This window comes from Mesorhizobium sp. L2C066B000 (assembly GCF_000502335.1).
Taxonomy (GTDB): Bacteria; Pseudomonadota; Alphaproteobacteria; order Rhizobiales; family Rhizobiaceae; genus Mesorhizobium.
The window spans coordinates 168,046-279,697 of record NZ_AYWZ01000003.1 but is presented as its reverse complement, the minus strand read 5'-3'; the positions used below and the strand labels follow the sequence as shown (position 1 = coordinate 279,697).

The following is a 111,652-nucleotide window of genomic DNA, read 5'->3' as shown; positions in this document are numbered from 1 at the left end:
CGCGATCTTCATCGTCGTCGAATTCGTCGCGGTTCTGCGGGGCATTCTGGATCGGCATCTGCGCCTGTGCGGCGGCAATGATGCGGTTGTAGTGCTCGGCGTGCTGGAGGTAATTCTCCGCCATAACCCGGTCGCCGGAGCTTTGCGCGTCACGGGCCAGAGTGGCGTATTTTTCGGCGATCTGCTGAGCCGATCCACGGATTTTCACGTCCGGGCCGTTGCTCTCGTAGTTGCGCGTCAGGGGATTTGGGCCCTTGCGGTTGTTGTTATTGTTATTGTTGTTGCCACCGCCGCCGCCATTGTTGTTGCGACCGCGCATGCGCCTGTTCTGCTGTTGTGGCCTCATAAGACTCTCTTCATTTTGAAATTTTCGAAAAACGTTTCGCGAACGGAGGCGCTCATGCAGCCAGCCGTTTCGTTTCTTCACCGGCGTTCGCCCGCATCAATTGCGTTGGCGCCACGTGTCATCCTGTTCCGGTTACATCACTTGCCGGACGATTCCCGCACGAAGCTTGGGCGTCGTTTGCGCAAGAAGGCAGCTATTTCCAAGGAAAACCGAATCGCTAAGAGCACTGCCTGCTTCGTCTCATCCGGTTAGGGCGGACCCTAGCCGCATTCCCCGGCATTGCCAAGCGCTTTTTTGCACTGCGTCAAGGCTTTCCCTGTTCAAACATAAGAACCCTGTCGTTTCCGCCAAGATCGACAAATGCCCCGGCCAGCCTGTAGCCGGCTGCCGCGAATATGTCTTTGACCTCATTGCGCTGCGTGTGGCCGATCTCGACCGCTATCTTGCCTTCTGCTTCCAGAAACTTTGCCGCCTCGGCGGCGATGATCCTGTAGGGGCCAAGACCGTCCACACCGCCATCAAGGGCTCTGTGCGGATCGAAATCGCGGACCTCGTCCTGCAGATTTCCAATGTCTCTAGACGATATATAGGGAGGGTTTGCGGCAATTACATGGTATCGGCCCGAAACTTTTTCGAACCAGTCAGACTGCAGCCCCACGAACCGGCCGGCGAGTCCGAGTTGCTCGGCATTGCGTATCGCGGTTGCCAGCGCGTCTTGTGAAATATCGACCCCGGTGGCGGTCGCGGCCGGAACCGCGCTGAGCAGCGCCAGCGCAATCGCGCCGGTACCGGTGCCGAGATCGAGGATACGGCATTCCCCCAGCCTTTCGGCCGTCGCGCCGGCAAAAGGCAGGATCGCCTCGACCAGCGTTTCGGTGTCCGGCCGCGGCTCCAGCGTTTCCGGCGACAGCGACAGCCGCAGGCCGTAAAACTCGCGAAACCCGAGGATGCGGTGAACCGGTTCGCCGGCCATGCGGCGCTGCAGAGCAGCGCCGATTGCGGCAACCGCACCCGCATCGACCGTCCGTTGCGGGTCGGCGATCGCCTGCGTACGGTCCGTGCGGGAAAAATGCTCGACGATAAGCCTGGCATCCAGCGCCGGGTCGGAAAGGCCGGCCGCGGCAAGCCGCTCCCGCGCCACCCGCAACAACGGCCCGAGCGCGCCGGGCAACATGTCAGCCATCGAGGCCAATATCGGCGAGCAGCTTCGACTGATGGTCGGCGATCAGCGCATTGATGACCTCATCGAGCTCGCCCATCATCACCCGGTCGAGCTTGTAGAGCGTCAGGTTGATACGATGGTCGGTAAGGCGGCCCTGCGGGAAGTTGTAGGTGCGGATGCGCTCCGAACGGTCGCCCGAACCAACCTGCGATTTGCGTGACTCCGAGCGCTCCTCGTCCGCCTTGCTGCGCTCGAGGTCGTAAAGCCGCGCACGCAGAATCTGCATGGCTTTCGCCCGGTTCTGATGCTGCGACTTCTCCGCCTGCACCACCATGATGCCGGTCGGCAAATGGGTGATGCGCACCGCAGAATCGGTGGTGTTGACGTGCTGGCCGCCCGAACCCGAGGCGCGCATCGTGTCGATACGGATGTCTTCGGCGCGAATGTCGATGTCGACCTCTTCGGCCTCCGGCAGTACGGCAACCGTCGCCGCCGAAGTGTGGATGCGCCCGCTGGCCTCGGTCGCCGGCACGCGCTGCACGCGGTGCACGCCGGATTCAAATTTCAGATGGGCAAAGACTCCCCTACCGGAAATGGTGGCGATGATTTCCTTGAAGCCGCCGGCATCGCCGTCGCTGGCCGACACCGTCTCGAAGCGCCAGCCGCGTTCGGCGGCATAGCGCTCATACATGCGAAAAAGGTCGCCGGCAAACAATGCCGCCTCGTCGCCGCCGGTGCCGGCGCGGATTTCAAGGATGGCGTTCTTGTCGTCGGCCGCATCCTTGGGCAACAGCAGGATCTGGATGTCCTTCTGCAGCTCTTCGATACGCGCTTCGACGCCGGGCAGATCTGCCTCCGCCAGGGCCCGCATCTCGGCATCGGTGCCCTTGTCGGCAAGCATCGCCTCGAGGTCGGCTTGCTCGCGCTCGACTGAGCGCAGTTCCCTGACCTTGGCCACCATGTCCTGCAGCTCGGCATATTCCGAGGCCATCTTCACATAGGCATCGGCCGCCGGGCCGGCCGACATCTGCGCTTCGAGCATCTCGAAACGCTTGACGACCTGATCCATACGCTCGCGGGGAAGATTGACCATGGCTAATGCTATAGCGGGATGGAGCGGTCGTCGGCGAAGGCCTGCAGCAGCGCCCGCATCGGCAGCCCTTGAGCTGGCGCCATCAGATTGTCGGCAAAGAAAGCCTCCAATTCCTCCAGTGGCAGTTCGGTCAACATCGCCTTGACCGGGCCGATCGAGGCTGGAGACATCGAGATCGAGCGGTAGCCAAGGCCGATCAGCGCCATGGCGGAAATGGGTTTTCCGGCAAGCTCGCCGCACAGAGTCACCGGCGTGTGGTTGCGAACCCCGGCGTCGGCGATCTGCTTCAGAACCCGCAGGAACGGCGTCGAAAGCGTGTCGAAGCGGTCGGAGAGCTGCGTGTTCCCCCGATCGACCGCCATGACGAACTGGAACAGGTCGTTGGAGCCGACCGAGACGAAATCGACCGCCTTCATCAACTCGTCGAGCTGGAACAGCAGCGACGGCACTTCCAGCATGGCGCCCACCTTGAGGCTGGTCGGCAGATGGTGGGCAAAGCGGGAGAGATGCCGCACTTCGCGGTCGATGATCTCGCGCGCCTGGGCGATTTCGCCGAGTTCGGTAACCATCGGCAGCATCAGCTTCAGTTCGCGCCCGCCGCAGGCCTTCAGCAGAGCGCGGATCTGGGTCCTGAGCAGACCCGGCCGGTCGAGCGTCAGCCGGATCGCGCGCCAGCCGAGCGCAGGGTTTTCTTCCTGGATGGCGCCCTTGAAGTAGGGCAGCACCTTGTCGCCGCCGATGTCGATGGTGCGGAAGGTGACCGGCTTGCCGCGCGCCGCGTCCAGCACGTCGCGGTAGAGCCGCTCCTGCGCCTCGGCACGCGGGAAGGTCGAGGCGACCATGAACTGCAATTCGGTGCGGAACAGGCCGATGCCGGCCGCACCCGCCTCGGCCAGCTGCGGCAGGTCGACGGCCAGGCCCGCATTCATCAGCAGGTCGACCTGGACGCCGTCCTTGGTCACCGACGGCTTCTTGCGCAGTTCCCGGTAGACTTCCTGCCGGCGCGCCCGGAAGCGCACTTTTTCGGCATAGGCGGCTTCGAGGTCCGGCTGCGGCCGCAGATGGATGGTGCCTTCCTCGCCGTCGACGATGATGGCATCGCCGTTTTCCGCCATGGAAACGGCGCCCTTCATCTGGCCGGCGACCGGAATGCCCATGGCGCGCGCGACGATGACGACATGGCTGGTGGCAGCGCCGTCTTCCAACACCACGCCGCGCAGCTTGTCCCTGGGATAATCAAGCAGTTCGGCCGCGCCCATCGAGCGCGCGACCAGGATGGCATCCTTCGGCAGTGACGCCGCTACGTCGTCAGGCCCGCGCCCCATCAGCTGGCGCAGCAGCCGGTTGGCGAGATCGTCGAAGTCGCTCATCCTCTCGCGCAAATAAGGATCGGTCATGTGCAGCATGCGGGCGCGCATGTCGCTTTGGACCTTTTCCACCGCCGCTTCCGCTGTCAGGCCGTTGCGGATCGCCTCTTCCAGCCGACGCACCCAGCCGCGGTCGTTGGCAAACATGCGATACGCTTCGAGCACCTCGCGATGTTCGCCCTCGAAGGCGACATCGCGCCGCTCCAGCATGTCGTCGATGGAAAGCCTGAGCGAACCGAGCGACGTCTCCAGCCGGCGCACCTCTTCCTCACTGTCCTCGTTGAACAGATTGGTGACGACGATGCGTGGCTCATGCAGCACGACATGGCCGAGGCCGACGCCCTCGTTGAAGGACAGGCCGGTAAAGCTGACGGGACGGCGCAGGTCGAGTTCGAGGCCGGGCCGGGTCAGGCGCGCGAGATCCCCGGTGGCGATCATCTCGGCGATCACCATGGCGGTCGTTTCCAACGCCTCGACCTCGTCGTCGCGGTAGTGGCGCATGGTCTTGTTCTGCACCACCAGCACGCCCAGCGTGCGCCCTGCCCTGAGTACGGGCACGCCGAGGAAGGAATTGTAGATCTCTTCGCCCGTCTCCGGCAGGTAGGCGAAGGCCGGATGTTCCTGCGCATTGGAGAGGTTGAGCGGCCGCGCGCTCGCAGCAATGGTGCCGACGAGGCCCTGCCCCAGCCGCAGTTGCGCCAAATGGACGGCGTTCGGGTTCAGACCTTCGGTGGCATAGAGTTCGAGCACCGAATCGGCGCGCAGCACATAGAGCGAGCAGACCTCGGCGACCATGTTGGAGGCGATGTCGCGCACGATCCGGTCGAGCCGCTCCTGCGGCTCCAGCGGCTCCTGCATGAGCTCGCGGAGCCGTTTCAGCAGAACGCGCGGGCCACTGGCCGTATCACGCATCGCGGCTTCTTCTCCAATGGGCATTTTGCCCGCCGCAGTTTCCACTGCGACCGGCGCACACGCAACAACTCAAATCGCTCTCGCTACTGCTTATCCAGACCGTACACGGAATGCAAAGTACGAACCGCGAGTTCCGTGTAGGGACCGTCGATCAGTATCGAAATCTTGATCTCGGAGGTGGTGATGGCGCGGATGTTGATCGCCTTGTCGGCCAGCGCCTTGAAAGCGGTGGCGGCCACACCGGCATGGCTGCGCATGCCGATGCCGATGACCGAAACCTTCGACATGCCGGCTTCCGACTGCACCACGTCATAGCCGATCGAAGCCTTCAGACGCTCCAGCACGGCCAACGCCTTGTCCACGTCGCCGGACGGCACGGTGAAGGTCATGTCGGTGAACTTGCCGTCCTCTGAGATGTTCTGGACGATCATGTCGACATTGATGTTGGCCTCGGCCAGCGGGCCGAAAATGCCGGCGGCAACGCCCGGGCGGTCGCCGACGCGACGCAGAGAAATCTGCGCTTCGTCCTTGGCGTAGGCAATTCCGGTGACGACCTGCTGTTCCACGATCTCTTCCTCGTCGCAAATGAGCGTTCCCGGAGGATTGAGCAAATCCCCCATTCCGGGCGCATCGGGGTCGTCGAAGGACGACCGCACGAACGTACGCACCCTGTGCACCATGGCAAGCTCGACCGAGCGCACCTGCAAGACCTTGGCGCCGAGCGACGCCATTTCGAGCATTTCCTCGAACGAAATCTTGTTGAGCCGCCGCGCCTTCGGCTCGATGCGCGGATCGGTGGTGTAGACGCCGTCGACATCGGTGTAGATGTCGCAACGGTCGGCCTTGACCGCCGCGGCAATGGCCACCGCGCTTGTGTCGGAGCCGCCGCGGCCGAGCGTGGCGATGCGGTTGTCCGGGCCGATGCCCTGGAAGCCGGCGACGACAGCCACCTGGCCCTCGCCGAAGCGCTTGATCAGGAACGCGCCGTCAATGTCGAGGATGCGCGCCGCGCCATGCGCGTTGTCGGTCTTGATCGGGATCTGCCAGCCCTGCCAGGAGCGGGCATGGACGCCCATATTCTGCAGTGTGATCGCCAGCAGGCCGGCAGTCACCTGCTCGCCCGAGGCGACCACGGCGTCATACTCGCGCGCGTCGTGCATGGGCGAGGCTTCGCGCGTCCAGCCAACCAGTTCGTTGGTCTTGCCCGCCATCGCCGAAACCACGACAGCGACCTCATGGCCGGCATCGACCTCGCGTTTGACGTGACGCGCCACATTGCGGATGCGGGCGATGTCGGCGACGGAGGTTCCGCCGAATTTCATCACGATGCGCGCCATGGAAGCGAAATGCCTTTGACTGAAGCCGGCCCAGGACCGAAAGGGGAAGTAAGCGCTCGACAGAAGCCGGCCGCTGAATGCGCGCCTCCTTAGCCAAATGATCACGGTTTCGCAAGGCTGGCGGCGGATGCCGGCTTCAGGATCGCGGCATATTGCGTTCGGCCCCGCCGCCGCTTACCAAATGCTGCCCGCGGGAAACTCCTTTTGGTCCGGCATATCGAATGATTGTTCGCCTTCGACGCGCCATGCGGTGGCAATCGCTGCCGCTGTTCATCGGCTTCGCCGTGCTGGCGTTGATCGTCGGCACACGCGCCGTGCTGGTCGAGACCCAGAGAGCCAATCGTGAGGCCGCGCGCGAGGCGGTCGAGTATCAGGAATTGCTTTCCGGTTTGCTTGCGATGGCTCAGGAGGCCGAGACCAGCCAGCGCGGCTATCTCCTGACCGGCGAGAAATCCTACCTCCAGCCTTATCGGCAGGCGGTCGACGCCATTCCGGGCCAGCTTGCCCGCATCGACGGCATGACCGCGCCGGACGACGAACTCGTGCAGCAGATCAACCACGTCAAGGACGCGCTTTCACAAAACCAGGCCGAATTGGCTGAGACGATTGCACTCTACGATCGCGGCGATGCGGCAAAAGCTCTGGAACTGGTCCGCAGCGGCCAGGGCAAGGCCGCCATGGACCAGATCCGGGCCAGCATGGACACGATCCGGCGCATTGGCGGCGCAGCCATCGCCGCGCGCGACGCTCATACCGACCGGGTCGAAAACTGGCTGCGAATCGGCTCGATAGCGGCGCTGCTGGCGATCTTCCTGCTTGGCGCCTACACGGTTCGCCTTTCGCGCCGCCGGTTCCGCGCAGTGGCGATCGCCCAGGAAGAGCTGATGCGCAAGAACATCGAGCTCGGCAACGAAATCCAGACGCGTGAAAAGGCCGAATCGCAGATCCGCCAGATGCAGAAGATGGAGGCTGTGGGCCAGCTGACCGGCGGTATCGCCCACGATTTCAACAACATGCTGGCGGTGATCATCAGCGCCATGAACCTCGCCCAGCGCAAGCTGACGCGGGGCGAGCACGACATCATGAAATTCATCGAAGCGGCGACCGATGCGGCGACCCGGGCCGCAAACTTGACGTCACGGCTGCTTGCCTTCTCGCGCCAGCAGCCGCTCGCGCCTCAGGTTGTAGACGCCAATCGTCTGGTCGCCGGCATGTCGGACCTGCTTCGGCGGGCGCTCGGCGAAACCATCCGCATCGAAACCGTGCTGGCTGGCGGCCTGTGGAAGACCCATGCCGATCCGAGCCAGCTCGAAAATGCCATTCTCAATCTGGCGGTCAATGCGCGCGACGCCATGGGCGAGGACGGCAAGATGACCATCGAGACCGCCAACAGCCACCTCGACGAGAGCTACGCCGCCACCCATGCCGAGGTCAAAGACGGCCAGTATGTGATGATCGCGGTCAGCGACACCGGCGCCGGCATGCCGGCGGACGTCATGGAGCGGGCTTTCGAGCCATTTTTCACCACCAAGCCAGTCGACAAGGGCACCGGCCTCGGGCTGAGCCAAGTGTTCGGCTTCGTCAAACAGTCCGGCGGACACGTCAAGATCTACTCGGAACCCGGCCAAGGCACCACGATCAGGATCTACCTGCCGCGCTTCTTCGGCCCGGAAGAGGCCGCCATATCTTCGGAAGGAGCCGGAAATCCTGCCGTGCCGGTCACCGAAACCATCCTTGTCGTGGAGGACGATCCACGCGTGCGGGCTTCCACCACCGATGCCATGCGCGAACTCGGCTACACCGTCATTCATGCCGCAAGCGGCCAGGAAGCGCTGGAAAAGCTGGGCGACAACCCTGGTGTGGCGCTCATGTTCACCGATATCGTCATGCCGGTGATGAATGGCCGCAAGCTCGCCGAGGAGGCGCTGGCGCGCATGCCGAAGCTGAAGGTGATCTTCACCACCGGCTTCACCAGGAACGCCGTCGTCCACAATGGCGTGCTCGACCATGACGTGCATTTCCTGGCCAAGCCCTTCACCATCGAGCAGCTGGCGGCGAAATTGCGCGACGTGCTGGACGCAAAATGACCGAGGCCCTGGAAATCGTCACCTTTCGCCTCAAGCCTGGAGCGGAAGCGGGCTTTGCCGCCGCCAACAACCTGGTCGCCGACTGGCTGGCGCGGCAACCTGGTTTCGTAAACCGCTGCCTGGCGCGGCGGGACGATGGCGGATGGGTCGATGTGGTGCGCTGGCGAAGTCGCGAGCAGGCTCTCGCCGCCGCCGGCCGCATCATCGCCGAGATCGGCGATTGCGAAGCGATGCGGGCCATCAATCCCGCAAGTGTTGCGATGGAACATGCGGCGATTGTGATCTCGAGGCCATAGGTCGACTAGCCAGCAGTCGCAAAAACCGGCCTTGACTTTCTTGCCCCGGCACCCGACTTCCTAGCGTCCGAGGAGACCCGCCCCATGCCAGAGGCCCGACGATCGACAATCGATGCCGGAGAAGTGGAACGCTTTTCCGCGCTTGCCGCCGAATGGTGGAACCCGAACGGCAAATTCCGTCCGCTGCACAAATTCAACCCGGTCCGGCTTGCCTATATCCGGGACCAGGTGGCGGCGCGCTTTGGCCGCGATCCGCGGGCGGCGCGGCCGTTCGAAGGCCTGCGTTTCCTCGATATCGGCTGCGGTGGTGGATTGTTGTGCGAGCCGATGGCAAGGCTTGGCGCCGAAGTGGTCGGCGCCGACGCCTCGGCAACCAACATCGAGGTGGCGAAGCTGCACGCGGCCGAAGGCGGCGTGACGGTGGATTATCGCGCTACGACCGCTGAGGATTTGGCCGATTCCGGCGAGAAATTCGACGTCGTCCTCAACATGGAAGTCGTCGAGCATGTTGCCGATGTCGACCTGTTCATCGGCAAGTGCGGCGAGATGGTCAAGCCCGGCGGCATCATGTTCGTGGCCACGATCAACCGCACGCTGAAGGCACTGGGCCTGGCCATAATCGGCGCCGAATATGTGCTGCGCTGGCTGCCGCGCGGCACCCACCAGTTCGGCAAGCTGGTGCGGCCCGAAGAGCTTGAAAAGGCGCTCGGCAGCGCCGCCATGACCATCATCGACCGTACCGGCGTGACCTACAATCCTCTCGCCGACCGCTGGGCACGCTCCAAGGACATGGACGTCAACTATATGGTGCTGGCGGAAAAACGATCGGTCTGAACGAAAGGGGGCGGCCGTGGACACTATGAGGGCCCGAGAGCTGGCGCTCGATCTTCCCGAAACGGTCGAGCAATCGCATTTCGGCAAGGCTGACTTCCGCGTCCGCAACCGTATCTTCGTCTCGCTGCCCGAAGCCGACCGTGCTGTCGTCAAGCTCGACCGGGACCAGCAAGAGATGATGGCCGCGGCTGAGCCATCGGTTTTCAGGCCCGTGACAGGCGGCTGGGGCCAAAAGGGATGGACGTCGATCATGCTCGAAGCCTGCGACGAACAGACATTCCGCAGCGCCGTTCGGACGGCCTGGCGAAACGTCGCCCCGCCGGCGCTACGGAAGCGCCTCGACGCGAGCCAAATTTAAGCTTGAGCAGTTCGAGCAAAGTGTGAAGCGGTTTTCCCGGGAAAAGCGCATAGCGCTTTGCCTAGGGAATTGCGTAAACCAAAGACCCTATGCCTTCTGGCTCTGCGCCTTGGTGGTGATGATCACGCCGATGGTGATGATCACCGCGCCGGCCCAGGTCAGCAACTGGTAGTGCTCGCCGAGGAAGATGGTTCCGGCAAACAGGCCGACGGCCGCCGCCACATAGCCGATCTGGCTGAGATAGACCGGACCGCCCACGGCCTGCAGCCGGAAGAAGAAGGCAAACATCGCCGAGGCCGAAGCGACTTGCGCCACGACAACCAGCGGCACGGCCCTGAGCGGGGCGAAGGCACTGAGGCCGAACAGCGTGAGAATGCCGATCAGCAGCAGCGTCGCCGAGGCCAGGTGGCTGCCGACGGCCAGTTCGATCGGACCGGTGCCTTCGGGCCAGTCGACGGTGCGATAGATATTGCCGGCGGCAAGGCTGACCGGGATCAAAAGTCCGGCCAGCACCCAGTAGACATCGGCCGGCTGGCCGGCCTCGCCGCGCGTCACCGCCACCATGACGGCGCCGATGAAGCCGACGGCGATACCGATACTGCCGAGCGTATTTGGCCGTCGAACGCCGAGCAGGATCGAAAACACCAGTGTGATGACCGGCGACAGCGTGAACATGATGCCGGTATAGCCGGCGCCGAGATGCGGGATAGCCGAAAACATCAGCAGATTGGGCACGGCGTAGGACACGGCGGCGGTGATGAAGAAATAGCGCAGTCTGTGCGAGGTGAGCCGCATGCGCTCGCCGTTCGCGAGCAACGCGCACAGCAGCACGCCCCCGGCGCCGAACGAGATGACGAAGGCCCAGACCATGGCCGGAACGCCGACAGCCGTCGCCAGCTTGCCGAACGGCAGGGTCAGGCCGAGCAGGCCGCCGGTGACGACCAGCAGGCCAAGCGCCGATTCCCAGAGAAATTTCATCGGATGGTCCCGTCACTCACTTGCGGCACTGGGTCGAAACTGTATCTTTAGGTAGCATACCACAAAGATTCTTAACGTCAAGATACTTAGCGGTGAGACAGATGGATCGCGCGGCAAAGGCGGTGGAGCAATGGAAGCGGGAACGGCCGGACCTGGAGGTGTCGCCAATGCTGGTGCTTGGGCGGCTGAACGAAGCCTCGTCGCTAATCGCCCGCGAGCGCCTCGCCCCGCTGTTTGCCCGTTTCGGACTGCAGGCCGGCGAATTCGATGTGCTGGCGACGCTGCGCCGCTCCGGCCAGCCCTACGCGCTGACACCGACCGCTCTATACGAGGCGACGATGGTGACCTCCGGCGCCATGACCAACCGGCTCGACCGGCTTGAGAAGGCCGGACTGATCCTGCGCGGCCCGCACCCCAACGACCGGCGTGGCATTGTCGTGCAACTGACCGAAAAAGGTCTGGCCTTGATCGACGAAGCCCTGACCGCCCACGTCGCCAACGAGCATGAAATCCTCGCCGGGCTCACCGGCACGGAGCGGGGGGCACTGGCTCAGTTGCTTGGCAAATTGATCGATAGCGCCAGCTGATCGCTCAATTGCGCTCCTCGGGAAAACTCGGGATCGGCATGAAATCGATGCCATCCTCGGCCAAGCTCTTGGCTTCGTCCAACGTCGCCTCGCCATAGATGCCGCGCGCATCGCTCTCGCCGAAATGGATCTTGCGCGCTTCTTCGGCAAACTTGTCGCCGACATAGTCGGCATTCTCGCGCACCTTCTCGGCCATCGCCTTCAGTTGCGCCAAAGCCTGCTTCTGGGTTTCGCCCATGGCCAGCGCAATTGTTTCCTGCTTCCGCGCGGTGGAGACGGCTGGCGCCATCAGCGCCTTTTGCACCTTGTGCGAGCCGCAGCTCGGGCAATCGACGAAGCCGCGCTTCTTCTGCGTGTCGAAATCGTCATTGCTGCGAAACCAGCCCTCGAATTCGTGCTCGTGCTCGCAGATCAGGGCAAAGCGGATCACGAAGCCGCGCCCCTGAGCCGCGGCGCTTCCACTGCGCCGGCATTGACGGCAAAATCACGCGCGTTCTTGAGATTGGGGATTTTCTTACGCGCGGCCGACGACTGCGCCGTGTCGATCTCGGCGATGATCACCTCCGGATCGTCATGGTCGGCCTCGGCGAGAATTCGACCCCATGGGTCGACGATCAGCGAATGGCCATAGGTTTCGCGGCCATCCTCATGCAGGCCACCTTGTGCTGCAGCAACCACATAGGCGCCGTTCTCGATGGCACGGGCTCGCAGCAGCACATGCCAGTGCGCCTCGCCGGTCTGGCGGGTGAAGGCGGCAGGCACCGACAAGAGGTCGGCGCCGGCCATCGCCTCGGCGCGGAACAGCTGTGGAAAGCGTAGATCGTAGCAGACGGCAAAGCCGAGCCTAGCGCCGTCGATCTCGGTGACGACGGCCTCGGTGCCCGGCTCATAGGCGGCGGATTCGCGCCAGCTCTCGCCATTGTCGAGGTCGACATCGAACATGTGGATCTTGTCGTAGGTGGCAAGGGTGGCGCCGTCCGGCCCAAACAGCAGCGCCCGGTTGGCGAGCTTGCCGTCGGTGCGCAGGATGGCGGTCGAGCCGATGTGCAGGAAGACGCCGAGTTCGCTGGCGAGCTTGCGCGCGGCCGCCACGACGATGTCCTTGTCTTCCAAGGTGAAGGAAGCAGCCCTGGCTTCCTTGTCGCGGATCAGCGCACCGGTCATTTCCGGGGTCTGGATGTAGGTTGCACCGAGGCCTGCCGCTTCGCGCACCAGCCGTTCGAGATCGACCGCGTTGCGCTCGGGGCTCTCGCCCGAACGCATCTGGATCGCCGCCGCCTTGAAAATACCCATCGTCACGTCCTCTTTGAGCAATTCCAGGAAAAGTGTGTAACGGTTTTCCGTCCGGAATTGCATAAAAACAAAGACATAGAGCGGCCCTACGAACCGCTCTTTGTCGTCGAGCCGTTGGCAAGCAGCCTGTCCAGCTGCCCCCGTGCCTCCAACTCGTGGAGGTCGTCGGAGCCGCCGACATGCGTGTCGCCGATGAAAATCTGCGGAAAGGTCGAGCGGCCATGCGCCCGCGAAATCATTTCCTGGCGCAATTCCGGCGAAAACGAAGCGTCATGCTCGGTGTAGGCGACGCCCTTGCGGTCGAGCAACCGCTTGGCCGCTGCGCAATAGCCGCACATCATACGGGTGTAAATCGTCACATCGAGCATCGGTCCGTGCCTTTCTTTGCCCTTATATAGTCGCGGACTCGTCGGCCCGAAAGTCCCCCGGCAGGACACGCGCAAAGGTCAGCACATCGACCGCTCCGGCGCCGCCCTTCTTCAGCGCCTTGGCGACCGAGCGCACGGTAGCGCCGGTGGTGTAGACATCGTCGACCAGAAGCACGCGGCGCCCAGTGATCTCGATTTCGGCTTCCGCAGGCACACGGAAGGCGGCGCGGACATTGGCCTCGCGCTCCTGCCGCTCCAGCCCGACCTGCTGGCGCGTGAGCTTGACGCGCCGGACCGCCGAGGGCGAGAAAGGCAGCCCGCTAAGCTGCGCAACCGCCCTTGCCAACTCCGCCGACTGGTTGAACTGCCGGCGAAAGAAGCGCCGCCAGTGCAGCGGCACCGGTACGACGACATCGGCGTCTGCAATTAGCTCGGCGCCGGCGCGCAGCATCCAGCGCGCCATCCATGGCGCCAGATCGGTGCGGTCCTGGTATTTCAGCCCTTGCACCATCTGGCGGGCGACACCGGAATAGGCCACGGCCGCCCGCGCCCGCTCGAACGGCGGCGGATCGGCGATCGCCTCGGCCGACAGGAACCCCTCGCCCATATCGTGGGTGAATGGCGTGCCCATGACCGCGCACCATGGCCGCTCCAGCAGCCTCAGCTTCGGCCAGCAGGCGCCGCACAAAACGCCGGGTTGCGAGACGTGCCTGCGACAGCCGGCACAGACCGGCGGGAACAGCATCCGCGCCGGCCAGTCCAACATGGCCAGTTTCAACATGGTTTGAGCGAGGCTCTTGATCTCCATCACCGGATCGGCCACGTGGTTTTGTCGTCCGCGCCAGGATATCACTAGACGGACAAACAGGATGTCTACCGTTGCAGCCGATCATCGATACTGAACTTTGGCTGGTGCGCAAGCGCAGGGCCCTAGCCCACCCCGTAGCCGGCGCGGATTTTCTGATGCGGCGGGCGGCGGAAGACCTTGCCGACCGGCTTGGCGCGGTCGAGCGGAAATTCGGCAAGGCCGCGGTGCTGTTTTGCCAGACGCCGGACGCAACGGACGTGGTCGCTGCAAGCGGCAAGGCAGCGGAGATCGTGCGCGTCGAGGCAGATCCAGCGTTTCTGGACGGCCGGCCAGGGCTGGTAGCACCGCTGGAGACAGTGCCGTTCCAGCCGGAAAGCCTCGACCTCGTCGTTTCGCTCCTGTCGCTCCAGGCGATGAACGACATTCCCGGCATGCTGGTGCAGATCCGCCGCGCGCTCAGGCCCGACGGGCTTTTTCTCGGCGCCTTTGCCGGCGCCGGCACGCTTTCCGAATTGCGCGAAAGCCTGCTCGCCGCCGAGACCNAGACCGAGCTCTATGGCGGCGCCAGCCCGCGCGTCATCCCCTTCACGGATGTTCGCGATGCCGGCGCATTGCTGCAGCGCGCCGGACTGGCGCTGCCGGTGGCCGACGTCGAAACTGTGACGGCGCGCTACGATACTCTTTTCGACCTCACGGCCGATCTCAGGGCGATGGGCGAAACCAGCGCGCTGACCGATCGCAGCCGGCGACCGGGAGCGCGAAAGCTTTTTACCCGTGCCGCCGAACTCTATGCCGAACGCTTTTCGGACGCTGATGGCCGCATCAGGGCAAGCTTTTCCATCGTCTGGATGTCGGGCTGGGCGCCCGATGCATCGCAGCAAAAGCCCTTGAAACCGGGCTCGGCGAAGGTCTCGCTGAAGACAATACTGGAAGATCCCGGCGGGCGGTGACGACGCTCCGGATCAGTGCTCGGCGAAGGCATTGGCAAGCTTGCTGTTGGTATCACTGAACAAAAACTGGATCGCGGTGGTGACCTTGCCGATGCCGCCGACGATGGCAAGCGACAGCACGGCGACGATCAGGCCATATTCAACGGCCGTGGCGCCTGTTTCGTCTTGCAAAAATCGGCGCAGCAATGGCTTCATGATCGTCGATCCCTCTCATCCCCGACCATATCGCCGACCTGTTAAGAAAGGTTAACGGCACAAGCTTAACAGGCTGTGAAATGGGCCTGCGTTGAGGAAGTTCTCAAGCTGGTGTCGACCTTGTTGGTCAGCAGTCGCCGCTGCGTTGGCCGTCGGCGCGGATGATGCAGACTGAGCTCGGTGAGGGCTGCAGCACGCTTCTGCGCAGCGTATAGGTGGCCCGCGAGCCGATCGAACCCGTGCTCATCGGGTCGAGACCGCCTGCAAGAGCATCGCGGCTGGATGATCGCGTCTGGTTGTCCAGCACGGGGACCGCAATCAGCGCCAGCGCCACTGCGGCCGAGCCGAACAACAGCGTGACGCGCAATATGCCGACGCCGGCGGCGCGAAAGCTGCGATCCGGCCGGATCGAGTCCCATTCCCTGTCGAGGCTCATGCAATCGCTCCCCGCGAACCCGCTTTGCCGCAATTTTTCACGACGAGATAAATCTTCCATTAACGCTGGCTAGATCAGACCGCGAAATGGCTTTGTATCACAACAGGTCGATGAGGAACTGGATCAGCGGCGCGTCGGCCGGCGGCATGGGATAGTCGCGCATCTGTTTTGGCCGCACCCATTTCAACGCCTGCCCTTCCCTGGGCTGCGCGATGCCGCGAAAGCGGCGGCAGACGAAGAGCGGCATCAGGAGATGGAAATCATCATAGGAATGGCTGGCGAAGGTGAGCGGCGCCAGGCAGGGGATGTCGGTCTCGATTCCGATCTCTTCTTGCAGTTCGCGGATCAGGCATTGTTCCGGCGTCTCGCCTGGCTCTACCTTACCGCCGGGAAATTCCCACAGGCCGGCAAGCTGTTTGCCCTCGGGTCGCTGCGCCAGAAGCACCCGCCCATCGGTATCGACCAGCGCGCACGCGGCGACCAGCAGCAGGCGTTTGCCGGTGATCTCGCTCATGCGCCCGGCGGCCGGCGATAGTGGTAGCGATAGACTTCGTCGAAGCCCAGCGAGCGATAGAGCGCCAGCGCCGGCGCATTGCCGGCCTCGACCTGCAGCCAGGCTTCGCGAGCGCCACGCAGCCTCGCCCACTTCAGCGCCGACAGGATCAGGTTGCGGCCATGGCCCTGATTGCGCGCCGACTTGGCGGTGGCGATCTCGAACAGACCGGCAAGATCGCCGTCATGGACGCAGATCAGCACCGCCAGAGGGTCGGCCCCTTCCTCCAGCGCAAACAGCCCGACTTCGGGTTGGATAGCGCCGATGATTTCCGAAAGACCGGGCCGCAGCGATGCATCCGAGCCGCTGACCTTGAGCGACGCGCCGAGAAAGCGGCTGATATCCTTCAGCGGAATCTGGTCCATGGCCGGCGCCAGTTGCGCGTCCGCCAGCGGCAGCCGCATCACCAGGGATTCGTCGAATGTGCTCCAGCCCTCATTGTCGAGATGCTTGGCCAGGTCCGGCCCCGACAGCGGCGAGATGCGGAAGGTCAGCGGCCTGCCATAGGCGTCGAAGCGCCGGCTGGCGCGGCCGATGCGCTCGGCAATGTGCTGGGTGTCGCCGGGATCGAGCGGGTTGACCGAGTTCAGCCGCTTGGCCGGATGGCCGGCTGTCAGCCGCACCACCCAGGTGCCGTCATAATGCACGGCCGCCGCCGGCCAGGCGCGAAACCCCGCAGCCTCGTAGCGGCGCACGATGGCGAGCATGCTTGCCGGATGCCTGGAAGCCAACTCCATCAGCTCCGGTAATCGCCATTGATGGCGACATATTCCTTGGTGAGGTCGCAGGTCCACACCGTCGCCTTGCCGCGGCCGATACCGATATCGGCGCGGATGCGAATGTCGTCGCGCTTCATATAGGCCGAGGTCGCTTCCTCGGAGTAGCCCGGGTCGCGTTCGCCCTCATGCGCCAGACGGTTGTCGCCGAACCAGATCGACAGCCGGTCGCGATCGGCCGGCTCGCCGGCCTTGCCGACGGCCATGACGACGCGGCCCCAATTGGCGTCCTCGCCGGCAACCGCCGTCTTGACCAGCGGCGAATTGGCGATGGACAGCGCGATGCGCTTGGCCGAGCGCGCCGATTTGGCGCCGGTAACGGTGACTTCGACCTGCTTGCGGGCGCCCTCGCCGTCGCGCACCACTTGCAGCGCCAGCGATTTGAGCACCTTGCCCAGCGCCCGGCGGAACGCGCCGAGACGCGCATCCTTGGGATCGCTGATGGCGGGCGCGCCGCGCTTGGCAGCGGCTCCGGTGGCGAACAACAGCAGCGTGTCGCTGGTCGAGGTGTCGCTGTCGACGGTGACGGCGTTGAAGGTCTTGGCCGTGCCGCGCGACAACAAGTCCTGCAGCACGGGGGCGGCAATCGGCGCATCGGTGGCGATGAAGGACAGCATAGTCGCCATATCGGGCGCGATCATGCCGGCGCCCTTGGAGATGCCATTGATGATGACGTCGGTGTCGCCGAGCTTGACCGTCGCTGTCGCCACTTTCGGATAGGTGTCGGTGGTCATGATGGCCTTTGCCGCCTCGGTCCACAGATCCGGCTTGCCGTCCTTGACCAGTCCGGCCAGCAAATGGCTGAATTTGGTGGTGTCGAGCGGCTCGCCGATTACCCCGGTAGAAGCGAGGAACACTTCGCCTGGCGTGCAGCCTGCGGCCTTGGCCGCGGCCTCGCCGGTCAGTTGGGTGGAGGCGCGGCCCTTCTTGCCGGTGAAGGCGTTGGCGTTGCCGGAATTGACCACAAGCACCCGCGCCTTGCCGGCGCCAAGGTTCTCGCGGCAGAAGTCGACCGGCGCCGAGGGGCATTTCGACTTCGTGAACACGCCGGCAACCGCTGTGCCGGCATCGAAGACCATGGCCAAGAGGTCGGTACGGTTCTTGTACTTGATCCCGGCCTCTGCGGTGGCGATGCGCACGCCCTCAATGGCAGGCATTTTGGGATATTTCTTCGGCGCGAGCGGCGAAATCGTTGCGTACATTGGGGACCTCGGGCGACGGAAAAACGCTGGGCGAAGGCCGGTTTGCCCGATAGCACGGCCCGGCGCAAGGGCGTTTTCTTGGCCGCCGCTGTGGGCAAGCCACCAGGGATTAAGCTTGCATTTCAAATCCGTTGGCGTCACCGGGGCCTCTGGCGTTATGATATCGGCCATGGGCAGGCTGGTGATCTTGGCGGTGGCGTTTATGGGGCTTTTGCTCCTGAGCGCCGATGCGCAGCCGGAACGGCGCGTGGCGCTGGTCATCGGCAATGGCACCTATGCCGAAGCCGGCACGCTCACCAATCCGGTCAACGATGCCCTCGATATTGCCGGCAAGCTGCGCTCGATCGGCTTCGACGTCATCGAGGGCAACGATCTCGGCAAGCGCGAACTCGAGCGCAAGATCGGCGAATTTTCCGATGCGCTCGAAGGTGCGGGCGTCGGGCTTTTCTATTACGCCGGCCACGGCCTGCAGGTGGAAGGGCGCAACTACATCGTGCCGGTCGACGCCCAGCTCGACATGCCGGTCAAGCTGCAGCTCGAAGCCGTGCCGATCGACGAAGTCCTCGACATCATGGAGCAGCAGACCAAGGTCAGCCTGGTCTTTCTCGATGCCTGCCGCAACAATCCCTTTGCCCGCAGCCTGAGCCGCACCGCCACCACGCGCTCGGCAACGGCGCTTGCCGGTCTGGCGCAGTTCGATTCGACGCGCGGCTCCTTCATCGCCTTCTCGACGGCGCCAGGCGCTGTCGCCATGGACGGCACCGGACGCAATTCGCCGTTCGCCGCCGCCCTGCTGCGGCACATGGCCGAGCCCGGCCAGAGCATCAACGACATGATGATCGCGGTGCGCCGCGACGTGGTCTCCGAAACCCGCGAGGGACAGCGCCCATGGGAACAGGGTTCGCTGCTCGAACGGTTTGAGTTTGTGCCCGGCGGCGAAACGGTTGCACAGCCGAAGCCCGCCGTCCCCCCGGCGCCCGAAACAAAGGTTGCGGCACTCGAACGGTCTGTAGGCGACGACAAGACCGCAATCGAGAAATTCCTGCGTGACGACTATCTTGCGCCCGATGCCGCGGCGATCGGCGAGACCGTCAAGCGGCTCTATGCGCCTTCCGCCACCATCTTCGGCACGCGCTATGACAGCGACGCCGTCGTCAAGCTCAAGACGGGCTGGTTCGCGCAATTTGCATCCTGGTCGTTCAGTCTCGAGCCCGGCAGCCTCGAGGTGACGCCGCAGGGCGAGAACCGCGCCGAAGCCGTGTTCGCGATGAGCTACGACTATGTGTCGAAAGACAAATCGGCGGCGCGCATGACCGGCAAGGCACGCGTCACGCTTGGGCTGGTGAAGAGCGACGGCCAGTGGCGGATCGCCTCGGAAACCTCGCAAGCGATGAACTGAAAATCCCCGCGAAGGGCGAATGTGAGACCTGCTTCTACAAGCGCTGGAAACGGGCCGTTTCGTTTGCCTGCCAGCTCACCTATATTGCCGGCGAGATTGTTGGCGAGGACAGACATGGGCGAGGATCCGGCGCGCAGATCGATCGGGGCGCGGCGCAACCCAGACAGCGCCGAGGCCATTCTCGAGGCCGCGGAGGCGGTGCTGGTCGAGGCCGGCTATGCCGGCTTCTCCATAGAGGCGGTGGCGCGGCGGGCGCGCGCCGGCAAACCCACGATCTATCGCTGGTGGCCGAGCAAGGCGGCCCTGCTGCTGGAGGTCTACAAGCGGCAAAAGCGTGTCGACGTCCCCGATACCGGCAGTCTCGAAGACGACCTCGTCGGTTTCCTGAGGAACCTCTTCGCGCATTGGCGCGACACATCCTCGGGCAGCGTATTCCGCTCGCTGATCGCCGAGGCCCAGTCGGACGAAGCGGCGGCCGCGGCCCTGACTGGCTATGCCGATGGGCGCGTGTCCCACACCGCTCGGATCATCGAGCGCGCCAAGGCGCGCGGCGAGGTTGCGGCCGATATCGACGCAGCGCTGGTCGCCGACCTCATCGCTTCCTATGCCTGGAAACACCTTTTGACCAACCGGCTGGACGAAGATGAGGCGACAATCCGTGCCACTGTCCGCTATGTGATGGCAGGCATCTCCCGCAATTGAAAAGGGCGCCGAACGGCGCCCTTTTGCATGTTTTTCGGTGCCGGCCTTACTTGCCGGCTTCCATCGTGTCGACGGCCTTCTTCAGATTGGCGTCGGGGATTTCAACCTTTGCGGCGCCGCGCAGCTGCTTGACCAGTGCGAAATACTTGTCGCGGATCACCGCCTGCTTGGCCTGGTCCTTGACGTCGTCGAAGGCCGGCGGCTGTTTGGTGCGCTTGTCCTCGAGCTTGATGACATGCCAGCCGAATTGCGTTTGCACCGGCTCCTTGGTGTATTTGCCGATTTCGAGCGCAACTGCCGCCTTGTCGAATTCCGGCACCATCTGCCCCGGGCCGAACCAGCCGAGATCGCCGCCATTGGTCTTGCCCGAGGGATCGCTGGTATGCTCGTTGGCGAGCTTCTGGAAGTCGGCACCGCCATCGAGCTGCTTGATGATCGCCTCGGCCTCTTCCTTCGTCTTCACGAGGATGTGACGGGCATGAATCTCATTGACCGGCGGCGTGCTGGCGATTTCTTGGTCGTAGCGGGCGCGCACCTCGGCATCGGTAACCTTGTCGACGACGCCCTTCTCGACCATCTCGCCATGCAGCGCGCGCTGCTGCAGGAACGCCATGCGGCGCTGGAATTCGGGATCCTTGTCGAGCCCGGTAGCGACCGCCTGGGCGGCCATGACGCGGATTTCGATGGCCGCCGAAAGGGCGGCGGCGCGGCGCTGCTCGGGTGGCAACTGCGAGAACTGCTGCGACAGCTCGCCCTCGGCAAGCCCAAGGTCCGCCTCGGTCAGCTTCTGGCCATTGACGGTAGCGATAACGGCGTTCGGATCGACGGGGGCTGCCGCCGGCGCTGCTGCGGCAGCGGCCGGGGCGGGAGCGGCTTCCTGGGCCATCAGCGGAGACAGCGACAGGGCCGACAGGCCGAAAGCCAAGCCAAGGCTGGCGAGCGACGCACGGCGAAACAGTAAGGACATCAAGATTAACTCCAAGGGGGGATTGGTAGGGCTTGCAGATCAGCCGGATTGTGGCGGAATTTGGCGCTGCCCATAGGGCTAACGCGGCGTTGACATCAGTTGAGCCCCCTCTTATCTGTCCAACGACTTTGCGTCCAGAACCGTTTTCCGGGCGCTTTTTGTGTTTGTCCGCGTTTCACGCGGAATTGATGGGGCCGGCCGGCGCTCATCTCAAAATTGAGAATTCTATCGAAAGGACCATCGGATGGTCAGTCTCGGCGGTCTCGCCCGTAAGGTTTTCGGTTCCTCCAACGATCGTCGCGTAAAATCGACCCGGCCGCGTGTCGAGGCGATCAACGCCATGGAAAACGAGATGCGGGCGCTGTCCGACGCCGAGCTTCAGGCCCGCACGGAAAAATTCCGCCAGGATATCGCCAACGGCGCCACGCTCGATGACCTGCTGGTGCCGGCCTTCGCCACCGTCCGCGAGGCATCCCGCCGCGTGCTCGGCATGCGCCCGTTCGACGTGCAGCTGATCGGCGGCATGGTGCTGCACAATGGCGGCATCGCCGAAATGCGTACCGGCGAGGGCAAGACCCTGGTCGCCACCCTGCCCGTTTATCTCAACGCGCTTGCCGGCAAGGGCGTCCATGTCGTCACCGTCAACGACTACCTTGCCACCCGCGACTCCGAATGGATGGGCCGCGTCTACAAATTCCTCGGCCTCTCGGTCGGCGTCATCGTCCATGGCCTGTCCGACGAGGAACGCCGCGTCGCCTACGCGTCCGATGTTACCTATGCCACCAACAACGAGCTCGGCTTCGACTATCTGCGCGACAACATGAAGTATGAGCGCGCGCAGATGGTGCAGCGCGGCCACAATTACGCGATCGTCGACGAAGTCGATTCCATCCTGGTCGACGAGGCGCGCACGCCGCTGATCATTTCCGGTCCGCTCGAGGACCGTTCGGAAATGTACAACACCATCGACGCCTTCATGCTGCAGCTCGGCCCGGCCGACTACGAGATCGACGAGAAGCAGAAGACCTCGATCTTCACCGAGGAAGGCACCGAGAAGCTGGAAAACCTGCTGCGCGCGGCCGGCCTGCTCAAGGGCGAGTCGCTCTATGACGTCGAGAACGTCGCCATCGTCCACCACGTCAACAACGCGCTGAAGGCGCACCGGCTGTTCCAGAAGGACAAGGACTACATCGTCCGCAACGACGAGATCGTCATCATCGACGAATTCACCGGCCGCATGATGCCGGGGCGCCGCTATTCGGAAGGCCTGCACCAGGCGCTCGAAGCCAAGGAGCATGTGGCGATCCAGCCGGAAAACCAGACGCTGGCATCCGTCACCTTCCAGAACTATTTCCGCCTCTACAAGAAGCTGTCCGGCATGACCGGCACGGCGCTGACCGAGGCCGAGGAGTTCGGCAACATTTACGGCCTCGAAGTCACCGAGATCCCGACCAATCTGCCGGTCATCCGCAAGGACGAGGACGACGAGGTCTACCGGACGGTCGAGGAGAAGTACAAGGCGATCGTCAAGGAGATCAAGGAAGCGCGCGCCAAGGGCCAGCCGACGCTGGTCGGCACCACCTCGATCGAAAAATCCGAGCAGCTGGCCGAGCGCCTGCGCAAGGAAGGGTTCAAGGATTTCGAGGTGCTGAACGCCCGCCATCACGAGCGCGAAGCGGCCATCGTCGCCCAGGCCGGCAAGCCCGGCGCCATCACCATCGCCACCAACATGGCGGGACGCGGCACCGACATCAAGCTCGGCGGCAACGCCGAGATGCGCATCGAGGACGAACTGGGCGACATGCCTGCTGGTCCCGAGCGCGAGGCGCGCGAAAAGGAAATCATTGCCGATGTCGAGCGCCTGAAGGAAAAGGCGCTAGCCGCCGGCGGCCTCTACGTGCTCGCCACCGAGCGCCATGAATCGCGCCGCATCGACAACCAGCTCCGCGGCCGCTCCGGCCGCCAGGGCGACCCCGGCCGTTCGAAATTCTTCCTGTCGCTGCAGGACGATCTGATGCGCATCTTCGGCTCCGAGCGCATGGACGGCATGCTGCAGAAGCTTGGCCTCAAGGAAGACGAGGCCATCATCCATCCGTGGATCAACAAGGCGCTGGAAAAGGCGCAGAAGAAGGTCGAAGCGCGCAACTTCGATATCCGCAAGAACCTGTTGAAATACGACGACGTCTCGAACGACCAGCGCAAGGTGGTGTTCGAGCAGCGCATCGAATTGATGGACGGCGAAGGACTGTCCGAGACGATCGCCGAGATGCGCGAAGGCGTCATCGAGGAGATCGTCACCAAGAACATCCCCGAAAACGCCTATGCCGAGCAGTGGAACGTCGCCGGCCTCAAGGCCGAGGTCGCCGAATTCCTCAATCTCGACCTGCCGGTCGAGGACTGGGTCAAGGAAGAAGGCATCGCCGAGGACGACATCCGCGAGCGCCTGACCAAGGCCGCCGACGCCGCCGCCAAGGAGCGCGCCGAGCGCTTCGGCCCCGACGTGATGAGCTATGTCGAACGCTCGGTGGTGCTGCAGACGCTCGATCATCTGTGGCGCGAGCACATCGTCAACCTCGACCATCTGCGTTCGGTCGTCGGCTTCCGCGGCTACGCCCAGCGCGATCCGCTGCAGGAATACAAGAGCGAGGCGTTCGAGCTGTTCCAGGCGCTGCTCGGCAATCTGCGCCAGGCCGTCACCGCGCAATTGATGCGGGTCGAACTGGTCCGCCAGGCCGCCGAAGCACCGCCGCCCGAAGCGCCTGAAATGTTCGGCAGCCACATTGACGGCACCACGGGCGAGGACGATTTCGAGGGCGGCGAGACCGCACTTCTGGTCCGCCAGGAGAGCAACGCCATCGTCGCTCCCGAAGACCGCGATCCGAACAACCAGGCGACCTGGGGCAAGATCGGCCGCAACGAAGCCTGCCCCTGCGGCTCCGGCAAGAAATACAAGCACTGCCACGGCGCGTTTGCCTGATCATTCGTTAGGTCGGCGGGACAGCGCCCCCCTCTGTCCTGCCGGCTTTCGTCGCTCGGAAAGCCAAGCAGTTGGCTTTCCGTCCGCTAACGCGGACCACGCCTCAACCCCCTCAAGGGGGGAGATCAGCAGCTTCGGCGCCGTGTCTTCTTTCAATTTCGACAATTGGCGAAAGCCGCAATGACAGCCAATCTCCCCCCTTGAGGGGGAGATGTCCGGCAGGACAGAGGGGGGCGCGAAGGATCGCCGACCTTCGCGTTCGTCAAACCTCACAACAACCCTGAATCCCTTGCCGCCGCCGTCGCTTCGCCGCGCGAGACCGCGTCCAGCTTGCCCAGCACCGCCGAGACATGGTGATCGACCGTCTTTGGCGAAATCGTCAATTGCTCGGCGATCCGCTTGTTGGAGAGACCACGTTCGATCAGCTGCAGCACCTGCATCTGGCGCAAGGTGAGGCCGGCGAGGTTGGCGCGCGTCGAGCGGCGCGGGCCGCGGGCGATGCCGCCAACGCCGTTCCTGCGCATGATATCGCGCAGGCGCTGGGCCGCCGGCCTTGCCCCCAGGCCGTCGAAAATATCCAATGCCAGACGCTGCCCCTCGTCATCGCCGAGGATGAGCGCCAGTCCGCGCTCGTATGGCGCATTCAATTCGGACCAGAGTGCCGAAGCCGAACGCCAGTCGCCGGTCAGGAGCAGCCGGTATGGTGTCGCCATCTCGGCGGTGTCGCCGGCCGGCATATCGGGAGAGAGCAATGTTCGCCACAGAGCCAGCTCACCGACATGGGCACGCGAGCGCACCGGCGTTTCGGCGCGGGTGATCAGCGCCAGCGCCTCTTGCCTGTCGGCCAGGCCCAGCCATGCCTGCTCCGCCATCAGCGCCGCGTAAGAGCTCAGCATCTGCAGGTCGCCGCCGCTTCCGACCAGACGCGCCATTTCGGCGAACAGCGGCTCGGCCGAGGGATCGCCGCGCCTCAGGCGCAGTTTCGCCAGTGCCAGCAGCGCCGGAAACCGGCCCACGGTGGTTGTCCGCTCATTGTCGATGACATCGCTTGCCGTCGCGGCGGCCTCATCCCATTGGCCCTGACGCAGTTGCACATCGGCCAGCATGCCCCTGAGATAGTCGCGCCAGGTGCCGAGGTCGTTCTCGGTGCAATAGTGGATGCCGCTCTCGAGCACCGGACGTGCCGCGTCGTAGCTCATCTGGGTGATCTCGAAACAGGCGCGGTTGGTGAAGGCGCGCGCGGCATGTTCCTGGAAATTGCCTTGGAGCGCAATTTCAAGGCTTTCGTCGAGGCGCAGGCGTCCGGCATCCGGATTGAGCCACTGCTCGACGCAGCCGACATTGTTGAGGGCATGCGACGCGATGTCGGGACGGTTCATGCGCGCAGCCAGCGCGGCTGCCTTCTCGCCATAGAACAGCGTGTCTTCCACCCTCTCCGAAAGCATCGCCAGATGCGAAAGGTTCGAATAGGCCATGGCGAGTTCGGGACCGGCGGGAGCCGCTTCCAGCATAGCCACAGCCTCGGCGCCGAAGGCGGCCGCCGCCTCGCGGTCATCGCCCATTTCGCTCAGCCGGGAGAGCCATCTCAGGCTGTCGCCTTCCTTCAACCTGTTGCCGTCGGCCTGATGCAACCGGCGCGCCTCTGCCTGCGACGCGAGAGCCTCGGCGATCTTGCCAATGAGATGGCATTCGAAGGCATGTCTTTCGTAGAGTTCCGAACGTTCCGTGGCCGGCAGGCTGTCGGCCTGCTGCAAGGCGATCTCGTAATAGCCGGCGGCATCGCGATGGGCGCCGACGCGCGACGCCTCGCGCGCGGCGATCGGCGCAAGTTCGCGCACCGCCGCCAGATTGTGCGCCTCGACCGCATGATGCACCAGGCGGCCTGTTGAGACGTCGCCATTTTCGAGCAGCGCAGCCAAAGCGCGCTGGTTGAATTGCCGCCTGTGCGACGTCGTCAGCATCATTTCGATGGCGCGCCGCGCGATGTCGTGGCGGAAGGCATAGCCGTCGCCCAGATCGTCGAGCAGGCCGTTGGCGACACACTCGGCCAACTGGCCGGCGCTGGCGACGCCGCACAGGCCATGCAGGGCCCAGGCGTCGGCGCGGCGCGGAAACACCGACACCGCGTCGAGCATTGCCCGGGCGCCAACCGACAGCCGTTCAGCCCTTGCCAGCACCGCGTCGCGCACGCTTGCCGGCAGTGCCATTTCGTTTTCGGCCGACAGCAATTCGGTGACGAAGAAGGCATTGCCTGCGGTCGCCCGGTAGATGGCGTCGCCATCGCGTCCGGCCGCATCGGCGAGCGACAGCACGGCCGCCTCGCTAAGCAGCGGCACGTCGATACGCGCCACGCTGCCGGCTGGGATTTCGCCAAGGGCGCGGCGCACCCGCATCTGTCCTTCGCTGCGGTCGGTGCGCGCCGTGAGCAACAGCAGGATATGGGTGTTGGCGATACGCCGGCCGAGGAAGCGCACGAAATCGAGCGTCGCATCGTCGGCCCAGTGCAAATCTTCGATGATCAGCAGGCTCGGCCCCTTGGCCGCGAAGGCGTCGAGCGCATCGGAAAACAGCGGCAGTCTCTGCCCATGCCGGGCATCGATTGCGCGCGGCAGCGCCCATTGCGCCTCACGGGCCAGATCGTAGAGCGGCCCCAGCGGATCTGGGATCGACAGATCCTCGCAAGCGCTGCGCAACATTGCCGCGCTTTGCCCGACACGGGCCGCGAATGCCTCGACAAGCGCCGTCTTGCCGGCGCCGGCCTCCCCGGCCAGCACGGCGACGCGGCCATGGCCGCCTATTGCATCGCCAAGCAGTGTCTCCAGCTGCTGCAGCTGCGTCTGCCGTTCCAGAAGCATCATTGTCATCGTCTCACAGGATCGGAGTTTTCCCACCATGGCGGGCCGCTCACGATTAGCCCGTGAAGAAAGCGCCGCAATGTGACTTTGCACACATTGCCGTGCCTCTTTCCACAAAGAACGACGCCAATACAGGGAATCGTCCCGTCCAATATGGGGAATCGTTCCGATGCGCGGGCCGGGCCGGCGTGGTCAACGTCCAGCAGCGCTCCGATCGAGCGTGAACCAATGGAAAAGGAAGTCTTCCATGCCTCGGTATCTGATTGAACGCACATTTCCGGACGGCCTCAACATTCCGATGACCGACATCGGCGCCAGCGCGGTCGGCGGCGTCGTCATGCGCAATGCCGAAAAGGGCGTCACCTGGATCCAGTCCTTCGTCACGCCCGACAAGAAGCACAGCTTCTGCATCTACGACGCGCCGACGCCCGAAGCTATCCGCAGCACCGCTCAGAAAAACTCGCTGCCGGTCGACAAGATCACGGAGGTGCGGGTTCTTGACCCTTACTTTTACCTCTGATCCTGCGTTCGGTCGCCACGATGATGAGCATCAAACTGTCCTTCGTGGCCATGGCGAACTGCCTGATGGCCTGCCGCTCGGTGGAATCGGGCCTGTCCTGGGAAAGACCGGCCGGCCAACCTCCGTGCTCGGCCGTCTATGGCGGTTCGCGTCGAAGCTGCCTGCGTATCTGTCTGAAAGGCGGCGCTTGCCCCCGGAAGGCGGCTATCTGAGGCGCGACATCGGGCTATCGGAGCGGGACGTCCCGCAGGAATATTGGCAATATTACTTTTGGGATCGTTGATTTTGCACGGTTTTTAATGGCTGCGGCCAAAGCCCGGCAACGGAAGCCGCATCGCATGAACCGGGACGGACAAACCAAATCCTAAACCAACGCCGCAGGCGTTTCGGCATCGGCCGCCGCCGCCTCGAGCGTCAACAAACGGACGGAAGACCATGACCAAAATGCTTTGGACGACACGCTTCGCGGCTTTCGCCGCCATCTCGATCGCGGCGGGTGCGGCCGCCCAGGCACACGACGCCAACCCGTTGGCCGAAAAGGTGCGCGCAGCCAACAGCCGCTTCGAAAATGTGGCAGCCGCCACCGCCGAAGGCTATGCCCCCATCCCTTGCGCCAGCGGCATCACCGGCGGCGCCATGGGCATCCACTATGTCAACGGCGCCTATCTCAAGGACGATGCCGTCGATGTCGCCAAGCCCGAAGCGGTGATGTACGAGCCGACGGCCGACGGCAGCCTGAAGCTGATAGCGGTCGAATACATCACCTCGAAGGGCCCGGCCTCGCTCGAAGGCCAGCTGTTCAACTTCAACAGCGCCCCCAATCGCTACGGCCTCGGCCCGTTCTACGAACTGCACGTCTGGGCATGGAAACAGAACCCGACGGGCGCCTTCGCCGACATGAACCCGAACGTGTCGTGCGACGCCATGAAGGGGATGTAACGCTCCGACACCTCCGGCACCGGACACACCCGGTGCCTGGCCATCCCCCTTGGCGGGGGAGGGGCGAGCGAAACGCCGACCGGCTCCCCAGTCTTCCCCGGCGTTCGCTCGCCTTTTATTATGCCCCGGCATACGATGACGCACCTTGCACACGCGGCCGTCCTTGGCCCCTCGGCGCACCCGCACCTGCCCACCCTTTCTTAAGGTGTTTCGGATACATCGAAAGCTTGAAAAGAGGCGGAAAACGGAGAGACATCGGGGTGCGGTTTTCCGCGGCGACGACGGCCGGGCGGTTCTTGCCGCAGCGCTTGGCGCTGCGCATGGGGCCGCTGCTTGGCCGGATCGATGCGGTGCTGTTCACCGCCGACGAGCGCGGCGAAGCCGGGCGCATGTCGCTGATCGCCTTTGCCATCCGCATCGTCAGCGCCGTCATCGCCTTCATCAGCCAAGTGCTGATGGCGCGCTGGATGGGCTCGTTCGAATACGGAATCTTCGTCCTCGTCTGGGTGACGATGGTCATCGTCGGCAACCTCGCCTGCCTCGGCTTCCACACTTCGGTGATCCGCTTCATCCCCGAATACCGCGAACGCAACATGCTCGCCGAACTGCGCGGCATCGTGGTCGCCAGCCGCCTGTTCGTGCTGATTGCCTCGACCGCGATCGCCGGGCTTGGCGCACTGGGCGTCTGGCTGTGCGCGAACTGGATCGAGAGCTACTATGTAATGCCCTTCATCCTCGGCCTGTTCTGCCTGCCGATGATCGCCATGGGCGATCTGCTGCAAGGCCAGTCACGCGCCAATTCCTGGGCGTTGTTTGCGTTGTCGCCGACCTATCTGGTGCGGCCGGTGCTGATCCTGGCGCTGATGGCGCTGATGCTGGCAATGGGCTATGCGCCCGACGCCAGGACAGCGATCTTCGCCTCGATCGCCGCCACCTACGCCACCACGCTCGGCCAGCTCATCGGCGTGACCACGCGCATGGGCAGGAATATCCCGTCCGGGCCGATGAAGGTGCATTTCGCCGAGTGGTTCATCGTCTCGCTGCCGATCTTCCTGGTCGAAAGCTTCTTCTTCCTGCTCACCAACGCCGACGTGCTGATGGTCGGCGCCTATCTCCAGCCCAATGACGTCGCCGTCTATTTCGCCACCGTCAAGACGCTGGCGCTGGTGCATTTCGTCTATTTCTCCGTCAAGGCCGGCGTTGCCCAGCGTTATGCGCAGTTCACCCATGGCGAACCGGAAAAGCTCGCCGCCTTCGCCCGCGAGACCGTGTCGTGGACGTTCTGGCCGTCGCTGTTGATGGCGCTGCTGGTGCTGGCGCTCGGCGAACCGATGCTGGTTCTGTTCGGCCCGGAATTCACCGCCGGCTATCCGCTGTTGTTCCTGCTGGTGTTCGGCGTCGTGGCGCGCGCCGCCGTCGGCCCGTGCGAAAGCCTTCTGACGATGAGCGGCAACCAGAACATCTGCGCCGCCGTCTATGCCATGACGCTGGCCTTCAACATCGGTCTCAACGTGGTGCTGATCCCGTTCTTCGGCCTGTGGGGGGCGGCGATCGCCACCAGCCTCGCCATGGTCTTCGAGGCCAGCGCCCTGTCCTTCACCGTCTGGCGCAAGCTCGGCATCGTCATGCTGATCTTCGTGCCCGCCGCCAAGGGAGATGCCTGATGGCCGCCATCCCGCTGATCGAGGAAACCAGCGGCGGTCCGGCCGGCGCCATGGTGTCCGGCCTTGCCGGCCTGGCGCGCGACGCCGATCCGGCGCATCTCGAGATCCTCGCCAGCAACCGGCCGCTGCGCAAGCTGGCGATCTATCCGGCTTCGGCCGGCTTCGAGCTGGTCGAGGAACTCGACTTTCTGTGCACCCGCACGATCGAGCCCAACGTCTTCTTCAACCCGCGCTTTCTTGCGCCGGCCATGCCCCGGCTGGAAGATCGCGAGGTCAAGCTGGCGGTGATCCGCGACGGCGACGAATACCGCAACCGGCTGCGCCTGCTGGTGCCGTTCTCGGTCGAAAGGCCGGCCGTGCCGCTCGGCGTTCCGGTGATGCGCACCTGGTCGAGCCCGTTCGGCCCGATCGGCACACCGCTGGTCGACCACGACGACCCGATCGGCGTCGTCGAGGATTTCTTCGGCATGCTGTCGCGGCCGCATCTCAAGCTGCCGAAGGTCTTCGTGCTGCCCGACATGCGCCTCGACGGCCCATTGGCCAGCGTGCTGGCCACCGTTGCCGAGACGCGCGGCCTGACGATGGTCACCACCGGCAAGGCGGACCGGCCGGTGCTCGAAAGTACGCTCGACGGCGAGGCGTATCTGAAGGCATCGCTGCGCGCGCACCACTACCGCGAATTCCGCCGCCTAAAGCGGCGCCTGGGGGATCTCGGCAGGCTGGAACATGTCGTGGCGCGGGGACCGGACGAAATCCGCCACGCCATCGAAAGTTTTTTGACGCTGGAAGCCGCCGGCTGGAAGGGCCGCGAGCGCACCGCCATGGCCATCGACCGCTACCGCGCCGCCTTTGCCCGCGAAGCCGTGCACCGGCTGGCCGAGCACGACATGTGCCGCATCCATTCGCTGACGCTGGACGGCCGCACGATCGCCTGCCTGGTCGTCTTCGTCGAGGCCGGCGTCGCCTACACCTGGAAGACCGCCTATGACGAGACGCTGGCGACCTATTCGCCGGGCACGCTGTTGATGATCAAGGTGACCAGGCAGCATCTCGACGACCCCAACATTATGATGACCGATTCCTGCGCCGTGCCCGACCATCCGGTGATGAGCCGGCTGTGGAGCGAGCGCAAGCCGATGGGCTCGCTGGTGATCGGGCTGACTCCGGATGCCGACCGCCTCGCCCGCCAGGCAGCCTCGCAGTTGCATCTCTACCGCGAGACCCGCAACATGGCCCGCCTGCTGCGCAACCGCGTGAAGAGTTTGCTGGGACGGCGATAGCCACTGGATCAACGGCAAGACACCAGCTATGGGTCGGCGCGGCAATTTCGGCCGGCCTTCACGACAAGCCATCCTGATGATCAGAACCTTTTTGCGTCACGCCGGTCCCCGTGCGGCCTTTTCGCTGCTTGCACTGCTGCCTGTCCGCGCCTGGGCCGATAGCTGTCCCGAGGATTGCAGCGAGCCCGCGCCGTCCATCAACATCTACAGCCACACCGCCGCCGGCCATCTCAGCCCGGCCACGCTGGGTGCACTGCCGCGCGTCTATGTGCCGAACCGCTCGTCCAACAGCGTCACGGTGATCGACACCATGACGCTCAAGGAAGTCGACAGGTTCCCGGTCGGCAGCAAACCGCAGCACGTCGTGCCGTCCTGGGACCTGAAGACGCTCTGGGTCGCCAACAATGGCACCGGCAAGAACGGCAGCCTGACGCCGATCGACCCGATGACCGGCAAGCCCGGCCCGCAGATCGCCGTGGACGATCCCTACAACTTGTATTTCATGCCGGGCGCGGCCATCGTCGTCGACGAAGCCCTGGAGCGGCTCGATTTCCGCGATCCCCACACCATGGCGCTGAGGTCGAGCCTGCCGACGCCCACTTGCCCCGGCATCAACCACGCCGAATTCTCGGCCGACGGGGCCTACGCGATCTTCACCTGCGAATACGACAAGGGCGGATTGGCCAAGATCGACCTGAAGAACCAGAAGGTGCTTAGCCATCTCGACCTCTCGAAAATGGGCATGCCGCAGGACATCCGCCTCTCGCCGGACGGCAAGGTTTTTTACGTCGCCGACATGATGAATGACGGCGTCTTCCTCGTCGATGGCGACAGTTTCAAGGAGATCGGCTTCATCCCGACCGGCATCGGCGCCCATGGCTTCGTCGTCAGCCGCGACGGCAAGCGGCTCTATGTCTCGAACCGGGGCTCGCACAAGATGGAGCAGGGTCAGGCAAAGGGACCGGGCAGCGTGACGGTGATCGACTTCGCTACCCGCGCGGTCGTCACGCAATGGCCGATCCCCGGCGGCGGCAGCCCCGACATGGGCAACGTCAGCGCCGACGGCAAACAACTATGGCTGTCCGGCCGCTTCGACAGTGCCGCCTACATGATCGACACGACATCGGGCGCGGTGACCAAGTTTCGGGTTGGCTCAGAGCCGCACGGCCTGACGGTGTGGCCGCAGCCGGGGCGGTATTCGCAAGGGCATACGGGGAATATGCGCTAAGTCCGTGTTCGAGGCGCGGCTCGAACGCAAAAGGTCGCAAGGGCAACCGCCCATCGGCCGGGACCCGCAACGAGCAGGGGCTTTCCTTGGAAACCGCGAAGCTGTAGCTCCACACACTGGTTTCGGATACTGCCAGAAGATGAACCTTCGCCGCATCGTCCTCATCGTCGCGCTTCTCAATCTTGCCTATTTCGGGATCGAGTTCGCTGTGGCGCTCGCCATTGGATCAGTGTCCCTGTTCGCCGACAGCATCGACTTTCTTGAAGATGCTTCCGTGAACCTCCTTATCCTGCTCGCACTTGGCTGGTCTGTGCGCTCCCGTGCGCGGGTGGGGATGGCATTGGCGCTCATCCTTCTCATGCCGGGTCTGGCAACGCTCTGGACGGCTTGGGAGAAGTTCAACGTGCCGGTGCCGCCGCAGCCCATCGCCTTGACCTTGGCGGGACTTGGTGCCCTCGCCGTCAACCTGTCCTGTGCCTACATGCTGGCCGCGCACCGGCATCGTGGCGGCAGCCTCACAAAGGCGGCCTTCCTGTCGGCCCGCAACGACGCCTTGGCCAACATCGCCATTATTGCCGCAGGGTTGGTGACGGCCTTGCTCTGGCATTCCGCGTGGCCCGATTTGGCGGTGGGATTGGGGATCGCGGTCATGAACGCCGACGCGGCCCGCGAAGTGTGGGAAGCTGCCCGTGAAGAACACCGTGCGGCGGCCTGAGAGCACGTAGAGCGGGGCTACCGGCCGCCGCTGATTGGCGCTATCGCTGTCATCCTCAGCAGCCGCGGTTGGCTCTGTGTTCGAGGCACTGTTCGAACCCGGAGGGTTCGCAAGGGCGACCGCCCGTCGGCCGGTCAGGCCGCCCCATCGGAGCCCATGAGCGAAGCGAACTGGCGTGAGATCAAAAATGGTGCCCCTAGCCGGAATCGAACCAGCACTCCTTGCGGAACTCGATTTTGAGTCGAGCGCGTCTACCAATTCCGCCATAGGGGCTCAGGCCAGGAGGCCTGGATGGGCGCGGACTATACGGTCGGAGGCCTGTTCGTCAACTGGCCAAATGCGCCGCCGTGCCCTGCTTGCGGCAAAAGCCCGCCTTTCTGTTTCATGACGCTCCTGCCATTGTGCGGCGCGGAAAATCTTTCTAGACAGACGCGCATCAAAGCGCGTTGCGTCTGGGCAACCTGCATCCAGGAGAGCCGATGCTTCGCGGACTTTACGACTGGACCTTGTCGCTGGCGGCCCGCAAATCCGCCGAATGGTGGCTGGCCTTCATCGCCTTCGTCGAAAGCTCGGTGTTTTTCATACCTGCCGACGTCTTGTACCTGCCCATGGCGTTGGCGCGGCCCGAACGCGCCTATCGCTATGCGCTGACCGCCACTGTCGCGTCGGTGCTGGGCGGCATTGCCGGCTGGCTGATCGGTTACTATGCCTACGACACGATAGCACGGCCGATGCTGGAGCACTTTGGCGGCCTTGACGCGTTCGAGAGGTGGCAGTCGGCCGGCACCGGGCTGATGCTGGTGCTGCTTGTCACATCGGGTGCCGCCCACTTGCCGCCGATCAAGGTGGTCACCATTCTGGCAGGCGCCCTCCACGTCAATCTTTTCGTCTTCATCGTCTCCGCCATCCTGGCGCGTGGCGCCCGTTTCCTGCTTCTGGCCTGGCTGCTGCGCCGCTATGGCGAAGAGATCAAGGAATTCATCGAGAAGCGTTTGGGATTGATCGTCGGCGCCGGCGCCGCCGCCCTGATTTTGCTCTATATCCTCGTCAAATACGCCTTCTGACCGCCCAAGGCGGGCGGTGGGTCAGGACTATGCCGGCGGACGGCGAATTCAACGGACGAAACATGACAGCCACGATGACAGCCGATACCGGACGCCAGCGCACGCGCACCGCTTTGTTTCTCGCCGTCGCCATGGCCGCCACGGTCGGCTCCGCGCTCGCCTTCCAGCACATAGGCGGCTACATCCCCTGCCATCTCTGCCTGGAGCAGCGCACGCCCTATTATATCGGCGCCCCGCTGATGCTGCTGGCGGTGATCGCCTCGATGTTCAGCGCACCCGCATGGCTGACGCGCGGCCTGCTTGCCGTCGGCGGCCTGCTGATGCTCTACGGGCTCTATCTCGGCGTCTATCATTCGGGCGTCGAATGGGCCTGGTGGCAGGGCCCGGCCGATTGCACGGCCGGCGCCGGCCCGGTCGACACCGGCGGCAAGGGCGTGCTCGACGCGCTCGACAAATTCGTGCCGCCATCGTGCGACAAGGCAGCCCTTCGTATCCTCGGCCTGTCGCTGGCCGGGTGGAACGCCATAGCCAGCTTCATCCTCGCCGCCATCGCCTTCCGCGGCGCGCTGGCGCGCGACTAATCAAGTGCGAGGTCGCGCCATGCGGCCAGTCTCTAAATGTTGGCACCGCCCCTCATTGCCCTGCCGGGCATTTCTCCCCGTGTAGTGACGGGGAGAAAGACGCAGTCATCAATGGTTTCGCCAATCCCGAACGCTGAAAGAAGGGCGCCAGATTTGCAGCCAATTCCCTTCTCCCCGTCACAATACGGGGAGAAGGTGGCGCAGCCGGATGAGGGGCAGCACCTGACATCGGCGATTGCCCTGGCAAGGCCGATCGGGCCAATCCCTACGGCTCCAACTCCACATCCCAGTAGAGATAATCCATCCAGCTTTCATGCAGATGGTTGGGCGGGAACAGCCGGCCATTGTTGTGCAGGTCGTGCACGGTCGGCTGGTAGGGCTTCTGCAGCGGCCACATCTTGGCGTGCGCCGGCATCATGCCACCCTTCCTCAGATTGCAGGGTGAACAGGCGGCCACGACATTCTCCCACGTCGTCGCCCCGCCGCGATGGCGCGGGATGACGTGGTCGAAGGTCAGATCCTCGGGCGTGCCGCAATACTGGCACTGGAAGCGGTCGCGCAGGAACACGTTGAAGCGGGTGAATGCCGGGTGCCTCGACGGCTTCACATAGGCCTTCAGGCTGACGACGCTGGGCAGCTTCATCGAAAAGGTCGGCGAAGACACCGCATGCTCGTATTCGGCGACGATGTTGACCCGGTCGAGGAACACCGCCTTGATGGCGTCCTGCCAGGACCAGAGCGACAAGGGGTAATAGCTGAGCGGACGGTAATCCGCATTCAGCACCAGCGCAGGAAGCCCATCCGGAGATACGGCAACCGTCACTTGTTGACCTCCTCGTTCTAGAACCGATCGGCGCGGATACTGTAAGCCCGACATGACAGGGATGTGAAGCGGATTGTCATCAGCCAAAAGCGGCAAAAATGCAGGATTTTCATGCTTTTTTACGGTTTCAGGCCGGAGGTGCTGCGTCCCGGCCCCTGGTTTCGCGATAATAGGACCAGAAAAGCCGCGATGCGACACCTCGCCACGGGCTCCATGATTCGGCCAGGGCGATCAGCGTTTTCTCCGGCGGACGCGGCTCGATGCCGAGCGCGTGGCCAACCGCGCTCTGCAGCGCGACGTCGCGCGCGGGGAAAATATCGGGGTGGCCGGCGGCAAACAGGAGATAGACTTCCGCCGTCCACGGGCCGATGCCCGGCACCGCGATCATAGCCGCGATCGCCTCTTCGGCGTCGAGCGAACAGAGGTGATGCAGGTCGAGCCCCTCAACCACGGCCTGCGCAACCGCGATCAGACCGCGCTGCTTCGGCCGCGACAGCCCAGCCTCACGAAACATGTCCTCGCCGGCGGCAAGGATCGCCTGCGGCGTTAGCGGATCGACCAGTTTCACCAGCCGGCCGAAAATGGCATCGGCGCTCGCACGGGATACTTGTTGCGAAACGATAATGGAGGCCAGGCTTCGAAAGCCGGGCTCCGACAGCCGCAGCGGCACCTCGCCGGCCATGCCGCGCACCTTTTCCAGGCGCGGATCGATTGCGCAAAGCGCATCCAGCCCGCGCGCAATATCGTCCAGTGTCGCGATGCGTTGCATGTTTTCTTGTTCCTGAACCGACCTCACGGTAGCAATTGGCAAAACCGCTGCACAACCCGATTGCCGCTTGTGAGATGACGCTCCTGACATTCCGCTTCGCGCCGAGCCCGAATGGCGAACTGCATCTCGGCCATGCCTATTCGGCACTGCTCAACCAGCAACTGGCGCGTGCGGCCGGCGGCCGCCTGCTGCTGCGCATCGAGGACATCGACACGATCCGCTGCACGCCTGAATTCGAGGCTGGCATCTTTCGCGACCTCGAATGGTTAGGTCTCGAATGGGAACAGCCGGTGCGGCGCCAGGCCGAGCATTTCTCCGACTATCAGGCCGTGCTCGACCGGCTGGTCCGCGAAGACCTCGTCTACCCTGCCTTTATGAGCCGTGGCGAGATCAGGGCCTTCATCGCCGACAGTGAAAAACGCGGCCGCGACTGGCCGCGCGACCCGGACGGCGTGCCGCTTTATCCCGGCGCCGACAAGGCGCTGCCGATCAGCGAACGCAACCGCCGCATCGCCGAAAATGCGCCCTTCGCCTGGCGCCTCGACGTTAAGGCGGCGCTGGCGCGCGTCGGCACGGATTTGTCCTGGCGCGAATTCACCAACGAGACGCTTTCGGCGACGCAGCGCGTCGAGGCGCGTCCGCAGGACTGGGGCGACGTCATTCTGGCGCGCCGCGACATACCGACCAGCTATCACCTGGCCGTCGTCGTCGACGACGCCCTGCAAGGTGTGAGCCATGTCGTGCGTGGCCGCGACCTCTATTCCGCGACCGGCATCCAGCGCCTGCTGCAGGAATTGCTCGGCCTCGGCCAGCCGCAGTATTTCCACCACCGTCTCATACTCGGACCGGATGGGCGCAAACTGTCGAAGAGTTTTGCTGATACCGGCCTTGCCGCGCTGAGGCAGGCAGGCATGTCGCCGGACGATGTCAGGCGGCTGGTCGGGCTATGACTAAAGCCGGGCCAGCCCCGCCTTGAGCAGCGCCAACGCGCCGATAAACGCGAAGGCGCCGCCCAGTCCCCAGGCAACCGCGAGCTTCAGATCTCTCAGGACGATGCCATGTTCGTTCGCGGCCATGACCGCGGCGAAAAAGCCGAGCGTGAACAGCAGCGTGTTGCCGGTCGACCCAAAACCGTCCTCCTGCATGATGGCGTCGAGCGCTGAGCCGAAGAAGAAGCCGAACACGGCCACACTGGCCACCGTCATCAACAGCCAGCTTGTATCGAGATGCAACAGCATGCGCGCTCCCTGTCGAAGCCGAAACGCCATGTCGCCGGATCGATCGACAGAAGTCGATTGCCCTGACGCCGCCCTTTGAATTCGGCCACCTCCTACATCAGGATGAGCTTATGTACCAATTGTTTCACTTTGCTTGCCGGATTGAACCGCATTAGAGCAATTGCCGTATTTGTCTCTTCACCGAATCGGACCTCTCCACCGGAAACGGCTTCCCCGAAATGCACAGTCTCAAGCGGTTCATCCCCGCCTCGTTTGTCGTCCTGTGGGCGACAGGTTTCATAGGCGCGCGCTACGCCATGCCCTGGGCGGAGCCCTTCACCTTTCTGGCCGCCCGCTTTGTCATCGCCGCCTTGCTGCTCGCCGGCCTGATGCTCGTGCTTGGCTCGAAGCGAGCCACAAGGGTAGAAGCGCTTCACGCCACGGTCTCTGGCATCCTCATGCATGGCATCTATCTCGGCGCGGTGTTCTGGGCGATCCACAGGGGCATGCCCGCCGGGCTTTCGGCGCTGATCGTCGGCCTGCAACCGCTGATCACGGCCGTGCTTGCCGGCCGGTTCCTCGGCGAGGCCATCCTGCCGCGCCACTGGGCCGGCCTTGCCGTCGGCCTTGTGGGGGTGATCATCGTGCTGTGGCCGAAGCTCGGCGCTCTCGGCGGCGGCGTTACGCCCGAAACCCTGTCGGCGTCGCTGGTCTCGGTGCTGGGCATGAGCGCCGGGACCATCTGGCAGAAGCGCTATGCCTCGGGTGGCGACCTGGTGGCGGCGACGATGTGGCAATATATCGGCGGCGGCTCGCTGATGATCCTGGCTTCGCTGGCCCTTGAGACCCACACGGTGATCATCAACGGCGAACTGATCTTCGCCATGGCCTGGCTGGTCCTGGTGCTGTCGATCGGCGCCATCTTCTTGCTGATGGTGATGATCCGCGACGGCGAGATGTCGAAGGTCGCGTCGCTGTTCTACCTGGTGCCGGTCGTCACCGCTGTCATCGCCTGGGCGCTGTTCGGCGAACGGCTCAGCCTCGTGCAGATCGTCGGCATGGCAATCGCGACGCTCGGCGTCGGGCTGGCCACGGCTCGGCCAGCCAAAACCTAGCTGCCGACACGTGCGCGCGCTTCGAGAAAGCGGCTGATCGCGGCGTTGAGTTCGCCGCCGAGGATGAAGATTGCCGACAGCATATAGAGGAAAACCACGGCGATCATGATCGAGGCAAGCCCCGCATAGGTCGTCACATAGGACGAGAAGTGATCGAGATAGGTCGCGAACATGGTCGAGCCGACAAGCCACGCAGCCAGAGTGAAGATGATGCCAGGCACCAGCGAGACAAAGCGGCGCTTGCCCGCCGGCAGCCAGTAGTGGACGGCAAACAAGCCACCAATGATGACGGTTGAGGCGATGACGTAGCGCCACAGCGTGATCGTGCCCGTATAGGGTTTGATCCACTCGAAATGAGCTTCCGCCAGCCGCGCCAGCAAAGGCGCAAAGACCAGGAGCACGCTGATCGCCAGGAAACCGGCCGTCGCGATCAGCACGAAGAAAATGCTCTGCACCCGGCGGTAGATGATGCCGCGCGTTTCGGCGACGCGGTAGGCGCGGTTGAGCGAGGTGCGCAGCGCCTCGATGCCGTTGGAGGCGAAATAGGCCGCCAGAAGCACGCCGTAGGTCAAAAGATCGGTGCGCCGCACGGTCAGCACGTTGAGCACCTCGCGCGCGATAGGCTTGGCGATCTGTTCGGGCCAGGTGTCGAAGACCAGGTGCACGGCAGTATCGGCGAACGCCTGCGCACCGAGGAAGCTCGCCAGCGTGGTGGCGAAGATCAGGAACGGGAACAGCGCCATGAGCGAAGTGATCGCCAGATGGCTGGCCATGGCCCAGCCGTCATCGGTGTTGAAATGGCCAAGCGCGTCATAGAGCACGCGGCGCAGCACGACGATATTCCGCATCAAGAGCCGCGTTCCCTTCGATTGTCTCGACGCCGCGAATATGGGAAGGGATTGTGGCAAATGGCAACCCTTGCTCAAACCACGATGCCGCCTGCCAAAGAGTTGCGCACCATCATCGTCACCGGCGCCTCGTCCGGGATAGGCGCCCACTGCGCCCGTGCGCTGAAGGCGGATGGCTGGCGCGTGTTTGCAACGGCGCGCAAGCCGGATGACATAGCCGCACTTGAAGCCGACGGCATCGAGGCCTTTTATCTCGACTACCGTGAGCCGGATTCCATCGCAGCACTTGCGGCATCGGTGCTGGAGCGGACAGGCGGACGCCTCGACGCCCTGTTCAACAACGGCGCCCATGCACAGCCCGGCGCCGTGGAAGACCTGCCGGTTGCGGCATTGCGCGAGCAGTTCGAGGCCAATTTCTTCGGCTGGCACGACCTCACCCGACGCATCGTACCGGTAATGCGTCGCCAGGGACATGGCCGCCTCGTTCATTGTTCCTCGATCCTTGGGCTAGCGCCGGTGCCTTTTCGCGGCGCCTACTCAGCCTCCAAGCACGCGCTCGAAGGCCTGATGCTGTGCATGCAGCAGGAACTCAGGGGCAGCGGCATCCATGTCTCGCTGATCGAACCGGGGCCGGTGACCTCGAAAATCGCCAGCAACGGGCTGTTCTGGTTCCTGAAAAACATCGACCACGAGAATTCCGTCCACCACGTCGCCTATGCCGCGCAGCTGGCGCGGCTTCGGGCCGGCGGCAGCTCATCACGGCTGAAAAAGGGGCCGGAGGTGGTCTATGCGGCCTTGCGCCATGCACTTCTGTCGCGGCGCCCGCGCCCGCACTATGTGGTAACAGTGCCGGCCAGGATTGGCGTGATGCTCAAGCGCATCCTGCCGGCATCGATGCTCTACCGCGTTCTGGCCGGACGCGCCTGATCGCAACAGAACTGGGAACAGATCATGGCAACCGTCATCAAAGTCCTCCTCGTCCTCATCATGGTCGCCGTGGTGATCGTGCTTGTCCGCGGCCTCATCAACATGATGCGCGGCGGCTCCGGTGTGAGCTCGAACAAGCTGATGCAGGCACGCGTGCTGCTGCAGGCGCTGGCGTTGGCACTGATCCTGCTGGTGGTGTATTTCACCCGCAAGTGACGGCCGTTCGGGAGGCGACGTGGTCAAGCTCAACAAGATCTACACCCGCACCGGCGATGACGGCACCACTGGCCTCGGCACCGGTGAACGCAGGCTGAAATCCGACCTGCGCGTCGATGCCTACGGCACCGTCGATGAAGCCAATGCCTGCATCGGTATCGCCCGCCTGCACACAGCGGCAAGTTATCCCGCCATCGACGCCATGCTGTCCCGCATCCAGAACGATTTGTTCGACCTCGGCGCCGATCTCGCCGTGCCCGACGACGGCAAGCCGCTGGGCTACGAGCCGCTGCGCATCATCGCCTCGCAGACCGACCGCGTCGAAAAGGATATCGACCTTCTCAACAAGGATCTGCAGCCGCTCAAATCCTTCGTGCTCAATGGCGGCACGCCGGCGGCGGCAGCACTTCATCTTGCCCGCACCGTGGCGCGACGGGCCGAGCGGATCATGGTGGCGCTGGCGCAGGACCCGGCCGAACATGTCAATCGCGAGGGGCTGAAATACATAAACCGCGTCTCGGACTTTCTGTTCGTCGCCGCTCGTGCGGTCAATGACAACGGAAATGCCGACGTGTTATGGGTGCCCGGCAAGAACCGCTGAATTTTCGAAGGCGGGAAAGGGCTTGGGGCATGTTCATCCCGCTTTACGACTCCAACAGGTTGCGCCACATCCGGCTGCAATATGTGACGATCGGCCTGATCGCGGTCAACGCGCTTGTGTTTCTCATCACCACGATCGGCGGCGAAAATTTCAACAACGCAGCCGTGCTCGGCTTCGGCTTCATTCCTTCGGTTGTCCACGACACGGCAGAACTCTCGCCCCAATTCGTCGTCATTCCCGAGAGCCTGAGTTACCTTACCTATGCCTTCCTGCATGCCGATATCTTTCATCTCGGCGGCAACATGCTGTTCCTGTGGGTGTTCGGCGATAATGTCGAGGACGCACTCGGCCACATCCGCTACCTCATCTTCTACCTGCTTTGCGCCATCGCCGGCGCCTTCTTCCAGGGGCTCGTCGCCTGGAGTTCGGAGGTTCCGCTGATCGGTGCCTCCGGCGCCATTGCCGGCGTCGTCGCCGCCTATCTGGTCCTCTACCCCCGGGTGAAAGTGTGGGTGCTGGTCTTTGCCCGGATTCCGCTGCGTATCCCGGCCTTCATCCCGCTGATCCTGTGGATCGGCTTCCAGGTGGTGATGTTTGCCGCCGGCGGCGAAAACCAGATATCCTGGGCCTGCCATATTGGCGGCATCATTGCCGGTGGCGTGCTGGTGCTCATTATGCGCAGCCGCGGCGTGCCGCTGCTCGCCGGTGGCGACGGCGAGCCGCAACCCGCCGATCAGCCAGCCGCTTCTACTGGGCCGGCGCCAGCCGGTCCCGCTCCCGTGCAACCTGAGACGCGTTGGGGCCGGGGTGGCGCTTCCGGTCACAAGTGAACCGATTTGGGTGGTTTGGCCGCTGCCGTGGCATATTGACGTGTTGCGTCGCCACAACTACGGAGAGCGCCACCGCTAGGCGGCAGAAGACCAGAATTCGTCCGGCCAGGATTCCGTTTGGCCGGAATTCAGTCAGGAATGTCGGCTTTCGACAACTCTGCGGAGGCGCACGCTGCTATAGCGCGCCCGGATATCTCAGGAGAGGTGACAGACAATGAAGATCCTTGTGCCCGTGAAGCGGGTTGTGGATGCGAACGTCAAGGTTCGCGTCAAGGCCGATGGTTCGGCGGTGGAACTCGCCAACGTCAAGATGGCGATGAACCCGTTCGACGAGATCGCGGTGGAAGAGGCGCTCCGGCTGAAGGAAGCCGGCAAGGCCGAAGAGATCATCGTCGTTTCGGTCGGCCCGCAGCAGGCGCAGGAAACGCTCCGCACCGCGCTCGCCATGGGCGCCGACCGCGCCATCCTGGTCAAGACCGACGAGCAGACCGAGCCGCTCGGCGTCGCCAAGGTGCTGAAGGGCGTCGTTGACGCCGAACAGCCCGGTCTCGTGATCCTCGGCAAGCAGGCGATCGATGATGACTCGAACCAGACCGGCCAGATGCTGGCCGCCCTGCTCGGCTGGGCACAGGGCACTTTCGCCTCCAAGGTCGTGATCGACGGCGACAAGGCCAAGGTGACGCGCGAAGTCGACGGCGGCCTGCAGACGGTGGAACTGAAGATGCCGGCGATCATCACCGCCGATCTTCGCCTCAACCAGCCGCGCTATGCCTCGCTGCCCAACATCATGAAGGCCAAGAAGAAGCCGCTCGACGAAAAGAGCCCGGCCGATTACGGCGCCGACGTCAAGCCGCGCCTGAAGGTGCTCAAGACCGAGGAGCCCAGCGGCCGCAAGGCGGGCGTGAAGGTCAACAGTGTCGCCGAACTGGTCGACAAGCTCAAGAACGAAGCCGGCGTGCTCTGAGACTGGAAGGAACAGATAAAATGACCATTCTCCTCATCGCAGAACACGACAACGCCAGCCTTTCCGACCAGACCGCGAAGGCGCTCTCGGCGGCGCTGCAGATCGGTTCGGACGTGCATGTGCTGGTCGCCGGCAAAGGCGCCAAGGGCGCGGCCGACGCCGCTGCCAAGCTCGAGGGCGTGAGCAAGGTGCTGCTGGCCGAGGCCGACGAACTGGCCGAGCGCCTCGCCGAACCGCTCGCCGCACTCGTTGTCTCGCTGGCCGGCGCCTACGACACCATAATCGCGCCGGCGACCTCGTCGGGCAAGAATGTCGCGCCGCGCGTGGCGGCCCTGCTCGATGTCGCGCAAGTCTCCGAGATCATCGAAGTGGTTTCACCAGACACGTTCAAACGGCCGATCTATGCCGGCAACGCCATCCAGACGGTGCAGTCGAGCGACGCCAAGAAGGTCATCACTGTGCGCACCGCCTCCTTCCAGGCTGCCCCGGAGGGCGGCTCGGCAGCTGTCGAGACGGTCAAGGCCGCGGCCAATCCCGGCCTCTCCACTTTCGTCGAGAACAAACTCTCGGAAACCGACCGTCCGGAGCTGACCTCGGCCAAGATCATCATTTCGGGCGGCCGCGCGCTCGGTTCCTCGGAAAAGTTCCAGGAAGTCATCCTGCCGGTCGCCGACAAGCTCGGTGCAGCCGTCGGCGCCTCGCGCGCTGCCGTCGACGCCGGCTACGCCCCGAACGACTGGCAGGTCGGCCAGACGGGCAAGGTCGTGGCGCCTGACCTCTATATTGCCGTCGGCATTTCCGGCGCCATCCAGCACCTTGCCGGCATGAAGGATTCGAAGGTCATCGTCGCCATCAACAAGGACGAAGAGGCGCCGATCTTCCAGGTTGCCGATTACGGCCTGGTCGGCGACCTGTTCGTCATCCTGCCGGAACTGCAAAAGGCGCTTTGACGCTTTCTGCCAAAGCGTATTAAATTGTGAAAGGGTGGGGTAGACGAAGCTGCCCCACCCTTTTAGTTTGCACTGCACAAAAAGCAGGCCGCAAAGGCCTTTTCGACGGGATCGCTGCAAATGGCCAAGATCGAGACGATCGGCATCATCGGCGCCGGCCAGATGGGCGGCGGCATCGCGCATGTATCAGCACTTTCGGGTTTCAAGGTGCTGATCTACGACGTCTCGCCCGACCGTATCGAGAAGGGCATTGCCACGGTCAGCGGCAACATGGCCCGCCAGGTCGGCTCCGGCAAGCTTGAGGAAAAGCTGCGTAACGAAGCGATGGCGCGCATTTCCGCAGCCCCCACCATGGCTGATCTCGCCGGTGCCGATCTGGTTATCGAGGCGGCGACCGAGGACGAGACGGTCAAGCGCAAGATTTACGCGCAGCTCTGTCCCCAGCTCAACCCGGAAGCCATTCTGGCGACCAACACCTCGTCAATTTCGATCACCCGGCTTGCCGCGCAGACCGACCGTCCTGAGCGTTTCATCGGCATACATTTCATGAACCCCGTGCCGCTGATGAAGCTGGTCGAACTGGTGCGCGGCATCGCTACCGAGGATCAGACCTTCGAGGCGGCCAAGGCCTATGTGAAACAGCTCGACAAGACCATCACCGTCTCTGAAGATTTTCCGGCCTTCATCGTCAACCGCATTCTGTTGCCGATGATCAACGAGGCGATCTACACGCTCTATGAGGGGGTCGGCTCGGTCGATGCCATCGACACCGCCATGCGGCTCGGCGCCAACCATCCGATGGGACCGCTGCAGCTCGCCGATTTCATCGGCCTCGACACCTGCCTGTCGATTATGCAGGTGCTGCATGACGGCCTGTCGGATTCGAAATATCGCCCCTGCCCGCTGCTGGTGAAATATGTCGAGGCCGGCTGGCTCGGCCGCAAGACCGGGCGCGGCTTCTACGACTATCGCGGCGAGCATCCGGTTCCGACGCGCTAACCACCAGAACGAAAGTTCCGTGCTCCCTCAGGACGCCGCTGCAAGCGGCGGCTCTGCTTGGCCTCTTGACCCGGTATCGTCAGGCGCCACGGAAACACAGCCGCGGCCGGCGGCCTTGGCCGCATAGCAGGCAGCATCGGCCCGGGCGATGATCTCGTCGACTTCACCGCTGTTGCTGTGGATTGGCGCCAGCCCGATGCTGGCATCGATCGCATGCGGCCGGCCGTCCCAGCTGAACTGCAGGCCGCGGATGGCGTCGATGACAGAGCGTGCGGCAATCCTGGCGCCGGCGCTCGGCCCGGCTTTCAGGATGACCGCGAATTCGTCGCCGCCGAGGCGGGCCACGATATCCTCCGGCCCAAGCGCACCGCGAATGGCCTCGGCAACCCGCTTCAGCAAGGCGTCGCCGGCGGCGTGCCCGCCAGTGTCGTTGACCAGCTTGAAATGGTCCAGATCGATGAACATGAAATGATGTTCGCCCGCCGACCTGGCTGTGCCGGCCTTGCGGCTCCGGTCGACCAGTTCCTCCATGGTGCGGATAAAGCTCGAACGGTTGGCAAGGCCGGTCAGCGCATCATGCGCGGCGGCATAGGCGAGCTGGCGCTGCAAGGCGCGCGCATCGGTGAAGTCCTGGAAGACGATGACAAGACCGCAGAACTCCTGGCGGTCGTTCATGATCGGCGACACCACCTGGCGGATGCTGCAGCGTGTGTCGTCGCGACGGATGAGGACGGCGCGACTGTTCTGGTCGGCAGGGCTGGCGCTGCCGAGCGCCGGCCGCGTCATGCCGATCCTTTGCCCGGTTTCTTCGTCCACCGCCCAGTAGACATGGCCAAGCGTCTTGCCGAGCGCCTCCGCGCCAACAACGCCGGTGAGCTTTTCGGCGACCGGGTTCATGAAGGTGATGCGGTTGGCGGCATCGGTGCAGATGACGGCGTCGCCGATCGACTGCAGCGTCACCCTCAGCCGCTCCTTCTCGTCGGCCAGCATTGCCGCCGATACGATGAGGCTTTCCTCGGTTTGCTTGCGCTGGGTGATATCGGTCAGGCTGCCGATGGCCCTGACCAGCCGTCCGTCCTTGTCGCGTTCGAGCGTCTTGCCGCGGTCGAGGATCCAGACCCAGTGGCCATCCTTGTGGCGCATCCGGAACTCGGCTTCGAAGAACGGTGTCCTGCCCTCCAGATGGGCACGATCGGCTTCGGCGACGTTTTCGCGATCGTCGGGGTGGATCATCGCCAGCCAGCGGTCGGGGTCGCCGTCCAGTTCGCCATCGGCATAGCCCAGCATCTTCACCCAGGTGGCGGAGTAGGTGGTGCCGCCCTTCCGCATATCAAGATCCCAGACGCCTTGTCCGGCGCTGGCCAGGGCAAAATTCCAGCGCGTTTCGGCTTCGGCTATGCGCGCCTCGGATTGCTTGCGCGCATCGATATCCTCGATCTGGGAGACCAGGTAGAGCGGGCTCCCGCTCTTCTCGTCGCGAATGACGGAACCGGCAAGATGGGCCCATACCGGCGTGCCGTCCTTCCTGAGGTAGCGCTTTTCGAAGTGGAAGGCGTTGACGGTGCCCGCCCGCATGCCGTCCATCGTCTCACGGCCGATCTGCACATCGTCGGGATGGGTGATCTGAAAGAAGGTCAGCGCCTCGATCTCCTGCTTGCTGTAGCCGAGCATGGCGGCGAAGGCCGGGTTGGTTTCGTGGATGCGGCCGTCGAGGCCGACAATGGCGATGCCGATCGCCGAATCCTCCATGGCGCGGCGGAAACGCTGCTCGCTTTCGGCGATCTGCCGGCGATCGTCCAGTATCCGGTAAATGAACAGGGCGGCGAGAATCAGCGCCACGGCGGCGACCGGCACCGATATCTGCAGGCATAGCTTCAGCACTTCGGCGCTGACATCGAGCCGCGACAGCAGGAGCGCGACCACGGCAGCGCAAAGCCCTCCGGCCGCAAGCACCAAAGCCACGTGACTGTCAGCCCGCAGGCTTTTTCGCTCTCGCCGCATCACTGTGCATGCCACCCCATGCGCAACACATTTCTGCAAAAAACACTGGATGATCGATTTTAAGGAAAGGTTGCGCCGGAGCCACCGGCAACACGGTGAACCCGCAAACAATTGCCGGCATGATTAAGGATCGGTGATTATTGGGCGATCTTGAAAGGCCCGGTCACCAGCGCACGAAGAACCGTCCCCCGAGCGCGCCCAGACCGGCGAGGACGGCGATGGCGAGCGTGTACCAGGTGGCGACGAAAAGCGGCGAATCGTCGAAGCAGTGCGCGGCGTAGAAGGTCGCCGCCAGGCCGCCGGCGAGCAGTCCCGCGACCGCCCCGGCCAACACCGGCCGCGTCGGCGCGCCATAGCGCAGCATCCACAGGAAGACGGCAAGCGGGCCGATGCCGATCAGCGGGATGAAGCCCATGCAGATCATCATGTTGGAGCCGACCATGNAGGAAGACGGCAAGCGGGCCGATGCCGATCAGCGGGATGAAGCCCATGCAGATCATCATGTTGGAGCCGACCATGCGCGTGCTCCACATCGGCTCCGGCACCATGAACAGTTCGAGAGCCACCGCCACGGCCACCAGCAGCGGCGCCGCCAGCATCCAGGCCGCGGCTCTTGCCGTCGAAGCGCCCGGCGTCGACAACGCCCGGACCAGGCCAAAGGCGGTGACGACGAGCACGATGGTGAACACGAACTTCGCCAGGAACCGCATCGTGTGCATGGCGGTCATGATGTCGGGACGCGGGCCGATGGTGAGAAAGAAGACCAGAGCCGCGATCACCGCCGCGGCTGCCGCCGCCATCAACCAGGCCGAGCGCAGCGGAATCGCCTTGCTGCTTGTGTCGGCGTCGAGTGCCTTGATGAGATCCTCCGTCCTCATGTCACTGCCGCCCGAAGCGCCCCTGCCCAAATCGCTTGGCGATCGCGGCAAGCCCGCGATGCAGCGACACCCGCACCGCCGTCTCGCTGACGCCGAGCCTGGCCGCCGTCTCGCCGATGGAGCGGCCGTCGACCGAGATCGAAGAAACGACGGAACGCTGCGCAGCCGGCAGTCCGTCCAGCGCCCGGTTGATGTCGCGTTCGCTGACGGTCTCGGTTTCCGGCTCGGCAAAGGTCTCGGCGATCTCGTCGATCTCGATTTCGATGCGCCGTCCGCGCCGCCGGAAAGCATCGATCAGCTTGAAGCGGGCTATCGCATAGATCCATGGCAACACCGGCGCGTCCTGGCGCCAGGTATGCCGTTTCACATGAATGGCCAGCAAGGTTTCCTGCACGACATCCTCGGGATCGACCCCGCCCTGTACGATCTTGCGCCTCGCAAAGCCGCGAACCAGCGCGGCGATCCGGTGCAAAAAGTCGGCGTAGGCCCTTTCATCTCCCGCGATCGCGGCCCGCATCAGCCGGGAAAGCTCGGCCTCATCCTTGCCGCTCACAAGAGTTCACTCCCCGATCTTCGCGCCTCGGCACCGATTTGTTACGTGTCCGGCGAAATGATGTCCAAGCCAAAGTGCCGCAAAATCACGAAAGTTTGCGGGAGCGGCGACCGATTGAAGCAGCCGAGCAATGTTGACTACTGCTGTCAGGTATCGATAGGTGCAGCCTGCGAAACCAGAACCACCGAGATTGAGGATGACGCCATGAGATACACGCTCTCCACCCTAGCGGGGGCCACAGCGCTGGCCGTGAGCATGATCGCCGGGCCGGCGATGGCCGCGGATGCCGGCATCATCGTCTACAACGCCCAGCATGAGAGCCTGGCCAAGGAATGGGTCGAAGGTTTCACCAAGGAAACCGGCATCAAGGTCACGCTGCGCAATGGCGGCGACAGCGATTTCTCCAACCAGATCGTCGCCGAGGGCGCTTCTTCGCCGGCCGACGTGTTCCTGACCGAAAACTCGCCGGCGATGACCCTGGTCGAAGCGGCGGGCCTTTTCGCGCCGGTCGACGCCGACACGCTGGCGCAAGTCCCGGCCGAATTCCAGCCGAGCAGCGGCAGATGGGTGGGTGTCGCGGCGCGCAGCACCGTCTTTGCCTACAACAAAACCAAGCTCACGGCCGAAAAGCTGCCCAAATCGATGCTCGATCTCGCCGATCCGAGCTGGAAAGGCCGCTGGGCAGCCTCGCCTTCCGGCGCCGATTTTCAGGCCATCGTCAGCGCGTTGCTTGAGCTCAAGGGCGAAGCCGCAACCGCCGACTGGCTGAAGGCCATGAAGGAGAATTTCACCGCCTACAAGGGCAACGGCACGGTGATGAAGGCGGTCAATGCCGGCGAGATCGAAGGCGGAATCATCTACCACTATTACTATTTCGGCGATCAGGCAAAGACCGGCGAAAACAGCAAGAACGTCGAACTGCATTATTTCAAGAACCAGGATCCCGGCGCTTTCGTCTCGATCTCCGGCGGCGGCGTGCTCGCCTCGAGCAAACACCCGAAGGAAGCCCAGGCGTTCCTCAAATGGGTGACCGGGAAAGGCGGCCAGGACGTGCTGAAGACCGGCACGTCCTTCGAATACGCTATCGGCAAGGACGCGCAGTCCAATCCCAGGCTGGTGCCGCTGGCCGACCTGCAGGCGCCGAAGGTCGATCCGGCGACACTGAACTCCAAAAAGGTGACGGACCTGATGACGGCAGCCGGCTTGCTTTAGGCTGGGTTCGTCCTAAAAGGGCAACGATTGCGCTCCTGCCGGACTTTCCGCAGGAGCGCTCTGTTTTCGAGATGGCATTGTCCATGACAACACATTGCGTTTCCGGCCGCGCCTGCGGCGCCCCCGCCCCGGCAGCAGTGGCGCGGTCGAGCTGATGCAAACTGCGGTCGATCTCGCACGTTCAGGCCAGACAGTCGGGCGGTCCCGCCGGAAGCCCATGTCCTGGATCGCGCTTGCCGCCATAATTGTCTCGCTGCTGTCGCTGCTGCCGCTGGCGTTCATCATCTGGATCGGTGTGCAGATCGGCTGGGACACTGCTTCGGCCCTGGTCTTCCGGCCGCGCGTCGGCGAACTTCTGGTCAACACCGTGCTTCTGGTGGCGCTCACCGTGCCGATCGCCACCGTGCTGTCGGTGACGCTGGCATGGCTGACCGAGCGCAGCGACCTGCCCGGCGCCGGCCTGTGGGCTTGGCTGTCGGTGGCGCCGCTCGCCATCCCCGCCTTCGTGCATTCCTACGCCTGGATCACCATGGTGCCGACCTTGCACGGCCTGTGGGCCGGCGTGCTGGTCTCGGTTCTCGCCTATTTCCCGTTCCTCTATCTGCCGCTGGCGGCGGCTCTGCGCCGGCTCGATCCTGCTTTGGAGGACGCAGCCGCAGCACTCGGCCTTGGACCATGGCGGGTGTTTTGGCGTGTCGTGCTGCCGCAGCTGAGACTGGCCATTTGCGGCGGCGCGCTGCTGGTCGGCCTGCATCTGCTGGCCGAATACGGCCTCTACGTCTTCATCCGCTTCGACACTTTCACCACGGCGATCGTCGACCAGTTCCAGTCGACCTTCAACGGTCCCGCCGCCAACATGCTGGCCGGCGTCCTGGTGACTTGCTGCTTCGTGCTGCTCGCGCTGGAGGTGCTGGTGCGCGGCGAGGAACGCTATGCCCGCGTAGGCTCGGGTGCCGCGCGCCGCCAGCAGCGCACCAGGCTCGGTCGCGCCACCCTGCCCTGCCTGGCTCTGCCTGCCATCGCCACGCTTCTCGCCATCGGCGTGCCCTTCGTCACCATCGGCCGCTGGCTGGTCGCCGGCGGCGCCGATGTCTGGCGTTTGGACGAGATCGGCCTGGCGCTTGGCCAGACGCTGTTCCTGGCGCTGGCCGGCGCCTTGCTTGCGACCATCGCCGCCATGCCGATGGCCTGGATCTCGATCCGCGCGCCGGGACCGCTGCAGCGGCTGCTCGAAGGCTGCAACTACATTGTCGGTTCGCTGCCTGGCGTGGTCATCGCGCTGGCCTTGGTCACCATTACCGTGCGCATCGCCATGCCGCTCTACCAGACGCTGTTCACAATCCTGGTCGCCTATGCCCTGATGTTCCTGCCGCGCGCCTTGATCAGCCTCAGAGCCTCGATCGCACAGGCGCCGGTCGAGCTCGAACGCGCCGCCGCCAGCCTTGGCCGGCCGCCGCTGAAGGCGCTTTGGTCGACAACGATTCGCCTGTCGGCGCCGGGGGCTGCGGCCGGCATGGCGCTGGTCGCGCTCGGCATCATGAACGAGCTGACCGCCACCCAGATGCTGGCGCCCAACGGCACGCGCACGCTGGCCATGGCGTTCTGGTCCTATAGCGGCGAGATCGACTATGCCTCCGCCGCCCCTTACGCCTTCATCATGGTGGCGATGTCGCTGCCGCTGACCTGGCTGCTCTATGTCCAGTCGAAACGGATGGCCGGGCGATGAGCTTTCTCGAAATCAATGGCCTCACCAAGCACTACGGCCCGGTCGCAGCCCTTGCCGGCATCGAGCTCAGCGCCGCAAGCGGCAGTCGCACCGCGATCGTCGGCCCGTCCGGCTGCGGCAAGACGACGTTGCTGCGGCTGATCGCCGGCTTCGAGGCGCCCGACCAGGGCCGCGTCGTGCTCGACGGCGAGGTGCTGGCCAATGGCGGCCATGCGGTGCCGGCGCACCGCCGCGGCATTGGCCTGGTGGCGCAGGACGGCGCCCTGTTCCCGCATCTCAGCATCGGCGACAATATCGGCTTTGGCATGGCCCGCGGCGAGGACCAGCGCGCCGAGCGCATCGCCGAGCTCGCCTATACCGTCGGGCTCGACAAGGCGATCCTCAAGCGCCGCCCGCACCAGCTCTCCGGCGGCCAGCAGCAGCGTGTGGCGCTGGCCCGCGCCATGGCGATGAAGCCCAGGCTGATGCTTCTCGACGAACCGTTCTCGGCGCTCGACACCGGTCTGCGCGCCTCGATGCGCAAGGCGGTCGCCGAACTACTCGAAGCCGCCGGCATCACCACCATCCTGGTCACCCACGACCAGGCCGAGGCGCTGTCCTTCGCCAGCCAGGTGGCGGTCATGCGCGACGGAAAGTTCTCTCAGATCGGCACACCGCGAGAACTCTATCTGCAGCCGAAAGACCGCATGGTTGCCGAGTTTCTTGGCGACGCCATCATCTTGCCGGCAAAGATTTCAGGCGGCTTCGCCACCTCCTCGCTTGGTCGCATAGCCGTCGACTCGAAGGAGCGGCGCGACATCGCCCGCATCATGCTGCGACCGGAGCAGGTGCAGGTAAAGCGCACGTCGCGCGAAGGCATGTCGGGTCCTGCGGGCACGATATTCGCCGAGGTGACGGACTCGGAATTCGCAGGCTCGATGTGCACCATTGCCGTGCGGCTGTTGAACAACCCCGATCCGCCGGACGCCGCGGCAATAGGCAGCACGCCGCTGATCCTGCGCAAACCGGGTATCGACGCGCCTTCCGTCGGCGAGATCGTGCGCCTGACCGTCTCCGGCAAGGCGCATGTCTTCGCCTGAACTGCCGATGCGTCGGATTGGCGCGAGCGGCTGCGTCAATCGACTCGTTTCCCAGCATTGTCGAACCAATGCAGCTTCTCGGCCCTGGCCACGACGCGCAGTTGATCGCCGGGTTTGGCCGTGGCGCGGCCGGCCACACGCACGACGATGCGGTTGCCGCCGGCGGCACAGTGAAGAAAGCTTTCGGCTCCCACAGGTTCGACCGCCTCGACCGCCGCAGGCAGAATAAGCGCGCCGGATGATGCCTCGGCACTGAAGGTGACGTCGGCATCCTCAGGGCGGAAGCCAAGCGTGGCGGCGTTCGTGGGCGCAAAGTCAATCGTCTTGCCATCAATCAGCGCTGGACCAGCCGATGCTTGCAAAAGAGGCAAAAGGTTCATCGGCGGCGCGCCGATGAAGGAGGCGACGAAGGTCGAGGCCGGCTTCTCGTAAATGTCAAGCGGCGCGCCCGTCTGCTCGACCAATCCGCCATTCATGACGACGAGAATATCGGCCAGCGTCATCGCCTCAAGCTGATCGTGGGTGACGTAGACCGAGGTGACACCGAGCGAGCGCTGCAAATTCTTGATTTCAACCCGCATCTGGCCGCGCAGTTTGGCGTCGAGGTTGGAAAGCGGTTCGTCGAACAGGAAGACTTTTGGATTGCGCACGATTGCGCGACCCATGGCCACGCGCTGGCGCTGGCCGCCGGAAAGCTCGCGCGGGCGCCGGTCGAGCAGCGCCGTGAGCTCCAGCACCTTGGCGGTCGAGCGAACCCTGCTGTCGATCTCGTCCTTGGGAGTACCCCGGTTGCGCAACCCGTAGGCCATGTTGTCGTAGACCTTCATATGTGGATAGAGCGCATAGTTCTGGAACACCATGGCGATGTCGCGCTCGGTCGGACCGATCGTGTTGACGATCTTGCCGTCGATGGCGACGGTGCCGGAAGAAATGGTCTCAAGCCCGGCGATCATCCGCAGCAGCGTGGACTTGCCGCAGCCGGACGGCCCAACCAGCACGCAAAGCTCCTTGTCGGGAATGGCGATGGAGACACCCCTCACCGCCTCGACGCCGCTGGGATAGACCTTCTTCACATCCTTCAGATCGACGGTCGCCATCGGCTTCTCACTTTTCGGAATCGACAAGTCCGCGCACGAACCAGCGTTGCATCAGCACCACGATCAGGATCGGCGGCAGTATGGCCAGCATCGCGGTGACCATGACCAGATGCCATTGGGTATCGGCATCGGCGAAGGAAACCATCTTTCTAAGTGCGATGACGATGGTGTTCATGTCGTTGCTGTTGGTGACGAGCAGCGGCCACAGGTACTGCGTCCAGCCATAGATGAAGAGGATGACGAACAGTGCTGCGATGTTGGTGCGCGACAGCGGCAGCAGGATGTCGAAAAAGAAGCGCCATGGTCCGGCGCCGTCGACACGCGCCGCTTCCACCAACTCACCTGGGATGGTCATAAAGAACTGGCGAAACAGAAGCGTGGCGGTGGCCGAGGCGATCAGCGGAATGATCAGGCCGGCATAGGTGTCGATCATGCCGAGATCGACCATCACCTTGTAGGTCGGCAGGATGCGCACCTCGACGGGAAGCATCAGTGTGATGAAGATCAGCCAGAAGAAGACCATCCGAAGCGGAAAACGGAAGAACACGATCGCATAGGCCGAAAGGATCGAGATGAAAATCTTCCCCACCGCGATGCCGAGCGCCATGATCGTGGTGTTGAGCAGCAATCGGCCGACACTGACGCCGCCGATGCGGCCGACACCGCCGAACAGCGCCTCGCTGTAATTGTTCCAGACCTGGTCGCCGGGCAAAAGAGGCAATGGCGGCTTGAGGATGGTCTGCAGCGTCTGCGTGGAGGCAACGAAGGTGTAGTAGATCGGGAAAGCGACGATCAGGATGCCCAGGATGAGCACGGCGTGGGCGATGAGGGCGCGAAGCGGGGACTGACCAATCATCGCTCGCGCTCAACCGTAGTGGACTTTGCGTTCCACATAGCGGAACTGGATGGCCGTGAGTGAGATGACGATGACCATCAGGATGACCGACTGCGCGGCCGAATCGCCGAGGATCAAATTGACGAAACCGTCATTGTAGACCTTGTAGACCAGCGTCTCGGTGGCCTTGCCTGGCCCGCCGCCGGTGACGGCATGAACGATACCGAAAGTGTCGAACAGCGCATAGACAGTGTTGACGACCAGCAGGAAGAAGGTCGTCGGTGCGAGCAGCGGGAAGACGATGGTCCAGAAGCGCTTCGTCTCCCCGGCGCCGTCCATGGCCGCCGCCTCTATCAACGTCTTCGGCACCGCCTGCAGCCCGGCGACGAAGAACAGGAAATTGTAGCTGATCTGCTTCCAGGCAGCCGCAGATACCAGCAGGATCATGGCTTGGTTTCCGTTAAGCAAGGGATCCCAGGCGATGCCGAGACCTCTCAAGGCGTAGGCCAGCGAACCGATCGAGGGGTTGAACAGAAACAGCCACAACATGCCGGCAATCGCCGGCGCCACCGCATACGGCCAGATCAGCAGCGTGCGATAAAGGCCTCTGCCGCGCACCACCTTCTCGGCCATGACGGCAAGCAACAGGGCCACACCCATGGCGACGATCGCGGTCGCCAGAGAGAACACCAGCGTGACTTTGATCGAGTTGAGGTAGGCCGGGTCGGCCAGCACCTTGCGAAAGTTGGCGAGCCCGACGAACTTGCTCTTCAGCCCGAACGGGTCTTCCCTAAGCATCGACTGGTAGAGCGCCTGCCCGGTCGGCCAGTAGAAAAAGATCAGCGTAATGGCGAGTTGCGGCGCCACCAGCAGGTAAGGCAGGGTCTTGTTGGGGAAGACGACGCGTGGAGACAGGGTGATTCCCTCGCTATTCAGGAAATCGTCCACGCGGGTCCGCGTGGACGAGGTTCAACTGACAAATCGCTTCAGTTTCCGATCGCTTCCTGAATCGCCTTGTTGCCGCGTGCGACCGCGTTGTCGAGCGCCTGCTGCGCAGTCTGCTGGCCGGCCAGCATCTTCTCGAACTCCTCATTCTCGATGTCGCGCACCTGCGGCAGGTTGACGAGGCGCACGCCCTTCGAGTTCTCGGTCGGCGCCTTGCCCAGCATCTGCAGGATCGGCGTCTCACGGCCCGGGTTCTTGTCATAGAAGCCGGACTTCTTGGTCGCCTCATAGGCAGCGAGCGTCACCGGCAGATAACCCGACTTCTGATGCAGATACTCCTGCACTTCGGTCTTGGACAGGTGGGAGAAGAACGCCGCGACGCCCTTGTATTCCTCGTCCGATTTGTTGCCGAACACCCACAGGCTGGCGCCGCCCGGCGTGGTGTTCTGGGGCGCGCCCTTGGCGTCACTATCATAGGGAAGCTGGCCGATGCCGTAGTTCATGCCCGACTTGACGATGTCACCGAGACCCCCCGACGATTCGGTGAAGATGCCGCATTCTCCGGCAAGAAAGATCTGCTTGGCTTCGGATGTACGGCCGCCATATTTGAAGGTGCCGTCCTTGGCCAGGTCGGCGAGCGCCTGGAAATGATTGACGAAGATCGGCGCATTGATCTTGAGCTCGACGTCGGTTCCGGCAAGTCCGTTCTGGTTGGTGCCATAGGAAACGTCATTCCAGGCAGCGAAGGCCTCAAGGTGGATCCAGGTCAACCAGGTCGAGGTATAGCCGCAGGAAGCGGCGCCGCTCGCCTTGATCTTCTTGGCGGCTTCCCACACCTCGTTCCAGGTCTTTGGCGGATTGTTCACATCAAGCCCGGCCTTCTGGAAGATATCCTTGTTGTAGTAGAGGATGGGCGACGAGGAATTATAGGGGAAGGACAGCATGGTCCCGTCCGGCTTCGAATAGTAGCCGACGATGCCGGGCAAATACTGGCTCTTGTCGAAGGTCACGCCGGCGCTGGTCAGCACATCGGCCACCGGCTTGATCGCACCTTCGGCGGCCATCATGACGCCGGTACCCACGTCGAACACCTGGATGATGTCGGGCGCTTGCCCCGCACGAAAGGCAGCGATGCCGGCATTCAGCGTTTCGGGATAGGTGCCCTTGAAAACAGGGAGAATTTCATAGTCGCTCTGGCTGGCATTGAAATCCTTGGCGATCTTGTCGACCACCTCGGCATTGGCGCCGGTCATTGCATGCCACCAACTGATCTGGGTGGCGGTGAAGGCGGAGGTGGTGGAAAGCAGGGTCAAGGTGGCGGCAACACCGGCCGCAAAGCCGAACAACTTCATGTTTCATCTCCCGTTTGTCATTGGCGAAAGGGGCGCTCCCGCGAACGCAATATGTGTCGCTGATGACAATCGGACAACGGATTTGTTGCTGTTTCGTGAATTTCATACCCGGCTAACTTCGCGCCCCCTCGCCTTGCAACGAGGACAGAGAGAAATGCCAAGCCGGCTCAGCGATAGAATGGGGCATGGTGGGCCTGCAAGGATCGCCGACCGCCCAGCGATGCGTGAAGGGCCCGCGTGACAGCGCCACGCACCTGCACCGTGCGGCCGCCAAACCGGCGCTCGGCCAGATCGAGATCGGCCGAGCGGCATCGCGCCAGGCGCTGCTGTAACCGTGCGTCTGGAATGAGAACAGGATCGCCGCAACGTACAACCCGAAAAACCCGCTGTAGTTGTAGTTCGCATAACCGATTCTTCGTCAAGCGTGGCATACTAATCAAGTGGACGGCTTGATTGCTGTGGGAGAGCAGGTGGGGCGAGATGCTGACGGTCTATAATTGTATCGTGCATGAGCACGATCTGAGACTGGTCGCACTGGCAGCGCTCATTTGCGGTATTTCTTCCTTCTCGGCGGTCAACCTGCTTCGCCATGTCGACCGCTCGAGCGAGCGCAACCGCTATACCTGGCTGATGATAGCAGCCACTTCCACCGGCTTCGGTATCTGGGCGACGCATTTCATCGCAATGCTTGCCTTTTCTCCCGGAATCCCCAACGCCTACAATACGGAAATGTCGGCGCTTTCGCTCGCCGGTTCCGTCGCCCTGACCGCTGCGGGCATGTGGATCGCCACCTTGCGCCGGGGCATCGACTACCCTCTGGTCGGCGGCGCGGTCCTCGGCGCTGGTATCGCCGCCATGCACTATATCGGCATGGCCGCCTTCGAGGTCGAAGGGCGCATCGTCTGGAACCCGCTGCTGGTCGGCGTCTCGGTGCTGACAGGCGTCACCCTCGCCGCGCTGGCGCTGCTGGTCGTGTTGCGACGGCCGTCCATGCAGGCCACAATCGCCGCCGCCATCCTGTTGACGCTGGCGATCTGCAGCCTGCACTTCATCGCCATGGGCGCGGTGTCGATCTTCCCGGACTCCTCCATCGAGATATCGCAGTTCACGGTCGAACCGGTGTCGCAGGCCTTCGCCGCCGCTGCAGTCAGCATGGCTATCCTGGTGCTTTCAGCCGCAGCATTGTGGATCGACCTTCGCTTCCGGCGTCACAAGCTCGAGGCCGAGCGCATGCACGGCCTCGCCAACGCCGCCGTCGAGGGGCTGATCGTCTGCGACGGCGCCCGCATCGTCAGCGCCAATGACAGCATCGCGGCACTCACCGGCATTGCGCCGGAAGTGCTGAACGCGATGCTGCTTGGCGACCTCTTCGGCGAACGCACCGCGGCCGGCATGTCCGACTGCAGCGGACAGGCACAGGAAGCCGAACTCAGAGCCCATGACGGCGCCACCATCCCCGTCGAACTTATCGCCAGAAGCATCGACTATTGCGGCAAGCGGCACAGCGTGGTCGCCGTGCGCGACATCCGCGAACGCAGGAAGGCCGAGCAGGAGATCCTGCGCCTCGCCCATTTCGACCCGCTGACCGGGCTCCCCAACCGCCGCAGTTTCTCCGGCCGGCTCGAGGCCGAAATTGCCGCAATGGACCGCGGCGGCAAGGGTGGGCATCTTGCGCTGCTGCTGCTAGACCTCGACCGCTTCAAGGAAGTGAACGACCTGTTCGGGCACGGCGCCGGCGATGCCATGTTGCAGAAGGTGGCGCTATGCGCCTCCGCCGTGCTCCGCCACGGACAGATGCTGGCGCGTCTCGGCGGCGACGAGTTCGCCATCATCGCTCCGAACCTTCCCGATCCGCAGGCGGCCGGCCGCATCGCCGAGGCGGTGCTGGCGGCCATGCGCGAGGAAAACCGGCTGTCGGTCGGTGGCGGGCTGGTGTCGGCCAGCATCGGCATTGCACTTTATCCGCTCGACGCCGATGAGCCGACACTCCTGGTCAGCCACGCCGACACCGCGCTCTACCGCGCCAAGGCCGAGGGCAAGGACACCTACCGTTACTTCGAGGCCTCGATGGGCGCCGAGGCGCGAGACCGGCGCGTGATGGAGCACGAACTGCGCCAGGCCATGGCGCGCGATGAGTTTCGCCTCGTCTACCAGCCACAAAAGGAGATCAGCAGCGGGCGGATGGTCGGGTTCGAAGCGCTGATCCGCTGGCGCCATCCGCAGCGCGGCGACGTGTCGCCGGCGACCTTCATCCCGGTGGCCGAAGACAGCGGCGTCATCATCCAGATCGGCGAATGGGTGCTGGCGACGGCCTGCGCCGAGGCTGCGCGCTGGAAGAACCCTCTCACCGTCGCGGTCAATGTCTCGGCGGTGCAGCTCCACAATCCGAATTTCAGCCGCAAGGTGCATGAAGTCCTGCTCGGCTCCGGCCTGACGCCCGGCAGGCTCGAACTCGAGATCACCGAAACGGCGCTGGTCAAGGACATGCCGCGCGCGCTGGCGACCTTGCGCCAGGTGAAGGCGCTTGGCGTGCGTGTGGCGATGGACGATTTCGGCACCGGCTACTCCTCGCTGTCCAATCTCCGCGCCTTCCCATTCGACAAGATCAAGATCGACGGCTCATTCATCAAATCAGTCGACAGCAACGGCCAGGTGGCAGCCATCGTGCGCGCCGTTCTGGGGCTTGGCCGCGGTCTCGGCCTGCCGGTTCTGGCCGAGGGCGTCGAGACGCTGGGCGAGCTGAAATTCCTCGACGCCGAGGCCTGCGAGATCGGCCAGGGCTACTATCTAGGCCGGCCGAGCCCGATCGAGGCGTTCAGCGAACTGACCGGCGTCGCGGCGCCGGCGGCACAAGACGACGCCAGCGTCAAACAATGCGGCGGCAGCATCTTGATGCTGCCGCCGGCGGCGGCCCTGCGCTCATCCTAAGGGGCGAGTGCGGCCTCGACCAGGCGCTTGGCATCCGGTCCCGACCATTCGGCCGGTCCGTTCATATGCGCGACCAGGCAGCCTTCGCCATCGATCAGCATGGTGACGGGGAGGCCTAGCGCCAAGCCGCGCGTCTTGACGTCGTTGAACAGCGCCAGCGTCGAATCGCGGTAGTAGCCGAGCGACCCGATGCCGATATCGGCGAGGAACTTCTTGGGCTTCACATCGTCGCCGGCATCGACATTGACCGCGACCACTTCGAAGGCATCGCTGCCCTTTTCCTTCTGCAAGGCGTCGAGCGCCGGCATTTCCGCACGGCAGGGCGCGCACCATGTCGCCCACAGATTGAGCAGCACCGTTTTGCCGGCATGATCGGCGATGGTCATCGGCTTGCCGTCTGGCCCGTTGAAGGCCAAGCTTTTCAGCGATTGCGGCGGATCGGCGGGCAGGAGTGCCGCAACCTGGCCCGTGGCCGCCGCGGCAATTTTCTTGGCGCGGTCGCTCTTGGCGTCGCAGGCGACATCGTCCTTGCTGTTGCCCGCGCCGGCCGCAGGTGCGCTGCCGGTGGCTGCGTTGTTGCCAGACCCGCTCTCGCTGACATATACCGCGACCGCGCCGGCCAGCACGCCCGCCAGCAAAGCGGCGAGGATCAGGCGCGGGGCCGGGAAGTATCTTTTACCGTCTGCCATTTTCTAAGACTGCTCCGGAACACGGGTTATAGCCATGAGCGACAAGAAGGCCAGCAACCAGATGTGGGGCGGACGTTTTGCCTCGGGTCCGGCCGCGATCATGGAAGCGATCAACGCGTCGATTTCGTTCGACCGCAAACTCTATGCCCAAGACATAAGAGGTTCGGTCGCCCACAGCGAGATGTTGGCTGAAACGGGCATTATTTCGGCGGCCGATCAAGAAAAAATCGCTCACGGGCTGAACACGATCCTGAAAGAGATCGAGGCCGGCACGTTCGAGTTCTCGACCCGGCTGGAAGACATTCACATGAACATCGAGGCCCGCCTTGCCGATCTGATCGGCCCGGCCGCCGGCCGCCTGCACACGGCGCGGTCACGCAACGACCAGGTGGCGGTGGATCTCCGGCTCTGGGTCAAGGACGAGTGCTTTCGCGTCGCCGAGGCGCTGAAGGGGCTGATCTCAGCCTTGCTCGACCGCGCCGAGGAGCATGCGGCGACCGTGATGCCCGGCTTCACCCACATGCAGGCGGCGCAGCCGGTGACCTTCGGCCACCATTGCATGGCCTATGTCGAGATGTTTTCGCGCGACCTGTCGCGCGTCCGCGACGCCATCGAGCGGATGGATGAAAGCCCGCTCGGCGCGGCAGCGCTTGCCGGCACCAGTTTTCCGATCGATCGCCACAAGACCGCCAAGGCGCTCGGCTTCCGCGAGCCGATGCGCAATTCGTTGGACAGCGTCTCCGACCGCGATTTCGCGCTGGAGTTTTTGAGCCTGGTGGCGATCTCCGCCACGCATCTGTCGCGGCTCGCCGAAGAAATCATCATCTGGTCGACGCCGCAATTCGGCTTTGTCAGACTGTCGGACAGTTTCTCCACCGGCTCCTCGATCATGCCGCAGAAGAAGAACCCGGACGCCGCCGAACTGGTGCGCGGCAAGACCGGCCGCGTCACCGGCCATCTCGTCGGGCTGCTGACGGTGATGAAGGGCATGCCGCTGACCTATGGCAAGGACATGCAGGAAGACAAGGAATCGGTCTTCGACGCCGCCGAGACGCTCGATCTGATGCTGGCGGCGATGACCGGCATGGTGTGCGACATGACGGTCAATGCCGCCGCCATGAAGAAGGCCGCCAGCTCGGGCCACGCGACCGCGACCGACCTCGCCGACTGGCTGGTGCGAACGCTGGGCCTGCCCTTCCGTGAGGCACACCATGTCACCGGCCGCGCGGTGGCGTTGGCCGAAGAGAAGAAGGTGAGCCTTGAAAAGCTGTCGCTGGAGGATCTGCAGTCGATCAACCCCGGCATCACGGCAGACATCTTCTCGGTTCTGGCGGTGCAGAATTCGGTGAAGAGCCGCACCAGTTTCGGCGGCACGGCGCCGTCGGAGGTCAGGAAGCAGATCCGCAGCTGGAAAAAGCGCATCGCCAAGGCATGATGCCGGGGTGCAATGCGCCTAAAACTCGGTTAAAAGCGCAGCACATAAAGTTTCGGACGGATGGATCGATGACCGCAAGCAGGATTTTGGTGACGCTGACGCTGCTGACGGCGATGGCTGCCGTGACCGCTTGCGGCCGTAAGGCTGGTCTCGACACGCCCTATGAAGCGGCCGTCCAGGCCCGTAAGGACGCCGAGCGCGCCAAACAGCCGGTGCCGCCGGAGCCGGAAAAACCGGTCGTGGACAAGAAATTCATCCTCGACCCGCTGATCTAGGGCCGATGAGACCGGCTTGGTGTTTCTGACCAGGTCTCGTGCTAATCAGGTCTCGTGCTCCAACTTCCGGAAACACTCTCGTGAACCATTTCGATTACCGCGACGGCGTGCTCCATGCCGAGGACGTGGCGATACCAGACATCGCCGCAAGCGTCGGCACGCCGTTCTATTGTTATTCGACGGCAACCTTGACGAGGCACTACCGGGTGTTCGCCGGGGCCTTTGCCGGGCTCGACACGCTGGTCTGTTACGCCTTGAAGGCGAATTCCAACCAGGCGGTGCTGCGAACGCTGGCAAAGCTCGGCGCCGGCGCCGACACCGTCTCGGAAGGCGAAATGCGCCGCGCGCTCGCCGCCGGCATCCCGGCCAGCAAGATCGTATTCTCGGGCGTCGGCAAGACCGCGCGCGAGATGGATTTTGCGCTCGAGGCCGGCATTCTCTGCTTCAATGTCGAATCCGAGCCGGAGCTGGAGTTGCTGTCGGCCCGCGCCACCGCGCTCGGCAAGGTGGCGCCGGTCTCGCTGCGCATCAACCCGGATGTCGACGCCAGGACGCACAGGAAGATCTCCACCGGAAAGGCCGAGAACAAGTTCGGCATTCCATGGCAAAGGGCGCGCCAGGTCTATGCCCGCGCGGCCGGTTTGCCGGGCACCAAGCCCATCGGCATCGATACCCATATCGGCAGCCAGATCACCGAGTTGCAGCCCTTTGACGATGCTTTCGCGCTTCTGGCGGAACTGGTCGGCGCGCTGCGCGCCGATGGCCACGCCGTCGAGCATGTCGATCTCGGCGGCGGCCTCGGCATCCCCTACCGCACCGACAACAGCCCGCCGCCTTTGCCCGATGCCTATGCCGAGATCGTCAGGAAGCATCTGACAAAGCTTGGAGTGAAGGTGATGTTCGAGCCGGGCCGGCTGATCGTCGGCAATGCCGGCATCATGGTCTCGGAAGTGATCTTCGTGAAGGAAGGCGACGCCAAGAACTTCCTCGTCGTCGACGCCGCCATGAACGATCTGATCCGGCCGACGCTCTACGATGCCTTCCACGACATCAAGCCGGTGGTGCAGCCGCCGGCCGACACGCCGCGCATGGCGGTCGACGTCGTCGGCCCGGTCTGCGAGACCGGCGACTATCTCGGCCTCGACCGTGACCTGCCCCGGCTCAAGTCTGGCGACCTCATTGCCGTCACCACCGCCGGCGCCTATGGCGCGGTGCAATCCGGCACCTACAACACCCGCCTACTTGTGCCTGAGGTTCTGGTCGACGGCGACCGTTTCCATGTCGTACGCCGGCGCCAGACCTATGACGAGCTTATCGGCCTGGATTCGGTGCCCGACTGGCTGAAATAGAAGCCGCAGCGCCGGCTGCGCTACAGCCGGTTTTGGATGAGCATCCTTGTGTCGGCGATCCTGTCCTCGTCGCGGCGGTAGAACGTCCATTGCTTGATGCGCTTGGGCCGCAGCAGGCCCGCCTGGGTAAGCACGCGCATATGTTCGGAGAGCGTCGCCTNCCTTGTGTCGGCGATCCTGTCCTCGTCGCGGCGGTAGAACGTCCATTGCTTGATGCGCTTGGGCCGCAGCAGGCCGGCCTGGGTAAGCACGCGCATATGTTCGGAGAGCGTCGCCTGCGTAATGCCGAGCTTCTCCGCGATCAGCAGCGCGCAAACGCCGTCCTCGACCAGATCGCCGTCTGCCTGGGCCGGGAAATGCGCCTGCGGATCCTTCAGCCAGTCGAGGATCTGCAGCCTGCGTTCATTGGCGATCGCCTTGAAGACATCAACCTCTTGCATTTAGCCATTTTGCCAAGTTACTAATTGCTGTCAATCCCAAGGAGATGGTCATGACGAACGGCAACACCGTCACGCGCGAACGCATTGCCGCGATGGAACCGCGCATCCGCCGCTATATCAGGCACACGCCGGTGCTGCGCGTCGACATGGCCGATTTCGACCGGCCGCCGCTGGCGGTCGACCTCAAGCTCGAATGCCTGCAGCATTCCGGTTCGTTCAAAGCGCGCGGCGCCTTCACCAATCTGCTCGAACGGCCGGTGCCTGCGGCCGGCGTGGTTGCGGCTTCGGGCGGCAATCATGGCGCCGCGGTCGCCTATGCCGCCATGCGGCTTGGCCACAAGGCGACGATCTTCGTTCCCGAAGTCAGCCCACCGGCCAAGCTGCAGCGCATCCGCGGCTACGGCGCCGAACTGATGGTCGGCGGCGCCCGCTATGCCGAGGCGCTGGCCGCCAGCGAGGCTTTTGCCGAAAAGACCGGCGCGCTGCAGATCCATGCCTTCAACCAGGAGGAAACATTGGTCGGCCAGGGCACGCTCGGCCTCGAAATCGAAACCGATCTGCCAGACATCGACACGCTGCTGGTCGCTGTCGGCGGCGGCGGCCTGATCGGCGGCATCGCCGCCTGGTTTGCCGGCCGCATCAGGATCATCGCCATCGAGCCCGAAGGCGCGCCGACGCTGCATCACGCCTTCGAAGCCGGCCACCCCGTCGATGCGCCGGCCGAAGGCGTCGCCGCCGATTCGCTGGCGCCCAAACGCGTCGGCGAGATGATGTTCCCGATCGCCGAGGCCTTCGTCGAACGCTCCATCCTAGTCACCGACGACGCCATCATCGCCGCGCAAAAGGCGCTGTGGGAGCGGGTGCGGATCATCGCCGAGCCGGGCGGCGCAGCGGCCTTCGCAGCGCTGCTGTCCGGCCGCTACACGCCGGCGCCGGGCGAGCGGATCGCCGTCCTTGTCTGCGGCTCGAATACCGATCCGGCGAAATTCTAAACCTTGCTTCGACTGAAGTGGGACGCAAACCCGTCAAAGCTTTTCAAGTTTTCCGGAACCGCCTCGCCTTTGCCGTGTTTGCTGGTAAACTTCTGCTTGTTGAGTCCGGGCTATCCCGCCCGGGCAGGAAGGGCCGATGACGGAACGCCCCATTTCCAGTGGCGATCGCAGCCTGGCCGGGCGGCTTGCCCTGAGCCGGCTGGCGACACGGATCTCGATGACGGTCGAGCGCGGCTGGCCGCTGCTTCTGCCGCTGCTCATCGTCGCCAGCCTGTTTCTCAGCCTCTCCTGGCTCGGCCTTTTCCCCCGGCTGCCTGACATTGCGCGCATTATCATGGTCACGGCGTTCGGTATTTCCACGCTGGCGGCGCTCTATCCGCTGCGTTTCTTCAAGCTTCCATCCGCCGCTGAAATCGACCGCCGTATCGAGGCCGCCAACCAGTTGCAGCACAGCCCGGTGCTGGTGCAGACCGACCGTCCCAGCGGCAAGGAAAGCATCTTTTCCCAGGCGTTGTGGCGCGAACACCAAAAGCGCATGGCCGACAAGCTCGGCAGCCTTGGCGCCGACCTGCCGCGTACGCGCGTGCCGGAGCGCGATCCGTGGGCATTGCGTGCCGTGGCGGCGCTGCTGTTGGTCACCGCTTTTGCCTTCTCCTTCGGACCGTCCGGCGGCAGGCTGTCCGATGGTTTCAGTGCCCATGCGGCGCGCGACATCGTACCGCCGCGCATCGATGCCTGGGTGACCCCGCCGGCCTATACCGGCAAGCCGCCCATCTTCTTGACCGCGCCAGTCATCGATGGCAACGCCAAGCAGGCGGTTGCCACCTTCACCGTGCCGCAAGGCAGCGACGTCTCGCTGCGCGTGACCGGCGGCTCCGGCGAGGAAACGCTAAGCTTTGCCGACAAGGGCGGCAATGCTCGCGCCATCGACCCGTCGGGACCACAGGTGGCGGCCGTCAAGGCAGCGGCGGTCAACCCCGCGACCCCCAAGCTGCGCCAGTTCACCGGCAAGCTGACCGCCGACGGCACGCTGACGCTGAAGTCGGGCGAAGCCGATCTCGGTCGCTGGGCCTTCGCGGTGATCCCCGACAAGCCGCCGACGATCCGCTTCGTCGGCGAGCCCAAGCGCGCCGTCAACGGCGCCTTCGAGCTCAACTACCAGATCGACGACGACTATGGCGCGGCCACCGCCAAGGCGGTTTTCGCGCTGGCCGATCCGGCGGCGCCCGATGCGCATCCGCTCTACGGTCCGCCTGACCTGCCGCTGGCGCTGCCGCGCCGCGGCGGCAAGGCGAACGCCGCCAAGACCACTAAGGACCTCACCGAGCATGTCTGGGCCGGCGCCAGCATCAAGCTGTCGCTTGTGGCCACCGACGATGCCGGACACACCGCGACCAGCGAAACCAAGACTATTGTGATGCCGGAGCGGCCCTTCGCCAACCCGCTGGCGCGGGCGGTGGTCGAGCAGCGCCGCCTGCTGGCGCTCGACGCCAATGCCAAGCCGCGCGTGCTCGACCTGATGGACGCCATCACGCTGCGGCCCGAGGACACGTTCGACAACATGTCGCATTACCTCGCCATCATGAGCGCCCGCAGCCGGCTGAAGATGTCGGACAGCGACGATCAGTTGCGCAACGAGGTTGCCTATCTCTGGGAAATCGCGCTCGGCATCGAGGAAGGCAATCTCTCGTCCGCCGAAAAGCGGCTCCGCCAGGCCCAGCAGGCGCTGCAGGACGCCATCAAGCGCGGCGCCAGCGACGAAGAGATCGAAAAGGCGATGAAGGAACTGCGCGAGGCGATGAACGAATTCCTGCAGGAATTCGCCGAGCGCGCCAAGCAGAACCCGAACGCGCCGCAGATGCAGCAGAATGGTCGCGAGCTGCGTCAGAGTGATATCGACCGCATGATGGACCAGATCGAGAACCTGGCGAAGTCGGGCGACCGCGACAAGGCGCAGGAGCTGCTGTCGCAGCTGGAAAACATGATGAACAACCTGCAGGCCGGCCGTCAGCAGCAGGGCGGCGAGCAGGACAGCGAGATGCGCCAGCAGATGGACAAGCTGGGCGAGATCATGCGCCGCCAGCAGGAGATGATGAACGACACCTACCGCATGGACCAGATGCAGCGCGGAGATAATCAGCAGCCCGGCGAAGGCAATGGCGACGACCCGGACCAGCCGGGCGTCGGCAAGGATCGCGATCCTCTCGCCCGGCCGAAGTCGATGACACCGCAGGAATTCGCCGATGCGATGAAGCAGCTGCAGGAAGGCCAGGGCCAGTTGCAGAGCGAACTCGACAAGCTGAAGAAGGGCCTGGAAGGCATGGGCATGCAACCCAATGAGGGGTTTGGCGACGCTGGCAAATCCATGGGCAATGCCGAAAAGTCGCTTGGCGAAGGCGAAGGCGACCAGGCAGTCGGCCACCAGGGTCGCGCGCTGGAAGCGCTGCGCAAGGGCGCCAAGGAGATGATGAAGCAGCTGCAGGCGATGCAGGGCGACCAGGGCGGCAGCCAGGAAGGCGGCCGCCAACAGGACGCCGGCCGCGATCCGCTGGGCCGACCACGCGCCAGCCGCGGACCCGATTTCGGCGATTCGGTGAAGGTGCCCGACGAGATCGACGTGCAGCGCGCCCGCCAGATTCTCGAGGCGATTCGCAAGCGGCTCGGCAACGCGCTCAGCCCCGACATCGAGCGCAGCTACCTCGAGCGGCTGCTGGAGCTGAAGTAGCCTCCAAGGCAACATCCGTCGAACTGAATGGTATCAGCGCCATGCCGAAACTCGGTGCCGTCACGCCCATCCTGCGCATCTTCGACATCGCCAAGGCACGCGAATTCTATGTCGACTTTCTCGGCTTCAAGGTCGAGTTCGAGCACCGCTTCGACGACAATGCGCCGCTCTATATGGGTGTAATCCGCGACGGCTGTGTCCTGCATCTGAGCGAACATCATGGCGACGGCGCGCCGGGTATAGCCATGCGCATCAAGGTCGAGGACATCGCGGCATTGCACCGCGAACTGATCGGCAAGAGATACCGCTACGCCCGGCCGGGCCTCGAAACCACGTCGTGGCAGACCCGTGAAGTGTCGGTCGGCGACCCCTTCGGCAATCGCCTGCATTTCTACGAGGATGCAACAGACTAAGCCGGCCGGTTGACGAACGCCTCGCGGATCGCCTCCTGCATGCCGTCGATAGCCTCGCCTGAGGCATTTGGGCTGCGGTGCATCACCACATTCGAGGAATCGATATGACCGAACCCGTCAGCGGCGGTGAGTTCACGACAGCCATCCGGAATATTGCTGTGCGAGATCGGCGCGATCGCCAGGCCAGAGGTGACGGCGAGCTTCAGGCCGCCGGTGGTGTCGCTGGTATAGGCGACACGGTAGGCCAGCCCACGCTGCTCCAGCGATTTGATGGCGAAGTCCTTGCACCAGCCGGCCCGGTTGTAGAGCGCGATCGGCACCGGCCGCTCCTCATGCATGTGATGCAGGCTCGATGTCACCCACACGGTCGGATCGTGCATCAGCACCTCGCCGCCGGAAGGATCCTGCCATTCGAACACCACGGCGAGGTCGAGTTCACCGGCCGCCAACGCTGCCAGCTGGGCGCCCGAATGTGCATAGCGCACGGTGACCTCGACCTTGGTATGACGCTTCGAGAAGGCGCCGAGCGCGCGCGACAGGATGGCGTGACCATATTCCTCGGGAATGCCGATGCGCACAGGCCCGCCAAGCGGTGCCGCCGCCATCGATGCCGCCGTCTCGTCGAGCAGCGAGACGATGCGGCGGGCATTGACGATCAGCTCGCCGCCACGGCGCGTCAGCGCCACGCCGCGCGAGCCGCGTTCGAACAGGCTGTCGCCGACCAGCTCCTCGAGCTTCTTCATCTGCATCGACACCGCCGACTGGGTGCGCCCGGCCTGCTCCGCCGCCCGGGTGAAATTGCCCGCTTCGGCAATGGCGACGAAGGTGCGCAGGAGATCGCTGTCGAGGGGTGGCCGCATCGAATCCGTCATAAGCAAATTTGATCTCTGGTATCATTCCAATTCGTTTGCAACATGTCAAACGCCGCAGCATAGTCCGCTCGCCCATTGGATATGCCGCCGCGAAACCGGCTGCGGACCAATCAAAGAGTCCTCACTCATACCCGCTGCCCAAAACGGTGGCGGGTTCTTTTTACCCCATGGCCGGGCGGCTGCGGGCAGTTAAGGCAAGGGCCGGCAGAACAATATGCGCAACCGGATCGTTCTCGGCATCATCAGCCTGTGCCTTGGCGTGCTGGTGTTCTCGCTCCAGGACCCGCTGGTCAAGGCGGTGTCGGCCGGCTATCCCGTGACCGAGGTGATGTGGATCCGCTCGATCGTCGCTTTGCCGATCCTGGTCGTTCTCGTTCGCGCCGATGTCGGCCTGCGGGCCATTGTCTCGAAGCGGTTCGGCCTGCTGACGATACGCGCCTTCGTCCAGTTCTCCTCCTATACGGTCTACTATCTGGCGATCGCTGCCTTGCCGCTCGCCGACGCGGTGGCGCTCTATTTCATGGCGCCCCTGTTCATCATGGCGATAGCCGGGCCCTATCTCGGCGAGCGGGTATCCTGGCAGGCTCTCGCCACCGTGCTGATCGGCATGCTGGGCGTGGTCGTGATGCTGCGCCCGGGCGCCGGCCTGTTCGACTGGGCGGCGCTGCTTTCGTTGGGCTCGGCTTTGCTCTACGGCTTTTCACAGCTGATGGCGCGCAAGATCGGCGACACCGAATCCTCCACCGTCATGGCCTTCTACCAGAACGGCGCCTATCTGGTCGGCGCCGCTGCGGTTGCCGGCACATTCTGGCTTGCCGGCATAACCCATGCTGTCCACCCCAGCCTCGAATTCCTGGTGCGGCCGTGGGTCTGGCCGACGACCCCGGATTTCCTCAAGATGGCGGCCTGCGGCTTCGTCGCTTCGGCCGGCATGATTCTGCTGTCGCAGGCCTACAGGCTGGCGCCCGCCAACCGCGTCGCCACCTTCGAATACACCGGGATTATCTGGTCGCCGCTGTGGGGCTTCCTGTTCTTCGACGAGGTGCCGCGCTCGACCACCGCCATCGGTGCGGCGCTGATCATCGGCGCCGGTCTGCTGGCGCTCAACACCGAACGGCGCCGGAGCGCTGCGCCTGTCCTCGCCGCGTCTCCGGATGCCGCCTGAAGCGTGTCAGGCGAAGCAGGCGAGCGCCTGGTCGACCCGCGAGCGGATTTCGGCCAGCGTGAAAGGCTTTTGCACGACGTCGATAATGATGCCGTTCAATTCCTCGGCGCGCTCGCGCTGGTCGGCATAGCCGGTCATCAGCAGGATCTTCATGTCAGGGAAAAGCCTGGCTGCGGCGATCGCCATCTCGATGCCATCCATTTCCGGCATGCGGATATCGGAGACGACGAGGTCGTAACCGCCGCCTGCAGCACTGACCATCGCCAGCCCCTGCGCGCCGTCGGCGGCGATATCGATCGAGTGCCCGGCGCGTTCGAGCGCGCGGGCGGCGAGGGTGCGGACGGACTCATCGTCCTCGACGATCAGAAGCTTTGCCATGGGCCGGAATTTGGCGGGCAAAAGTTGACTTTTTCTGAAAATTTGAAGCGTCGGGGGCCTTTTCTCAGGCATCGCCTTTGACGACACCGACAAACGGCAGTTCGCGAAAAGCGTGAGCGACGTCCATGCCGTAGCCGACGACGAAGTAATCGGGACAGTCGAAGCCGACATAGTCGGCGTTCAGCTCCGTCTGGCGGCGCATGCGCTTGTCCAACAGCACCGCGATGGCGCAGCTTTTGGCGCCCCGCGACAGCATCAGGTTGCGGGTGAAGGACAGCGTCTTGCCGGATTCCAGGATATCATCGATCAGCAGCACGTCGCGGCCGGCGACCTCATTGTCGATGTCGCGCAGCACCCTCACCTCGCCGCTGGTGGTGCCGGCGCCATAGCTGGAAATGAAGATGAACTCGACCTCCGGCGACAGCCCGACATCGTGCATGGCGCGGATCAAATCGGCGGCGAAGATGAACGAGCCCTTCAGCACCGAAATCACCAGCAGGTCGTGATAGTCGTGCTCGGCGATCTCCTTGGCGAGTTCGAGATTGCGCCGCGCGATCGCGGACGCCGAAAACAGGACCTCGATGTCCTTGCCGCGCACAACTGGCATCAACAACCTTTCCAGAGAAACCGACTAGCCGGCGAAGGTGACCGCCACGGCCTTGACGCCGTTTCTAGGCACATCGAGGCGGCTGGAAAAGCCGAATCTTTCGCCGGGCGCCAGAGAACGGTTGGATGTCCCCAGAGTATAGCGGGTGATGCGGCTGTCATTGCCGGTGACACGTATCTCCAGCGGCGGCAATTGTCCCGCCTTCAAACCGTCATTGACGGCCTCGCCATCCACGAACAGCACCGAGGTGGGTCCCGAGGCGTCGACACGCGAGGTGACGCCGGCAATGCTGAGTACGGCGCCCTCCGGCTGTTCGACTGACCAGAACGGCGTCTGGCGCACCAGCGCGTGGCCACCCGAGACCCAGAAGGCGGCAAGCGCCGCACCGATGCCGGCAATCCAGAAGATCGGCCCGCCACGCGATGCCGGCCGCCCGGCTGACGCATCTGATTTGCGCAGCATCTCCATGCCTTCCATCGACGGCGTCGCGATGTCGCGCGCCGGCGTCGGCATGGCTTCTACCCTTGGGATCGGCTGCGGCAGCACCTCATAATCCGCATCGACGATGTCGGTCGCCACAGGACGCGATTCCGGTGCGACACTTGTCCCGGTCATGATTTCGCCGGAAACCGGGCGCGCGGTTCGTTGCTCAGCCATCATGGCCCCGCTGTTGCCTGTTCGTTTCTTTTGCGTAAATGGAAATGGTTAACGCTTCCCCACCGGAACCCTTGTGACGCACTCAAAACCAGCGAAAATTAACCGAGGGTTAACCATGGCGGCCGATGGTCGTCGGACAGAAAGGGCTGGCACGCCGCCGCCCTCAGGTCGTCGCACGTGATCCGCTTCGAAAATGTCGGCCTCCGCTATGGCATGGGTCCGGAAATCCTCCGCGACATCTCCCTGCACATTCCGGAGAGCTCCTTCCAGTTCCTGAGCGGGCCCTCCGGCGCCGGCAAGACGACGCTGCTGCGCCTTCTGTTCATGTCGCTGAAGCCGACACGCGGGCTGATCACCATCTTCGGCAAGGACCGCTCGCGCATCTCGCGCGCTGAACTGCCGCATCTCAGGCGCCGCATCGGCGTGGTGTTCCAGGATTTCCGCCTGCTCGACCACATGACCACCTATGAGAACGTCGCTCTGCCGCTGCGCGTGCGCGGCCGCGAGGAAGCGAGCTACCGCACCGACGTCACCGAACTTTTGAAATGGGTTGGCCTGGGCGAGCGCATGCATGTGCTGCCGCCGGTCCTTTCGGGTGGCGAAAAGCAGCGCGCGGCAATCGCCCGGGCCTTGATCGAACAGCCCGAAATCCTGCTTGCCGACGAGCCGACCGGCAATGTCGACCCGCCACTGGCACGCCGGCTGCTCAGGCTGTTCATCGAGCTCAACCGGCTCGGCACCGCGGTGGTGATCGCCACTCACGATCTCGGCCTGATGGAACAGGTCGACGCGCGCCGCATGATCCTGGCCGGCGGAAGGCTGGATATTTATGACTGAAGTATCGGCCGAACAGCTGCATGAAGACGCCGCCGAACCGGCGACGACGACGCAGCGCGTCCAGCGCCGCATGGCGCCGATCGTGCCGGCGCAGAATATTGCCGGCCGCGCCTTGGTGCTGGTGATCGCCATCATGACCTTCCTGTCCTGCCTGACTTTCGGCGCCGTCACGCTGGTGCGCGACACTGCCTCGGTCTGGGAAAACCAGATCTCGCGCGAGGCGACGATTCAGATCAAACCGGTCGACGGCCTCGACATGGAGGCAGCCCTTGCCCAGGCCTCGCAGATCGTCGGCGAATTCCCCGGCGTGAAGGAAACCCGGATCATCGATCGCGACGCCACCGCGCGTCTGTTGGAGCCATGGCTGGGCTCGGGCCTGAATATCGACGAATTGCCGGTGCCGCGCCTGATCATCGTCACCATCGACGAGACCAGTCCGCCCGACTTTAGCGCCATCCGTGCGGCGCTCACGCCCAAGCTGCCGAGTGCTTCGCTCGACGATCACCGTACATGGGTCGACCGGCTGGTCGCCATGGCCCGCACCACGGTCACCATCGGCATCGCCGTGCTGGTCCTGATGCTGTCGGCGACGGTGCTGACCGTAGTGTTTGCGACGCGCGGCGCTATGGCGGGTAACGGCCATATCATCGAAGTGCTGCATTTCGTCGGCGCCGAGGCGCGCTTCATCGCGCGCGAATTCCGCTGGCATTTCCTGGTCACCGGGATGAAGGGCGCGGCCGCCGGCGGCGCAGCCGCGATCCTGGTTTTCATCGTCTTTTCCTGGTGGTCGTCGCGCAACATGGCAACGCCGCAGGCCGACCAGGCCACTGCTTTGTTCGGCAATTTCGCCATCGGATCGGCAGGCTATCTCGGCGTCGGCCTGATGGTGCTGGTGATCGGCGGACTGACGGCGGCGACCTCGCACGCCACAGTCGTCGCCTATCTCAGCGACATCGATGTCCGCCAGCCGGATGCGGGGTGAACCGTGAGGGCAGAAGCGAAAACAGTTCGGGGGCAAGGACAGGAATGGAAGGGACGATCACGGATCGAAAACCGACGTAACGCAATGTGCGCTTTTTTCCTTACCAAAAAGGCATTTCAGGATTAACCATAGGACGATGAACGCGCGGGAGTCGACCGGAACGGCTGGACAGATGCCAGTGGTGCGTTCGCGTGTGCGCACCGGGCTGGGCCGTTTGCGCACCGCCCTGCGTCTCGCCTCCCTCTGTCTACTGCTGCTGGTGGCCCTGTTTGCCGGTGGCTTCGGCTGGTTCGCCAGCAAGGTCAGCCACATGACGACCCCGACCAACCCGGCCAAGGCCGATGCGATCATCGTCTTGACCGGCGGTCAGGCCCGCCTCGACGCAGCACTCGATCTGCTTGCCTCCGGCAAGGGCGAGCGGCTGCTGATCTCAGGCGTGCATCCCTCTGCCAGCCGCCGCCAATTGCAGGCTGCTACCGGCGGCGACAAGGCGCTGTTTTCCTGCTGTGTCGACATCGACCGCGCCGCGCTCGACACGATCGGCAATGCCGAGGAAAGCGCTAAATGGGTGGAGAGCCACGCCTATGGCAGCGTCATCCTCGTCACCAACAATTACCACATGCCGCGCAGCCTGCTCGAGATGGGCCGCCTGCTGCATGGCGCCAGGCTTGAACCCTATCCGGTGGTCAACACCAATCTGGACAATGGCGACTGGCTGACCAAGCCAGAAGCGCTACGCGTGCTTCTGACCGAATACAGCAAATACCTGCTGGCGCTTGCGCGCGGCGTCGTCCCGGTCCGCCAGACTGCCGACAGCGTCGCACTGGCCGAGGTTTCGACCGCCAAGGACTAAAGCAATTCCAGGAAAAGTGTGTAGCGGTTTTCCCGGGAAAAGCACGTACGCTTTCCCTTGGGAATTGCGTCCAGACAGACGACTCTGACGGCGCTCGATTACCCCTTGGCCGTGCCGTCTTCCGCGCCACGCAGCCGCGCAATCTCCTGTTCGAGGCTTTCAATCCGCTTGTCGCGTTCGGCGAGTGCGGCCGCGACATCGGCGGCCTCGAATCGCTGCGGAATGTGTTGCGGGCAATTGGCATCCCAGGCCGAGACGGTGAACAAGATGACCTGCTCGGGGCGCGCCTTGTAGTCCTGCGGCATCAGCCTTGCCAGAAGCTCGGCATCGTCCTCGACGACGCGCGCCGTGCCCCAGATCTTGACGCGCTGGCGATGCGCATAGTCGATCAGGAACAGGAATGCCTGGTTGTTGTCGGCGAGATTCCCTTGCGTGATGAACTGCCTGTTCCCGGAGAAATCGGCAAAGCCGATGGTCTTTTCGTCCAGCACCTTGAGGAAGCCGGCTGGCCCGCCGCGATGCTGGATATAGGGCTGACCCTCGCCATTGGCCGTCGACAGGAAGACGCTGGTCTGCGCCGCGATGAAGTCGGCGAGGTCGGGCGTGATATGGGCGCGCCATCCGCCGCGCTCCTCGGCGCTGGCATAGCCCTTGCGCGAACCTTTGCGGGTCTGGATCGCCTTGATCGTCGGCGTGAAGGCGACATCGCTGGTGAAAGTATGAGCATTCATGGAAGCCTCCGCGAGGCCGAAACACGGCCATTGTACGAAGAGGTAGGTCCTTCCATGTTTTGGATGTAGATGGCATAGTTGCAAGCTATCCTTCCAATTTCCGGAAGACACTATGGATCGTCTCGAAGCCATGTCGCTGTTCGTCGCCGCGGTGGAAGCGGGCAGCCTTTCCGCTGCCGGCCGCCATTTCGGCATTCCACTGGCAACGGTCAGCCGCAAGGTTTCCGACCTCGAAAAGCACCTTCAGGCGCGCCTGCTGAACCGTTCGACCCGGCAGCTCACGCTGACCGATGCCGGCCAAGCCTATCTCGCCGCCTGCCGCCGCATCCTCGGCGAGGTCGGCGAAGCCGAACGCACCGCTGCCGGCGAATACAGCACGCCGACCGGCGACCTGTTCATCACCGCGCCGGTCGTCTTTGGTCGCTTGCACGTGCTGCCTGTCGTCACCGAATTCCTGGCGGCTTATCCTCAAGTCAACATTCGCCTGACGCTGGCTGACTGGATAACCCAACTGGCGGAGGAACATCTCGACCTTGCCATCCGCATCGGCGAGCTTGCGCCTTCGAGCCTCATTGCCATCCGCGTCGGCGCGATCCGTCGCGTCGTGTGCGCCAGCCCCGCCTATATCGCCGCGCATGGCATGCCGCGGACGCCGGACGATCTGGCCGCGCATGAATGCATCAGTTTCGAGGGGCCTTCCGCTCTCGCCAGCTGGAGCTTTGCCGGCGACAAGGGCGAACTGATCGTGCCGATCCGCTCACGGCTGCGCGTCAACACGGCGGAAGCTGCAATCGATGCCGCGATTGCAGGCGCCGGGATGACGCGGGTGCTCTCCTACCAGATCGCGGACGCACTACGTTCCGGCGTGCTCGTCCGGGTCTTGCAGGCCTTCGAGCCTTCGCCATGGCCGGTGAGCCTCGTCCATGCCGGCCAAAGCCTGCTGGCGGTGAAACTCAGGGCGTTCCTCGATTTCGCCGCTCCGCGGCTGAAGCAGCGGCTATTGCAGGCGACGTGGTGAGTTGAGACTGGCTTGAGTCAGTGGCGAGCCGGCCTATGTCAGGCCATTGCGGCGTTTCCTTTTTGCCCGCGCTTGGTGTAACCAACGCACACCTCCTCAACGGGCCCTTCCCCGCATGCTCTATATCCGCTCGCTGGCGTTCAACTTCGTCTTTTATGTCAATCTGATCGTCCAGATGGTCCTCTGGACCCCTTACTACTTCCTCTCGCCACGCCATCGCGCCTGGTTCGTGCCGAAATTCTGGTCGCGCACCAGCCTGTGGCTCTACGACAAGATCGCCGGCACCAGGAGCGACATCACCGGCGTCGAGAACCTGCCGGAGGGCTCTTTCATCCTGGCGCCGAAACACCAGTCGTTTTGGGACGCGATCGCTTTCTTTCCGTTCCTCCACGACCCGCTTTATATCCTGAAGCGCGAGCTGACCTGGATCCCCTTCTTCGGCTGGTACATCCTGAAGATGCGGATGATCCCGGTTCACCGCGGCAGCCGCTCCAAGGCGTTGAAGCAGGTCGTTGCATCGACAAAGCAGGAGATGGGGCGCAATCCGCGCCAGCTGATTATCTACCCCGAAGGCACGCGCCGAGCGCCAGGCGACGAGCCGGCTTACAAATACGGCATTGTCGAGCTCTATACGCAGCTTGGCGTCCCGGTGGTACCGGTCGCCCATGTCGCCGGCCTCTATTGGCCTCGCCGCAAATTCTTGCGCTTTCCCGGCACCATCAAGGCCCGCTTCCTGCCGCCGATTCCGCCCGGGCTCGGCAAGGACGAATTCATGGACCGGCTGATCGGCGATACGGAAGCCGCCTGCGACCAGCTGCTGATCGAGGCATCGCAGGCTCCTAACCCGCCGCAAATGCCGCCGACGGCGGTCAAGCGGCTGGCCGAACTCGCCGCGGCCGCCAAAGCAATTCCAGGAAAAGTGTGAGCGGTTTTTTCCGTCCTAAATTGCGCCAAAACAAAAAAGACCAAAGCTTGATCTCTTCTGCGAGCCGGCTCAAGGCCACGCCGCCAGCGCCGTTGTCAGCACCAGCGTCGCCGCGAAGGCCAGATTGATGATCCGCGACGCCAGCGGCTGGCGCAGGGTGCGGGCGAAGGCCGCGCCGGCCAGCAGCCACAGCACATGGATGGCTACGATCATCAGGGTGAGAACCGCCAGCCTGGCCGGGATGCCGAGAGCATCGGCGCCGGCTGCGGTCGCGGAGCCAGCAAGGACCGCAGCAATCGCCACATAGGCTTTCGGGTTGGCAACGGCGAGCAGGAAGCCGCCGAGGAAGGTCGGCAGAACCGCGCTGTTGTCACGCGCGGCCAGCGGCGGCGCTGTCGCTATTCTGTAGGCGAGGTAGAGAATATAGGCGGCGGAAGCGACCGCCAGCACTGGCGCTACGCCCGGCATCGAGGTGAGGATAGCCTTGATGCCGGTGGCCACGACCAGCAGCACCGCGACCGTGCCTAAAATGATCCCCGATGTGTAGTGAAGCGAATTGCGCAGGCCGAAGGCGGTCCCTATCGCCGTGACGCTGATCGTCGCCGGGCCAGGACTGCCCATGACGACGGTTGCCGCCAGCACCAGCGCCAGCAATTGCTGCCAGGGCTGCGCCTGCGAAAGAATGTCTGCGGCCATGCTGCCTCTTCTCCACAATAATGGAGAACAGTGTGGCAAGGCGGACAGCCGTCGTCTTGAACGATCGTGCCGAACCTGCGCGGCTAGGCGCTGGCCTTGTCCAGCGCCACGAGATCCTCCGCGCTGAGCTTCAGCGATGCGGCGCGCACCAGGCTGTCGACCTGGTCCAGCGTCGTGGCGCTGGCGATCGGCGCAGTGATGCCGGGCTGCGCCATCACCCAAGCGAGTGCTACTTCCGCCTGCTTGGCCGAATGGCGCGCCGCCACAGTGTCGAGTGCGGCCAGAATGCGCATGCCGCGCGCATTGAGATAAGCCTTCACGCCGCCGCCGCGTTCACTTTTGCCGAGATCGGCCTCGCTACGGTATTTGCCGCTCAAAAACCCCTTGGCGAGACTGAAATAGGTGATGACGCCGATACCCTCGGCCACGCACAGATCATGCAGCGGCCCGTCGAAGGATGAGCGGTCGTAGAGATTGTATTCCGGCTGCAGCACGCTGTAGCGCGGCAGCCCGCGCAGGCTGGCAACATCGAGCGCGGCGCGCAGCTGGCCGGCGTCAAGATTCGAGGCGCCGATATGGCGGACCTTGCCGGCAGCGAGCAGCTTCTGGTAGGCGCCGAGCGTCTCCTCATAAGGGGTTGTCGGGTCCGGCCAATGCGAGAGATAAAGGTCGATCACGTCGGTCTGCAGTCGCTTGAGCGACGCCTCGACTGCCCTTTCGATATGGGCAGCGGACAGATCCTTCTTGCCTTGTCCCATATCCGAGCCGACTTTGGTGATGACGATGATCTTGTCACGGTTGCCGCGGCTTTTCATCCATTTGCCGATGATGGTCTCGGACTCGCCGCCCGCGTGGCCGGGCACCCAGCGCGAATAGGCATCGGCCGTATCGATAGCGTTGAGGCCGGCGTCGCCGAACCGGTCGAGCAGGTCGAAGGAGGTCTTCTCGTCCGCGGTCCAGCCGAAGACATTGCCGCCCAGGACCAGCGGCGCGATGGAAAGGTCGGTTTGACCGAGACGGCGTTTTTGCAAGACGGGGCTCCGTGGGCTGGCGGCGGGCGACCCGAATGCTTCGGGCCGCAGCTAAGCTAGGTCTCGCCGCGCCGAGGTCAAAGGCCTCAGCCAATTTTCCAGCGGGCCAGCGCTTCACAAAGGCGCGAGCGCTTCGCCTGCAGGCTCGCCGTGGTCCACTGGCTCACGAGGCGATCCGCTTCGCCACCTCTTCCAGCCAGTGGTCGCTGATACCCAGCGCCGCGAGATGCTGCAGCGTGTTGAGCACATAGTCCTCGTTGTTTCCGGACTGGCCGACGGCGCCACGGATAACACCTGCCGCATGCGCGGCATCGAGCCCGCCGGCATACTGCTCATGCTGGCGGTCGACGATATAGGCGACCGCTTTCACTCTCTCTCCCGCGGCCGCACCATTCACGTCGAGACTGATATCGAGCACACGCTCGAGGTAGACGCTGGTCACCAATTCGCGCTCGCGCAGATAGGCCAGCACCTCATCGCGCAGCTCGCCGGGCACGCGAAACGCCAGCCCGATGCAGGAGCCGCCACGGTCGAGGCCGAGCACCAGGCCCGGCCGCTGACGCGTGCCGCGATGCACGAAGGAATAGACGCAGAGCGACCGGCGGTAGCCGTAAAGCCGCGCGCGGCGGGTCTCCACATGCGCAAATCCCGGCCGCCAGATCAGCGAGCCATAGCCAAAAACCCAAAAATCGCCCATATCGCCAAGCCTGATTGCACGAAGGTGACGCCGCCGCATCGGAATCGGTGCTCTTCTGTCTTTTTGCTTGTTGCGTAACCACAGTCCACCCGCAACACGCCCGCGTTAATGAAAGCCGCAGCATGACGTCAAGTGACGAGCGTCCGTCGAAGTTTCGCCACCGGCTGATGTGGCTCGCTGCCTTGGTCGTTATGCTGTTCGGCGCCTACAGCGCGGTCTGGTTCTATGTCGCCGGTCGCGTCAGCAGCGAAGCCGACAAGGCGGTGGCCTCGCTCAAGGACAAAGGCATCGAGGCCGGCTGCGCCAACCTCACCGTCAGCGGCTACCCCCTGAGTTTTGCCATCTCCTGTGACAATCTGGCTTACGAGGACGACGCCAGGAACGTTGCCGCCTCGGCAGGCAGCTTCAACTTCGTTGCAGAACTCATCCGGCCTTTGTCGCCTGCCGCCGAGTTGCGTGGGCCACTGCGGACCTCGGTGCCCGGGATGGCGCCGCTATGGATCGATTGGGACAATCTGCAGGCCAATGCCAAGCTCTCCTGGCCCTTGCCACGCAGCATTTCGCTGCAGGCCGAGAGCTTGTCCGGCCAGACCGATCCGGCCGACGACACCGACCCGGTTTCACTGTTCAGCGCCGGAACCGCGGCGGGCGAGTTGCGACCCGACGGCCAGGACATCGGCTACGTCGGCAGCTTCACCGATCTTGAGATCGACGCCGACGCGATCGGCGGTCGCGTGCTGCCGCCGCTCGACGGCAGCGGCGACGCGACGCTGAAGAACGGCGTCGCGCTGATGAAGACGCAGGCCAGGAGCCTGCGCGGCCAGGCGGTCGACATCCACAAGCTCGATCTGTCGTCGGGAACCGCGCGCATCACCGTCTCCGGCCCGGTGTCGGTCGACGCCAACGGCCAGGTCAATGCCGACCTGACGATCAAGCTGCAGGATCCCAAAGCCGTGGCGGCAATCCTCGCCACCGCAATCCCCGAGCAGAAGAGCCAGATCGAGCAAGGCTTTGCCGGTCTGGCGCTGCTCGGCAACGAACCGTCGATGCCGCTCAAGGTGGTGAAGGGCAAGGTCTCGCTCGGCTTCATTCCGCTGGGCAAGATCAAGCCGCTCGATTAGAGCAATTCCAGGAAAAGTGTGAGCGGTTTTCCGTCCGGAATTGCGTTAAAACAAAGAGATAGAGCATGATCGCAAAGAGCGGGAACGGCTATTGGGGAGAGATCATGCTCGAGCAAGCCGACGCATGAACCGACCGGTGAAACTGCTGAGCGTTGGCGCGCTCACGCTGGATACCATCCTGCGCGTCGAAACCCTGCCCACGCATCAGGGCAAGTTCATCGCCTCGGACGGCATCCAGATCGCCTCGGGCATGGCGACAAGTGCTGCCTGCGCCGCCCGCCGTCTCGGCGCCGAGGTGTTCCTGTGGGCAAGTGCAGGTGGCGATGCCGTCGGCGACCAATTGCTGGCCGGCATCGAGGCCGAGGGCGTCGATTGCGGCTTTGTCCGCCGCGTCGAAGGCGCCCGCTCGGCGCTGGCCGCGATCCTGGTCGACGCTCATGGCGAGCGCATCATCGTGCCCTTCTACGACCCAAAGGCGCAGGCCGACCCCGAGGCGGTGCCTGTCGCCGATCTTTCCGGCTTCGATGCCGTGCTGGTCGATGTGCGCTGGCCGGGCGCCGCCGCTCTTGCCTTGACCGCCGCGCGCGACGCCGGTTGCCCGGCAATCCTCGACGCCGACACGGCGCCGCTGGAGGTGCTGGAGCGTCTGTTGCCGCTGGCTTCGCACATCGTCGCTTCGGAGACGGCTGCACGCATTATCTGCGACCACGCGCTGGATCCCGAAACCGCCTGCGCCGACCTCGCCAGCCGCACAGACGCCTTTGTCGCGGTGACCGGCGGCGCCGCGGGAAGCTGGTGGCATGACCGGTCCGCCGGATGCGTGCGCCACATCGCGGCGCCGAAGATCAAGGCGGTCGACACGCTGGCCGCCGGCGACGTTTTCCACGGCGCCTTTGCTGTCGCGTTGGCGGAAACCATGCCGGTCGAGCACGCGTTGCGCTTTGCCAGCGCGGCGGCCGCGCTCAAGTGCCAGCGCTTCGGCGGCCGGCTGGGGGCGCCAAACAGGGACGAGGCAATGGCCATGGTCGCGGCGACCTGGCCCGTCTGAAACAGATTTAACTTTTCACCGGGTGCTCGACCGCCTGGCGGCCGAAATCCGGCACGTCGATATCCTGGCCGGCCTCGATGATCGAACGGCGAACGGCCCGGGTGCGGGTGAACAGGTCGAACAGCTTGTCGCCGTCGCCCCAGCGGATCGCCCGCTGCAGCGAGGCGAGGTCCTCCGAAAAGCGCGCCAGCATTTCCAGGATGGCATCCTTGTTGTGCAGGCACACGTCGCGCCACATGGTCGGGTCGGAGGCGGCCAGACGGGTGAAGTCGCGGAAACCGGAAGCCGAATATTTGATCACTTCCGACTTGGTCACCGATTCCAGATCGTCGGCCGTGCCGACGATGTTGTAGGCAATGATGTGCGGAAGATGCGAAACGATGGCCAGCGTCATGTCATGATGCTGCGGGTCCATCGTGTCGATGTTGGAGCCGCAGCGCCGCCAGAATTCCGACAGCTTTTCCAGCGCGGCCGGATCGGTTCCCGGCAGCGGCGTGAAGATGCACCAGCGGTTTTCGAACAGCTCGGCGAAACCCGCATCGGGGCCCGATTTCTCCGTACCCGCCAGCGGGTGTCCCGGAATGAAGTGCACGCCGTCCGGCACATAGGGCTGCATTTGCGCAATGACGGAGGCCTTGGTCGAACCGACATCGGTGAGGATGGCGCCTTTTTTCAGCGCCGCTGCGATCTCTTGCGCCACCTCGCCCGACGACCCCACTGGCACCGAGACGATGATCAGGTCGGCGTCGAGGACCGCTTCCCTGGCGTCGGTGGTGTAGCTCTCGCCAAGACCGAGCTCCTTCGCCCGCGCCAGCGTGGCCGGGCTGCGCGTCGCGATGGCGACATGGCGGGCCAGGCCCTCGCGGCGGATGATTCGGGCCAGCGACGAGCCGATCAGGCCGATGCCGACCAGCGCGATCTTTTCAAACATCGGTGCTGTCATTGTTTCAGCTTTTCAGGAATGTCGTGAGGGCATCGATGACGCCCCGATTGGCTTCTTCGGTGCCGACGCTCATGCGCAGCGCATTGGGAAAGCCATAGCCGGTAACGCGCCGCAATATATAGCCGCGCTGGGTGAGGTAATCGTCCGCCGCCTCAGCCGAATGCTTCTTGTCGTCGGGAAAGTGGATGAGGACGAAATTGCCGACGCTGGGCGTCACGCGCAGCCCAAGCTTCGTCAGTTCTTCATTCAACCAGGTGAGCCAGGTCTCGTTGTGCAACGAACTGCGCTCGACATGGGCGCGGTCGCGGATGGCGGCAATGCCGGCCTCGATCGCTGTTGCGTTGACGTTGAAAGGGCCGCGGATGCGGTTGATGGCATCGACGATGTGCAGTGGGCCATACATCCAGCCGATGCGCGCGCCGCCAAGGCCGAGCTTGGAGAAGGTGCGGGTCATGACCACATTCTGCGCGCTGCCCGCCAGCTCGATACCTGCCTCGTAGTCATTGCGCCTGACATATTCGGCATAGGCCGCGTCGAGCACCAGAAGCACGTTGCCCGGGAGCGTGGAATGCAGGCGGCGGACCTCCTGGAACGGCAGATAGGTGCCGGTCGGATTGTTGGGATTGGCGAGGAAGATGATTTTGGTCCGCGGCGTCACCGCGGCCAGGATCGCGTCGACATCGGCGCGCTCCTGGGTTTCCTTCACAGCAACCGGCTTGGCCCCCGCCGACTGAATGTAGATCTTGTAGACCATGAAGGCATGTTCAGTAAAAATCGCCTCATCGCCTGGCGCAAGATAGGTCTGCGCCAGCAGGCCAAGTATCTCGTCGGAACCGTTGGAGCAGATGATGTTTGCCGGGTTGAGGCCATGCACCTCGGCGATCGCCTCGCGCAGCCGGCGGGCGGTGCCGTCGGGATAGACATCGAGCTTGCCAGCCACTTCGCGCGCGGCCTCGATCGCCTTCGGCGACGGGCCGAGCGGGTTCTCGTTCGACGACAATTTATGTACCTTGGCGACGCCGGCCGGTGCCGTGCTCTTGCCCGGCACATAGGCGTCGATGTCCATAATGCCCGCGCGGGGCGTCGGCCGTGCCTTGTCCGCTGTCTTGTCCATGTCGCAAATCCATCGAGAATGCCTCCGTCCGGAGGCCGCAGCGGAAATACAAGCCGTAGCCGCGAATGTCGAGAGGCGGGCAATAGCTGGCCGTTGACGCCGGGCCGCACGAGTTCTAGAAGAACGCAACAGTTCCGTGGTGATTTGGCCGGTCGGCTTGCAGCCACGTTAAACAACTCGCTAAAGGGCCGTTTGCGTGACGTAACCGGCTTTGTGATCGCATTGCCGGTTTTTTTATTGCCTGACGGCGGGCAAGGAGAGTCACATGGCCGCGCTCCGCGCTACAAAAACCAACAACGAGGCCGACAGCCCGTCGAGCCCGGTGTTGCGTTTTGGCCCTGACAAGCCGCTGAAGCTCGACGCCGGCACGCTTTTGTCGCCGTTCCAGATCGCCTACCACACCTATGGCACCCTCAACGATGCCCGCACCAACGCCATCCTGGTCTGCCACGCGCTGACCGGCGACCAGCATGTCGCCAACACCAATCCGGTGACCGGCAAGCCCGGCTGGTGGGAAGTGCTGATCGGTCCCGGCAAGATCATCGACACCAACCGCTTCTTCGTCATCTGCTCCAACGTCATCGGCGGCTGCCTCGGCTCCACCGGTCCGGCCTCGACCAATCCCGCCACCGGCAAGCCCTACGGCCTCGACCTGCCAATCATCACCATCCGCGACATGGTGCGGGCGCAATTGATGCTGGTCGACCATTTCGGCATCGAGAAGCTGTTTTGCGTGCTCGGCGGCTCGATGGGCGGCATGCAGGTGCTGGAATGGGCGTCATGCTATTCCGAGCGCGTCTTCTCAGCCCTGCCGATCGCCACAGGCGCACGCCATTCCTCGCAGAACATCGCCTTCCACGAGGTCGGCCGCCAGGCTGTCATGGCTGATCCGGACTGGCATGGCGGCAAATATTTCGAGCACGGCAAGCGCCCGGAAAAGGGGCTCGCCGTGGCGCGCATGGCCGCCCACATCACCTATCTGTCGGAAGCCGCCCTGCATCGGAAATTCGGCCGCAATCTGCAGGACCGCGAAGCGCTGACCTTCGGTTTCGACGCAGATTTCCAGATCGAAAGCTATCTGCGCCACCAGGGCATGACATTCGTCGACCGCTTCGACGCCAACTCCTACCTCTACATGACCCGTTCGATGGATTATTTCGACCTCGCCGCCGACCATGGCGGCCGGTTGGCAGATGCCTTTGCCGGGACCAAGACCCGCTTCTGCCTGGTGTCCTTCACCTCGGACTGGCTGTTCCCGACCGAGGAGAGCCGCTCGATCGTGCATGCGCTCAACGCCGCCGGCGCCTCAGTCTCCTTCGTCGAGATCGACACCGACCGCGGCCATGATGCCTTCCTGCTCGATGAACCCGAACTGTTTGCCGCCATCAAGGGCTTCATCGGCTCGGCGGCCCGCGCAAGGGGGCTCGCCTCATGAGCGTCAATGGCAGCCAGCGCGTCGACCTCGAAGTCGTGGCCAACCTGATACCGCCGCAGTCGCGGGTGCTCGATGTCGGCTCCGGCGACGGCCTGCTGCTCGAACTCCTGCAGGAGACCAAGCAGGTCGACGGCCGCGGGCTGGAGCTGTCACAGCGCGGCGTCAATGAATGCGTTGCGCGCGGCCTCTCGGTCATCCAGGGCGATGCCGACACCGACCTCGAATTCTATCCGGACAAGGGTTTTGACTTCGTCGTCCTGTCACAGACGCTGCAGGCGACCCGCAACCCGAAGCTGGTGCTCGACGAGCTGCTGCGAATCGGCAACCGCGCCATCGTCTCCTTCCCCAATTTCGGCCACTGGCGGGTGCGGCTGTCGCTGTTCGTCAAGGGCCGGATGCCGGTGACCGCGGACCTGCCCTATTCCTGGTACGACACGCCCAACATCCATTTCTGCACCATCCGCGACTTCGTCAACCTGGTCGAGGAACTCGGCGCTTCGGTCGAGAAAGCCACCGCGCTCGACGGCAACGGCCAGAAGATCGGCCTGTCGATGCCATGGTGGTTCTGGAATTTCTTCGGCCAGCAAGCGGTGTTCTTGCTGAAGCGGTAGTTTGCCCCTATTCCAGCACGTCCGTCGCCTTGTGCGGGTGCTGAACGCCATCGGCGATGATCACATCGGCGTGGGAGTTGTCGGTGCGCAAGGCCAGAATCTCCCGATGGCTGATGAATCGTACCAGCCCCACGCATGCGCCCTGTCCGGAAACTCGATGACGATCAGATGCCCGGGCCATTCGTTTTCGACCACGTCCATGTCGCCGCCGTGGACAAGGAAGCGGCCGCCGAACGGCTCCAATGTGGCGTCGATCCTCTGCAGATACTCGACAATCTGCGGGCCCATTGTGACTTGACGCATATGGGCGACGGCGTAGGCGGCGATGGCTGAACTCCCTGTGAGATCGAAGCCCGACGACCGGCTTCGTTGGCGCAATCTGCAGACATGATGGCCATCGGTCGATTACGTCTGGGGTAATCGGCCGGCTTACCGGCGTCCTGGCTCAACAGTTTGTGATGACATTGCCGCTGGTTTTTTGTAGCGTCGAATCGAATGCCATCCTGGGGTAAGGCTTGGACGGCGACCATCAAAACCTCCGGCCTCCAGGCATTTCGGGGCACAATCGAAGCAACATGTCCAAGGCTACCGACCTCGCTCCGCTGATCTCGGTGATCACACCGACGCACAATCGCCGCAGCAAGGTGGTGCGCGCCGTGGAGAGCGTGCTGGCGCAGAATTTTCCCCGGTTCGAACACATTGTCGTCGATGACGGCTCGACCGACGGTACGGCAGCCGCACTTGCCGAAATCCGCGATCCACGGCTGATCTATGTTGGCTCGAAATGGCGCGGCGCCAATGCCGCCCGCAATGCCGGCATCGAGCGGGCGCAGGCGCCGGTGGTGACATTCCTCGATTCCGACGACGTCTATTTGCCGGATCGCCTGGCGCGGACGCTGGAGCAGTTCGACAACAATCCCTCGCTCGAAGTGCTGATCAGTTCCTTCGTGTCGCTGAAGGGCAATCGCCGCACCAACTGCGTCAACCGCGAGGCGCTGCTGAGCCGCGACTCGCTGGAGCGGGCCCTTGTCGCGCAGACCATCTTCATTGCCGGGTCGGCAATCACCGCCCGGCGCGAGTCGCTGCTGGCCATCGGCGGCTACGACAGTGACGTCACGCGCATGCAGGATCGCGAATTGTTGCTGCGCTTTGCCCGTCGCAGCGGCGCGCAGCTGTCCGAAGTGATCGACTGGAAAAAGTACAACTCGGAGAATTCGATCTCCGGTCGCCGGGACGGCTATGTCGAAGCCTATGCGAGCTTGATCGACAAGCACCCCTATATCGCCGACCGCTACCCCTACATTCCGCCTTACATGATCGCCCGGCAGCTCATCGCCGATGCGCTCAAGGGCAGGGTTTCGCAGGCGTTCTCCGGCTATATGGCCAACCGGTCGTCGAAGGCGCTTGGCTATTCGCTGCCGCAGTTGTTGCGTGGCTATGTCGGCGGCCGGCGCTGGCGCCGCGATCTCTATGCCGAATTTCGCGACAAATACGGTGCACGGCCGGCCTGAAGTTTGCCGGCAAGCCGCGCAGCGACTTTCCCCTCCGAACTGCCTCAAACCTCATTTGTCGAGTTCCGGCAGATATGGGTCGGAATATAGCCGCCGGTCGCGTTCGCCTTGTAGGCAGTCCATGGGTGCGGCCGCATCGATCGGGACCACGGTCGCATCGGCGATGCCGCTCACCTCCAGGATCAGCTTGCGGCGTATGGCGGTGGCGAACTCCGAGGCCGCATAGATCGGCAACACGAAGGAGCCGGGCCCACCGGTGACGCACTCGTCATAATACTGGTCGAGATGGCTGAAGGTCGGCGACGGGCTGATCAGGATCGGCAGGCCGTTGATGACAATACCCTTGGCTACAGCGGCATCGCGTGTCGTGGCGACGGGCGGCCCGGTGTTGTTGGGACCGTCGCCGGAAATGTCGATGACGCTGCGTGGCGCATCGAACCCCGTGCCCTCGAACAGCCCGGCGCCGAAGGCAAGCGCACCGGAAATCGAGGTGCCGCGAAAGCTGCGGAACGGCCGCGCTTCTATTCTGTCGGCGAAGGCGCTGGCGCTCTCTGCGCTGTCGATCACCTGCCACGCGATGACGCCATCCTCGCGCACGACGCCCGCCCATTCGAAATAGGCAAGCGCGATGCGCCCGGTGGTTCCCGAGCGCACGGCCTTGATGAAATCGGGATGCCTGAGCGCCTCGACATAGCCCGCGCGCTGCAGCGCGAACTCCCTCTCGTCCATCGACTGTGAGATGTCGACGGCCAGCACCAGTTCGACATCCACGGCAACGGCCGGGGCAGCCACGGGCGTGGTGCAGGCAAGGCAGGCAAGCAGGCTGAGCGCATCGAGCATGGCCGCACCACGGACGTTTCGACCCGTGAATCTTCGCCGCGATCGCGGCGAAATAAAGCCCCTTCTACTTCTTTCGCCGCACGGCCGCTTTCGGCGGCGGGTCGATGGCGCCGGTCCTGACTCGGGCGGGTTTCAGTGGCGCAGCACCCGTATCCTTCACGATGTTCAATGCGCGTGGAAAGAAATGACCATTGTGCAGTCCGCGCCCGATGTTGAGGATCGCGGTTTCCGGCAGGCGTTTCTCCAGCATGGACAGTACCCTTCGCAGCGAAGGACCATCGAACGCGTCCATCGCTTCGTCGATGATCACCCATTTCGGCTGCCGCAAGGCCAGCCTGGCGAAGGCCAGCGACCGCTGTTCGTCATCGTTGAGTTCACGCTCCCAGCGTGCGGAACGGTCGAGCGAGGATGACAGCCGCTCGAGGCCGACCTCGGCCAGCACCGCCCCAAAATCAGCATCGCCAGCCGGCGCCGAGCCATTCGGATGCAGCACTTCGCGTAACGTGCCGGCAGGAAAATACGGAACACGCGGCACGAAAATCGGCGTTTCTCCGGCCGGCAAGCCGATCCGCCCGCTGCCCCAGGGCCAAAGGCCGGCAATGGCGCGGAAGAACAATGTCTTGCCGGCGCCTGGGTCGCCGGTGATCATGACGCGCTCACCGGGATGGATCTCGACATGGCTGTCTGAAAGTTTGGTGCAGCCCTCCGGCGAGGCCACTTGGAGCTTCTCGAAGGTCAGGCTGCCATTGGCGTTATCGCCGAATTCGATGCGCTTTTCCTTGTCGTGCAGCACATCGGTTTCATCGAGCGCAATGCGGAAGTCGGCAACGCGCATCAGCGTGGCGCGCCAGTCGGCGATGCCGCCGATATTGTTGATGAACCAGCGCAGCGACGAGTGCACCTGGTTGAAGGCGCCGACCGCCATCATCAACCCGCCAAAGCTGATATCGCCTGAAAAATAGACCGGCGATGCCACAAGGATCGGCGCCACCACGGTGATCCAGCCATAGGTATCGGTCACCCAGGACAGGTTGATCTGCGCTTTGTAGATGTTTCGCATCGCGCCCAGCACCGTGCCAAGGTCGATTTCGAGCCGTCTCTTGGCATCGGCTTCGCCGTGATAGAGCGCGATGGCGTCGACATTCTCGTTGACGCGCACCATCCCGGAACGCAGCTCGGCCTCGCGGGTGTAGCGGTCGCTGTTGAGGCGGATCAGCGGCCGCCCGACCAGCCAGCTCAGCCAGGAGGCGATGCCGGCATAGAGGAACGCGGCCCAGACCATGTAGCCCGGTATCGCCAGCGACCAGCCGTTGATGTGGAAGACGAAGCCCGACGAGAGTTGCCAAAGCACGCCGACGAACGACACCAGCAGGATGAAGGATTGCAGCAGGCCGACGCCGAGGTCCGTCGACAGATCGGACAGATGCGCAGCATCCTGCTGCATGCGCTGGTCGGGATTGACGCCGATGGCGCCGGCATTGGCGAGCCGGAAGGCCCGCGCCGGCCGCATCCATTGGTCGATCAGGTCGAGCGTCAGCGCCTCGCGCAGCTTCAGCCGGATCATCTGGTTGAGCCAGGTCTGAGCGATGTTGAGCAGCAGCAGCGTGCCGGCAATCACGGCAAAGATCATCAGCTGATGCAGGAAGGCCGCCATGTCGCGACGCGCCAGCGCATCGTAGAAAGGCTGGTTCCAGCGGTTGAGCAGAACCTGGCCGATCGACGTCGCGACGATGACCGCCATAATGCCGACCGACGTCCAGACCAGCCACTTGCGCACCGGTGAGCCTATCAGCGCCCGTTTTATCGTCGCCACCTGATCGCGCAGGCTGCTGGCTTCGACGGTTACCGGCTGAGCGGTGGCGGACTTGTCCGGTTGATCAGCCATGCACGAGGTCCTTGCGTTCAGAAGCGTTGCTGAAACCAGATGGAGAGACTTGAAGGCATCCGCCGCTCAAACGGACCGCGAATGCATCTGCGACAGATAGGTGGGAAAAACCCACGCAACACCAGTTTTCATGATGATCACGAAGGTGTCACCTGACGCGTCGTCGATGTCACCCCTTCCGCCCGGCGGCCAAGCCGGGTGGCGCCGTGCGGCGACAGCACCGGCACGAAGACACGGCGCGAAGCGCGCTGCGCGACCGGCACGCCCTGATAGAGCCGCTTCTGCGCCTCGACCACGATGACGCCGGAAAAGATCGGCCAGAACCGCCGGCCGGCGCGCTCCAGCACATTGTGGAACCGCATCATGAAGCGCCGCGGCGATGGCGGGAAGAACAGCGCGTCGGACCAGGCAGCCGGTGTGAAATTCGCCTCGCGCAGCAATTCTGTCAGCTGGCCGCGCGAGAACGGCCGGCCGCTGCCGAACGGCGTGTGCTCGAACCTTGCCCAGACACCGCGCCGGTTGGGCACGACGATGACGACGCGCCCTGCCGGCGACAGCACCCGCCAGATCTCGTTCAGCGTCTCGCGCGGGTTTTCGACATGTTCGAGCGAATGCACGAGCAGCATGCGGTCGATGCAGGAATCGACCAGCGGCAGTTCCTCGTCGAAGACCAGCGCCGTCGCCGTCGGTCCGTTCGCCGGCCAGACGACGGCCCCTTGCGTGGCAGGCATGAAGGCAAACACCCGCTCGGCATCGGTGCCAAACCGCTCCAGCCACGGCAGAGTGTAGCCGAGCCCGACCAGCCGCTCGTTGGGCACTGTTGCCCATATCGACGACAGCGCCATGGTGATCGAGCGTTCTGCCAGGCGGCCGAGCGTGGTCGAATAGAAGGAGCGGAGATCGACGATATCGGAATGCATGCGCGGGACGGTAGCTGCGATGCCGCCCAAGTTCAACAAAGCCGCCACGTTCTGCAAAGCTAGAGTGACATCGGGGGCCAAGCGCCCTATGTCTGCGCCAACAGATGGAGAGATGCCAATGCCCGTCGAAATCGAACAGTTCATGTGCCGCAGCGACAATTTCGGTGTGCTGGTGCATGACCCGAGAAGCGGCGAGACCGCCATTATCGACGCTCCCGAAGAAGCGCCGATCATTGCCGCTATCGAGCGTACCGGCTGGAAGCCGACGATGATCCTGACCACCCACCACCATGTCGACCATGTCGAGGCCAATCTGGCACTGAAGGAGCGCTTCAAGCTGCGCATCGTCGGACCGGAGGCTGAAAGGGAAAAGATCCCCGGCATCGACGAGACCGTCGGGCAAGGCTCGGTCGTCCATCTCGGCGGCGAGCGGACCGATGTCATCGCCACGCCCGGCCACACTGCGGGCCATGTCTCCTATCATTTTCCGGCCTCGAAAGTGGCGTTCACCGCCGACACTTTGTTCGCGCTCGGCTGCGGCCGGCTGTTCGAATGCAAGCCGCCGGTGATGTATGAGTCGCTGAAGAAGCTCGCCGCACTCCCGGCGGACACAGTCATCTATTGCGGCCATGAGTATACGCTTTCGAACGCCCGCTTTGCGTTGACCGTCGACCCGACCAATTCGGCGCTGAAAGAACGCGCCGCCAAGATCGAGACCCTGCGCGCCGACAACAAGGCGACGCTGCCGACCACGATCGGCGAGGAATTGTCGACCAATCCGTTCCTGCGCTGGCACGACCCGGCGATCCGCAAGCATCTCGGTATGGAGGAGGCCTCCGACGCCGAAGTGTTCGCGGAAATCCGCAAGCGCAAGGACAATTTCTGAGCATCGTTCCGGGATCAGCCATGACCAGCGCCGCTGAAATCATCGCCATGCTTGGCCTCAAGCCGCATCCGGAAGGCGGCTGGTATGCCGAGACCTTTCGCGACGGCGCCGGTGGCGCGCGTGGCCATTCGACGGCGATCTATTTCCTCCTTGAACAGGACCAGATTTCGGCCTGGCACCGGGTCAAGGACGCGGCCGAGGTCTGGCACTTCCATGCCGGAGCGCCGCTGGCGCTGTCGATGTGCGAGGAAGGTAGTCCAATGCTTAACCAGGTGATCGAGCAGGTGCTCGGCATTGAGCTTGCGGCGGGCGAGCGGCCGCAGATCGTCGTGCCGGCCGGCTGGTGGCAATCGGCGCGCAGCCTCGGCGAATGGACGTTGGTCGGCTGCACCGTGGCGCCGGGCTTCGACTTCGCCGCGTTTGAAATGGCCGAGCCGGGCTGGCAGCCTTAGGCCAGAAGAAAACCAAGAGTTATGCAGAGCTGGGCGGCGTAGTACAGCACCCAGACCGCATAACGGATGCCGGCGCGATAGGGTGCTATTGCCGGAACCAGGAATTTCTCGCGGCAAGCAGCCCGTCCGATGCCATGAACATAACAGCGCCGCCGATGACCCACGGATTGTCGAGCGTCAACGCCGAGATGCCCATCGCCAGAATGGCCGCGATATAGACGGCGATCGGCACCCGCAGGCCGGGACTGACACGGCGCCAGAGTGCTGCCAGCATGACGACTGCGAAGGCCGCCATGGCCAGCGCGATGGCGCCGCGCCATGTCTCGGTGCTGAGCACATCCAGCCCGCCGCCGCTGCGCAGGAAGAGCGGCACATAGAGGACATGCGCCGCAAGGAAGCTGGCCAGCCCGCCGAGGAAGGCCTTTTCGCCGTCACGCGACAGGAAGGCGTCGCCGACGGCGCTGAGCGCCAGCGCCGCGACGAGCAACAGCTGCCCACCTTGCATGAAGGCCAGCGCCGCAAGCATGGCCACGGACAGCGTCTTTGCCGCCGAGCGGGCCAGCGTCGGCCGCATATCCAGGGTGAGGGCGTAGATCACCGCCGCCACCAGCGAAAAAATCAATGTGGCGTTGGCATTGGCGTCAATGCCGCCGGCAAACGGCATCGTCATGCGCTTGCTCCACCCGTTGCCGCCTTGCGCAGGAACAACGATTTCGCCGCCAGCGCCGCGCCGCCGGTGATCAGCACGCAGGCCGCCAGGATACGCAGCGACGGCTCGGCAACGCCCGCCGCGATCAGCACCAATGTCGACAGCAGTGGCGCCGCATAGCTTGCCGCGCCGAGCACCTGGATGTTGCCTCGTTTGACGCCGATATCCCAGGCGTAGAAGGCAGCACCCACCGGCATCAACCCCAAACCAACCACCGACAGCCACTGGCCGGGGCCATCGGGCAGCACCGTCTTTTCCAGCAGAAGATGGCAGATGAGGGACAGGGCTGCCGTGGCGGCGCAGAACCAGGTGACGATCGAGGTCGGCACCGCCGGAAAGCGCCGCGACAGCAGCGAATAGGACGACCACAGCAGCGCACACACGGCCGCCATCGCATAGCCGAAGGTGTAGCGAGCATCGAAGGCGAGGCCGCCACCCTTGGTGACGATCAGCACGGTCCCGGCGAGCCCGAGCAGCGCGCCCACGACATGGTTCCAGGCCAGCTTCTCGCCCGGCATCAGCGCTGATCCCAGCACGATCAGCAGCGGCCACAGATAGGCGATCAGGCTTGCCTCCACCGCCGGCGCGTTGCGCAGCGCGGTGAAATAGAAGAAATGGTAGCCGAACAGTCCGGCAATGCCGATCACCCAGACCTGGCGTGGGATCTTCAGGCTTTTATCGGTCGCCGGCATGAACAGCCGGGCAACCAGCCCGACTGCGGTGCCGATGGTGAAGGTGATGGCCGAGAGCAAGAATGGCGGCACGGCGCCCGACGCATCGGTGAGCAACGCCAGCAGCGCCCACATGGCGACCGCCGAGAAACCGATCAGTGTTGCGCGCCCCATGCCCGTCTCCGGCGACTCGCCCCATTCTATTCGGGTGGGCGCGTCTATTCAGTAGCTTCGAACCGCCCCGCGCTGACAGTCAAGGTGCCGATCTGCGTCCCGACCGTGGCGTGGATCGGCGCATATATGCCGGTTTGGCCGAGCGGTGCAAACGTCACCATCATCTGGCTCTTCTTCTTCAGGTAATTCAGCGCCTTGCGGCCCTTGCGGTAGCCTGCCACCGGCTCGAAGCTCATCTTGCAGGTAACGGTGTCGCCCTTGTAGCCCTTGACCGAGATCGATCCTTTCGAGGCGTAGGTCAACGTCAGGTCGGCGCGCATCTCGCCGTCATAGAATTTCACCTTGCGCCCACAGACCTGGTCGAGGCTGTCAGCATGGATGACGGTAGCCGCCATCGGATCGAGCACCGATGCCAGATCGTTGCTGCCCAGCGGTATCCAGTTTTTGGGATTGCGCTTTTTCGGCTCGGGAATGACCTGGGTGGCTGTAACCGCGCCATTGGCAAAGCGGATATCGACCATGGAAGCCTTCTTGCCGGACTTATAATCGGCGCGAAATACCTGCGGCTGCATCTGCTTGCCCAGGATCTTGCCCTTTGACGAGATCGTGCCGCTCGTGTCGTCGAACAAGGTGGCGAGACCCGCGCTGGAGACGGTGCCGTCTATGGAATAGCTATCGCCTTCGTAGTGGCTGGAAAATGTCGCCTTGGCCACGGAAAGGCCGAGGAACGACACCGTGTATTCGCCCTTGAAGGACTGTGCGGTGGCTGGGGGCGCGGCGGCAAGGATTGATGTCGGCAAGGCGGCGACAAATATGGCGACAACGGCACGTGACGGGCGAAGCATGGCGGGCTCGGTCCTTGATTTTTTTAACCGGAGGCGGGCGACTCCGGCTTGAAATGTCCCTGTCCGACCGCTTATAGGCAGAATTCCGGCCTTTATGTGAAACGCTCGTCACAGTCGTGGGCAAGCCGGAGCTTGACGCATTGGCGAAATGCAACTAAGGAACGCCAACTTTTCCATAAGGCCGCCTGACTGAAACCGCGCGCCACCCGGCGCGGGCGAACAAGGTTTGGCAGGCTTAGACAGAACTGAAGGTTAGAACCATGTCCCGCACCTGCGAACTCACTGCCAAGGCAGTCCAGACCGGCAACAATGTGAGCCACGCCAACAACAAGACCAAGCGCCGCTTCCTGCCGAACCTCGTCAATGTGACGCTGATTTCGGAAGCGCTGAACCAGAATGTGCGCCTGCGCATTTCGGCCAACGCGCTGCGTTCGGTCGAGCATCGCGGCGGCCTCGACGCCTTCCTGGCCAAGGCCGACGCCAAGGAATTGTCGCAGCGCGCGCGCCTGTTGAAGAAGCAGATCGCCAAGAAGCTGGCCGACCAGCCCGCCGCTTAACGATATCAAGGCGGGGGACGACCGCCCTGAGCATCGGAGCAATCCGATGCTCAAAACTTCTAAGGCAGCAGCATCGGAGCAATCCGATGCTCAAATTTGCAAGGCAGCGCGATCCGGATTTCGGCTAGCGCCTGGCTGGTTCCATTACCCAGGATAAAAAAATGACTTCCTTCTCGCGATATCTGCCCTTTGTGGCCGCCATGGCGCTTGTCGTCGTGGCATCGAACATCCTCGTGCAGTTCCCGATGCAGGGCCAGGTCGGCGGTCTGTCGCTGGCCGACATCCTGACCTGGGGTGCCTTCACCTATCCCTTCTCCTTCCTGGTCACCGACCTTGCCAACCGCCGTTACGGCCCGACCGTGGCGCGCCGCATCGTCCTTGTCGGCTTCATGACTGCGGTGGTCTGCTCGATCCTCGTCCCGCCCTTCCTGTTTCGCCACGGCCTGATCGAGTTCGAGACATCAGCCGACCGGCTGGTGCGCATCGCCGCGGCTTCGGGCGCGGCCTTCCTTTGCGCGCAATTGCTCGACGTCACCGTGTTCAACCGGTTGCGCCGGCAGAGCTGGTGGCGCGCGCCGATCGTCGGCACGCTGGTCGGCTCGGTGTTCGACACCCTGGTATTCTTCAGCATCGCCTTTTCGGCCGCCTTCGCTTTTGCCGGCCCGAACGACAGCTTTGCGCTGGAGACGGCGCCGCTGATGGGCGTGCTGCCGGTCGAGTCCATGCGCTGGGTCTCCTGGGCGCTGGGCGACGTCTCGGTGAAGCTGATCATCGCTGTTGTGGCCCTGATCCCGTACCGGCTGCTCGCCGCCCACTGGAGCCAGCCGGCCGTGGCTGTCTAGGCCGTGATTCCCTGGGTCCAGCTCGGCTCGGCCAAAACGCCTGACGGCGGACAGGAACTGCGCCTCAAGCAGCGCGGCAGCGAATTCTCGATCATGCTCGGCACCAATGAGTTGATGAACAGCCGCCTCAGCGGCTCCGAAGAAGCGCTGGCCAAGCTCTCCTGTGAAAAGATCGGCGGCCGCGCCCAACCGAAAATCCTGATCGGCGGCCTCGGCATGGGTTTTACGCTGCGCGCTGCGCTTGCCCAAATGGGCGCCGACGCAGGCATCACCGTTGCCGAGCTTGTCCCCGCCGTCATCGCCTGGGCGCGCGGCCCCATGGAGGCGGTCTTCGCCGGCTGTCTCGACGATCCCCGTGTGACGATTCGCGAAGCCGACGTCGGGCACATCATAAGATCCGACGAGGCAGCCTGGGACGCCATCCTGCTCGATGTCGACAATGGCCCCGAAGGCATCGTCTACAAGGGCAACGACGCCCTCTATGGCGCTGCCGGCCTCGGCGCGGCGCGTGCAGCGCTCAGGCCCGGGGGCGTGCTGACTGTTTGGTCGCAAGGCCCCGATGCCGGCTTCACACTTAGGCTCAAGCAGGCGGGCTTTGTCGTGGACGAGGTGAAGACGCGCGCCAATGGCAAGCGCGGCGCGCGCCACGTCATCTGGATCGCCACCAAGCCTTAGGGCTCTCAATCCTGGTGCAGGATGAATTCCAGATAGAGGTTGCGCTGCAGGATCGAGTGGTTGTCGTCCGAGATCAGCGACACCATCAGCGCTCCGTCATCGCGGGTCCAAACGTCGAGTCCTTCCATATTGTCGATCTGGTAGCCCATGTCGGATTCCATCAGCACCGGCCCGTCGGCAACCGCGCCCTTCTCGACGCTTTCGCCATAGATGCGCCTTAGCCGCATCCTGACACCGCCGGCCATCGAGAAACTGCGCTCCAAAAGCAGCAGGTCGCCATCCGGCAGGAAGGCGCCGTCAGTGATGTCGAAATCACCGTTGCGCTTGACCGTGAAGACGCCCTTGTGCGGCCCTTCGATGATGGCGGCATAGATGTTGCCAGCCTTGTCCAAGCTCTTTTCCGAGACCACGACGAGGCCGCCCGCGTGCTGGCCGTTGGGATTGGCGTGGGTGACGGTCTCGAAACCGCGGTTCTGCCGCAGTTCCCGGGCTGGAACCAGGAAGTTCAGTTGCTTGAACGGCGCAGTCATGTTGCTGGGGTCGATCTTGAACTGGGCGACGCGGTGACCGCGCTCGAAGCCGACGGTGGCAATGCCGTCGTTGACTGCAAGGCCCTCGGCATCGACTTCCCATTTCTTGTCGATCGGCCGGCCCTTCTCATCGACCATCTGCTGCATGCGGAAATTCTGGATGCCGGACGGCCGCTTGTCGGCATCATGGGTGATCGAGCCGAAGAACCAGAAGCCCGTATCGGCGACGCCGATGAAATCGCTGCCGGGTTTGACGAACCGAAATGCCGACAGCGCGCCGAAATCGCGCGTCGTCGAGTTCATCTCAAGACCGCCGACGAATTCCAGCGGCCCAAACTGCTTGTCGGCGCTGCCGATATGGAAGGTGGTGATCGGCCGCGCCGAGACTTCGACCGGCTCGACCGCGCTTGGGCCGGCGGCGATGGCCGGCGCAAACGCCATGCCGAACAAGGCAGTGACCGCGAAGAGCATCTGCCGAAACCCGCCGCGCAAAAAAATCATCCGGCGCGCCGGTAGCCGCCGCGGCGTGTATCGCGCACGTTTTCCTCGGCGAACAGCGAGGCCAGCTGCTCGGTCATGGCGCCGGCCAGTTCCTCGGCATCGACGATGGTGACGGCGCGCCTGTAATAGCGGGTAACGTCGTGGCCGATGCCGATGGCCAGCAGCTCGACCGGCGAGCGCGTCTCGATCAGCTCGATGACGGCGCGCAGATGCCGCTCGAGATAGTTGCCAGGATTGACCGACAGCGTCGAATCGTCCACCGGCGCGCCGTCCGAGATCATCATCAGGATCTTGCGCTGTTCGGGCCGGGCGATCAGCCGGTTGTGCGCCCATAACAACGCCTCGCCGTCGATGTTTTCCTTGAGCAGGCCCTCGCGCATCATCAGGCCGAGATTGCGCCGGGCGCGACGCCACGGATGATCGGCGGATTTGTAGATGATGTGGCGCAGATCGTTGAGCCGGCCGGGGTTCGGCGGCTTGCCGTCCTTCAGCCACTTCTCGCGAGCCTGTCCGCCCTTCCACGCCCGCGTGGTGAAGCCGAGGATCTCGACCGAGACGCCGCAGCGCTCCAGCGTGCGCGCCAGAATGTCGGCACAGGTGGCGGCAACCGTGATCGGCCGACCGCGCATCGAGCCCGAATTGTCGAGCACCAGCGTCACCACCGTGTCGCGGAATTTGGTGTCGCGCTCCTGCTTGAACGACAACGGCTGCATCGGGTCGATGACGACACGAACCAGGCGTGCCGGATCGAGATAACCCTCTTCGAGGTCGAAATCCCAGGAACGGTTCTGCTGCGCCATCAGGCGGCGCTGCAGCCGGTTGGCGAGCCGTCCGACGACGCCGGAGAGATTGGCCAGTTGCTTGTCGAGGAAGGCGCGCAGCCGGTCGAGTTCTTCTTCCTCGCACAGCTCTTCCGCACCGACGGTCTCGTCGAAGGCGGTGGTGAAAACCTTGTAGTCGATCTCTTTCGGCAGGTTGGCGAACGGGTTGTCGTTACGGCGCGCCTCGCCCGGCGTTTCGGCGTCCGCATCGTCATCGTCGGAAAGATCGTCGGCAGTGGCGTCGGAGGCCTCAGTCTCGGACGACTGTTCGTCGTCGGCCGAGGCCTCGGCATCCTCGGATTGCGACTGCTCGGAGCCGGAATCCTCTTCGCCGCCCTCCTCGCTCTGCTCCTCGCCTTGCGGCTGGTTCTCGTCATTGTCCTCGGAGTCTTCGGTCTCCTGATCGTCGCCGAGTTCCTCGGCCATTTCCATGGACGCCAGCATCTCGCGCACGACGCGGGCGAAGGCCTGCTGGTCGCCGAGCTTGGCCGACAGTCCGTCGAGATCGGCCTTGGCCTTCTCCTCGACCCAGGGCCGCCAGAGTTCGACCAGCCGCTCGCCGCTCTTCGGGATCGGCCGCCCGGTCAGCTTCTCGCGCACCATCAGCGCCAGCGCTTCCTCGATCGGCGCGTCGGCCTTGTCCTTGACGTCGACAAGGTTGGCCTTGGCGTATTTGTCCTCCAGCATGGAGCCGATATTGTCGGCGACGCCCTGCATGGCGCGGCTGCCGATCGCCTCGACGCGGGCCTGTTCCACGGCGTCATAGATCGAGCGCGCCAGCTTGCCTTCCGGCGCCAGTTTGGTGTGGATACGCTGATCGTGGCAGGCGCGCTTCAGCGCCATGGAATCGCCCAGGCCACGAGTAATCGCGATGTCTGTCTTGGACGCTTTCTTCGGCAGTTCGGGCAGACGGGCGCGGCTGCCGGCGAGCGCCGGTCGGTCCTTGGCGAAACCGACTTCGAGCTCCTTGTCGCCGGCGATGGCGCGCATGCAGACGGTGACGGCACGCTTGAAGCTGTCGGCTTCAGACCCCGTCTTCGACTTGTTGCGCGTGTTGTCGCCCGGACCCGCCATCGAGGCTCTGCTCAGCCCAGCACCACGTTGGCGGCGCTCTCGGGCAAATCCTCGCCGAAGGCGCGCTGGTAGAACTCGGCCACCACCGAACGCTCCAGCTCGTCGCATTTGTTGAGGAAGGTCAGCCGGAACGCCATGCCGATATTGCCGAAGATCTCGGCATTTTCGGCCCAGGTGATGACGGTACGCGGGCTCATCACGGTCGACAGATCGCCATTGATGAAGGCCGAGCGCGTCATGTCGGCGACGCGCACCATCTTGTTGACGATGTCCTTGCCCTTGCCGTCGCGATAGTGCTTGGCCTTGGCCAGCACGATGTTCACCTCATTGTCGTGCGGCAGGTAGTTCAGCGTGGTGACGATCGACCAGCGATCCATCTGCGCCTGGTTGATCTGCTGCGTGCCGTGATAGAGGCCGGTGGTGTCGCCGAGGCCAACGGTGTTGGCGGTCGAAAACAAGCGGAACGCCGGATGCGGGCGGATGACCCGGCTCTGGTCGAGCAGCGTCAGGCGGCCCGACGATTCCAGCACGCGCTGGATGACGAACATCACGTCCGGACGGCCGGCATCGTACTCGTCGAAGCAGAGCGCGACATTGTGCTGGTAGGCCCAGGGCAGGATGCCGTCGCGGAATTCGGTGATCTGCAGGCCGTCCTTGACGACGATGGCGTCCTTTCCGACGAGATCGATACGGCTGACATGGCTGTCGAGGTTGACGCGCACGCAGGGCCAATTCAGGCGGGCTGCGACCTGTTCGATGTGCGTCGATTTGCCAGTGCCGTGATACCCCGACACCATGACGCGGCGATTGTAGGCAAAGCCGGCAAGGATCGCCAGCGTCGTTGCCTTGTCGAACAGATAGTCCGGATCGATGTCCGGCACATGTTCCGAGGTTACCGAATAGGCCGGCACCACCATCTTGGACTCGAAGCCGAATTTGTCTTTCACCGACACCGTCGTGTCGGGCAAATTGGCGATGTCGCGATCGACCTTGTTCATCTCTATCCAAGTCTCCACGGGCGAAATGCCTGATTTCGCCGGCAATCGATTTTGTCCGGGGGCGGTCTTAGAGCCTTTTCCACCCTTATGAAAGTTGGAAAACGACACGAACCGTTAGGTTGCTCAGCACAAACCCGCCTGCTTGAGCACGCGATAGGCCTGCAGCACATCGCGGAACCGGTCTTCCGAACCTCTATCGCCGCCATTCGCATCCGGATGGTGGCGCTTCACAAGTTCCTTATAGCGCGCCTTGATGTCCTTGCCAGTCGCCTTTGTATCAAGGCCAAGCGTTTCCAGCGCCTTGGCCTCAAGCGGCTTGGCCTTGCGTTCGCGCGCCTCGCGCGGGTCCTTCGGCCCTTTGAACAGGTCGAAAGGATCGCGCATGCGGTTGTAATAGCCGGCGCGACCGGAACGCTGCTGGGCGAAATCGGGCGAGGAGCGCGTCGAGGCGCCGGCGACGCCCATCTTCCATGTCGGCCGGTGGCCGGTCATCGCTTCCTTCTGGAAGCGGGCTATCTCGGTGTCCGGCACGCCGGAGAAGTAGTTGAAACCCTTGTTGTATTCGCGCACATGATCGAAGCAGAACTGAAAATACTCGCCTTCCTTCATGCGTCCGACCGGCGCCCGGTGGGTACCGGCCTCCTTGCAGCCGTCCCACTGGCAGATCGGCGAGTGCGACTTCAGCTCCGCATCCTTGTCGGGACGGACCCGAATTTTCTCGAAATATTTGGGGTACGGTTTCATCTCACCCATTTATGGGCTGTTCGCACGTGCGAAACAAGAATTGACATTTTCGCGATCATCGCCCTAACCGCTGAATCGCGGCATAAAGCAGGGCGAATGGCGATTTTTGAGGCGGCCCGGCGGGATCGATCCCGATTTCCCGATCACGCCTTGCAGATATGGTGAAGGGAGATGGCGATGTCCATACAGGCGACGATGGAAGACAAGCTGAACAAGGCGTTTTCGCCGGAGCGGCTGGCGATCGTCAATGAAAGCCACCTTCATGCCGGTCATCACCACCACGGCTCCGACGATCACGGTGCCTATGACGGCACGGGCGAGACGCATTTTCGCGTCCGCATCGTCTCATCCGTCTTTGCCGGCATGAGCCGCATCGACCGCCACCGCGCCGTCAACGAATTGCTCGCAGCGGAGCTGCAAGCCGGCGTCCATGCGCTGGCAATCGAACCGGCTGCACCCGGCGAAAAGACCCGTTGGTAAGTCTCTCCGCCTCAGATCACCGCTTCGATGAGAAACGGTCCCGGACGCGACAGGGCACTGTCGAGCAGCGCGTCGAACCGCTCGCACGTGTCGGCGCGGGCCGCCTCGACGCCCATGCCTTTGGCCAGCGCAACCCAGTCCAGCGCCGGATGGTCGAGATTGAGCATGCGCCTGGCGTTCTCGCCGATCTCATTGACCCCGACATTCTTCATTTCGCCATGCAGGATGGCGTAGGTCCGGTTGGAAAAGATGATGGTCACGACGTCAAGCTTTTCCCTGGCCTGGGTCCACAGTCCCTGCACCGTGTACATGCCGCTGCCGTCGGCTTCGAGATTGATCACCTTGCGGTCCGGGCAGGCGATCGCCGCTCCTGTCGCCATCGGAATGCCGCCGCCGATCGATCCGCCCGTACCCATCATGTAGTCGTGCGGCGCCGCAAAGGCGGATAGCGCGAAGAACCGTCTCGCCGAGGTGACTGCTTCGTCGCAGACGATGGCATTGGCCGGAAGTTTGCGCGCCACCGACAGCGCGATGGCATCGTCCGTCAGTCTGCCGCTCAGCGTCGGTTCGTCTGGAAAGGCGGTTGCGGCGGCGAATTGCTGCGTCGGCTTGATGCCGAGCTCGTCGGCCAGCGCCTCCAGCGCCGCTTTCAGATCCTGGCCATGCGCCGCCAGCGAAAGCACCTTGCAATCGTCCCGAACCAGCCGCCCGGGCTTGCCGGGATAAGCGAAGAAGGCAACCGGCTCCTTGGCGCCGACCAGCACCAGCAAATCGATATCCCGGAGCGTGGCCGTCGCCGCATCGACCGGATAGGGAATGCGGGTCGGGGCGAACCGCCCGCGGCCGCGCGGCATGCGGGCGATCAGAACCTCACTGAACAGCCTGACATCGCTTCCCGATGAGATTCTCCCTGCGATTTCAAGTCCATCGGCGCGCGCCGCCTGCCCACGCACCACCATGCCGACACGGCCCGGCGCGGCGCGGATTGCTTCGGCGATCGTGCGCACAACAGCCATGTCGACGGCGGGCGGCGGCTCCAGCTCCACCTTGCCAGGTGAAATCGCAGCAACTTCGCCCCAGGCGGCATCCGCAGGCAGGATCAGCGTCGTGACGCCAGGCGGCGTGAGTGAGGCGCCGAAAGCCGCCTCTGCGGCCGGCACAATATCGGCCGGCCCCTTGACGCGGCCAACCCAGTTCGACATCGGCGACGCCAGGCCTTCTATGTCGCTGGTCAGCGGGGCATCGAGCGGCAGATGGTAAGAAGCATGGTCGCCGACAATGTTGATCATCGGGCTGCGCGCACGCCTTGCGTTGTGCATGTTGGCCAAACCGTTGGCGAGACCCGGTCCGGTATGCAGCAACGTTGCTGCCGGGCGGTCGGTCATGCGCGCATAGCCGTCGGCGGCGCCGGTCACCACGCCCTCGAACAGGCCGAGCACGCAACGCATCTGAGGTTTGCGGTCCAGTGCGGCAACGAAATGCATTTCGGATGTGCCAGGATTGGCGAAGCAGACCGTGACGTCATTGGCCAGGAGCACGTCGCACAGCAGATCGGCGCCATTCATGATTTTCTTTCCCAATCGACAATTCAGGAACAATTGCACCTGTAGGCGCCGGGTCGGCAATGTCCCGCCGGGGCTTTTGGTCTGATCCAGGACGCCTCGCAGGGATCCGGCGATCAACCGACGGTCCATTCAGGAAGGCCAGCATCGCGGCGGTCAACGCGTCGCCGTCCTCGCCGAAGTCGTGATTGATCGACATATGCGTGTAGGCGTTGCCGTCGAACAGCGTCACTTCAGTGCCGATGGCGCGCAGGCGTTTGGCAAAGCCTTCGATTGGTCGTCGCGGCCTTCGGCGCGCTAATAGGCGATGAAGGTCGGCGGATGCTTGTGTCCATCGAGATAGCTGGCCGGCGACAACGCCGCCCATCAGCGCCGCAGCACCGGGCAACCCGCCATTCCAGCCACTCCGAATGTTTCCTCCCAAGCCTTCTACCCGGATTGCAGCCACTCTCCTTCATGTGAAGGGAACCAACAATGCTTTCCGACAGTTGAAGGTGATGAGGCGATTGGAATCCAGATCGGCTCCGAGGGCAGAACATCATGCGTGCAACCCAATCCGACGTCTTCGATCTTTTTTCGGAAATTTATGCCAATGAGGCGGACGAAGAGGTCAGCATCCAACAGTATCTTCTTGCCTGTCGGGAAGACAAATCGATGTACGCTTCGGCGCCCGAAAGGATGGTCGACGCAATCGGCGAACCAAAACTGGTTGACACCAGCAAAGACGAGCGCCTCGGCCGCATTTTCGCGAATCGGACCCTCAAGATCTACCCTCATTTTTCCGACTTCTATGGAATGGAGGATACGATCGAGCGCATAGCTGGATATTTCCGCTATGCCTCGCAGGGGCTCGAAGAACGCAAGCAGATCCTCTATCTCCTCGGCCCGGTCGGCGGCGGCAAATCCTCTCTGGCCGAGCGCCTGAAGAAACTGATGGAGCAGCGCCCGATCTACACGCTGAAGGTCGGCAACCAGATCAGCCCGGTTTTCGAGTCGCCGCTTGGGCTGTTCCATCCCGATCACATGGGTGATCTGCTAGAGGATAAATACGGCATAGCCCGGCGCCGGCTGAACGGATTGATTTCGCCATGGGCGGCCAAGCGCCTCGACGAATTGTCTGGCGACATTTCCAAATTCAGCGTCGTCAAGCTGATGCCTTCGCGGCTGCGCCAGATCGGCATTGCCAAGACCGAACCTGGCGATGAGAACAATCAGGATGTCTCGGCCCTGGTCGGCAAGGTCGACATCAGGCAATTGGAAAATTTTAGCCAGTCCGACCCCGATGCCTATTCCTATAGCGGTGGCCTGAACCGGACCACGCAAGGTCTGCTTGAATTCGTCGAGATGTTCAAGGCACCCATCAAGGTTCTGCATCCGCTGCTGACCGCGACACAGGAAGGCAGCTACAACGGCACTGAAAATTTCGGCGCCTTTCCCTACCAGGGGATCATCGTCGCCCATTCCAACGAGTCGGAATGGCAACAGTTCAAGAGCAACAAGAACAACGAGGCGTTTCTCGATCGCATCCTGGTGGTCAAGGTACCCTATTGCCTGCGGATCACCGAAGAGAGGCAGATCTATGAGAAATTGCTGCGTGAGAGCGAGTTGGCCGCCAGCCCCTGTGCCCCTGAAGTTTTGGACATCCTCAGCCGCTTTGCAGTTTCGACGCGCTTGGCCGAGCACGACAACTCGCCGCTCTACACCAAGATGCGCGCCTATGACGGCGAAAATCTGAAGGAAGTCGATCCCAGGGCAAAGTCGGTCCAAGAATATCGCGACGCCGCCGGCGTCGATGAAGGCATGACGGGCGTCAGCACGCGCTTTGCCTTTAAGATCCTTTCGCAGACATTCAACTTCGATAATGAGGAGGTGGCCGCCGATCCTGTGCATCTGATGTACATTCTGGAGGAGGCGATCAAGCGGGAGCAGTTCCCGAAGGAAACGGAAGCGGCCTATCTTGAATTCATCAAGTCGGAGCTTGCGGCGCGCTACGCCGAGTTCATCGGCCACGAAATCCAGAAGGCCTATCTGGAGTCCTATAGCGAATACGGCCAGAACCTCTTCGACCGCTACATCGCCTATGCGGATGCCTGGATTGAGGACCAGGACTACAAGGACCCCGACACCGGCCAGATCCTCAACCGGGAGATCCTGGACAACGAACTTTCGCAGGTCGAGAAACCGGCAGGCATCGCCAATCCCAAGGACTTCCGTAACGAGGTGGTGAAGTTCACTCTGCGCGCTCGCGCAAGAAACCACGGCCGCAACCCGTCATGGACCAGCTATGAAAAACTGCGCGAGGTCATCGAGAAGCGGATGTTCGGACAGGTCGAGGACCTCTTGCCGGTGATCAGCTTCGGCTCCAAGCAAGACAGCGTTACGGAAAAGCGCCATAACGAATTCGTACAGCGCATGATCGAGCGTGGCTACACAGAACGGCAGGTACGCCGGCTGGTGGACTGGTACATGCGGGTGAACAAGGCGGGTTGACAGAGCCGGATGGTTCCATGCCGATCTTCATCGACCGTCGCCTGAACCCCAAGGACAAGAGCCTTGGCAATCGACAGCGCTTCCTCAGGCGTGCTCGCGAGGAGTTGAAGCGGAGCATTCGCGATCAAATCCGCACTGGCAGGATCGCCGACGTGGATACCGAGCACGCCGTGCCCATGCCCGAAAGGAAAACGGCCGAGCCGAGCTTCAACGATGACAGGGCCAGCGGACGGCGCCGACACATCCTTCCGGGCAACAGGCATTTTTCCCCTGGAGACCTGCTCCCGAAGCCGCATGGGGGCGGCGCGGCGTCGTCGCCAGGAAACACGGCGTCGGAAGACGATTTTCGTTTCGTGCTGTCACGCGAGGAGGTGCTCGAACTCTTTTTTGAGGATCTCGAACTGCCCGACCTGGTTAAGCTCAATCTCAAGGAAATCCTTGCCTTCAAGCCGCGCCGGGCCGGCTTCGCGGCAACCGGTTCCCCGACCAACATCAATGCCGGCCGCACCATGCGCAACAGCCTAGGCCGGCGCATTGCGCTGAGGCGCCCCACGCAGCAGGAACTGGAGGCGATCCTCCGGGAAATCGTCACGCTTGAGTCGGCCCCGGCCGGCGCGGCGGTGCGCCAGCGCATCGCGGAATTACGCGACGAGCTTGACCGGCTGGAGCGACGGCGCAGGCGAATTGCCTTTGTCGATCCGGTCGATATCCGATTCAACCGCTTCGACGCCCGGCCGGTGCCGAATGCCAATGCCGTCATGTTCTGCCTTATGGACGTGTCCGGATCGATGGGCCAACGCGAAAAGGACTTGGCCAAACGCTTCTTCGTGCTGCTGCACCTGTTCTTGAAACGGCGCTACGAACGCACGGAGATCGTCTTCATCCGCCATACCCATGAGGCGCACGAAGTGGATGAGGACACGTTCTTCTACAACACGCAGAGCGGCGGTACGATCGTGTCCACCGCGCTCGACGAAATGCACCGCATTATCGGCCAGCGCTATCCTGCCAGCGAGTGGAACATTTACGCCGCGCAGGCCTCTGACGGGGACAATTTCACCACCGATTCCGAGCGATGCATAGAGCTCATGAACGGCAAGCTCATGTGCCTGTGCCAGTATTTCGCCTATGTCGAGATCATCGACGAACGCGAGAGCCACATATTCGGTGCTACCGAAAACGGGACGTCGCTTTGGCGCGCCTACAGTACGATCGAGCTGAAATGGCCCAACTTCCAGATGAGCCGCATCGCTGCTCCTGCGGATATTTACCCGGTCTTCCACCGGCTCTTCGCCAGGCAGCCGGTGGCCATCAAGAGCGCTTGAGAGAGAGAGATGATCAGGCGAGCCAACGAAACGAATTTGTTGTTTTCCGGATCCGACTGGAATTTCGAGAAATTATCGCGGGCTTTTGAAGAGATCGAGGCGATCGCGGTCGACGAGTTGCATCTCGATACTTACCCGGTCCAGATGGAGATAATCTCCTCCCAGCAGATGCTCGACGCCTACTCATCTATCGGCATGCCACTGATGTATCGGCATTGGTCGTTCGGCAAACATTTCCTTCACCAGGAGCTTCTTTACCGTAAGGGTGGTCGGGGGCTGGCCTATGAACTGGTCATCAACTCCAATCCCTGCATCGTCTACCTCATGGAGGAAAACACCATGGCGTTGCAGGCCCTTGTGACGGCCCACGCGGCGCTTGGCCACAATCATTTCTTCAAGAACAATCATCTGTTTCAGCAATGGACCGACGCCGGGGCAATCCTGGGTTATCTGGACTTCGCCAAGGGCTACATCGCCCGGTGCGAGGAGCGGCACGGCCTTGCAACAGTGGAGGCCATTCTCGATTCCGCCCATGCGCTGATGGAACAAGGGGTGTTCCGCTACCACCGGCCGCCAAAGCTCTCGTCGGAGCGACAGCGCGAAGGGCTTCGCGAGCGCCTCGAATACGAAGAGCGCTCCTACAACGATCTGTGGCGCACGCTGCCGCCGTCGCAGAACAAAAACAAGTCCGGCAATGAGGATCAAGGGATGGCGGAGCGCAAGAGATCGCTCAACCTTCCCGAGGAAAACCTCCTTTATTTCCTCGAGAAGAACAGCCTGATCCTGGAACCCTGGCAGCGCGAGATCATCAGGATCGTCCGCGTCATCGCGCAATATTTCTACCCGCAGCGACAGACTCAAGTGATGAATGAAGGCTGCGCCACCTTCGTGCATTATACGCTCATGAACATGCTATTCGATCGCGGCCGGATCGGCGAAGGTGCCATGCTCGAAATCCTGCGCAACCATTCGAACGTGATCTTCCAGCCGGCCTTTGACGATCCCCGGTTTTCAGGCATCAATCCCTATGCCCTCGGCCTCGACATGATGCAGGACATACAGCGCATTTCGACCGAGCCGACGGCGGAGGACCGCGACTGGTTCCCGGACATTGCAGGACATGGCAACTGGCGCGAGGTCCTGCTTGAGGCCTGGGCCAACCACCGCGACGAATCCTTTATCCGCCAGTACCTCAGCCCGAGCTTGATCCGAAAATGGCGGTTCTTCGTGCTTGGCGATGGAGCCGACCAACCGCATTTCGAAGTCGCCTCGATCCACAACGAACGTGGCTATCACAAGATACGGGCCGAGCTAGCCCACGGTTACGACCTTGGAGCGAATCGGCCGGACATCCAGGTGATTGATGTCGACCTGCTCGGCGACCGGCAGTTGCGACTGCAACACAGGGTAAAGGATGGTGTTGTGCTCGAAGGGGCCAGCCGTGACGCGACGCTGCGCCATGTCCGCAGCCTCTGGGGCTACGAGGTCAGCCTGGTCGCAGTTGACGCTCAAACCGGTGCGACCATCCACGAACGGTCTACGAGCCAGATCGCGGCATAAGCTCGGCAAAGAGCGTCATGTGGCGGGCCTGCTCGGTACCTTTAAGATTCGCCCGCCTGCCTGATCCTGATTCTGGCGATCCGGTTTTTGTCGCGCTTCATCACCACGAAGCGCTTGCCGTGGAAGGTGAAAGCCTGCTTTTCCTCGGGGATCGACTGCGTCTCGTGGATGACCAGGCCGGCAATGGTGGTCGCTTCCTCGTCAGGCAGGTTCCAGTCGAGCGCCCGGTTGAGATCGCGGATCGGCACGGTGCCGTCGACGACCACGGAACCGTCCGCCTCCTGCTTCACGCCCTGAATGTCGACATCGTGCTCGTCGGCGATCTCGCCAACGATCTCCTCGATAATGTCCTCCAGCGTCACCAGCCCTTCGACCTCGCCATATTCGTCGACGACGATAGCGAAATGCGCCTTGGCGCGCAGGAAGGCGTTGAGCTGTTCCTGCAGCGTCGTGGTGTCGGGCACGAACCAAGGCTTCGAAGCGATCTTCATCACGTCGATCCGGGAAAAGTCGTTGCCGACCTCGTTCAGCGCTCGCAGCAGGTCCTTGGCGTGCAGCACGCCGACAATGTTGTCGAGAGAGCCTTTCCACAACGGCATGCGGGTGTGCGGGCTTTGCAGGATCTCGCGCACCACCGCTTCCGGCCCATTGTCGGCATTGACCGAGCGCATATTGGTGCGGTGGACCATGATGTCGGAGACTTCGAGCTCGGCCAGATCGAACAGCCCGCCGACGCGGTCGCGGTCCTCTCGCACCATCTGGCCGTCGCGGCGGAAATCGTCGACCGCACCGCGCAACTCGTCCTGGGTCGAGCGCTGCGGCTCGATGCGCGACAGCTCATAGCCGAACATGGCAAGCAGGCGCGTGCGCACGGCCAGGACCAGCAGGATGAGGATGGCAAGGACGGCGACGACGGTCCAGCCGGGCTCGTTGATCATCGCTGCCGGCTTTCCTGGCCCGGGTGGTTCTCCCTGAGGAACGAAAGCACTTCCGACGCCGGTACATCCTTGGCAATAAAAGCCTGGCCAACGCCGCGCGTCAGGATGAATGTCAGCGCGCCGCGCGACACTTTCTTGTCCTGGGTGATGAAGCCAAGCAGCGCCTCGGCATCGGGCAACTCACCAGGGATGTCGGCCATCCGCCAGGGTAGACCGACGGCGCGAAGATGCGCCTCGACCCGCGCCGCGTCGTCCGGGCTGGCCAGATTGAGCCTTGCGGAAAAGCGGTGCGCCAGCGCCATGCCGATGGCGACGCCTTCGCCATGGACGAGGCGGGCGCCGTCATACTGTGTGGCGCCTTCCAACGCATGGCCGAACGTGTGGCCAAGATTGAGCAGTGCGCGGTCGCCGGTTTCGAACTCGTCGCGGGCGACGACATCGGCTTTGGCGCGGCAGGCCTCGGCAATCGCCTCCGCCCGTTCCGCACCACCGGCGAACACCTTTTCCCAGTTCGCTTCCAGCCAGGCGAAAAACGCCGGTCGGTCGATCAACCCGTATTTGGCAAGCTCGGCATAGCCGGCGCGAAATTCGCGGATCGGCAGCGTGTCGAGCACTTCGGTGTCGGCCAGCACCAGCTTCGGCTGATGGAAGACGCCGACCAGATTCTTGCCGCGCGGGCTGTTGATGCCGGTCTTCCCACCGACCGAGGAATCGACCTGCGCCAGCAGCGAGGTTGGAATCTGGACGAAATTCATGCCGCGGCGCACGATGCCGGCGGCAAAGCCGGTCAGGTCGCCGATGACGCCACCGCCGAGCGCAATGACGACATCGCCGCGCTCCAGCTTGGCGGCGAGCACGCCGTCGACCACCTCTTCGAGATGGGCAAAGCTCTTGGTCTTTTCGCCGGCCGGCAAAGTGATGACGGCAGGCTGGATGCCGCCTGTTTCCAGACCGGCCTTCAGCGCGTCGAGATGTGCCGCCGCGACATTGTCGTCGGTGACCACCGCCGCCCTCGTGCCGGGCAGGCGGCGCGAAATCTCGGCGCCGGCGCGCGCCAAAAGGCCAGGGCCGATCAGGATGTCATAGGCACGCTCGCCAAGGCCGACCTCGACAGTGACCGGTTCGCTCACAGCCGCACCTCGCCTGGCGCAGTCGGAGCCGGAATGCCGAAATGCCCGCACAGCGCGTCGACAACCTCCGTCGCAATGACCTCCTTGCGGTCGTCGCGTGTCGGCACGGTGATGTTGGACGTGGCATAGACCGGGTAGCGCTCGCCCATCAGTCGCTCGAGCACGGCGCGCGGATCGGCGCTTTTGAGCAACGGCCGGTTCTGCTTCTTGGACACGCGTTCCATCAATAGGTCGATCTCGGCCTTCAGCCACACCGACACGCCATGCCCGGCGATCGCTTCCCGCGTCTGCGCATTCATGAACGCGCCGCCGCCGGTCGACAGCACCTGCGGCCCACTCTCCAGCACGCGCAGGATGACGCGCTGCTCCAATGCCCGGAATTCGGTCTCGCCATAGCGTTCGAACAGTTCCGGCACCGTCATGCGCGACACGGTTTCGATCTCCTGGTCGCTGTCGACGAAGGGCAGCGACAGCATCGTCGCCACCTTGCGGCCGATCGCCGTCTTTCCGGCGCCCATCAGGCCGACAAAGACGATCGAGCGGCTGCCCAGCCTGTCGAGCAGCGCGGCATGGCTATCGCCGGGAGGATTTGCTGGTAACGCGTTCATGAGACCATGCTGTTTCTAAGCCGTCTTTGCCGGCGTATCGACATCAAAAGCCCGTTTGCGTCAAGCACAGCGCCTTTCGCACGCAGAGCCCTTCGTCCTTGAATTGACGGAATTAGCGTCCCATAAGGACACAGGGCTTGGAATCGCAGAGCAAGAAGACGGGCGAAGATTGATGCCGACACTGTTCCGCT

Annotated in this window: 110 protein-coding genes, 1 tRNA gene, 4 pseudogenes and 1 riboswitch (2 of these 116 running past the window's edge); of the genes and pseudogenes, 58 read left to right on the top strand and 57 right to left on the bottom strand. The window is 63.6% G+C overall.

The genetic code is table 11. The features are described from left to right. The 5 genes from X733_RS153815 to X733_RS153835 all read right to left on the bottom strand — a co-directional run. Positions 1-346: the 5' end (the start) of a DUF4167 domain-containing protein gene (locus X733_RS153815; RefSeq protein ID WP_023818508.1), read on the bottom strand. The gene continues 635 nt to the left of window position 1, outside the view; 346 of the gene's 981 nt are visible here — the first part of the coding sequence; the start codon lies at positions 344-346; the stop codon falls past the left edge of the window. A 304-nt stretch (positions 347-650) separates the two neighbouring features. Continuing rightward, positions 651-1,529, bottom strand: a complete 879-nt coding sequence (gene prmC, locus X733_RS153820; protein WP_023804566.1) for a peptide chain release factor N(5)-glutamine methyltransferase — start codon at positions 1,527-1,529, stop codon at positions 651-653. Next, positions 1,522-2,601: a peptide chain release factor 1 gene (prfA, locus tag X733_RS153825; protein WP_023672971.1), complete on the bottom strand. Its 1,080-nt coding sequence runs from the start codon at positions 2,599-2,601 to the stop codon at positions 1,522-1,524. Before prfA ends, prmC begins: the two co-directional genes overlap by 8 nt. Before the next feature lie 8 nt (positions 2,602-2,609). Beyond that, on the bottom strand, positions 2,610-4,880 hold the full coding sequence (ptsP, locus tag X733_RS153830; protein WP_023693992.1) for a phosphoenolpyruvate--protein phosphotransferase: 2,271 nt from the start codon (positions 4,878-4,880) through the stop codon (positions 2,610-2,612). A gap of 83 nt (positions 4,881-4,963) precedes the next feature. Beyond that, a complete protein-coding gene (locus X733_RS153835; RefSeq protein ID WP_023685777.1) occupies positions 4,964-6,217 on the bottom strand; it encodes an aspartate kinase in 1,254 nt (417 codons plus the stop codon). A 245-nt stretch (positions 6,218-6,462) separates the two neighbouring features. Here X733_RS153835 and X733_RS153840 point away from each other — a divergent pair, with 245 nt between their 5' ends. The 4 genes from X733_RS153840 to X733_RS153855 all read left to right on the top strand — a co-directional run bounded on the left by X733_RS153840 (position 6,463) and on the right by X733_RS153855 (position 9,792). Continuing rightward, positions 6,463-8,304, top strand: a complete 1,842-nt coding sequence (locus tag X733_RS153840) for a CHASE3 domain-containing protein (RefSeq protein ID WP_023818507.1) — start codon at positions 6,463-6,465, stop codon at positions 8,302-8,304. Then, positions 8,301-8,600 carry a hypothetical protein gene (locus tag X733_RS153845; RefSeq protein ID WP_050588647.1) on the top strand — a complete coding sequence of 100 codons (300 nt, stop codon included), beginning with the start codon at positions 8,301-8,303 and terminating at the stop codon, positions 8,598-8,600. The genes X733_RS153840 and X733_RS153845 overlap by 4 nt, the downstream gene beginning before the upstream one ends. Before the next feature lie 84 nt (positions 8,601-8,684). After that, positions 8,685-9,434: a bifunctional 2-polyprenyl-6-hydroxyphenol methylase/3-demethylubiquinol 3-O-methyltransferase UbiG gene (gene ubiG / locus X733_RS153850; protein ID WP_023672976.1), complete on the top strand. Its 750-nt coding sequence runs from the start codon at positions 8,685-8,687 to the stop codon at positions 9,432-9,434. 25 nt (positions 9,435-9,459) lie between these two features. Continuing rightward, positions 9,460-9,792 (top strand): MmcQ/YjbR family DNA-binding protein, encoded by a 333-nt coding sequence (locus X733_RS153855; RefSeq protein WP_023685781.1) that lies wholly within the window; start codon positions 9,460-9,462, stop codon positions 9,790-9,792. 87 nt (positions 9,793-9,879) lie between these two features. Here the strand turns inward: X733_RS153855 and X733_RS153860 are convergent, their stop codons facing one another. Next, positions 9,880-10,770, bottom strand: coding sequence for a DMT family transporter (locus X733_RS153860; RefSeq protein ID WP_023818505.1), 891 nt, complete (start codon positions 10,768-10,770; stop codon positions 9,880-9,882). Between the two features lie 101 nt (positions 10,771-10,871). Between X733_RS153860 and X733_RS153865 the strand changes: the two genes are divergently transcribed. Continuing rightward, positions 10,872-11,357, top strand: a complete 486-nt coding sequence (locus tag X733_RS153865; protein WP_023672979.1) for a MarR family transcriptional regulator — start codon at positions 10,872-10,874, stop codon at positions 11,355-11,357. 4 nt (positions 11,358-11,361) lie between these two features. Here X733_RS153865 and X733_RS153870 read toward each other — a convergent pair whose 3' ends face one another. The 4 genes from X733_RS153870 to X733_RS153885 form a co-directional block, all read right to left on the bottom strand. Continuing rightward, complete coding sequence (locus X733_RS153870) at positions 11,362-11,787, bottom strand: DUF1178 family protein (protein ID WP_023672980.1); 426 nt, start codon at positions 11,785-11,787, stop codon at positions 11,362-11,364. Next, positions 11,784-12,650, bottom strand: a complete 867-nt coding sequence (locus tag X733_RS153875) for a carbon-nitrogen hydrolase family protein (protein ID WP_023748462.1) — start codon at positions 12,648-12,650, stop codon at positions 11,784-11,786. The genes X733_RS153870 and X733_RS153875 overlap by 4 nt, the downstream gene beginning before the upstream one ends. 86 nt (positions 12,651-12,736) lie before the next feature. Further along, entirely contained in the window at positions 12,737-13,018 is a 282-nt protein-coding gene (gene grxC, locus X733_RS153880) for a glutaredoxin 3 (protein WP_023672982.1), read from the bottom strand. Positions 13,019-13,040: 22 nt separating this feature from the next. Continuing rightward, positions 13,041-13,799 carry a ComF family protein gene (locus X733_RS153885; RefSeq protein WP_245274413.1) on the bottom strand — a complete coding sequence of 253 codons (759 nt, stop codon included), beginning with the start codon at positions 13,797-13,799 and terminating at the stop codon, positions 13,041-13,043. 98 nt (positions 13,800-13,897) lie between these two features. Here X733_RS153885 and X733_RS153890 point away from each other — a divergent pair, with 98 nt between their 5' ends. Then, entirely contained in the window at positions 13,898-14,776 is an 879-nt protein-coding gene (locus tag X733_RS153890; RefSeq protein WP_023818503.1) for a methyltransferase domain-containing protein, read from the top strand. 12 nt (positions 14,777-14,788) lie between these two features. Here X733_RS153890 and X733_RS153895 read toward each other — a convergent pair whose 3' ends face one another. From X733_RS153895 to argJ, 5 genes are all read right to left on the bottom strand, one after another. Next, a complete protein-coding gene (locus X733_RS153895) occupies positions 14,789-14,971 on the bottom strand; it encodes a Flp family type IVb pilin (RefSeq protein WP_023818502.1) in 183 nt (60 codons plus the stop codon). A gap of 127 nt (positions 14,972-15,098) precedes the next feature. Continuing rightward, entirely contained in the window at positions 15,099-15,407 is a 309-nt protein-coding gene (locus X733_RS153900; protein WP_023818501.1) for a hypothetical protein, read from the bottom strand. A 97-nt stretch (positions 15,408-15,504) separates the two neighbouring features. Beyond that, positions 15,505-15,921, bottom strand: coding sequence for an 8-oxo-dGTP diphosphatase MutT (gene mutT, locus X733_RS153905; protein WP_023685791.1), 417 nt, complete (start codon positions 15,919-15,921; stop codon positions 15,505-15,507). Next, positions 15,918-16,667, bottom strand: coding sequence for a GNAT family N-acetyltransferase (locus X733_RS153910; protein ID WP_023713717.1), 750 nt, complete (start codon positions 16,665-16,667; stop codon positions 15,918-15,920). The genes mutT and X733_RS153910 overlap by 4 nt, the downstream gene beginning before the upstream one ends. A gap of 29 nt (positions 16,668-16,696) precedes the next feature. After that, complete coding sequence (argJ, locus tag X733_RS153915; RefSeq protein ID WP_023818500.1) at positions 16,697-17,938, bottom strand: bifunctional glutamate N-acetyltransferase/amino-acid acetyltransferase ArgJ; 1,242 nt, start codon at positions 17,936-17,938, stop codon at positions 16,697-16,699. 169 nt (positions 17,939-18,107) lie between these two features. Between argJ and X733_RS153920 the strand changes: the two genes are divergently transcribed. After that, complete coding sequence (locus X733_RS153920) at positions 18,108-19,337, top strand: caspase domain-containing protein (RefSeq protein WP_023818499.1); 1,230 nt, start codon at positions 18,108-18,110, stop codon at positions 19,335-19,337. Positions 19,338-19,451: 114 nt separating this feature from the next. Continuing rightward, the gene (locus X733_RS153925; protein WP_023818498.1) at positions 19,452-20,039 is read left to right on the top strand and encodes a TetR/AcrR family transcriptional regulator; all 588 of its coding nucleotides are present in this window, start codon (positions 19,452-19,454) and stop codon (positions 20,037-20,039) included. Positions 20,040-20,085: 46 nt separating this feature from the next. Here X733_RS153925 and X733_RS153930 read toward each other — a convergent pair whose 3' ends face one another. Continuing rightward, positions 20,086-21,006: a peptidylprolyl isomerase gene (locus X733_RS153930; protein WP_023735173.1), complete on the bottom strand. Its 921-nt coding sequence runs from the start codon at positions 21,004-21,006 to the stop codon at positions 20,086-20,088. A 244-nt stretch (positions 21,007-21,250) separates the two neighbouring features. Between X733_RS153930 and secA the strand changes: the two genes are divergently transcribed. Continuing rightward, entirely contained in the window at positions 21,251-23,983 is a 2,733-nt protein-coding gene (gene secA, locus X733_RS153935; protein WP_023672992.1) for a preprotein translocase subunit SecA, read from the top strand. A gap of 269 nt (positions 23,984-24,252) precedes the next feature. Here secA and X733_RS153940 read toward each other — a convergent pair whose 3' ends face one another. Further along, positions 24,253-26,841 carry a LuxR family transcriptional regulator gene (locus tag X733_RS153940; protein WP_031193216.1) on the bottom strand — a complete coding sequence of 863 codons (2,589 nt, stop codon included), beginning with the start codon at positions 26,839-26,841 and terminating at the stop codon, positions 24,253-24,255. A gap of 244 nt (positions 26,842-27,085) precedes the next feature. On the opposite strand from X733_RS153940, the gene X733_RS153945 reads away from it, so the two are divergent. The 7 genes from X733_RS153945 (at position 27,086) to X733_RS153975 (ending at position 33,184) form a co-directional block, all read left to right on the top strand. Further along, complete coding sequence (locus tag X733_RS153945; protein ID WP_023673765.1) at positions 27,086-27,358, top strand: DUF4242 domain-containing protein; 273 nt, start codon at positions 27,086-27,088, stop codon at positions 27,356-27,358. Then, positions 27,336-27,641 (top strand): hypothetical protein, encoded by a 306-nt coding sequence (locus X733_RS1000000167915; protein ID WP_081740632.1) that lies wholly within the window; start codon positions 27,336-27,338, stop codon positions 27,639-27,641. Before X733_RS153945 ends, X733_RS1000000167915 begins: the two co-directional genes overlap by 23 nt. 152 nt (positions 27,642-27,793) lie before the next feature. Then, the gene (locus X733_RS153955; protein WP_023686685.1) at positions 27,794-28,297 is read left to right on the top strand and encodes a hypothetical protein; all 504 of its coding nucleotides are present in this window, start codon (positions 27,794-27,796) and stop codon (positions 28,295-28,297) included. Positions 28,298-28,557: 260 nt separating this feature from the next. Beyond that, the gene (locus X733_RS153960) at positions 28,558-29,961 is read left to right on the top strand and encodes a lipopolysaccharide biosynthesis protein (RefSeq protein WP_023818495.1); all 1,404 of its coding nucleotides are present in this window, start codon (positions 28,558-28,560) and stop codon (positions 29,959-29,961) included. Further along, entirely contained in the window at positions 29,961-31,241 is a 1,281-nt protein-coding gene (locus X733_RS153965; protein ID WP_023731050.1) for a GNAT family N-acetyltransferase, read from the top strand. The genes X733_RS153960 and X733_RS153965 overlap by 1 nt, the downstream gene beginning before the upstream one ends. Positions 31,242-31,317: 76 nt before the next feature. Next, positions 31,318-32,469, top strand: coding sequence for a YncE family protein (locus tag X733_RS153970; RefSeq protein WP_023818494.1), 1,152 nt, complete (start codon positions 31,318-31,320; stop codon positions 32,467-32,469). 139 nt (positions 32,470-32,608) lie between these two features. Further along, complete coding sequence (locus tag X733_RS153975) at positions 32,609-33,184, top strand: cation transporter (RefSeq protein WP_023673757.1); 576 nt, start codon at positions 32,609-32,611, stop codon at positions 33,182-33,184. Between the two features lie 188 nt (positions 33,185-33,372). On the opposite strand, the gene X733_RS153980 is transcribed toward X733_RS153975, so the two are convergent. Continuing rightward, positions 33,373-33,457: transfer RNA gene (locus X733_RS153980), tRNA-Leu, on the bottom strand. A gap of 206 nt (positions 33,458-33,663) precedes the next feature. Here X733_RS153980 and X733_RS153985 point away from each other — a divergent pair. Both X733_RS153985 and X733_RS153990 read left to right on the top strand, forming a co-directional pair. Then, a complete protein-coding gene (locus X733_RS153985; RefSeq protein WP_023815696.1) occupies positions 33,664-34,248 on the top strand; it encodes a YqaA family protein in 585 nt (194 codons plus the stop codon). 62 nt (positions 34,249-34,310) lie between these two features. Then, positions 34,311-34,829 (top strand): disulfide bond formation protein B, encoded by a 519-nt coding sequence (locus tag X733_RS153990; protein WP_023714966.1) that lies wholly within the window; start codon positions 34,311-34,313, stop codon positions 34,827-34,829. A gap of 265 nt (positions 34,830-35,094) precedes the next feature. Here X733_RS153990 and X733_RS153995 read toward each other — a convergent pair whose 3' ends face one another. Next, positions 35,095-35,652, bottom strand: a complete 558-nt coding sequence (locus X733_RS153995; protein WP_008874122.1) for an HNH endonuclease — start codon at positions 35,650-35,652, stop codon at positions 35,095-35,097. 127 nt (positions 35,653-35,779) lie between these two features. Further along, complete coding sequence (locus tag X733_RS154000; protein ID WP_023685318.1) at positions 35,780-36,421, bottom strand: DNA-3-methyladenine glycosylase; 642 nt, start codon at positions 36,419-36,421, stop codon at positions 35,780-35,782. Between the two features lie 74 nt (positions 36,422-36,495). Between X733_RS154000 and gluQRS the strand changes: the two genes are divergently transcribed. Further along, positions 36,496-37,371: a tRNA glutamyl-Q(34) synthetase GluQRS gene (gluQRS, locus tag X733_RS154005; protein ID WP_023685319.1), complete on the top strand. Its 876-nt coding sequence runs from the start codon at positions 36,496-36,498 to the stop codon at positions 37,369-37,371. Here the strand turns inward: gluQRS and X733_RS154010 are convergent, their stop codons facing one another. Continuing rightward, positions 37,372-37,659, bottom strand: coding sequence for a hypothetical protein (locus X733_RS154010; RefSeq protein WP_023671677.1), 288 nt, complete (start codon positions 37,657-37,659; stop codon positions 37,372-37,374). Between the two features lie 218 nt (positions 37,660-37,877). Between X733_RS154010 and X733_RS0134525 the strand changes: the two genes are divergently transcribed. After that, positions 37,878-38,753 (top strand): DMT family transporter, encoded by an 876-nt coding sequence (locus X733_RS0134525; RefSeq protein WP_031193215.1) that lies wholly within the window; start codon positions 37,878-37,880, stop codon positions 38,751-38,753. Here the strand turns inward: X733_RS0134525 and X733_RS0134520 are convergent. Continuing rightward, positions 38,750-39,601 carry a YihY/virulence factor BrkB family protein gene (locus X733_RS0134520; protein ID WP_023671675.1) on the bottom strand — a complete coding sequence of 284 codons (852 nt, stop codon included), beginning with the start codon at positions 39,599-39,601 and terminating at the stop codon, positions 38,750-38,752. The genes X733_RS0134525 and X733_RS0134520 overlap by 4 nt on opposite strands. Before the next feature lie 60 nt (positions 39,602-39,661). Between X733_RS0134520 and X733_RS154015 the strand changes: the two genes are divergently transcribed. The 7 genes from X733_RS154015 (at position 39,662) to X733_RS154045 (ending at position 45,088) form a co-directional block, all read left to right on the top strand. Beyond that, the gene (locus X733_RS154015; RefSeq protein WP_081732471.1) at positions 39,662-40,528 is read left to right on the top strand and encodes an SDR family oxidoreductase; all 867 of its coding nucleotides are present in this window, start codon (positions 39,662-39,664) and stop codon (positions 40,526-40,528) included. Between the two features lie 24 nt (positions 40,529-40,552). Beyond that, positions 40,553-40,744 (top strand): twin transmembrane helix small protein, encoded by a 192-nt coding sequence (locus X733_RS154020; protein ID WP_023818493.1) that lies wholly within the window; start codon positions 40,553-40,555, stop codon positions 40,742-40,744. A gap of 19 nt (positions 40,745-40,763) precedes the next feature. Then, entirely contained in the window at positions 40,764-41,345 is a 582-nt protein-coding gene (locus X733_RS154025; RefSeq protein ID WP_023671672.1) for a cob(I)yrinic acid a,c-diamide adenosyltransferase, read from the top strand. A 29-nt stretch (positions 41,346-41,374) separates the two neighbouring features. Further along, complete coding sequence (locus X733_RS154030) at positions 41,375-42,175, top strand: rhomboid family intramembrane serine protease (protein WP_023685321.1); 801 nt, start codon at positions 41,375-41,377, stop codon at positions 42,173-42,175. Between the two features lie 214 nt (positions 42,176-42,389). Further along, positions 42,390-43,139: an electron transfer flavoprotein subunit beta/FixA family protein gene (locus X733_RS154035; protein ID WP_023685322.1), complete on the top strand. Its 750-nt coding sequence runs from the start codon at positions 42,390-42,392 to the stop codon at positions 43,137-43,139. Between the two features lie 20 nt (positions 43,140-43,159). Next, positions 43,160-44,089 (top strand): electron transfer flavoprotein subunit alpha/FixB family protein, encoded by a 930-nt coding sequence (locus tag X733_RS154040; RefSeq protein WP_023685323.1) that lies wholly within the window; start codon positions 43,160-43,162, stop codon positions 44,087-44,089. Between the two features lie 120 nt (positions 44,090-44,209). Then, positions 44,210-45,088, top strand: coding sequence for a 3-hydroxybutyryl-CoA dehydrogenase (locus tag X733_RS154045; protein ID WP_023671668.1), 879 nt, complete (start codon positions 44,210-44,212; stop codon positions 45,086-45,088). Positions 45,089-45,115: 27 nt separating this feature from the next. Here the strand turns inward: X733_RS154045 and X733_RS154050 are convergent, their stop codons facing one another. From X733_RS154050 to X733_RS154055, 3 genes and pseudogenes are all read right to left on the bottom strand, one after another. Beyond that, the gene (locus X733_RS154050; protein ID WP_050587141.1) at positions 45,116-47,050 is read right to left on the bottom strand and encodes a PAS domain S-box protein; all 1,935 of its coding nucleotides are present in this window, start codon (positions 47,048-47,050) and stop codon (positions 45,116-45,118) included. A 202-nt stretch (positions 47,051-47,252) separates the two neighbouring features. Continuing rightward, positions 47,253-47,967: pseudogene (locus X733_RS01000000166125) on the bottom strand (NrsF family protein). Between the two features lies 1 nt (position 47,968). Next, a complete protein-coding gene (locus X733_RS154055; RefSeq protein WP_023671665.1) occupies positions 47,969-48,520 on the bottom strand; it encodes a sigma-70 family RNA polymerase sigma factor in 552 nt (183 codons plus the stop codon). 204 nt (positions 48,521-48,724) lie between these two features. Here X733_RS154055 and X733_RS154060 point away from each other — a divergent pair, with 204 nt between their 5' ends. From X733_RS154060 to X733_RS154070, 3 genes are all read left to right on the top strand, one after another. Continuing rightward, a complete protein-coding gene (locus X733_RS154060; protein WP_023711730.1) occupies positions 48,725-49,732 on the top strand; it encodes an iron ABC transporter substrate-binding protein in 1,008 nt (335 codons plus the stop codon). 154 nt (positions 49,733-49,886) lie between these two features. Continuing rightward, positions 49,887-51,458 (top strand): iron ABC transporter permease, encoded by a 1,572-nt coding sequence (locus tag X733_RS154065; protein ID WP_023818492.1) that lies wholly within the window; start codon positions 49,887-49,889, stop codon positions 51,456-51,458. Next, positions 51,455-52,537 carry an ABC transporter ATP-binding protein gene (locus X733_RS154070; RefSeq protein ID WP_023701410.1) on the top strand — a complete coding sequence of 361 codons (1,083 nt, stop codon included), beginning with the start codon at positions 51,455-51,457 and terminating at the stop codon, positions 52,535-52,537. Before X733_RS154065 ends, X733_RS154070 begins: the two co-directional genes overlap by 4 nt. A gap of 35 nt (positions 52,538-52,572) precedes the next feature. On the opposite strand, the gene X733_RS154075 is transcribed toward X733_RS154070, so the two are convergent. The 4 genes from X733_RS154075 to ugpB all read right to left on the bottom strand — a co-directional run bounded on the left by X733_RS154075 (position 52,573) and on the right by ugpB (position 56,766). Continuing rightward, a complete protein-coding gene (locus X733_RS154075) occupies positions 52,573-53,634 on the bottom strand; it encodes a sn-glycerol-3-phosphate import ATP-binding protein UgpC (RefSeq protein ID WP_023726979.1) in 1,062 nt (353 codons plus the stop codon). A gap of 7 nt (positions 53,635-53,641) precedes the next feature. After that, the gene (ugpE, locus tag X733_RS154080) at positions 53,642-54,490 is read right to left on the bottom strand and encodes a sn-glycerol-3-phosphate ABC transporter permease UgpE (protein ID WP_023698704.1); all 849 of its coding nucleotides are present in this window, start codon (positions 54,488-54,490) and stop codon (positions 53,642-53,644) included. Between the two features lie 9 nt (positions 54,491-54,499). Next, positions 54,500-55,384: a sn-glycerol-3-phosphate ABC transporter permease UgpA gene (gene ugpA / locus X733_RS154085; protein WP_023686696.1), complete on the bottom strand. Its 885-nt coding sequence runs from the start codon at positions 55,382-55,384 to the stop codon at positions 54,500-54,502. A 71-nt stretch (positions 55,385-55,455) separates the two neighbouring features. Then, entirely contained in the window at positions 55,456-56,766 is a 1,311-nt protein-coding gene (ugpB, locus tag X733_RS154090; protein ID WP_023698705.1) for a sn-glycerol-3-phosphate ABC transporter substrate-binding protein UgpB, read from the bottom strand. Positions 56,767-57,246: 480 nt separating this feature from the next. Here ugpB and X733_RS154095 point away from each other — a divergent pair, with 480 nt between their 5' ends. Beyond that, on the top strand, positions 57,247-59,694 hold the full coding sequence (locus X733_RS154095; protein WP_023818491.1) for an EAL domain-containing protein: 2,448 nt from the start codon (positions 57,247-57,249) through the stop codon (positions 59,692-59,694). On the opposite strand, the gene X733_RS154100 is transcribed toward X733_RS154095, so the two are convergent. After that, positions 59,691-60,383 carry a TlpA disulfide reductase family protein gene (locus X733_RS154100; protein WP_023818490.1) on the bottom strand — a complete coding sequence of 231 codons (693 nt, stop codon included), beginning with the start codon at positions 60,381-60,383 and terminating at the stop codon, positions 59,691-59,693. The two genes, X733_RS154095 and X733_RS154100, sit on opposite strands and share 4 nt — an antisense overlap. 34 nt (positions 60,384-60,417) lie before the next feature. Here X733_RS154100 and argH point away from each other — a divergent pair, with 34 nt between their 5' ends. From argH to lysA, 3 genes are all read left to right on the top strand, one after another. Continuing rightward, a complete protein-coding gene (argH, locus tag X733_RS154105) occupies positions 60,418-61,818 on the top strand; it encodes an argininosuccinate lyase (RefSeq protein ID WP_023818489.1) in 1,401 nt (466 codons plus the stop codon). Between the two features lie 68 nt (positions 61,819-61,886). Further along, the gene (locus X733_RS154110; RefSeq protein ID WP_023673325.1) at positions 61,887-62,093 is read left to right on the top strand and encodes a hypothetical protein; all 207 of its coding nucleotides are present in this window, start codon (positions 61,887-61,889) and stop codon (positions 62,091-62,093) included. An 80-nt stretch (positions 62,094-62,173) separates the two neighbouring features. After that, entirely contained in the window at positions 62,174-63,442 is a 1,269-nt protein-coding gene (gene lysA / locus X733_RS154115; protein ID WP_023818488.1) for a diaminopimelate decarboxylase, read from the top strand. Between the two features lie 161 nt (positions 63,443-63,603). On the opposite strand, the pseudogene X733_RS0134510 reads toward lysA, so the two are convergent. Then, a pseudogene (locus X733_RS0134510) lies at positions 63,604-63,882 on the bottom strand (metalloregulator ArsR/SmtB family transcription factor); the annotation flags it as partial. 50 nt (positions 63,883-63,932) lie between these two features. On the opposite strand from X733_RS0134510, the gene X733_RS154120 reads away from it, so the two are divergent. From X733_RS154120 to X733_RS154130, 3 genes are all read left to right on the top strand, one after another. Then, the gene (locus X733_RS154120; protein ID WP_023818486.1) at positions 63,933-64,874 is read left to right on the top strand and encodes a threonine/serine dehydratase; all 942 of its coding nucleotides are present in this window, start codon (positions 63,933-63,935) and stop codon (positions 64,872-64,874) included. A 136-nt stretch (positions 64,875-65,010) separates the two neighbouring features. Next, a complete protein-coding gene (locus X733_RS154125) occupies positions 65,011-67,599 on the top strand; it encodes a TIGR02302 family protein (protein WP_023818485.1) in 2,589 nt (862 codons plus the stop codon). A gap of 41 nt (positions 67,600-67,640) precedes the next feature. Beyond that, on the top strand, positions 67,641-68,012 hold the full coding sequence (locus X733_RS154130) for a glyoxalase superfamily protein (protein ID WP_023685340.1): 372 nt from the start codon (positions 67,641-67,643) through the stop codon (positions 68,010-68,012). On the opposite strand, the gene X733_RS154135 is transcribed toward X733_RS154130, so the two are convergent. Next, the gene (locus X733_RS154135; protein WP_023698713.1) at positions 68,009-68,872 is read right to left on the bottom strand and encodes a LysR substrate-binding domain-containing protein; all 864 of its coding nucleotides are present in this window, start codon (positions 68,870-68,872) and stop codon (positions 68,009-68,011) included. The genes X733_RS154130 and X733_RS154135 overlap by 4 nt on opposite strands. Positions 68,873-69,098: 226 nt before the next feature. Between X733_RS154135 and X733_RS154140 the strand changes: the two genes are divergently transcribed. Continuing rightward, complete coding sequence (locus X733_RS154140; RefSeq protein WP_023818484.1) at positions 69,099-70,049, top strand: DMT family transporter; 951 nt, start codon at positions 69,099-69,101, stop codon at positions 70,047-70,049. 6 nt (positions 70,050-70,055) lie between these two features. On the opposite strand, the gene X733_RS154145 is transcribed toward X733_RS154140, so the two are convergent. The 3 genes from X733_RS154145 to X733_RS154155 form a co-directional block, all read right to left on the bottom strand. Then, positions 70,056-70,427, bottom strand: coding sequence for a response regulator (locus X733_RS154145; RefSeq protein ID WP_023673316.1), 372 nt, complete (start codon positions 70,425-70,427; stop codon positions 70,056-70,058). A gap of 64 nt (positions 70,428-70,491) precedes the next feature. After that, positions 70,492-71,034: a hypoxanthine phosphoribosyltransferase gene (gene hpt, locus X733_RS154150; RefSeq protein WP_023673315.1), complete on the bottom strand. Its 543-nt coding sequence runs from the start codon at positions 71,032-71,034 to the stop codon at positions 70,492-70,494. Positions 71,035-71,058: 24 nt separating this feature from the next. Next, positions 71,059-71,694, bottom strand: a complete 636-nt coding sequence (locus X733_RS154155; protein ID WP_023818483.1) for a hypothetical protein — start codon at positions 71,692-71,694, stop codon at positions 71,059-71,061. 174 nt (positions 71,695-71,868) lie between these two features. Between X733_RS154155 and ftsE the strand changes: the two genes are divergently transcribed. The 3 genes from ftsE (at position 71,869) to X733_RS154170 (ending at position 74,363) form a co-directional block, all read left to right on the top strand. Beyond that, positions 71,869-72,528 carry a cell division ATP-binding protein FtsE gene (gene ftsE, locus X733_RS154160; protein ID WP_023685344.1) on the top strand — a complete coding sequence of 220 codons (660 nt, stop codon included), beginning with the start codon at positions 71,869-71,871 and terminating at the stop codon, positions 72,526-72,528. Continuing rightward, complete coding sequence (locus tag X733_RS154165; protein ID WP_023701396.1) at positions 72,521-73,510, top strand: ABC transporter permease; 990 nt, start codon at positions 72,521-72,523, stop codon at positions 73,508-73,510. The genes ftsE and X733_RS154165 overlap by 8 nt, the downstream gene beginning before the upstream one ends. Positions 73,511-73,682: 172 nt before the next feature. Further along, the gene (locus X733_RS154170) at positions 73,683-74,363 is read left to right on the top strand and encodes a YdcF family protein (RefSeq protein ID WP_245260186.1); all 681 of its coding nucleotides are present in this window, start codon (positions 73,683-73,685) and stop codon (positions 74,361-74,363) included. 98 nt (positions 74,364-74,461) lie between these two features. Here the strand turns inward: X733_RS154170 and X733_RS154175 are convergent, their stop codons facing one another. Beyond that, positions 74,462-75,094: a pyridoxamine 5'-phosphate oxidase family protein gene (locus tag X733_RS154175; protein ID WP_023735190.1), complete on the bottom strand. Its 633-nt coding sequence runs from the start codon at positions 75,092-75,094 to the stop codon at positions 74,462-74,464. Between the two features lie 112 nt (positions 75,095-75,206). Here X733_RS154175 and X733_RS154180 point away from each other — a divergent pair, with 112 nt between their 5' ends. Both X733_RS154180 and X733_RS154185 read left to right on the top strand, forming a co-directional pair. After that, a complete protein-coding gene (locus X733_RS154180) occupies positions 75,207-76,112 on the top strand; it encodes a LysR family transcriptional regulator (RefSeq protein WP_023714972.1) in 906 nt (301 codons plus the stop codon). 115 nt (positions 76,113-76,227) lie between these two features. Then, positions 76,228-77,037: a 1-acyl-sn-glycerol-3-phosphate acyltransferase gene (locus X733_RS154185; protein ID WP_023673308.1), complete on the top strand. Its 810-nt coding sequence runs from the start codon at positions 76,228-76,230 to the stop codon at positions 77,035-77,037. A gap of 69 nt (positions 77,038-77,106) precedes the next feature. Here X733_RS154185 and X733_RS154190 read toward each other — a convergent pair whose 3' ends face one another. The 3 genes from X733_RS154190 to X733_RS154200 all read right to left on the bottom strand — a co-directional run bounded on the left by X733_RS154190 (position 77,107) and on the right by X733_RS154200 (position 79,461). Next, positions 77,107-77,733 carry a LysE family translocator gene (locus X733_RS154190; protein ID WP_023818482.1) on the bottom strand — a complete coding sequence of 209 codons (627 nt, stop codon included), beginning with the start codon at positions 77,731-77,733 and terminating at the stop codon, positions 77,107-77,109. Between the two features lie 83 nt (positions 77,734-77,816). Continuing rightward, on the bottom strand, positions 77,817-78,764 hold the full coding sequence (locus tag X733_RS154195) for an aldo/keto reductase (protein ID WP_023818481.1): 948 nt from the start codon (positions 78,762-78,764) through the stop codon (positions 77,817-77,819). Positions 78,765-78,927: 163 nt separating this feature from the next. Then, positions 78,928-79,461 (bottom strand): gamma-glutamylcyclotransferase, encoded by a 534-nt coding sequence (locus tag X733_RS154200; RefSeq protein WP_023818480.1) that lies wholly within the window; start codon positions 79,459-79,461, stop codon positions 78,928-78,930. A gap of 122 nt (positions 79,462-79,583) precedes the next feature. Between X733_RS154200 and X733_RS154205 the strand changes: the two genes are divergently transcribed. Further along, positions 79,584-80,582: a DUF2125 domain-containing protein gene (locus X733_RS154205; protein ID WP_023818479.1), complete on the top strand. Its 999-nt coding sequence runs from the start codon at positions 79,584-79,586 to the stop codon at positions 80,580-80,582. A gap of 124 nt (positions 80,583-80,706) precedes the next feature. After that, positions 80,707-81,630 (top strand): sugar kinase, encoded by a 924-nt coding sequence (locus X733_RS154210; protein ID WP_023818478.1) that lies wholly within the window; start codon positions 80,707-80,709, stop codon positions 81,628-81,630. A gap of 7 nt (positions 81,631-81,637) precedes the next feature. On the opposite strand, the gene X733_RS154215 is transcribed toward X733_RS154210, so the two are convergent. Both X733_RS154215 and hisC read right to left on the bottom strand, forming a co-directional pair. After that, positions 81,638-82,573, bottom strand: coding sequence for a prephenate/arogenate dehydrogenase family protein (locus X733_RS154215; protein WP_023735196.1), 936 nt, complete (start codon positions 82,571-82,573; stop codon positions 81,638-81,640). A gap of 4 nt (positions 82,574-82,577) precedes the next feature. Continuing rightward, entirely contained in the window at positions 82,578-83,687 is a 1,110-nt protein-coding gene (gene hisC, locus X733_RS154220; protein ID WP_023818477.1) for a histidinol-phosphate transaminase, read from the bottom strand. A gap of 126 nt (positions 83,688-83,813) precedes the next feature. Further along, positions 83,814-83,891, top strand: a riboswitch (SAM riboswitch). A gap of 61 nt (positions 83,892-83,952) precedes the next feature. Between hisC and X733_RS154225 the strand changes: the two genes are divergently transcribed. Next, positions 83,953-85,122, top strand: coding sequence for a homoserine O-acetyltransferase (locus X733_RS154225; RefSeq protein ID WP_023818476.1), 1,170 nt, complete (start codon positions 83,953-83,955; stop codon positions 85,120-85,122). Then, complete coding sequence (gene metW, locus X733_RS154230; protein ID WP_023685353.1) at positions 85,119-85,733, top strand: methionine biosynthesis protein MetW; 615 nt, start codon at positions 85,119-85,121, stop codon at positions 85,731-85,733. Before X733_RS154225 ends, metW begins: the two co-directional genes overlap by 4 nt. A gap of 7 nt (positions 85,734-85,740) precedes the next feature. Here the strand turns inward: metW and X733_RS01000000166120 are convergent. Beyond that, positions 85,741-86,060, bottom strand: a pseudogene (locus X733_RS01000000166120) (DUF1330 domain-containing protein). A gap of 248 nt (positions 86,061-86,308) precedes the next feature. Between X733_RS01000000166120 and X733_RS154235 the strand changes: the two are divergent. After that, the gene (locus X733_RS154235) at positions 86,309-87,244 is read left to right on the top strand and encodes a glycosyltransferase family 2 protein (RefSeq protein ID WP_023673297.1); all 936 of its coding nucleotides are present in this window, start codon (positions 86,309-86,311) and stop codon (positions 87,242-87,244) included. 51 nt (positions 87,245-87,295) lie between these two features. On the opposite strand, the gene X733_RS154240 is transcribed toward X733_RS154235, so the two are convergent. From X733_RS154240 to X733_RS154250, 3 genes are all read right to left on the bottom strand, one after another. After that, positions 87,296-88,084: a DUF1194 domain-containing protein gene (locus X733_RS154240; RefSeq protein ID WP_023704333.1), complete on the bottom strand. Its 789-nt coding sequence runs from the start codon at positions 88,082-88,084 to the stop codon at positions 87,296-87,298. 64 nt (positions 88,085-88,148) lie between these two features. Beyond that, a complete protein-coding gene (locus tag X733_RS154245) occupies positions 88,149-89,969 on the bottom strand; it encodes an ABC transporter ATP-binding protein/permease (RefSeq protein ID WP_023737439.1) in 1,821 nt (606 codons plus the stop codon). Positions 89,970-90,106: 137 nt separating this feature from the next. Then, positions 90,107-90,889 (bottom strand): methyltransferase domain-containing protein, encoded by a 783-nt coding sequence (locus X733_RS154250; protein ID WP_023818473.1) that lies wholly within the window; start codon positions 90,887-90,889, stop codon positions 90,107-90,109. Positions 90,890-91,007: 118 nt separating this feature from the next. Here X733_RS154250 and gloB point away from each other — a divergent pair, with 118 nt between their 5' ends. Continuing rightward, positions 91,008-91,775 carry a hydroxyacylglutathione hydrolase gene (gloB, locus tag X733_RS154255; protein WP_023818472.1) on the top strand — a complete coding sequence of 256 codons (768 nt, stop codon included), beginning with the start codon at positions 91,008-91,010 and terminating at the stop codon, positions 91,773-91,775. Between the two features lie 20 nt (positions 91,776-91,795). Beyond that, positions 91,796-92,227, top strand: coding sequence for a cupin domain-containing protein (locus X733_RS154260; RefSeq protein WP_023699114.1), 432 nt, complete (start codon positions 91,796-91,798; stop codon positions 92,225-92,227). Here X733_RS154260 and X733_RS01000000166115 read toward each other — a convergent pair. From X733_RS01000000166115 to X733_RS154270, 3 genes and pseudogenes are all read right to left on the bottom strand, one after another. Beyond that, positions 92,224-92,897, bottom strand: a pseudogene (locus X733_RS01000000166115) (lysoplasmalogenase). The gene X733_RS154260 and the pseudogene X733_RS01000000166115 sit on opposite strands and share 4 nt — an antisense overlap. Continuing rightward, on the bottom strand, positions 92,894-93,781 hold the full coding sequence (locus tag X733_RS154265; RefSeq protein ID WP_023714980.1) for an EamA family transporter: 888 nt from the start codon (positions 93,779-93,781) through the stop codon (positions 92,894-92,896). Before X733_RS154265 ends, X733_RS01000000166115 begins: the two are co-directional and overlap by 4 nt. Before the next feature lie 44 nt (positions 93,782-93,825). Beyond that, entirely contained in the window at positions 93,826-94,626 is an 801-nt protein-coding gene (locus X733_RS154270) for a DUF3108 domain-containing protein (RefSeq protein WP_023818471.1), read from the bottom strand. Positions 94,627-94,886: 260 nt separating this feature from the next. On the opposite strand from X733_RS154270, the gene rpmB reads away from it, so the two are divergent. From rpmB to X733_RS154285, 3 genes are all read left to right on the top strand, one after another. Further along, positions 94,887-95,183 (top strand): 50S ribosomal protein L28, encoded by a 297-nt coding sequence (rpmB, locus tag X733_RS154275; protein ID WP_023670682.1) that lies wholly within the window; start codon positions 94,887-94,889, stop codon positions 95,181-95,183. Positions 95,184-95,344: 161 nt separating this feature from the next. After that, entirely contained in the window at positions 95,345-96,025 is a 681-nt protein-coding gene (locus X733_RS154280) for a queuosine precursor transporter (protein WP_023818470.1), read from the top strand. 3 nt (positions 96,026-96,028) lie between these two features. Next, positions 96,029-96,700, top strand: coding sequence for a spermidine synthase (locus X733_RS154285; protein ID WP_023818469.1), 672 nt, complete (start codon positions 96,029-96,031; stop codon positions 96,698-96,700). Between the two features lie 5 nt (positions 96,701-96,705). Here X733_RS154285 and X733_RS154290 read toward each other — a convergent pair whose 3' ends face one another. The 4 genes from X733_RS154290 to X733_RS154305 form a co-directional block, all read right to left on the bottom strand. After that, positions 96,706-97,731, bottom strand: coding sequence for an esterase-like activity of phytase family protein (locus X733_RS154290; protein ID WP_023818468.1), 1,026 nt, complete (start codon positions 97,729-97,731; stop codon positions 96,706-96,708). Beyond that, positions 97,728-99,626 carry a cobaltochelatase subunit CobT gene (gene cobT / locus X733_RS154295; RefSeq protein ID WP_023685363.1) on the bottom strand — a complete coding sequence of 633 codons (1,899 nt, stop codon included), beginning with the start codon at positions 99,624-99,626 and terminating at the stop codon, positions 97,728-97,730. Before cobT ends, X733_RS154290 begins: the two co-directional genes overlap by 4 nt. 11 nt (positions 99,627-99,637) lie before the next feature. Continuing rightward, a complete protein-coding gene (gene cobS, locus X733_RS154300) occupies positions 99,638-100,624 on the bottom strand; it encodes a cobaltochelatase subunit CobS (protein WP_023670677.1) in 987 nt (328 codons plus the stop codon). 123 nt (positions 100,625-100,747) lie between these two features. Then, the gene (locus tag X733_RS154305) at positions 100,748-101,377 is read right to left on the bottom strand and encodes a J domain-containing protein (RefSeq protein WP_032887126.1); all 630 of its coding nucleotides are present in this window, start codon (positions 101,375-101,377) and stop codon (positions 100,748-100,750) included. Between the two features lie 168 nt (positions 101,378-101,545). Here X733_RS154305 and X733_RS154310 point away from each other — a divergent pair, with 168 nt between their 5' ends. Next, positions 101,546-101,848, top strand: coding sequence for a BolA family transcriptional regulator (locus X733_RS154310; protein WP_023670675.1), 303 nt, complete (start codon positions 101,546-101,548; stop codon positions 101,846-101,848). An 11-nt stretch (positions 101,849-101,859) separates the two neighbouring features. On the opposite strand, the gene X733_RS154315 is transcribed toward X733_RS154310, so the two are convergent. Both X733_RS154315 and X733_RS1000000170700 read right to left on the bottom strand, forming a co-directional pair. After that, positions 101,860-103,413, bottom strand: coding sequence for an acetolactate synthase large subunit (locus X733_RS154315; RefSeq protein ID WP_023818467.1), 1,554 nt, complete (start codon positions 103,411-103,413; stop codon positions 101,860-101,862). After that, positions 103,370-103,858: a hypothetical protein gene (locus X733_RS1000000170700; RefSeq protein WP_245274411.1), complete on the bottom strand. Its 489-nt coding sequence runs from the start codon at positions 103,856-103,858 to the stop codon at positions 103,370-103,372. The genes X733_RS154315 and X733_RS1000000170700 overlap by 44 nt, the downstream gene beginning before the upstream one ends. Before the next feature lie 92 nt (positions 103,859-103,950). Between X733_RS1000000170700 and X733_RS154320 the strand changes: the two genes are divergently transcribed. Genes X733_RS154320 through X733_RS154330 form a run of 3 tightly spaced genes read left to right on the top strand, consistent with a single transcriptional unit; the run spans position 103,951 to position 108,785 of the window. Continuing rightward, the gene (locus X733_RS154320) at positions 103,951-105,900 is read left to right on the top strand and encodes a PrkA family serine protein kinase (protein WP_023818465.1); all 1,950 of its coding nucleotides are present in this window, start codon (positions 103,951-103,953) and stop codon (positions 105,898-105,900) included. Between the two features lie 17 nt (positions 105,901-105,917). Continuing rightward, entirely contained in the window at positions 105,918-107,225 is a 1,308-nt protein-coding gene (locus X733_RS154325) for a YeaH/YhbH family protein (RefSeq protein WP_023818464.1), read from the top strand. Positions 107,226-107,234: 9 nt separating this feature from the next. Continuing rightward, the gene (locus X733_RS154330; RefSeq protein WP_023818463.1) at positions 107,235-108,785 is read left to right on the top strand and encodes a SpoVR family protein; all 1,551 of its coding nucleotides are present in this window, start codon (positions 107,235-107,237) and stop codon (positions 108,783-108,785) included. 41 nt (positions 108,786-108,826) lie between these two features. On the opposite strand, the gene X733_RS154335 is transcribed toward X733_RS154330, so the two are convergent. Genes X733_RS154335 through X733_RS154345 form a run of 3 tightly spaced genes read right to left on the bottom strand, consistent with a single transcriptional unit; the run spans position 108,827 to position 111,461 of the window. Then, complete coding sequence (locus tag X733_RS154335) at positions 108,827-109,723, bottom strand: HlyC/CorC family transporter (protein WP_023818462.1); 897 nt, start codon at positions 109,721-109,723, stop codon at positions 108,827-108,829. Beyond that, positions 109,720-110,853: a 3-dehydroquinate synthase gene (gene aroB, locus X733_RS154340; RefSeq protein WP_023694054.1), complete on the bottom strand. Its 1,134-nt coding sequence runs from the start codon at positions 110,851-110,853 to the stop codon at positions 109,720-109,722. The genes X733_RS154335 and aroB overlap by 4 nt, the downstream gene beginning before the upstream one ends. Further along, positions 110,850-111,461, bottom strand: coding sequence for a shikimate kinase (locus X733_RS154345; protein ID WP_023670667.1), 612 nt, complete (start codon positions 111,459-111,461; stop codon positions 110,850-110,852). Before X733_RS154345 ends, aroB begins: the two co-directional genes overlap by 4 nt. 172 nt (positions 111,462-111,633) lie before the next feature. Here X733_RS154345 and X733_RS154350 point away from each other — a divergent pair, with 172 nt between their 5' ends. Then, on the top strand, positions 111,634-111,652 hold the 5' end (the start) of the coding sequence (locus X733_RS154350) for a hypothetical protein (protein ID WP_023670666.1). 134 nt of this gene lie beyond the right edge of the window; the window shows 19 of its 153 coding nt (coding positions 1-19); the start codon lies at positions 111,634-111,636; the stop codon falls past the right edge of the window.

Excerpts from the sequence above, each read along its gene's own strand:
- X733_RS154290 (WP_023818468.1), bottom strand. The coding sequence starts at position 97,731 with ATGATTTTTTTGCGCGGCGGGTTTCGGCAGATGCTCTTCGCGGTCACT.
- X733_RS153955 (WP_023686685.1), top strand. The coding sequence starts at position 27,794 with ATGACCAAAATGCTTTGGACGACACGCTTCGCGGCTTTCGCCGCCATC.
- X733_RS154140 (WP_023818484.1), top strand. The coding sequence starts at position 69,099 with ATGCGCAACCGGATCGTTCTCGGCATCATCAGCCTGTGCCTTGGCGTG.
- X733_RS154040 (WP_023685323.1), top strand. The coding sequence starts at position 43,160 with ATGACCATTCTCCTCATCGCAGAACACGACAACGCCAGCCTTTCCGAC.
- X733_RS153930 (WP_023735173.1), bottom strand. The coding sequence starts at position 21,006 with ATGTCCTTACTGTTTCGCCGTGCGTCGCTCGCCAGCCTTGGCTTGGCT.
- X733_RS154345 (WP_023670667.1), bottom strand. The coding sequence starts at position 111,461 with ATGAACGCGTTACCAGCAAATCCTCCCGGCGATAGCCATGCCGCGCTG.
- ubiG (WP_023672976.1), top strand. The coding sequence starts at position 8,685 with ATGCCAGAGGCCCGACGATCGACAATCGATGCCGGAGAAGTGGAACGC.
- X733_RS153885 (WP_245274413.1), bottom strand. The coding sequence starts at position 13,799 with ATGTTGAAACTGGCCATGTTGGACTGGCCGGCGCGGATGCTGTTCCCG.
- X733_RS154125 (WP_023818485.1), top strand. The coding sequence starts at position 65,011 with ATGACGGAACGCCCCATTTCCAGTGGCGATCGCAGCCTGGCCGGGCGG.
- X733_RS153900 (WP_023818501.1), bottom strand. The coding sequence starts at position 15,407 with ATGAGCCTCGACAGGGAATGGGACTCGATCCGGCCGGATCGCAGCTTT.
- X733_RS154065 (WP_023818492.1), top strand. The coding sequence starts at position 49,887 with ATGCAAACTGCGGTCGATCTCGCACGTTCAGGCCAGACAGTCGGGCGG.
- X733_RS154180 (WP_023714972.1), top strand. The coding sequence starts at position 75,207 with ATGGATCGTCTCGAAGCCATGTCGCTGTTCGTCGCCGCGGTGGAAGCG.
- X733_RS154045 (WP_023671668.1), top strand. The coding sequence starts at position 44,210 with ATGGCCAAGATCGAGACGATCGGCATCATCGGCGCCGGCCAGATGGGC.
- X733_RS154335 (WP_023818462.1), bottom strand. The coding sequence starts at position 109,723 with ATGATCAACGAGCCCGGCTGGACCGTCGTCGCCGTCCTTGCCATCCTC.
- grxC (WP_023672982.1), bottom strand. The coding sequence starts at position 13,018 with ATGCTCGATGTGACGATTTACACCCGTATGATGTGCGGCTATTGCGCA.
- X733_RS153835 (WP_023685777.1), bottom strand. The coding sequence starts at position 6,217 with ATGGCGCGCATCGTGATGAAATTCGGCGGAACCTCCGTCGCCGACATC.
- X733_RS154060 (WP_023711730.1), top strand. The coding sequence starts at position 48,725 with ATGAGATACACGCTCTCCACCCTAGCGGGGGCCACAGCGCTGGCCGTG.
- X733_RS154325 (WP_023818464.1), top strand. The coding sequence starts at position 105,918 with ATGCCGATCTTCATCGACCGTCGCCTGAACCCCAAGGACAAGAGCCTT.
- argH (WP_023818489.1), top strand. The coding sequence starts at position 60,418 with ATGAGCGACAAGAAGGCCAGCAACCAGATGTGGGGCGGACGTTTTGCC.
- X733_RS154135 (WP_023698713.1), bottom strand. The coding sequence starts at position 68,872 with ATGCGGCCACCCCTCGACAGCGATCTCCTGCGCACCTTCGTCGCCATT.
- X733_RS154020 (WP_023818493.1), top strand. The coding sequence starts at position 40,553 with ATGGCAACCGTCATCAAAGTCCTCCTCGTCCTCATCATGGTCGCCGTG.
- X733_RS0134520 (WP_023671675.1), bottom strand. The coding sequence starts at position 39,601 with ATGCGGAATATCGTCGTGCTGCGCCGCGTGCTCTATGACGCGCTTGGC.
- X733_RS153975 (WP_023673757.1), top strand. The coding sequence starts at position 32,609 with ATGAACCTTCGCCGCATCGTCCTCATCGTCGCGCTTCTCAATCTTGCC.
- X733_RS154240 (WP_023704333.1), bottom strand. The coding sequence starts at position 88,084 with ATGCTCGATGCGCTCAGCCTGCTTGCCTGCCTTGCCTGCACCACGCCC.
- X733_RS154185 (WP_023673308.1), top strand. The coding sequence starts at position 76,228 with ATGCTCTATATCCGCTCGCTGGCGTTCAACTTCGTCTTTTATGTCAAT.
- X733_RS153840 (WP_023818507.1), top strand. The coding sequence starts at position 6,463 with ATGCGGTGGCAATCGCTGCCGCTGTTCATCGGCTTCGCCGTGCTGGCG.
- X733_RS154100 (WP_023818490.1), bottom strand. The coding sequence starts at position 60,383 with ATGGCAGACGGTAAAAGATACTTCCCGGCCCCGCGCCTGATCCTCGCC.
- X733_RS154315 (WP_023818467.1), bottom strand. The coding sequence starts at position 103,413 with ATGAATGGCGCCGATCTGCTGTGCGACGTGCTCCTGGCCAATGACGTC.
- X733_RS154330 (WP_023818463.1), top strand. The coding sequence starts at position 107,235 with ATGATCAGGCGAGCCAACGAAACGAATTTGTTGTTTTCCGGATCCGAC.
- X733_RS153985 (WP_023815696.1), top strand. The coding sequence starts at position 33,664 with ATGCTTCGCGGACTTTACGACTGGACCTTGTCGCTGGCGGCCCGCAAA.
- X733_RS153940 (WP_031193216.1), bottom strand. The coding sequence starts at position 26,841 with ATGATGCTTCTGGAACGGCAGACGCAGCTGCAGCAGCTGGAGACACTG.
- X733_RS154215 (WP_023735196.1), bottom strand. The coding sequence starts at position 82,573 with ATGACAGCACCGATGTTTGAAAAGATCGCGCTGGTCGGCATCGGCCTG.
- X733_RS154035 (WP_023685322.1), top strand. The coding sequence starts at position 42,390 with ATGAAGATCCTTGTGCCCGTGAAGCGGGTTGTGGATGCGAACGTCAAG.
- X733_RS154070 (WP_023701410.1), top strand. The coding sequence starts at position 51,455 with ATGAGCTTTCTCGAAATCAATGGCCTCACCAAGCACTACGGCCCGGTC.
- hpt (WP_023673315.1), bottom strand. The coding sequence starts at position 71,034 with ATGCCAGTTGTGCGCGGCAAGGACATCGAGGTCCTGTTTTCGGCGTCC.
- X733_RS153845 (WP_050588647.1), top strand. The coding sequence starts at position 8,301 with ATGACCGAGGCCCTGGAAATCGTCACCTTTCGCCTCAAGCCTGGAGCG.
- X733_RS154210 (WP_023818478.1), top strand. The coding sequence starts at position 80,707 with ATGAACCGACCGGTGAAACTGCTGAGCGTTGGCGCGCTCACGCTGGAT.
- X733_RS154165 (WP_023701396.1), top strand. The coding sequence starts at position 72,521 with ATGACTGAAGTATCGGCCGAACAGCTGCATGAAGACGCCGCCGAACCG.
- X733_RS153970 (WP_023818494.1), top strand. The coding sequence starts at position 31,318 with ATGATCAGAACCTTTTTGCGTCACGCCGGTCCCCGTGCGGCCTTTTCG.
- hisC (WP_023818477.1), bottom strand. The coding sequence starts at position 83,687 with ATGGACAAGACAGCGGACAAGGCACGGCCGACGCCCCGCGCGGGCATT.
- X733_RS154120 (WP_023818486.1), top strand. The coding sequence starts at position 63,933 with ATGACGAACGGCAACACCGTCACGCGCGAACGCATTGCCGCGATGGAA.
- ptsP (WP_023693992.1), bottom strand. The coding sequence starts at position 4,880 with ATGCGTGATACGGCCAGTGGCCCGCGCGTTCTGCTGAAACGGCTCCGC.
- X733_RS153865 (WP_023672979.1), top strand. The coding sequence starts at position 10,872 with ATGGATCGCGCGGCAAAGGCGGTGGAGCAATGGAAGCGGGAACGGCCG.
- X733_RS154265 (WP_023714980.1), bottom strand. The coding sequence starts at position 93,781 with ATGGGGCGCGCAACACTGATCGGTTTCTCGGCGGTCGCCATGTGGGCG.
- X733_RS154000 (WP_023685318.1), bottom strand. The coding sequence starts at position 36,421 with ATGCAACGCATCGCGACACTGGACGATATTGCGCGCGGGCTGGATGCG.
- X733_RS154155 (WP_023818483.1), bottom strand. The coding sequence starts at position 71,694 with ATGATGGCTGAGCAACGAACCGCGCGCCCGGTTTCCGGCGAAATCATG.
- X733_RS154320 (WP_023818465.1), top strand. The coding sequence starts at position 103,951 with ATGCGTGCAACCCAATCCGACGTCTTCGATCTTTTTTCGGAAATTTAT.
- X733_RS154235 (WP_023673297.1), top strand. The coding sequence starts at position 86,309 with ATGTCCAAGGCTACCGACCTCGCTCCGCTGATCTCGGTGATCACACCG.
- X733_RS154030 (WP_023685321.1), top strand. The coding sequence starts at position 41,375 with ATGTTCATCCCGCTTTACGACTCCAACAGGTTGCGCCACATCCGGCTG.
- mutT (WP_023685791.1), bottom strand. The coding sequence starts at position 15,921 with ATGAGCGAGATCACCGGCAAACGCCTGCTGCTGGTCGCCGCGTGCGCG.
- X733_RS154010 (WP_023671677.1), bottom strand. The coding sequence starts at position 37,659 with ATGCTGTTGCATCTCGATACAAGCTGGCTGTTGATGACGGTGGCCAGT.
- X733_RS154170 (WP_245260186.1), top strand. The coding sequence starts at position 73,683 with ATGCCAGTGGTGCGTTCGCGTGTGCGCACCGGGCTGGGCCGTTTGCGC.
- X733_RS154245 (WP_023737439.1), bottom strand. The coding sequence starts at position 89,969 with ATGGCTGATCAACCGGACAAGTCCGCCACCGCTCAGCCGGTAACCGTC.
- X733_RS154260 (WP_023699114.1), top strand. The coding sequence starts at position 91,796 with ATGACCAGCGCCGCTGAAATCATCGCCATGCTTGGCCTCAAGCCGCAT.
- X733_RS154225 (WP_023818476.1), top strand. The coding sequence starts at position 83,953 with ATGGCCGCGCTCCGCGCTACAAAAACCAACAACGAGGCCGACAGCCCG.
- secA (WP_023672992.1), top strand. The coding sequence starts at position 21,251 with ATGGTCAGTCTCGGCGGTCTCGCCCGTAAGGTTTTCGGTTCCTCCAAC.
- X733_RS154205 (WP_023818479.1), top strand. The coding sequence starts at position 79,584 with ATGACGTCAAGTGACGAGCGTCCGTCGAAGTTTCGCCACCGGCTGATG.
- X733_RS153945 (WP_023673765.1), top strand. The coding sequence starts at position 27,086 with ATGCCTCGGTATCTGATTGAACGCACATTTCCGGACGGCCTCAACATT.
- prfA (WP_023672971.1), bottom strand. The coding sequence starts at position 2,601 with ATGGTCAATCTTCCCCGCGAGCGTATGGATCAGGTCGTCAAGCGTTTC.
- X733_RS153925 (WP_023818498.1), top strand. The coding sequence starts at position 19,452 with ATGGGCGAGGATCCGGCGCGCAGATCGATCGGGGCGCGGCGCAACCCA.
- X733_RS0134525 (WP_031193215.1), top strand. The coding sequence starts at position 37,878 with ATGCACAGTCTCAAGCGGTTCATCCCCGCCTCGTTTGTCGTCCTGTGG.
- X733_RS154270 (WP_023818471.1), bottom strand. The coding sequence starts at position 94,626 with ATGCTTCGCCCGTCACGTGCCGTTGTCGCCATATTTGTCGCCGCCTTG.
- X733_RS154305 (WP_032887126.1), bottom strand. The coding sequence starts at position 101,377 with ATGGGTGAGATGAAACCGTACCCCAAATATTTCGAGAAAATTCGGGTC.
- X733_RS154250 (WP_023818473.1), bottom strand. The coding sequence starts at position 90,889 with ATGCATTCCGATATCGTCGATCTCCGCTCCTTCTATTCGACCACGCTC.
- prmC (WP_023804566.1), bottom strand. The coding sequence starts at position 1,529 with ATGGCTGACATGTTGCCCGGCGCGCTCGGGCCGTTGTTGCGGGTGGCG.
- X733_RS154190 (WP_023818482.1), bottom strand. The coding sequence starts at position 77,733 with ATGGCCGCAGACATTCTTTCGCAGGCGCAGCCCTGGCAGCAATTGCTG.
- X733_RS154130 (WP_023685340.1), top strand. The coding sequence starts at position 67,641 with ATGCCGAAACTCGGTGCCGTCACGCCCATCCTGCGCATCTTCGACATC.
- X733_RS153875 (WP_023748462.1), bottom strand. The coding sequence starts at position 12,650 with ATGGGTATTTTCAAGGCGGCGGCGATCCAGATGCGTTCGGGCGAGAGC.
- X733_RS154145 (WP_023673316.1), bottom strand. The coding sequence starts at position 70,427 with ATGGCAAAGCTTCTGATCGTCGAGGACGATGAGTCCGTCCGCACCCTC.
- argJ (WP_023818500.1), bottom strand. The coding sequence starts at position 17,938 with ATGTACGCAACGATTTCGCCGCTCGCGCCGAAGAAATATCCCAAAATG.
- X733_RS153965 (WP_023731050.1), top strand. The coding sequence starts at position 29,961 with ATGGCCGCCATCCCGCTGATCGAGGAAACCAGCGGCGGTCCGGCCGGC.
- X733_RS153920 (WP_023818499.1), top strand. The coding sequence starts at position 18,108 with ATGGGCAGGCTGGTGATCTTGGCGGTGGCGTTTATGGGGCTTTTGCTC.
- X733_RS153895 (WP_023818502.1), bottom strand. The coding sequence starts at position 14,971 with ATGAAGCCATTGCTGCGCCGATTTTTGCAAGACGAAACAGGCGCCACG.
- X733_RS154280 (WP_023818470.1), top strand. The coding sequence starts at position 95,345 with ATGACTTCCTTCTCGCGATATCTGCCCTTTGTGGCCGCCATGGCGCTT.
- X733_RS154095 (WP_023818491.1), top strand. The coding sequence starts at position 57,247 with ATGCTGACGGTCTATAATTGTATCGTGCATGAGCACGATCTGAGACTG.
- X733_RS153990 (WP_023714966.1), top strand. The coding sequence starts at position 34,311 with ATGACAGCCACGATGACAGCCGATACCGGACGCCAGCGCACGCGCACC.
- X733_RS154110 (WP_023673325.1), top strand. The coding sequence starts at position 61,887 with ATGACCGCAAGCAGGATTTTGGTGACGCTGACGCTGCTGACGGCGATG.
- ugpE (WP_023698704.1), bottom strand. The coding sequence starts at position 54,490 with ATGATTGGTCAGTCCCCGCTTCGCGCCCTCATCGCCCACGCCGTGCTC.
- gluQRS (WP_023685319.1), top strand. The coding sequence starts at position 36,496 with ATGACGCTCCTGACATTCCGCTTCGCGCCGAGCCCGAATGGCGAACTG.
- cobS (WP_023670677.1), bottom strand. The coding sequence starts at position 100,624 with ATGAACAAGGTCGATCGCGACATCGCCAATTTGCCCGACACGACGGTG.
- X733_RS154310 (WP_023670675.1), top strand. The coding sequence starts at position 101,546 with ATGTCCATACAGGCGACGATGGAAGACAAGCTGAACAAGGCGTTTTCG.
- rpmB (WP_023670682.1), top strand. The coding sequence starts at position 94,887 with ATGTCCCGCACCTGCGAACTCACTGCCAAGGCAGTCCAGACCGGCAAC.
- X733_RS154075 (WP_023726979.1), bottom strand. The coding sequence starts at position 53,634 with ATGGCGACCGTCGATCTGAAGGATGTGAAGAAGGTCTATCCCAGCGGC.
- X733_RS153910 (WP_023713717.1), bottom strand. The coding sequence starts at position 16,667 with ATGCTCGCCATCGTGCGCCGCTACGAGGCTGCGGGGTTTCGCGCCTGG.
- X733_RS154015 (WP_081732471.1), top strand. The coding sequence starts at position 39,662 with ATGGCAACCCTTGCTCAAACCACGATGCCGCCTGCCAAAGAGTTGCGC.
- X733_RS154175 (WP_023735190.1), bottom strand. The coding sequence starts at position 75,094 with ATGAATGCTCATACTTTCACCAGCGATGTCGCCTTCACGCCGACGATC.
- ugpB (WP_023698705.1), bottom strand. The coding sequence starts at position 56,766 with ATGAAGTTGTTCGGCTTTGCGGCCGGTGTTGCCGCCACCTTGACCCTG.
- cobT (WP_023685363.1), bottom strand. The coding sequence starts at position 99,626 with ATGGCGGGTCCGGGCGACAACACGCGCAACAAGTCGAAGACGGGGTCT.
- X733_RS153860 (WP_023818505.1), bottom strand. The coding sequence starts at position 10,770 with ATGAAATTTCTCTGGGAATCGGCGCTTGGCCTGCTGGTCGTCACCGGC.
- X733_RS153855 (WP_023685781.1), top strand. The coding sequence starts at position 9,460 with ATGAGGGCCCGAGAGCTGGCGCTCGATCTTCCCGAAACGGTCGAGCAA.
- metW (WP_023685353.1), top strand. The coding sequence starts at position 85,119 with ATGAGCGTCAATGGCAGCCAGCGCGTCGACCTCGAAGTCGTGGCCAAC.
- X733_RS154200 (WP_023818480.1), bottom strand. The coding sequence starts at position 79,461 with ATGGGCGATTTTTGGGTTTTTGGCTATGGCTCGCTGATCTGGCGGCCG.
- gloB (WP_023818472.1), top strand. The coding sequence starts at position 91,008 with ATGCCCGTCGAAATCGAACAGTTCATGTGCCGCAGCGACAATTTCGGT.